This window comes from Janibacter indicus, from assembly GCF_900176385.1.
In the GTDB taxonomy this organism is placed as follows: Bacteria; Actinomycetota; Actinomycetes; order Actinomycetales; family Dermatophilaceae; genus Janibacter; species Janibacter indicus.
Genome location: NZ_FWXN01000001.1, coordinates 1 through 113,487 on the forward strand (window position 1 = coordinate 1; position 113,487 = coordinate 113,487).

The window sequence follows — 113,487 nt, forward strand, 5'->3', positions numbered from 1 at the left end:
GTGTGCGGGTCGGGAGTTCTTCTGGGTCACGCCCAGGGCGGCCAGGTGGGTTTCGAGGGCGTTCTTGCCGCCGCGGCCGCCGGCCAGTCGGGTGGTGAAGACCATCCCGTTGTCGGTCAGTGTGCTTGCGGGGCAACCGTGTTCGTCGATGGTGGCTTGGAACGCGGCCAGCACGATCGGGCCGGTGACTCGGGTGTGGGCACTGATGTGCAGGGCGCAGCGGGAGTGGTCGTCCAGCCAGGTGAGGATTTCCACGTCGCGGCCGGTGACCAGACGGTAGTGGGTGAAATCGGACTGCCAGGTCTCGTTGGGTTGCTCGGCTTCGAAGCGGATGTAGGAGGACTTCGGGCGCTTCTTCGGCTCTGGCACCACGCGTCCTGCTCGGGTCAGGATGCGGTTGATCGTGGCTCGGGAGGTCGTGACGTCGTGGTGGTGACGCAGGTGCCAGCCGATGGTCTCGGCGCCGGCGTCCAGGCCCCGCGCGCTCAGCTGGTCACGTAGCTGCAGCACGAGGGCGACCGTGGCCTGCGGGGTCGCGTTCGTGGAGGTTGCGGGGCGACGGGAGCGAGGCTCGAAGGCCTGCTCGCCCTCGGCGCGGTAGCGGGCCATCAGCTTGCTGATCCAGCCCTGAGAGACGCCATAGGTCCGGGCAACCTCGGACTGTGACTGGCCGGCCAGGACCGCGGTGATCACGAGACGACGTTTCGACATGCCCCAGCATCAGGACCCACACCATGCCGATGTCGTGAGACACCCCTATTCCAATGACTCGAGACACCCCATTCCGATGTCCTGAGCCAGCACACTGCCCCCGCTACCAAGTAGGGCCCCTGACCAGCGGAAACGTTCGGTCAGGGGCCGTTCGTTTGTCTGTGGGTGAGACATCCCTGACAGGTTTGCAGAACCTCTACGCCATGCAGCGGATCGACCCCTCCGTCGCAGCGCCGGCGATCGCGCCGGAGCTGCCAAGCCTCGGCAGTCAGCGCCCTACCGCCATCTGCGTGAACGCCTCGCGATGTCTCGGCTCGAACTCACCTTGCACACTGAGTTCCTTCACGAGCGTCTTGAGGTGCATGTCCAAGTATCGCTCGAAGCTCGTCCGGTACCACCCCCCTTCGAGTCCCTCCGATGCGGGGAAGTCGTCGCCGAGCTGTGGCGTCATCGCTCTTGCTCAAGCGATGATTGCCTGCCTGGGCGCGCCGCTTGGGCAGTTGAGTCCCTCCGCTGAGGCTCCCGCGACTCCCCTCCTTGTGGCTCCTAAGCCCTCCGTCGCGTGCTGCTGCCAGCGCAAACCTGGCGTCCCACTCGTTCGGTATTTCCGAGCGTCTCGCGGATCACGCCGCAGCTGCGAACGTGCACATGGATGGTGTCGTGATCAAGCAACCTCAACACAAGCACTGGCCCTTCGAATCGCCAGCACCGCGCTCGGTGCCCGTAGGATCGATGCGTGCCCCATTCCCCATCGTCGATTGCAGCCGGTGCGCCGCCGTACGCGGTCGCTCTGGCTGGGCGAGCCGCTTCTGCCAGCAGGGTGGTTATTTACGCTGGCGCTGGTATTAGCGTTTCGCCTCCGACTAGCCTTCCCACGGGAGCCGGCCTTGCGAAGGCGCTTCATTCGCAGCTCAGCGAGGTCTTCGGCGTCCTGAGTGACGTTGATGATTGGGACCTCTTGGGGATCGCCGATGCCGTAGCGCGACTTCCGGGTGGCGAAGATGCGCTACGGCAAGCATCATCTCGCTCTGCCAATTTCAGGTCGGCGGTGCCCGGTTACGCACATAGAGTCTTGGCCCAGCTCATGCTTGAAGGCGCGATCGACGTACTGACGACTAACTGGGACAGTTGCATCGAGCGTAGCTCTGGAGAGGAAGAACTGCCCACGGTCACGAATGAGTCTGATCTCGCCGATGTGACACCACCCTGGGTTCTGAAGGTCCACGGATGCGCTTCAAGGCCGGGAACGCTTCTCGTGACGACGGATCATCTGGCCAATCCTCCCACTTGGGTTCAGGAGCAGACGCACGCTCGCCTTGGATCCGCTGTGGTTGTGTTCATCGGAATTGGAGACATCGCGCCGTACGTGCGGCAGCGCGTCGTCGAAGCTATCGGCGAGATCGGTTCGGTGGAAAATATCCGGGTCGTATCCCCGAGCATTAGCTCGGATTGGGACAACTCCCCATGGAAGGCCGTGGCTCCGGATCTTCGACCGGAGCACAGAATCGGAGTGTCGGCTGACCAGTTTATGGAGGAACTTGGGTCGGCTTACATTTTCGCTAGACTCGCAGAACACAGTTCGACTTGCGGCCCGGACCTGTCCGTGAAGCTCGATGATGCAAAGAGCGTTCTATTTAGGGCCGATTCATTGGCAGTACTGCAATGGTCCCGCGCCATAGACATCAACCCGCGAGCGGGTGAATCCGTCCTGAGGAGTTCAGAATTCGGCAAGCTGCTCATAGCCCTGGGCCACCTCATTGGCGACTCCGGAGAGCTCAGAAACAGCCGAGTATTCGACACCGCGATCGGTCCCGTAGAGGTCTTGGTGTCGACGCAAACCGTTCCAATGCGGAGGCTTGTTGAGGCTGCAAGGGAGCGCCTGCACGGACACATCAGCAAGGGTGAACCGTCGCCGCTGTTCATAGTTTCAGGTGGGATAGGGGCCATGTCCGAGCCAGATGAACTTCCGCCCAGCATCGTGGAGGATGCTGATGATGCGGATATTGTCGACGGGCCACTGGCGCTTGTGCCAAATGTTAGGCACGCGGATGAGGTGATCGCGTCGTGAATGCCGAGCGAACCGACGCGCATTCAGATGGGGACCTGCTCAATCTTGCTAAAGCCGTTCTGTCGGAGCAAGGTTTTCACATCGAGAGCGTGAACGCGAATGTAAAACTCCTTCTCGCTGAGAACAGTTACTTCGTGGTGGCCGTTGCAGCTATGAGCACCACCCGCGATCTGGTTCTTGCCGAGTCGGCCGCTTTCAATGTCCTTGTCGACCGCATCGAATCAGTAGCGCTCGGCCCGAAGAAATGGGACACCTATCTTGTGCTGTTGACTCAGGAGAATTTGGCGGAGGATGACGACGTAACGCGTGACATATATTCAATCAACTACGACACCTCCAGGCTTCGGCGCATAGCGCACACAGGCGTCGCTGCCACGCCGAAAGCGGTTGGTCATGCCCTCGCACCGTTCTTTGAACCGGCAAGTTCCGCGATGTCAGCGGCACAGGACGACGCACTCGACGAGCTGCTGAAAGTTCTTGTTGCGCGAGGAGTCGATCATGACCTCGCCCACCGTTCTGTTGCCGCATTCGACCAAGGGGCATCGCTCGATGACATACTCTGAGCCCATAATTAGCCGCATGCGCGTGGAGTCGTTTCGCGGCTTCCGGGACGCTCGCGAGTTTGATCTTTCGGCTGCATCGGTTGTCGTGACTGGCCCGAACGGCACAGGCAAAACGAGCTTCTTCGATGCGCTGCAGTGGGGCCTGCTTGGGAGCTTGGAACGACTTGAGACCCTTCGTGCTCGACGCAACACCGAACATGTGGTGAACCAATACCGGCTAGGGCGTAAGGCGTCGGTTGAGATCGACCTCATGCTTCCGTCCGGGCAAGTGACCATCCGGCGCACTGGTGACCAAGGTGGAAGTACTCTTGAGTTGCGGACGAGCGGTCAAGATCCAATCTTCGGCGTCGAAGCCGAAGGGGCGCTGCGGGGGTTGTTGCTGCCTGAATCGGAAGTGACCCTGGAATCTGCCCTGGCCACATCAGGTCTCATGCAGCAGGACGTCATGCGGCGGGTTCTTGAAGCCAAGCCTGCCGACCGCTACCGACAGTTGAGCACTGTGCTTGGGCTCGGTGCCCTCGAGGACTTCGAGGACGCGGCCAAGTCGGTCGCAAAGCTGGCATCTGATCGTGAGAAGTCTGCACGGGCGGAGCGCGAGCGGCTGGCGGGTGCACTGGCACAGGCGAGGGTCCGTTGGGAGGCCGCGAGGGCGAAACTAGCTGCACGCCCGCAGGTGGCGGCAATTAGTGCCGAGGTGGCCGCTACTTTGGCTGCGGTCCCTGTGGGCATCCACTTCGTCGGTACCGGGCTGACGTTTGACAACCCCGACGCCGTTCGCGCCACTGCGGCCGCCTTTGCGGAGACAATTGACGCGGTGGATGCCGCGCTGGGCCTCTCCCGCAAGGCTGTTGAACTTAGTATCGATCTCGCGAACGAGCCCTCTGAGGAGCAACTCACTGCTCTACGCGCCGAAGCCGATCGAGCCGAAGCTACACGCGGCGCCGCTGAGACGACATGCGAGGTCGTGCAAGGGCAGCTGAATGCGGCACGACAAGCTGCGGCGGATGTAGCCCAGCTTGCAGCATTGGCAGTCCCGCTCCTATCGGATGATTGCCCCGTGTGCGGCCAAAGCATCGATCGCGAACATGTGGAACGTGAATTGAGGGAACGGGCCGAGGCCACCGGAGCAATTTTGGAACTTGAGCAAACTCTGGTCCGCGTGACGGGCGAATTGTCCGACGCTGCAGGCGCGGCTGAAGCGGCCCGAGAGATCCGTGACTCTGCTGAGCGACGAGCTGGCCAATGGCGGCAAGCGCGCGAGGCCGAGCGTGTGGCGGACGCGGCGGTGAGCGCTCTCGCGGAGGACGTGAGAGTGGTTCGCTTCGATCAGTACACACTGGAATCTTTCGTCGTGGCTGCTGGCCCGGCGTTGGAGTACTTCCGTCGGGCTCGTCGTGCCCTGATCGATCTGCTGGACACGTTTGACCGGCAGTCGGATCAGGGCGTCATCAATCGCGCGGATGCAGAGGTCAAGAGTTTGAAGGTCGCGCTCAAGTCGGCCGAAGCGGTGTTGGTGGCTGAGTCGGCGCGATCTCAGAAGCTTCAGACTCTGTCCGAGCAGACACTTGAGGCGCGGGTTGAGGTGACGGAGGCCCGGCTACGCTCCATGCAGCCGTTGGTTGCAAACATCTTCCAGCGGCTCGATCCTCATCCGGCGTTTAAGACTGTGGAGTTCGAACTAGCCACCTACTATCGAAGGGGTACGACCAGCCCGCTGGTAATCGATCAAGTGGAGAATGTCTCCGCCGACCCGCTCTTGATCTTCTCCACCTCGCAAGCAAATATCGTTGCGCTGTCCTACTTCATCGCAATGAGCTTGTCGTCAGGGGAGAGGGGCTTGCCTTTCCTCTTGCTTGATGATCCCGTTCAGTCGATGGACGACGTGAATGTTCTCGGGTTTGCTGACCTCTGTCGCCATCTTCGTCTGCGTCGACAACTGATCGTCTCAACCCACGAACGTCGGTTCGCGAGCTTGCTCGAGCGTAAACTCGCGCCGCGAGATGGAGACTCTCGAACGAAGATGATCAGGTTCACTGGCTGGGACCGCAGCGGTCCGACAGTGGAGGAGTCCACGGTCGACGCCCAGTTGCTCGACGATCCGATTCGCCTCGTCCGCGTGGCTGGGTGAGGCAGGAAGCAGAAGTTCGATCGCTGTGTTCTCTCTCATTGGCCGCGGCGGGCCCCGCAGGGCCGGGGGCGCCCGCTGATCGGTGGGGAGTCCTGGACTGGGGCGCGACTGTGCCGCCATCCTCTACCCCGTCCCTGCGGTCCTCTGCGAGTAGGGCGCGATCGTCGTCGCGGGCCCGATGTCGGTGCGCCCGCTGCGGCATTCATCGCTTCGGCGCCTTCGACGACCCGTCGGCGGCGCTGCTCGCCGACAAGGCGGAGTTCCAGCGCAACCGTGCCGCCGGTGGTTCGGCACGGACTGAGCCACGTCGGCGTAGCGATGGGAGAGCCTTCGTCAAGAATTCACCTTGGTGGGGGATCCTTCCCGCCGTGACCACGCCACCGGCCCTGCTCCCTTCGCTCCTCGCGAGTGACCGCGCGCCCGCGCCCCGCACGCTCGTCGACATCTTCATGGGCGTCGTCGAGGAGCACCCCGACGCGCCGGCCGTCGACAGCGGCCAGGAGATGCTCACCTATGCCGAGCTGGCCGAGGCCGCGACGGCGCTCGCCGAGTCGCTCGCGGAGCTGGGCATCGGGCCGGGGGACAAGGTCGGGGTGCGCATCCGCTCCGGCTCGACCGACCTCTACGCCGCGATCATCGGCACGATCCTCGCGGGCGCCGCCTACGTGCCCGTCGACGCCGACGACCCCGACGAGCGGGCCCGGGTGGTCTTCGAGGAGTCGGCGGCCGCCGCGATCATCGGCAACGATCTCGTCATCACGACCACCGCTGTGGGACAGGGGCGCTCGCTGATCGAGCCCGCGCCGCCAGGGACCGACGACGACGCCTGGGTGATCTTCACCTCCGGGTCCACCGGCAAGCCGAAGGGGGTCGCCGTCACCTACCGCAATGCCGCCGCCTTCGGCGGGCCGGGCCTGCTGACCCCCTTCGAGATGGCGGTCCGCGAGCCCGAGGGGGTGGTCCGTGACCTCTTCCTCGAGCAGGGGCCGCTCGCGACGCGGCAGCGACCGGACCCGCTGTGGGCGGACCTGCAGGAGGGTCGCCTCAGCGAACGGGAGTACTGGGCGCGCAAGGCGCAGGCATGGCACGAGGCCGGGGGTTCGGCCCCCGACGTGCCGGTGATGTTCGCGTCGCTCTACTCGCCGCCCGGCCCGCGGATGATTCGCCCGCAGGCCCGCGCGCTGCTCGCCGACGCCCTCGCGGCCGGTCGTCGCACGGCGATCCTCGCCAACGACATGCGCGCCTTCCACACCCAGGACTGGATCGACGGCACGGAGATCATCCACACCGTCGACGTCATGGTCGACGGGTCCGTCGAGGGCGTGCTCAAGCCTGACCCTGAGCTGTACCGCAGACTCGCGCAGCGGCTCGGCGTGGACTTCGCCGACATGGTCTTCGTCGACGACCAGCCGCACAACATCGCGGGTGCCGAGGCACTCGGCATCCCGGCGGTGTGGTTGGACGTGACGGATCCGGACGCGTCCTTCGACCGGGCGCGCACACTCATGGGACTGGACGAGGTGGTCCGCGATGGCTGAGCAGAGAGAGGTCCGGGTCTCCCGGATGCAGTGGGAGGCCGAGGGAGTGCTGTCCCTGCGGCTGACCCGGATCGAGAGCGCGGACCCCATGCCCGAGTGGGCGCCGGGTGACCACATCGACGTCTACGTGCCCGACGGCACGACCCGGCAGTACTCGCTGTGCGGTGACCCGACCGACCGCGGCCACTGGGAGATCGCGGTCCTGCGTGAGCACGAAGGGCGTGGTGGCTCGGCCTACATCCACGACGAGCTGCGGGTCGGGGACCGACTGCTCGTCACCCGGCCGAGGAACACCTTCGCCCTTGAGGACGCGTCGTACCACGCGCTCGTCGCGGGCGGGATCGGCATCACGCCGATGATGGCCATGGCCGAGCACCTCGCCCGGGAGGACCGACCCTTCCACCTGACGTACGGCGGCCGTACGAGCGGGGCCATGGCCTTCCGGGACCGGTTGGCGGTGCTCGGGGATCGGGTGAGCTTCCTCGCCGAGGACGCGCAGGGTCGCCCCGACCTGGAGGCCCTCGTGCGTGACCTGCCCGAGGGCGGGCTCGTCTACGTGTGCGGGCCCCTCGGGCTGCTCCAGGCCGTGCAGGCCGCGGCCGAGGCCGTGCACGGACCCGACCACGACGTCGTGCGCTTCGAGCTCTTCAGCCGTGACGGCCTCGAACCGGTGGTGGGCCAGGCACTCGACGCCGACGACTACGAGCTCGTGCTGGCGCGCTCCGGCCACACCCTGCGTCTGGCTCCCGAGGACAGCATCCTCGACAAGGCCCTCGCCCTGGGGATCGACGTCGACAACGACTGCCGAGAGGGCATCTGCGGCTCGTGCGTCACGGCGATCATCTCGGGCGAGGTCGACCACCGCGACCTCGTGATGACGAAGAAGGAGCACGCGGCGATGAAGGAGATGATGATCTGCGTCTCTCGGCCGACGTGCGCGCGGCTCGAGCTCGACCTGTGACGGCCCGCGAGCGGCCCTCTGTGGCCCCTATCAGGTCGGATGTGCCGGTGGACACAGGGGAGGGGCGCGATTTCTCCCTTCGCCATGGGCTGGGCCACAATGGAAGGCGTGAGCGCTAACTCTGGCAAGCACCGCGTCGTCATCATCGGTTCCGGCTTCGGCGGCCTGTTCGCCGCGAAGTCCCTGAGCGGCAAGGACGTCGAGGTCACCCTCATCTCGCGCACCGGCCACCACCTCTTCCAGCCGCTGCTCTACCAGGTGGCCACGGGCATCCTCTCCGAGGGCGACATCGCCCCGGCGACCCGCGACATCCTCGCCCGCGACAAGAACGTCCGCACGATCCTCGGCGACGTCCACGAGATCGACATCGAGGCGCGCACCGTCACCTCCCGCTCGCTGAGCCAGGAGACGGTCACGCCCTACGACAGCCTGATCATCGCCGCCGGTGCCGGCCAGTCGTACTTCGGCAACGACCACTTCGCCCGCTACGCGCCGGGCATGAAGGACATCGACAACGCCCTCGAGCTGCGCGGCCGCATCTTCGGCGCCTTCGAGCTGGCCGAGACCACGACCGACCCCGAGGACCGCGAGCGGCTGCTCACCTTCGTCGTCGTCGGCGCCGGCCCGACCGGTGTCGAGATGGCCGGCCAGATCGCCGAGCTGTCGCACAAGACCCTCGCCCACGAGTTCCGCTGCATCAACCCCCGCGACGCGCGCGTCATCCTGCTCGACGGCGCCGACCAGGTGCTGCCCTCCTTCGGAGACCGCCTCGGCGGCAAGACCCGGGCCAGCCTCGAGAAGCGCGGCGTCGAGGTCCAGCTCGGGGCCATGGTCACCGACGTCGACGGCAGCGGCATCGACGTCAAGTACAAGGACGGCTCCACCCAGCGCATCGAGGCCATGACCAAGGTCTGGGCCGCCGGTGTCGCCGCCTCGCCGCTCGGCAAGCTCGTCGCCGAGCAGGCCGGTGCCGAGATCGACCGCGCCGGGCGCGTCCAGGTCGAGGAGGACCTGACCCTCAAGGGTCACCCGGAGATCTTCCTCGTCGGCGACATGATCAACCTCAAGGGCTACCCGGGCGTCGCGCAGCTGGCGATCCAGGGCGGCCGCTACGCGGCCAAGGAGATCCTCGGGCGCCTCGAGGGCAAGGAGCCGCAGGCCCCCTTCGTCTACAAGGACAAGGGCTCGATGGCGACGATCTCGAAGTACTCCGCCGTCGCGAGCATCGGCAAGATCAAGCTCACCGGCTTCATCGCCTGGCTCGCCTGGCTGGCCGTGCACCTCATGGCGATGGTCGGCTTCAAGAACCGCGTCTCCACGCTGCTCAACTGGATCATCACCTTCGTCGGCAACAACCGCAACGAGCGTGCGACGACGATGCAGCAGGTCTTCGCCCGCCGGGCCATCGAGGACCTCGGCGAGGACGCCTTCCCCGAGCTGCCGCGCACCGGTGAGCAGGAGCAGCGGCGCGACGCCTCCTGACGGCTGACGGGACTCCTCCCGGGCGCGCGTCGTAGGGTGCGTTCATGCCCTTGGACTTCACCCTCGAGGACCACACCCTCCCCAACGGCCTGCGCGTCGTCGTGCAGCCGGACGACACGACCCCGACCGTCACGGTCAACCTGTGGGTCGGGGTCGGTTCACGTCACGAGGAGCCCGGGCGCACCGGCTTCGCGCACCTCTTCGAGCACCTGATGTTCCAGGGCAGCGCGCACGTGGCAAACGGCGAGCACTTCCAGGCGCTCATGGGGGTCGGTGGCCGGCTCAACGCGACGACGTGGTTCGACCGGACCAACTACTTCGAGACCATCCCTTCGGGGGCGCTCGAGCTCGCACTCTGGCTCGAGGCCGACCGTCACGCCAACCTGCTGGCCGCGGTCAACCAGGCCAACCTCGACAACCAGCGCGACGTGGTCAAGGAGGAGAAGCGCCAGCGCTACGACAACCAGCCTTACGGTCAGGCGCTGACCCGCGTCTACGCGACGGTCTTCCCGCAGGGGCACCCCTACCACCACCCGACGATCGGGTCGATGGAGGACCTCGACGCCGCGTCCGTGCAGGACGTCCACGACTTCTTCGCCCGGCACTACGCCCCCGACAACACCGTCCTGACGATCGTCGGTGACGTGAGCGCCGAGCGGGCGCTCGAGCTGGCGGAGCGCTACTTCGGGCACATCACCCACCGGGCCGAGCCGCGGCGGGCGCCGGTCGCGCCCCTGCCGCCGCTGCCGGAGCCGCTGCGGGAGGAGGTCGTCGACGAGGTGCCCAACGACCGGATCCACCTGGCCTTCCGGCTCCCTGCCGAAGGGGGTGACACCCGTGACGAGTTCCTCGCCGCCTCGATGGCCCTGGACTGCCTCGGCGGGCTGAGCTTCTCGCCGCTGGAGCAGCGCCTCGTGCGTGAGGAGCAGGTGGCCAACAGCGTCGACGTCGGGGCGATGGGCTTCGTCGACGGCGTCTCGCTCGGGCTCGTCGTCGTCGACGTCGCCGAGGGCGTCGACACCGATGCGCTCGAGGAGCGGGTGTGTGCCGAGCTGAGCGCCTTTGCCGACGAGGGGCCGACGCCCGAGCAGCTGGAGGCGGTGCGGGCGCAGGCCGAGCGCGCCTGGCTGTCGGCGCTCGCGGCCAAGGACGAGCGGGCCGACCTCATCGGGCACTACACCTGCCTGCACGACGACCCGGGCTTCATCAACACCTTCCTCGACCGGCTGGCCGAGGTGACGCCGCAGCAGGTGCAGGCGGCTGCCGACCGGTGGCTGCGGCCGCAGAGTCGAGCCGCCGTCGTCTACCGGGCGGCCCAGGAGCAGGAGGAGGTCGCGTGAGCGAGGTCGAGAGCACGAGCACGCCCGTTGTCCCACGGCCCGAGGTGGCGGCGCCGGGGGAGTGGGCCTTCCCCGAGCCGCGCGAGGTCGAGCTGCCCAACGGCATCCGGGCACTCGTCCACGACGTGCCCGGCCAGTACGTCATCTCGGTGCGGGTCACCGTGCCGGCGGCCCTGCGGCACGAGCCGCGCGAGGTCGAGGGCGTCGCGTGGATCATGGCGCGGCTGCTCGACGAGGGCACGAGCACGCACGGGCAGCGCGAGCTGTCGGAGCTGCTCGAGCGGCGCGGCATCGCGCTCGGGGCCGGCATGAGCGAGGCGGCGCTGGGCGTCGATCTCGACGTGCCGCAGCGCTTCCTGCCCGAGGCGCTCGAGCTGCTCACCGAGTGCCTGTCCGAGCCGACCTTCGAGGAGGGCGAGGTCACGCGGGTGGTGCGCACCCGGCTGGCCGAGATCGAGCAGGAGCGCGCCTCCGCCGGGCGGCGCGCCTTCAAGGAGTGGGCGGCGAGCTACTACGACCGGGACACCCGGGCCAGCCGGCCGGCCTCCGGATCGGCCGAGACGGTCGCGGCGATCCGTCGTGAGCACGTCGTCGACTACCACGCCACACACGTGCACCCCGAGGGCTCGACGGTGGTCGTCGCCGGCGACCTCACCGGGATCGACGTCGACGCGCTCCTCGGCGAGACGATCGGTGCGTGGGAGACCGCCGGCCGTGCCGTCTCGACCGACCGTGCGCCCGCGCCGCGGGCCGACGACGCCGCTCGCGTGGTGCTCGTCGACCGGCCCGGCTCGGTGCAGTCGGAGATCCTCATCGGCGGGCCGGGCCCGGACCGACGGGTCGACTCGGGGTGGGCTCCCTTCCCCGTCCTGGCCTGGGTCGTCGGCGGTGCGCCCAATGCCCGCATCGACCAGGTGCTGCGCGAGGACAAGGGCTACACCTACGGCATCCGGGCCGGCTTCCGCCCGCGTCAGGTGGGCTCCGCCTTCACCGTGTCTGGGTCAGTCCGCGCCGACTCGACGGTCGACTCCCTTCGCCTGCTCTCGCAGATCCTCACCGGTGTCGGTGAGGGCTTCACCGAGGCCGAGACCCGGGCCGGGGTCGACTTCATGACGCTCACCGCGCCGGGGCGCTACGACACCGCCGACGCGATCGCCGACGAGACGAGCGGGCTGGCGGGCGACAACCTGCCGCTGAGCTTCACCAGCGACATGATCGCTGCGATGCGCCGGCTCACCGCTGCTGACCTCGACGCCGCGTGGCGCGACCACGTCCGGCCCGAGTGGACCATCGTCGTCGTCGGCGACGCCGCGCTCTACCGCGACGAGGTCGAGGAGCTCGGGCTCGGGCCGGTGACCGTCGTCCCGAACTGACCCGTGCACGAGGGGTGGTGTGTTGAACCGGTAGCCCTGGATGCCGGCAGCCTCTGACGAGGCTCGCCGGCAGGCTGGACTCCCACTTCAACGCACAACCATGTGGAGCCTCTCGAGGTTGTCCACACATCTCGCGGGCCCGTGGAAGGCAGCGCTCGCTCCGGCTGTGCTGGCGGGATGATCTATACGAGCCGCCAGATCCACGACCGGGTCACTGCACGCGAGATCCCGCGCGTCCTGGGCCGCGGCGAGCTGGTCCGCGCAGGCCGCTACTACGTCACACCCGACACGGACGAAGGGGTGCGCGCAGCACTGGCGCTGGGCCTGCGCCCGACCTGTGTCACGGCGGCCCGGGAGCACGGGCTGTGGGTGCCGCCCGTACCCGGGCTGCACGTCTACACGAGGCGCGGGAGCCCGAGGGCGGGGTGGGTCGGCCACGGGTGGCATCCTTCGTGGCCGGAGTCGAGTCCGATCGCCTCGCCTCGGCTGCTGCTCGAGCACGCCATCAGATGCCTCGACCCGCTCGAGGTCGGCATCTTGGCCGACAGTGCCCTGCACAACGAGTTGGTGGACCAGGACACCGTGGCCGAGCTCGCCGCGACTGCGCCACGCGCCGTGCGACGGGTCCTCGAGCGGGCATCCGGCAAGGCCCAGTCGGGGACGGAGAGCAAGGTCAGGCTCTTCCTGCTGCTCCACAACGTCAGGGTCACCCCGCAGGTGAAGATTCCGGGAGTCGGCTTCGTGGACAATCTCGCGGGCCGACGGTGGATCATCGAGTGCGACAGCCGTCAGCACCACACGGGCAAGGACACCTACGCCAAGGACCGGGCGCGTGATCTGCGAGCCCTCGAGCTGGGCTACTTCACGACCCGGCTGACGCACGAGATGACCTTCGCCGGCTGGGCGAGGACGTCGGCCACCCTGCTAGAGGTGATCCGGTCCGGTCGACACCTGGATCCGCCGGACCGCTGGGCCCTCTGAGCATGGTTGTGTGTTGAACCAGTCGTTCTGTGTGCCGGGAGGCTCTGGTGAGGCTCGCCGGCTGGCTGGACTACCACTTCAACGCACAGCCAGCGGACGGATCGCGCCCGGGCGGCCCGGCCGGGTCAGGCGTCAGGCGCCAGCCGGCGCAGGACCTCGTCGTGGAGCAGGCCGTTGGAGGCGAGGGCATTGCCGCCCCAGGGGCCGGGGGCCCCGTCGAGCGAGGTGAAGCGCCCACCGGCCTCCTCGACGATGGCCACGAGCGCGGCCATGTCGTAGAGCTCCAGCTCGGGCTCGGCGGCGAGGTCGACCGCGCCCTCGGCGACGAGCATGTAGGACCAGAAGTCCCCGTAGGCCCGCGTGCGCCACAGGTCGGACGTGAGGTTGAGGAAGTTGCGGGCCCGGCCGAGCCCACGCCAGCCGTCGAGCGAGCTGTAGGACAGCGATGCGTCGGCCACCTGCGAGACCCGCGAGACGTGGATCTGCTTGGCCTGGGCGAGGGAGCGGCCGGTCCAGGCGCCGGCGCCCTTCGCCGCCCACCAGCGACGGCCGAGGGCGGGGGCCGCGACGAGCCCGACGACGCAGTCCTCGCCGTCGACGAGCCCGATGAGGGTGGCCCAGACGGGGACGCCGCGGACGTAGTTCTTCGTGCCGTCGATCGGGTCGATGATCCAGCGGCGCTGCGAGTTGCCGACGCTGCCGAACTCCTCACCCAGCACGGCGTCCCGCCCGCGAGAACGAGCCAGCTGCGCGCGGATCGCCTCCTCGCAGGAGCGGTCGGCGTCGCTGACAGGCGTCAGGTCGGGCTTGGACTCGACGACGAGGTCGGCCGCCTGGAAGCGGGCCATGGTGATCCGCTCGACCTGGTCGGCCAGCACGTGGGCCAGGCGCAGGTCATCGGCGTAGGGGGAGCTGTCGGCCATCCGGTCAACGTACCCGCACCGGCGGCCCCGGCGGGGGACCGGGTCAGCGCTCGTCCGACTCGCCGGACCGCGCCCGCAGCAGACGACGAAGGGAGTCCAGCCGCTGCTCCCCGCCCGGCCCGGCGTGCCCCGCGGCGACCCAGGCGTCGAGGGCGCAGTCCGGTTCGTCGTGGGTGCAGCCGCGCGGGCAGCCCTCGTCGGCGCCCTCGGCCAGCTCGGGGAAGTGCCCGATGATCCGGTCCGGATCGACGTGCGCCAGCCCGAAGGAGCGGATGCCCGGGGTGTCGATGATCCAGCCCGCGGCGTCCGGGTCCACCGGTTCGGCCTCCTGGGCCCGCACGTCCTCACGGTCGTGCGAAGGGGGGAGAGGCGGCAGCCGCAGGCCGAGGGCACTGGTCGAGGTGTGCCGGCCCCGGCCGGTGACGTCGTTGACGTGCCCGGTGGCCCGGTCGGCGTCGGGGCACAGCGCGTTGACCAGGGTCGACTTGCCGACGCCCGAGTGCCCGACGAGCACCGAGACGCGGCCGGCGAGGCGACGGCGCAGCTCGGCCAGCCCTTCGCTGCCCTCGGTGAGTACCGAGGTGACGACGTGCGGGACGTCGAGGGGGGCGTACTGCGCGAGGAAGTCCTCGGCGGAGGCGAGGTCGGACTTGGTGAGCACGAGCAGCGGGTCCATGCCGGCGTCGTATGCCGCGACGAGGCAGCGGTCGATGAGGCGCGGGCGCGGCTCGGGGTCGGCGAGGGCGGCCACGACGACGAGCTGGTCGGCGTTGGCGACGATGACCCGCTCGACGGGGTCGGTGTCGTCGGCGGTGCGCCGCAGCACGGTGGCCCGCTCCTCGATGCGCACGATCCGGGCGAGGGTGTCGGGCGCACCCGAGGTGTCACCGACCATCGCGACCCGGTCGCCGACGACGACGGGGGAGCGGCCGAGCTCGCGCGCCCGCATGGCGATGACCACGCGCTCGGGCAGGCCCTCCCCGGCGGGCACGAGCGTCGTCCACCGACCCCGGTCGACGGCCGTCACCCGGCCGACGATCGCGTCCTCGTGCTTGGGGCGGTCCTTGGTCCGTGGCCGGGAGCCGCGGCGGTTGGGGCGCACGCGGACGTCGGACTCGTCCCAGCTGCGCGCGGACCGGCCCATCAGCCCTCCGACGCCTCGAGCATGCCCTGCCACAGGTCGACGAAGCGCGGCAGCGTCTTGCCGACGGTCGCGGGGTCCTCGATGACCGTGCCGGGGGCACGCAGGGCGAGGACCGCTCCGGCCATGACCATGCGGTGGTCGGCATAGGTGTGGAAGGTGCTGGGGCGCAAGGGTGCCGGGTCGATCCGCAGGCCGTCGTCGAACTCGGTGACCTCGACGCCCATGCCGCCCAGCTCCCGCGAGAGCGCGCTGATCCGGTCGGTCTCGTGCCCGCGGATGTGGGCGACCCCGCGGATGATCGACGGCCCGTCGGCGCACGCCGCGACGGCGGCGACGACCGGCGTCAGCTCGGCGGCGTCGTGCAGGTCGACGTCGATGCCGCTGGGGTGACCGTCGCCGGCGACGGTGAGCGTGCGGGAGTCGAGGCTGACCTCGGCGCCCATCCGGTCGAGGACGTCGCGGATCATGTCGCCGGCTTGGGTCGTGTGGCCGGGCCAGTCCGGGACCGACACCCGGCCCCCGGCGACGAGCGCGGCGGCGAGGAAGGGCGCGGCATTGGACAGGTCGGGCTCAACGGTCACGTCGAGCGGCAGCAGCTCGCCCGGCTCGACCCGCCACGTGTTGGCCTCGGAGTCGTCGACCGCGGCGCCGGCGTCACGCAACGTCTCGACGGTCATCTCGACGTGGGGCAGCGAGGGCAGCGGCTTGCCGTCGTGGACGACCGTCACGCCCTCGTCGAAGAGCGACCCGGCGAGCAGCAGCGCGGAGACGAACTGGGAGGACGCGGAGGCGTCGATCACGACCCGCCCACCCCGCACGGAGCCCGTTCCCTCCACGACGAAGGGGAGGGTGCCTCTCCCTTCGTCCTTGACGGTGACGCCGAGGTCCCGCAGCGCGTCGATGATCGCGGCCATGGGCCGCACCCGCGCGTGCTCGTCACCGTCGAAGGTCACCGGACCGCTGGCCAGCGCCGCGACCGGGGGCAGGAAGCGCATGACCGTGCCGGCGAGGCCGCAGTCGACGGGGCGGCCGCCGCGCAGGGTCGCGGGGTGGATGATCCAGTCGGGGGAGCCGGAGGCCGTGGACGTGGCGTCGTCGATGCTCGCGCCGAGCTGGCGCAGCGCCTGGGCCATGAGCTCGGTGTCCCGGGAGCGAAGGGGGCGTCGCAGGCGGGAGATGTCGGAGGCGAGAGCCGCGAGGACGAGGTAGCGGTTGGTGAGGGACTTGCTCCCCGGCAGCGTCACGGTCGCGTCGAGGCGACCGGACGCTGCCGGGGCATGCCAATCAGGACTGGTCATCGCCGGTCAGGACACCGCCTGCTTCGCCTGGAGGGCGGCGAGCTTGGCCTCGCGGGCCGCGGACTTGCGGGCCTGGCGGGCGGTGCGCTCGATGCCTTCGCCGGCGAGCTTGGCGCGGTAGGCGACGCCGGGCTTGCCCTCGGTGTCGACCGCGGCGAGGATCAGCCCGCCCATGAGGCTGACGTCCTTGATGAACTGGGTGAGCTTGTCCGCCTTGGCCTGCGGGTCGGACTCAGCCCAGAAGTTGTGGGTCGCGGTCGTCGGGACCATCGTCCCGAGGAGCAGCGCGGAGGCCAGGCGGGGAGCCTTGCCGGTGGCGAGGAGCGCGCCGCCGGCGACCATCGCGGCGCCGTTGGCGCGCACGAGCAGCTCGGTGTCGTCGGGCAGCTGGGTCTTGGCCGCCAGGGGCTTGGTGACAGGCTCGGCCGCAGGGGCATGGGCGGTGGGGTAGCGCAGGGCGTTGATGCCGCCCCAGACGAAGATTCCGGCGAGCATGGGACGGGCGATGCGACGAACGATCATGGGTGATGGCTCCTTGTCGTCGTGTGGTCACCGGGAGTCTCCCGGCGGGTACGCCTCCTACCGTAGTCGGGATCGGCCGTGGGCCTAGTCTCGGAGGGGTGTGCGGACGATATGCGGCCACGGCCAACCCCGACGACCTGATCGAGGAGTTCGAGATCGACGCGGACCGCGTCGGTGAGCCCTCGCGCTCGATCCTCAAGTCGCCCCAGGACCCACCGGCGGGGACGCCCGACTACAACATGGCGCCGACCAAGCAGGCTCCGGTCGTCCTCACCCGCGTGCCGAAGGGGGCCCTTCGAGTCTCGGGCCCGGAGGCCCTCGCACCTCAGGAACCGGGGGTGGGGGTGCGTCAGCTGCGACTGCTCACCTGGGGTCTCGTGCCGTCGTGGGCGAAGGAGACCAAGGTCGGCCTGCGGATGACCAATGCCCGCGCCGAGACCCTCCTCGACAAGCCGGCCTTCGCCAAGGCGGCGGCCAGCCGCCGGTGCATCGTCCCGGCCGCGGGCTGGTACGAGTGGCAGGTCTCGCCGGTGGCCAAGGACGCCAAGGGCAAGCCGCGCAAGCAGCCCTTCTTCATCCACCGCGGCGACGACGCGCCGGTCGCCTTCGCGGGGCTCTACGAGTTCTGGCGCGACCCGGCGGTCGCGGCCGGCGACGACCCCGACGCGTGGCTCACGACCTTCACGATCATCACCACCGCCGCGGACCCGGGCATGGACCGCATCCACGACCGGCAGCCGCTCGTGCTCGAGCGCGAGGACTGGGGCCGCTGGCTCGACCCGACGCTCACGGACACGGGCGAGGTGGGGGAGCTGCTCGCCTTCGCGCAGCCAGGGCGCTTCGCGGCCCACCCGATCTCGCCGGCTGTCGGCGCCACGCGCAACAACGGCCCCGGCCTGCTCGAGCCGCTCTCCCGCGACCAGCTCGTCGGCGTCGTCGACCCCGAGACCGGCGAGGTGATCAACCCTGATGGTTGAGCTCGAAACCCCCACCGCCCAGGGCCCCGCCCGCGTCCACCTGCACGAGGCGACGGGCACCCCCTTCGGCACGCTGATGCTCACCCACGGTGCCGGCGGCGGGATCGGTGCCAAGGACCTCGCGGCCATCGCGACCCGCCTGCCCGAGGCCGGCTGGCAGGTGGCGCTCGTCGAGATGCCGTGGCGGGTCGCGGGCAAGAAGGTCGCGCCCATGCCGCCCAAGCTCGACGCCGCGTGGCGCGAGATCGTCGCGGGTGTGCGGGACTTGCTGGCGGAGCGGGTCGTCTTCGGCGGCCGCAGTGCCGGCGCGCGGGTCGCGTGCCGGCTGGCGGCGGAGCTCGGGGCCGAGGGTGTGCTCGCCTTGAGCTTCCCGCTCGTGCCGCCCGGTAAGGGGCCGGACAAGTCCCGCATCCACGAGCTGCTCCTGCCGGTCGAGGCGGGGCTGCCCGTGCAGGTGGTGCAGGGGGCGAAGGACCCCTTCGGGACGCCGGATGACGTGCGAGCAGCCTTGGGGGACAAGGCTGCCGACGTGCGCGTCGACGAGGCCCCCGGCACCCACTCCTTCACCGGCGGCGGCGCGGTCGCCGACGCCGTGCTCGCGCACTGGACCTGAACTCGCGGGTCGAGGATCGAGGCCCGAAGACGGCGGCTACGGCCCTGACTCGTGCGATGAATCAGCGGGCTCGGCCCGGTCGAATGGCCGGGAAGCACCAGCATGGCCGGGAAATCCGGACATGGCCGAGCTATTGCCCGGCCATCCTCTGTCTTCCCGGCCATCCGCACTCTTCCCGGCCCTGAGCCTGCCTGCCCCTGAGGAGCGGGGCCGCCCGCGGCCGCAGCGTCTCGAAGGAGTCACCGCCCCAGCGCGAGCACCAGCGCGAACACCTCGTCGGGGTCGGCGAGGCGCTCGCCGTAGAGGTCGCGGACCTGGTTCATCCGGTAGCGCACGGTCTGCGGGTGCACGTGCAGCGTCTCGGCGACGAGCTCGCGCCGCCCCTGCAGGAGCAGCCAGGCGCGCAGCGTGTCCTTGAGCCGCTCGGCGGTCTCCTCCGGCAGGTCGGCGAAGGGAGCCAACGTCACGTCGCGCAGGTCGGACAGGGCGGTCGGGTCGGCGTGGAGGACGAGCTCCGGCAGGACGGCGTCGGTGTCGAGGACACCTGAGCGCCCGAGCGCCACGGCCGAGAGGGCGCGGGCGTAGGACCCGGAGACCTCGCCCCAGGGTCGGGCAGGTCCGACGACCGCGTCGTGCCCCGCGAGGACCTCGAGCAGTCGCGCCCGCGAGCGCCCGCCGCTGTCGGGGACGAGCAGCACGGCGTGGTCGTCGACGCCGGGCAGGTCCTCGGCGAGGGTCAGCGTGCGCGGGTCGAGCACGCCGGCGGTGGTGAGCACCCGATCGCGCTCGACGAGCACCGCCGTCAGGGTGCGTGGCGGCACCCAGCCGGCCGCGGCGACCGCTTCGTCGAGGGCCGACTCCGCCAGCCCCGTGAGCAGTCCCCGGGTCAGGCGGTCGAGCTGGACGAGGCGCTCGCGCTCGGCGCTGCTCGTCTGCTGGTTGTGCCCGGCGACCGATGCGGCCGACAGCTCGTCGATGTAGGTGAAGACCAGCTCGGCGAAGCGCCCCAGGGTCGCGGCGTCGACCCCGGCCGCGATGGCCTCGACCGACAGCTCGCGCCACGCGGCGCTCGCGCCGACGCGATAGGCGGACAGCAGCGCCTCGACGGGGCGGCCCCGCTGGGCCTCGGCCTGCCCCAGCTCGCGCGCGGCGGCGACACCCACCCCGACGGGGGCGCCCTGCGGCGCGGCGCCGGCGGCGAGCGTGACGAAGCTGGCGAGCGAGACCTGCACCGCCCGCTCGATGATCTTGCCCATCCGTCCCTGGAAGGGCACGTCGTAGGCCGGGACCTGCTGCATGACCTCGGCGACGACGACCGAGGCAACCCTCGGCAGCTGTGCGCGAAGGGCGTCGACCGTCGCCTCGTCGAGCACCAGCCCGGCCGCCTGCCGGGCCGTGCGCCCGGACCCTGCTGCTGCCACTGCTGCTCCCTTCGTCACCGGCCCTCGTCGGTCGAGGTGCGAGGCCGCCCACCCCGTTGGTCGAGGTGCGAGGCCGCCCGCGGCCGAGCCTCGAGACCCCCTTGTCCCGAGCGAACAAAACCCTGCCCCAAACCCTACCCGCCAAGGACAGCGAAGGGCAGGGGTTGAGCCGAGAGGATGGAGTCATGACAGCAACTGCGTCTCGTCCCCGCACCGTGGGCAGTGCACGCTCGCTCCGCGACACCGCCGCCCGCATCGCCCGCGGCCTGGCCACCCCGGTGATCCCGGAGGACTACCTCGACCTCTTCGCCCCCCTTCGCTCCGGGGCCGACCTGCGCGGCCGGATCGTGGCGATCACGCCCGAGACCCGCGACGCCGCGACGATCACCATCCGCCCCGGCCGCGACTGGCAGGGCCACGCCCCGGGCCAGTACATCCGCGTCGGCGTCGACGTCGACGGCGTGCGCCACTGGCGCGCCTACTCCCTGACCTCCGACACGAGCGCCCGCGACGGCCTGATCTCGATCACCGTCAAGGCGATGCCCGACGGCCTCGTCTCCCAGCACCTCGTCCACCGCGCGACGCCGGGCACGATCATCCAGATCGACCAGGCGAGCGGTGACTTCGTCCTGCCGCAGTCGGTCCCGGCCAAGGTCCTCTTCCTCACCGGCGGCTCCGGCATCACGCCGGTCATGGGCATGCTGCGCAACCACGACTTCGACGGTCTCGACGTCGTCCACGCGCACTCCGCGCCTACGGCCGACGATGTGATCTTCGCCCGCGAGCTCGCCGACGCCCCGACCGGTGTGCGCGCCATCGTGCGGCACACCGACGACGAGGGCATGCTCACCCCCGACGAGCTCGACAGCGTCGTCCCCGACTGGCGCGAGCGCGAGACGTGGATCTGCGGGCCCACCCCGATGCTCGACGCCTTCGAGGAGCACTACGCCACGCACGGCCACACCGAGCTGCTCCACGTGGAGCGCTTCCGGCCGAGCATCGTCGAGGCGGGCGAAGGGGGGACCGCCTCCCTTCGCGTCGGTCCGGAGACGACCACGCTCGACCTCGACGGCGGCACCACCATCCTCGACGCCGCCGAGGACGCCGGCGTCCTCATGCCGAGCGGCTGCCGCATGGGCATCTGCTTCGGCTGCGTCCTGCCCATGACCGACGGCTCCGTGCGCGACCTGCGCACCGGCGAGCTGACCACGACCACGCCCGACGACCCCGCGGTCAAGGTGCAGACCTGCATCTCCGCGGTCGCCGGCTCCTGCACGATCGAGACGACGGAGAGCTGACATGACTGCCACCCTCGAGCGCACCCCCCGCACCACCGACGCCCGCATCACCGGCGGACGGTCCGAGGTCGTCCACACCCGCGTCAACGCGACGGACGACCCCATCGCCCACCTCACCCCCGAGGACATCGAGGAAATCGGGCGCGAGCTCGACGAGATCCGCGCCTCGGTCATGGACGACCTCGGCGAGACCGACGCCCGCTACATCCGCCGGATGATCACCACCCAGCGCTACCTCGAGATGGGCTCGCGCGCGGTGCTGCTCTTCAGCGGCAACCCCATCGCCTGGGTCGCCGGAACCGCCGGGCTGAGCGTCGCCAAGATCCTCGACAACATGGAGATCGGGCACAACATCATCCACGGCCAGTGGGACTGGATGCGCGACCCCAAGATCCACTCCTCGGTCTGGGAGTGGGACAACGTCACCCCCGCCGACCACTGGAAGAACAGCCACAACAAGGTCCACCACACCTACACCAACGTCGTCGGCCACGACAACGACCTCGGCTACGGGATCATGCGGGTCGACGACGCCCAGAAGTGGTACCCGGCCTACCTCGCGCAGCCGCTGCTCAACTTCGTCAACGCGACCTTCTTCGAGTACGGGATCGCCGCCTACGACCTCGAGCTCGGCGCCAACTGGAAGACGCGCAAGGACAACCCGCAGTGGCAGGCCGAGGCCAAGCAGGTGGTCAACAAGATCAAGAAGCAGGCCGCGAAGGACTACCTGCTCTTCCCGCTGCTGTCCGGCCCGAACTTCTTCTCCACGCTCGCCGCGAACTTCGTCTCCAACATCGTGCGCAACTACTGGACGCACTCGGTCATCATGTGCGGCCACTTCCCGGCGGGGGTCAAGACCTTCACCAAGACCTCGATCGACGGGGAGACCCGCGGCGAGTGGTACCTGCGCCAGATGCTCGGCTCCGCCAACATCTCGGGGTCCAAGGCCATGCACATCGCGACCGGCAACCTCAGCTACCAGATCGAGCACCACCTCTTCCCGGACATGCCGAGCCGCCGCTACCAGGAGATCGCGCCGCGCATCCAGGCGCTCTTCGACCGCTACGGCCTCGACTACGTCACGGGCCCGCTGCACCGCCAGGTCGGCTCGGCGTGGAGCGAGATCATCCGCCTCTCCCTGCCCAACGACACCTCGCTGCGCCAGACGGTCCAGATCCTGGCGACGAAGGGGATGAAGGGCCTCAAGGCGCGCGCCCGCGCCACCCGCTTCCGCCCGGCCTGACCCGACCCCCACGTTGGTCGAGGTGCGACGAGCGCAGCGAGGAGCCTCGAGACCAGGCCCGCGCCAACGTTGGTCGAGGTGCGAGGTACGAGCCTCGAGACCAGGCTCGCGCCAACGTTGGTCGAGGTGCGAGGTACGAGCCTCGAGACCACCGGGCGAAGGCCAACAAAGGGCGGCTACTCCCTCGAGTAGCCGCCCTTTGCCGTGTCCGGGCGGACACGACCTGCCCAAGCTGACCCGTCGTGGCGTGTCGCGCTGCAGTTCGAGCGCGGCCCTCGACTCCTGCCCCGGAATACCGGGGGTCTTCCCCCTTCGTCCGGGTGAACTGCAGTCCGACACGCTGCCAGCGGATCAGTCCAGCGGCCTCAGCCCGGGTAGCCCTGCGGGTTGCCCGACTGCCACCGCCAGGTGTCGGCGCACATCTGCTCGATGGTGCGCTCGGCCCGCCAGCCCAGCTCGGTCTCGGCGCGGCTCGGGTCGGCGTAGACGGCCGCCAGATCGCCCGGGCGTCGACTGACGACGTCGTAGGGCACCTCGCGTCCGCTGCCCGCCTCGAAGGCCGCGATCATCTCGAGCACCGATGTACCGTGCCCGGTCCCGAGGTTCCACTCGCGCACGGCGACGTCCGGGTGCGCGTCGAGGTACTGCAGGGCGGCGACGTGGCCGGCCGCAAGGTCCTCGACGTGGATGTAGTCACGAAGGGGGGTCCCGTCCGGCGTGGGGTAGTCGTCGCCGAAGACCTGGAGCCGCTCCCTTCGCCCGACCGCGACCTGCGCGATGAAGGGCATGAGGTTGTTGGGCACGCCCTGCGGGTCCTCGCCGATGCGGCCGGAGGGGTGCGCGCCGACGGGGTTGAAGTAGCGCAGCAGGGCTACTTGCGCAGCGCCGGTCGCCGCAACGTCCCGCAGGATCTGCTCCTGCATGACCTTGGTCCAGCCATAGGGGTTGGTGGCGCTGGTCGGGAGGTCCTCGGGCATGGGGACGGTCTCTGTCTCGCCGTAGACGGTTGCTGACGAGGAGAAGACGAGTCGACGCACCCCGTGGTGCTCCATCGCCCGCATGAGCGAAAAGGTCGTGCCGAGGTTGTTGTCGTAGTACTCCAGCGGGATCTGCGAGGACTCGCCGACGGCCTTGAGCCCGGCGAAGTGGATCACGGCGTCGAAGCCGCCTTCGGCGAAGAGCGCCGACGTCTTGTCGGCGTCGCGCAGGTCGAAGGAGTGGGTCTCGATCTGCTCGCCGGTCAGCTCCTCGAGGCGCGCGATGACGCTCGGGCGGGAGTTGACGAAGCTGTCGACGACGACGGGCTGGTGGCCCGCGGCGACGAGTTGGACGACGGTGTGGGAGCCGATGTAGCCGGCTCCGCCGGTGACGAGGACGCGCATGCGCTCACTGTAATGAGACCGGCTTTGTCCCCGCTGTGCGCCTTCGGTGGTCGAGGTGCGAGCTTGTGGCCCCCCGGTGGTCGAGGTGCGAGCTTGCGAGCCTCGAGACCCCCGCTCAGCCCTCGGTCGAGATGTGCCGGACCTGTGTCACCTCTGTCCACGACCCGTTGTCGCAGATCGTCGTGATGCGCTGCATGATCGTCGCGCGCAGCTGCGGCGGCGCCTGCTCCTGGGCGCAGGAGCGGTGGACGACGTCACGCAGGACCTTGTCGAGGTCGTGCTCGGCGAGGCACGGGGCGCAGGAGGTGAGGTGCTCAGCGAGGAGCCGGGTGTCGTCGGCGGTCATCTCGCCGTCGACGTACTCCATCATGCGGTAGAGCGCCTGGGAGCAGTCCATGTGCTCGGCGTCGTGGCTCATGCCTGGCTCTCCTTCGCCGCGGCGACGCCGCGCTCGGCGGCGTAGTCGGTGAGCTTTTCGCGGAGCTGGCGACGGCCACGGTGCAGGCGCGACATGACGGTGCCGATGGGCGTGCCCATGATCTCGGCGATCTCCTTGTAGGCGAAGCCCTCGACGTCGGCGAGGTAGACCGCCATCCGGAAGTCGTCGGGCAGCTCCTGCAGGGCGCGCTTGACCTGCGTGTCGGGCATGCGGTCCAGCGCCTCGACCTCCGCCGAGCGCAGGCCACGGCTGGTGTGCTGCTCCGCCTTGTGCAGCTGGTAGTCCTCGACCTCGGGGGCGTCGGACTGCTTCGGCTCGCGCTGCTTCTTGCGGTAGGTGTTGATGTAGGTGTTGGTGAGGATGCGGTACATCCACGCCTTGAGGTTGGTCCCCGGCCGGTACTGGTGGAAGGCCGCGAAGGCCTTGGCGTAGGTCTCCTGGACGAGGTCCTCGGCGTCGGTGGGGTTGCGCGTGGTGCGCAGGGCCGCCGAGTACAACTGGTCGAGCAGCGGCATCGCCTCGCGCTCGAAGCGCGCGCGTCGCTGCTCGGTGGTCTCGGAGGCGACGTCGACGGCGGCATCGGCCTCGGCCTGTGCGGCCACCTCGTCGGTAGTGGGCTCAGTCATCGCGCTCCACCCTAGCGGGGTGGCGGTGCGCTCTCCGGCGTGCAGTACGAGCACCTGGACTCCTGTCCTTCGCGGCATGTCTTCCCGCTGTCCAACAGCCCGACACCCGTCCCCATTCCCGGCCCCCCACGTTGGTCGAGGTGGCCCGAGCTCTGCGAGGGCCCTCGAGACCCGGTGAGGCTCGAGACCGGCCGCCTGTGGAAAACCGCCCGCCGCCTCCACGCCCTTCGGGTGCAATCAGGACATGCCCCACGTCTACATCCTCGAATGCTCCGATGGCTCCTACTACGTCGGCAGCACATGGGACCTCGAGGCGAGGTTGCAGCAGCACGCGTCCGGCAAGGGAGCGAAGTACACCAGTCGTCGGCTGCCCGTCACGCTTCGCTGGGCACAGGCGACGGACAGCATCGCCGAGGCCTATGCGTGGGAGAAGAAGATCCAAGGGTGGTCTCGCAAGAAGCGCGAGGCACTGATGCGCGGTGATTGGGAGGCGATCCAGCAGGCGTCACGGCGAAGGGGAGGTCGCCCGCCGGCCTGACGCCCCACGTTGGTCGAGGTGGCCACACGTTGGTCGAGGTGGTCCGAGCTCTGCGAGGACCCTCGAGACCCCAACGTTGGTCGAGGTGACCCTCGAGACCTGGTGGGCCTGCGGATGCGTCTCACCAGGTCTCGAGGCTCAGCCGCGGGCGGCCTTGCACCTCGACCAGCGTGGGACCGGGTTTCGAGGCTCGGCCGCGGACGGCCTTGCACCTCGACCAGCGTGGGACCGGGTCTCGAGGCTCGGCCGCGGACGGCCTTGCACCTCGACCAGCGTGGTGCGGGGTCTCGAGGCTCGGCCGCGGACGGCCTTGCACCTCGACCAGCGTGGGACCGGGTCTCGAGGCTCGGCCGCGGGCGGCCTCGCTCCTCGACCAGCGTGGTGCGGGGTCTCGAGGCTCGGCCGCGGGCGGCCTTGCACCTCGACCAGCGTGGGACCGGGTCTCGAGGCTCGGCCGCGGGCGGCCTCGCTCCTCGACCAGCGTGGTGCGGGGTCTCGAGGCTCGGCCGCGGGCGGCCTTGCACCTCGACCAGCGTGGGACCAGGTCTCGAGGCTCGGCCGCGGGCGGCCTTGCTCCTCGACCAACGTGGTGGACGGCCTTGCACCTCGACCAACGTGAAGGGGGCCGCACCGGTGATCCGGTGCGGCCCCCTTCGACAGGTGGTGCAGTGCTCAGCTGTTGGGCTTCTTGCCGTGGTTGGCGGCCTTGCCCTTGCGGGAGCGACGCTTGCGGGCGCGCTTGCTCATGGTGACTCCTTGACTGTGGTGTCCCAGCCGACTGGGACCGAATACAGGCGGTCATTCTGACACAACGCTCGGATCACGACTCACGTCGTGCTAGTGATGACGGCCCATGAGGTGGCATCATGGGCCTCGTGAAGAAGATCACCATCATGCTCGCGTCGGCCACCATGGCTTTCTCCCTCGCCGGCCTCCTTGGTTTCAGGGCAGCCAGTTACGACTGGGCCGGCGTGACCGAGCCCAGCTGGGACTGGGCGCTGCCGGAAGCCGGCACCGCATCTGACCTCGACTGAGCGTCGCCGCGCGTAAGGACACCCCGGAGTCGGCCGGTCAACGGTCGGCCCGTCCTTATGTCCTGACTGTTGCTGCGGTGGCCGTTGCCGCGACCATCGGCACAGTAGTAGTGATCGGTCCACCCAAGCCCCTCACTTGGGTTGTTGCGATGCTTGCTGTCGCGATGGTTGCCGCCGTCGGGCGTCCTCAGGCCATCGGGCCGGTGCAGGTTTCGGCGTCAGGCATCGTCCAGATCGCGGCGATACCGCTCTTGGGCCCGGTCGGTGCAGCCCTTGTCGGTGGCCTCCCGGTCATCGTGGACCGCAACGAGCCGCTCAAGCGATTGTTCAACGCCAGCCAGCGCGTCCTCTTCCTCCTCGCCGGGTCGCTCGCCTATTGGTTGGCGGGCGGGGAGATCCTCACCAGTGGCACCGACGACCCCGGGCCGGTCGCCTTGGCCGTCGCGATGACCGCTGCGGCCCTCGTCGCCGCCGTCGTCAACGCAGGGCTCCTCTCGGTGGTCCTGCAACGCAGCAACGCCGGATCCCTGCGGGTGATCTCGCTGGAGCTGGTCAGGCAGGTCATCCCCTCCTACGCCAGCTACGGCATTGCCGCCTACCTCTTGGTCATCCTCTGGGCCCCCGCCGGTCTCGGCCTGGCCTCCGCGGTCCTCTTCCTCCCCGCCATCCTCGTCATCCAGTGGGGTCTGCACACGCACGCCACGGAGTGGTCCACCCGTCACGCGCTGCTCACCCCCTTCGTCGAAGCCCTCGACCTGCGCCACCCCGGAGCGGCCGAGGAGACCCGGCTCGTGACCGGGGCGGCGAGTGCTGTCGCCACGGGCATGGGCATGGGTTCGGCCGAGGTCGACGAGATCGCCACGGCGGCCCGCCTGCGCGACGTCGGCATGCTCGCCCTCGACGGGGCGCCGCCGGCGATCGTCCGGCGTGACCACCCGGAGGCCGCTGCCCAGGTCGTGGGGTCGGTGACCTTCCTGCGCGAGCCACTCGACCTCATCGCCGCCCACCACGAGCGCGTCGACGGCCTCGGGCACCCGCACGGTCTGCGCGGCGCCGACATCCCGCCCGGTGGCCGGGTGCTCGCCGTCGCCGACACGTGGGGCCACCACGTGGCCGAAGGGGGGTCCCCGGCAGACGCCGTGGCCCACTGCGAGCGGATGGTCGGGGAGAGTCTCGACGAGCACTGCGTGGCCGCCCTGCGGCGCGCGCTCGAGCGTGACCAGCTCCCGCGGCGGGGAGTCGTCTGATGGCCGCGGTGGCTCGCCGGCCGGGCCTGGTGCTCTTCGCCGTCGCCGTCCTGCTCGGGTCGGTCGCAGCACTGCGCGCCGACGTCACCGAGGAACAGATCAGACCGCTGACGCTCGTCGCCCTGGTCGCGATCGTCCTCGGGGAGCAGCTGCCGATGCGTATCTCGGGCAGGGTCATCGCGCCGCTGACGACGGCGCCGGCGCTCGGGTTCATCCTCACCCCACTGGCCGCCAGCGGCGTGCGGCTCTCGGCGTGGACGGTGCTCGCCGTGGTGTGGCTGTGCATCCTGCTCGGCGGTCTCATCGCGCGCCTGCGGGGGCTGTCGGTCGTCGAGGGCTCGTTGGGCTCGCGCTTCCTCGGCATGGCCGTGACGACACTCATCGCTCGCGGCATCGTCACCGACGGGCAAACGCTCGTCGAGTGGGCCTTCGACGTGCAGACCCATGCGGCTCTCGGGGCACTCGGCCTGCTCCTCGCCGCGCTCGCGGGCGGCCTCGTCGAGCGGGTGCTCGACAACCTCGTCGTGTGGATCGGGCAGCGCGGCTCGTTTGCCCACATCGTGGCGGCGGAGGTGGGCCCCCTTGCCGGCATCTCGATGGCCACGGTCGCCACCGGCCCGCTCATCGCGCTCGCCAGCCCGGTGCTCGACTGGGCCGCCACCCCGCTCCTCATCCTCCCGGTGCTGCTCAGTTACCTCTCGGTCCAGCGCGTCGTCGCCACCCGACAGGCCATGGAGGAAGCCGTGATCGCCCTGTCCCGCTTCAGCGAGATCACCGAGCTGACCCGTGCCGGGCACGTCCAGCGGGTCGCCGACCTCAGCGTCTCCATCGGCCGGGAGATGGCTGTCGACGTCGCGATGCTGCGCGACATCGAGCGCACCGCGCTGCTGCACGACGTGGGCCAGCTCGGGCTCGACGAGCCGCTGCGCACCGGCGCGACGATCCACGCGAGCACCTCGGAGGAGGCGGTGATGGCCCGCTCGGTCAAACGGGTCATCGCGGGCACCCCGCAGCTCGCCGAGCTCACGCCCTATCTCGACCAGGTGCGCACCCCCTTCCGTCGGGCCCGCGAGTTCGGCGAACGGATCCCGCTCCCTTCGCGCATCGTGCGGGTCGCCAACGCCTGGGACGACATCACCGAGGGCGCGGTCTCACCCCGCGCCCGCGCCGTCGCCCTCGAGCGCCTGCACCTGGGCCTCGGTTACGACTACGACCCCGAGGTCGTCGCCGCCCTCGAGCGCGCCCTGAGCGCCCACTGAGCGCCCGCCGACCGCGCTACTGCACCGTCTTGCTGTAGGTCGTCACGATGCCCGTGGAGTAGCCGGACCGGCGGGCGATGACCTTGACCTGGAGCCGCTTGCCCCGGTCGAAGGAGCGCGCCGTGTAGGTCTTGGCTGTCGCGCCGCTGATCGCCACGCCGTTGCGGTACCACTGGTAGGAGTAGCTCTTCGGCGTGGGCGTCCACGACCCGACCATGACCGTCGAGGTGCGCCCGACCTTGGGCGTGCCGGAGATGTAGGGGCGGGTCGTCGCGTGGATCGGGACCCCGACCTTGCCCGAGGTCACTGCGCGCGAGGTGTAGCCGCTGCGCTTGGCGGTCACCGTCACGGTGAGGTAGCGACCGGCGTCGGCGGTCTTGGCCGTGTAGGTGCGGCCGGTCGCCCCGGAGATCGCGACGCCGTTGCGCTTCCACCGGTAGGAGTAGGACGAGGGCGTCGGCGACCACGAGCCGGTCGATGCGGTGAGGGTCTTGCCGACCCCCTTGGTCCCGCTGATGCGCGGCGAGGCCTTGACGGTGAACGTGCCGAGCGTGGTGTTGTTGCTGATGTCGATGACCGCCTGCGTCGACGAGGTCGACACGGTCGTCACCCGTACCCGACCGCCGTAGCTCGTCACGGTGCGGCCTGCGGTGAGCACCGCGTCGGGGTCCCAGCCGCCGGTGGGTGTGGGGTCGAGCAGAACGGAGGACTGGTCGGGCCCGACGCGCAGCACGCGCACGCCGGTCGCCATGTCCCAGACGTTGGAGGCGTCGCGCCCGGTCGGCGTGCGGTACTCGACGTAGTAGGTGACGCCGGTCGAGACGTCCTTGACCTTCGCCGCGCGGATGCCCGCGCGACCCGACATCGGCTGCAGGGTCACGCGTGTCGTGCCCGACCCCGCCGTGACCGTGGCCGCCGAGGAGAGCATGCCGGTGCGGATCGCGTGCGGGGAGGAGAGCATCGGTGCGTGGGGCTCGTCGGAGCCGGCCCCGCCCATGTTGTCGAGGCTGTCGCCGTAGGGGTCCTCGAAGCACCCGCTCGCCCACCCGCTGCCGGAGCGGGCCGCGTCGCTGCGGCCGCTGCACACGAGGAAGTTGGCGTGGCCGAGCGACATGTTGTGCCCGATCTCGTGGGTCAGGACGGGGTGGAGTCGGTCGGCGACGTTGACGAAGCCGGCGCTGTTGGGGGAGCCACCGATCGACCCGAGCCCGTAGCCGCAGTAGGTGTCGGAGGCCGCGGGCGGCATCGACAGCACGAGGCTGGAGTTGGCGCTGCCGGTCCAGCCGGTGCGCTCCATCGCCTCGTTCCAGATGACCCACGGGTCGGTGTCGCACGAGTAGGCCGAGGTGTAGCGCGGCTTGACCGTCGGGGCCGCGATCTTGAGCTCGCTGCGGGACTGGTCGCGCCAGTAGGCGTCGGCACCAGCGACCTGGGTCGTGGCCTCCGCGCTCGTCACCGGGTGGCGCGTCATGCCCCGCGGCGTGACCTCGACATAGGTGATCCGGCGGGTGGCCGGCGTGTAGGCGGCGGTCGAGGCCCGGGTCGTGACGAGCCGGTCGACGCTCAGGGCGCTGGCGCCCGGAGCGAAGGCGGCATCGCGGGTCGCCCGCCCGATGGCCGACGACGCGGGTGCCGGGCTGCTGTCGGAGGCGGCCGCGAGGTCGGCTGGCCCGAGGTCGTGTCGGGTGTCCTCCCCGCCGAGCGAGGTGATCGTCGAGGTGCCGTCGGCCTCGGCGGCCTCGGTGACGACCTGCGGCACGGCGACGTCGACCGTCGCGGTGGCCCCGACAGGGACGTCGTCGACCCCGGCCCCGGTCACGGGGACGAAGCGATCACCCACGCGCAGCGCGGTGAAGGCGGTGCCCCCCTTCGTCTCGACGGAGGTGCGCATCACCTCGCCGGTGAGCCGCACGAGGGCGTCGTCGGCAGTCCCGGGGGCGGCCTGCGCACTCGTGGCGAGGGCGCCGCCGGCAAGTCCGCAGGAGAGGAGCAGGGCAAGGAGGGGGCGGGCGTGCATGGGGTGCTCCGTGGCGAAGGGGGAGGCGCCGACTGTGCCTCGATCACAGGATCGTAGACCCGTGCAGCGTCACTGACCATCACCTGCGGCATCGGGCGCGTGGCGGGAGCGGTTGGCGGCGCGGTGCCGCTGTGCGGCCAAGGTCCGCATGGCCGAAGGGGAGGTCCGGTCGTTGGCGCGGAAGGCACGGCGCATCGCCTGCAGCGACGAGAAGCCGCTCTTGGTGCTGACCTCGGCCAACCCGAGGTCCGGCTGCTGGGTGATGAGGGCGGCCGCGACGTTGACCCGGATCGAGGCGATGCTCGCACTGACGGTCGTGGCCTGCTCCTGGAAGGCGCGGGAGAGGTGGCGCGTCGAGACGTTGAAGACGGCCGCGATGGACTCGGGCCCAAGGCCCCGGTCGGTGTAGTGGTCGGCGATGTGGTGCACGACCGCCGAGTAGAGGCTGTGCTCGGGCGCGCTCGTCGGCCGCAGCCGGCTGTCGAGGAAGAGGCCGCCCAGCAGGTCGCGCAGCGTGCGCTCGATGAGGTGGCGGGCGAAGGTCCCGGTCGGCGGCTCGGCAAGCACCGAGGCGAGGACGACCTCGGTGATCCGGGTCAGGGCCGGGTCGACGGGGGCGATCTGCCTCAGCCCGGGCGCGGTCTCGAGCAGACCGGGGCCGGAGGCGACCGACACGAAGCTCGCCAGCCCGAGGCGTGCCCCGTCGAGCACCTCGATCGTCGCGTGGACGGGCTCGATGACGAGCGTGGAGTGGGGGAGCGGGACGAGCGTGCCGTCGTGGCGTCGCAGCCGGCAGGTGCCCTCGAGGACGAGGGCCATGTGGACGGGGTAGCGCTGCCGGTCGATGTCGACGGTTGCGGGTCCCGCCACGTGGCGGCCCCGGATGTCATCCGTCACGGGGCGCCACGCGGCCGCCGGTGCGCTCGGCGTCTCCCCCCGGAGGCTGGTGTGCTGCCCTTCAAGATTCAACTGACCATCTCCTGACTCTTCGCCGTGTGTCCGAAATTGACCAGATCGTGTCCGAAGTCGATCATCGCACCTTCTCCGCTGGTTGAGGTGCGACGACCTCCGCTGGTTGAGGAGCGACGACCTCCGCTGGTTGAGGTGCGACGACCTCCGCTGGTTGAGGTGCGATGACCTCCGCTGGTTGAGGTGCGACGACCTCCGCTGGTTGAGGTGCGACGACCTCCGCTGGTTGAGGAGCGACGAAGGAGCCTCGAAACCAGCCCGCCCGACGTGTGACGAAGGAGCCTCGAAACCCGCTCGCCCGATGTGCGAGGATTGCGCTCGGCTCACCCGCCGCCCGTCGTGGCCCCACCCGGCCGCTGCAGGGCGCCCCCCCACCATCTGCTTCACCGAGTTCTGCCGAGGTTTGTCTGCCGTGTCTGCGTCCGAGCCCACCACCACCTTCGACCTGACTGCACCGCAGTTCGTCGCCCACGAGGGTGGCAAGGTCGAGGTACGGGCCACGAAGCCGCTGCGCGACGAGGACGACCTCTCCCTGCTCTACACCCCCGGTGTCGCCGACGTGTGCCTGGCGATCGAGCAGGACCCGGCGCTCTCGCGCGCCTACACCGCCCGCAACAACACGGTCGCGGTCGTCACCGACGGCACGGCCGTGCTGGGCCTGGGCGACATCGGCCCGCTCGCCGCGATGCCGGTCATGGAGGGCAAGGCGGTCCTCTTCAAGCACTTCGGCGGGGTCGACGCGATCCCGGTCTGCCTCGAGTCGGGGTCGGTCGACGAGCTCGTCGACGCGATCGCGCGCATGGCGCCGAGCTTCGGTGGCATCAACCTCGAGGACATCTCGGCGCCGCGCTGCTTCGACCTCGAGCGCAAGTTGCGCGAGCGGCTCGACATCCCCGTCTTCCACGACGACCAGCACGGCACGGCGATCGTCGTGCTCGCGGGCCTGATCAACGCCTGCCGGGTCCTCGACCGCCAGATGTCGACGCTGAGCGTCGTCGTCTCGGGCGCCGGTGCGGCCGGCGTCGCCGTGACCCAGCTGCTCCAGCTCGCCGGTGTCACCGACGTCGTCGTGTGCGACTCGCGAGGCATCATCGGCAAGCACCGCAACGACCTCGTGGCGCACAAGGAGATGCTCGCGGCGACGACCAACGTCTCGGGCAAGACTGGCACCATCGGCGACGCGCTCAAGGGTGCCGACGTCTACATCGGTGTCTCCGGCGGCTCGGTACCCGAGGAGCAGGTCGCCTCGATGGCCGACGACTGCATGATCTTCGCCTTGGCCAACCCCACGCCCGAGGTCCACCCCGACCTCGCGCACAAGTACGCGGCGGTCGTCGCGACGGGCCGCAGCGACTACCCCAACCAGATCAACAACGTGCTCGCCTTCCCGGGCATCTTCCGCGGTGCGCTCGACGCCGGCGGGGTGCAGATCAGCGAGGAGATGAAGCTCGCCGCCGCCCGCGCCATCGCCGACCTCGTCGAGGAGCCCTCGGCGGACAAGATCGTCCCGCCGGTTTTCCAGGAGGGCGTCGCCGAGGCCGTCGCCGCTGCGGTCGCCGCCCACGCGGGCTGACCGTACGGTGGTCGAGGTGCGGGGCCGCCCGCGAACTGACCGCACGTTGGTCGAGGTGCGAGGCCGCCCGCGAACTGACCGCACGTTGGTCGAGGTGCGAGGCCGCCCGCGGCCGAGCCTCGAGACCCCACGACGAAGGGAGCGCCGGTGACCCACTGGCGGATCGCCCCCGGCGTCGCCTGGGTGGGTGATGCCCACCGCGTCGCGTTGGTCGACACCCGGCGCGGGGCGCAGGCGGTGCCGATGCATGTGCAGGCGCCCTTCGCCGCGCTGTGGACCGCCCTCGGGGACGGACCGGTCGCGCAGGCGGACCTCGAGGTCGCTGCCGCGGGCGTCGTGGACGAAGGGGAGGTAGTCGCCTTCGTCGCGAGCTTCGTCGAGTCCCTCGGCGGGCTCGGTGTCGTCGAGGAGGTCACGCCGTGAGCAGCATCCCGCTGACCCTCGCCGAAGCCGTGCCCCTGGGTACGGTGTGGCTGCAGCGGTTGCTCGCCGACGCGGGGATCCGATCCCTCGCCATCAAGGGCCCGGCCTTCGTGGAGCTCGGGGTGCGTCGGCCGAGGCAGAGCAACGACATCGACCTACTGGTCGCGCCGGAGGTGTACGCAACTGCGACTGACGTCTTGGTGGCTGGCGGCTGGAAGGTGGTGTCGTACAACCTGCCGCCCGGCCTGGAACACACGAAGTACTCGGTGACGCTTCGGCACGACCAGATGCCCGCGACCGTGGACCTGCACCAGCGGTTCGAGGGGATGCTCGCACAAGATGTCTTCGACACCTTGTGGCATGAGCGCGAGAGCGTCGTCATTGCGCATCAGGAGGTGACCACGGTCGGTCGAGACCACGCACTGATCATGGAGTTGCTGAACGCGGTGAAGCCGCAGCCGCCCACCGCTCGTGCAGTGGCGGCCGGTCAGGTGGTTGATCGTGCCGCGGTCACCTGCGATCCCCATGACCTTGCTGCGGCTGCTCGTGCGGTGGGAGCCCGGCACACCGCGGCGGACCTGATCGTCGCACTCGGGGGAGAGCGACCGACGGACCCGCCATCGTCCGAAGAAGCCGAGTGGATCGCCAACCCGTTCAGCTACAACCGGCTTGACCTGTTGCGGGACACCATGCGACAGGCTCCTCACCACCTGCCCCAGGTGCTGTTGGAACAACTCTTGCTGACTCCCGACGCGGCCAAGTTCTGGGCACTGACCAACGACCTCGAGTACCGGGGCCGAGTGCAGGTCCTGTGGCATCGCGTGCGTCGACAGATGGCTCGCTAGCGTTCTTTCGTTCTTACGAGAGCCTGATGTCAGTTCAGGGAGCGGCTGAGGGCGGGGGCAGGCGCGAGCTCGTCCAACCATTCCAGATCAGATCTGGCGTTCGTTCCCACTGCACGTGCTGCTGCGGTGGAACGCCACTCAGCCAGCTCACCAACAGGGGCCGAAGCTCCCGAATGGCAGCACAGGCTCGCATCGTCTCAGCATCTCGCGTGCGAACTCTCCTTGGTCATTTCCGCCGAGGAAACGCAGCAACGGGGAAGCGCTGCTGAAGACGCATCACCAGTGGGCTTTCGCCAGGGCTAGCGACGAGGCGATGAGGTCCGCCGCCATCGAGACGGCGGCGTAGTGCTCCTCGTACTCACTCTTGCGCGTGAGCACGAGGGTCTCGCCGTCGCGCGGACTGACCTCGACGGGCCACGGTGGGCGGACCGGAAGACGTTGGGGCGTGGGATACCCGTCAGATCGTGTACTCGACCCCGTGTGTACCCGAGATCATCCCGGCGCCGACTGTGTTGCCGGTGGCCGGGTCGATGAGGATGAAGGACCCCGTCGCCCGGTGGGTCGCGTAGGCGTCGACTGCCAGTGGCTGCGACAGGCGCAGGGAGACCGTGCCCACCTCGTTGAGCCCCAGCTCGCTGACCTCGCCGTCACGCTCGAGCGTGTTGACGTCCAGGCGCGCGCCGAGGCCGTCGACGATCGCCTTGACCGTGCGGGTGGTGTGCTTGAGGAGGAGCTTCTGCCGGCTGTGCAGCGTGCCGGTCGTCATCCAGCAGACGGTCGCGGTGATTTCGCGGGTCACCTCGGGGGCGTGCTCGGCATCGGCGATGAGGTCGCCGCGGGAGACGTCGACCTCGTCGCCCAGACGCAGGGTCACGGACTGCCCGGTGACCGCTTGGTCGTGCGTGGCGTCGAGGGTGTCGATGCCGGCGACCGTCGTGCGCACCCCACTGGGGAGGACGACGACGTCCTGGCCGACGCGGAAGCTCCCGGCTTCGACGCGGCCGGCGTAGCCGCGGTAGTCGCGGTGCTCGCCCTGCTGCGGACGGATGACGTACTGGACGGGGAAGCGGTCGCCCTTCGTCTCGAAGAGGTCGGCGCTGTCGGCGGTCTCGAGGTGCTCGAGCAGACTCGTGCCCGTGTACCAGGGCATCGCGTCGCTGGTCTCGACGACGTTGTCGCCGACGAGCGCGCTGATGGGGAAGGTCGCGACGGCCGGCACCTGCAGCTGCTCGGTGAAGGCGAGGAAATCCTCGCGGATCTGCGCGTAGACGGACTCGTCGTAGTCGACGAGGTCCATCTTGTTGACCACGAGCGTGATGTGGGGGACCTGCAGCAGGGACAGCAGGACGGTGTGCCGGCGGGACTGCTCGGTCAGCCCGTGGCGGGCGTCGACGAGCACCAGGCCCAGGTCGGCGGTGGAGGCGCCGGTGACCATGTTGCGCGTGTACTGCGCGTGGCCGGGGGTGTCGGCGAGGATGAACTTGCGACGCGGCGTCGCGAAGTAGCGGTAGGCGACATCGATGGTGATGCCCTGCTCCCTCTCGCTGCGCAGGCCGTCGGTCAGCAGCGCGAGGTCGGTGTGGTCGTGGCCCTTGGCCTTGCTCGTCGCCTCGACGGCCTCGAGCTGGTCCTCGAAGATCGCCTTGCTGTCGAGCAGCAGCCGCCCGATGAGCGTCGACTTGCCGTCGTCGACCGACCCGGCCGTCGCGACGCGCAGCAGCCCCAGGTCCACCCGCTCGTCGAGGTGCGACGACCTCTGCCTCTCTTCCCGTTCGTCGAGGGGCGAGGAGCTCTGCGTCCGCCCACGTTCGTCGAGGTGCGAGGAGCTCTGCGACGAGCCTCGAGACGTGTCGTCGATCAACTCTTCAGTCTGGATACCCATCAGAAGTACCCCTCCTTCTTGCGGTCCTCCATGGCGGCCTCGCTGAAGCGGTCGTCGCCACGTGTGGCGCCCCGCTCGGTAAGACGGGCGACGGAGATCTCGTCGATGATCTCGTCCACGGTGCTGGCGTCGGACTCGACGCAGCCGGTGAGCGTGAGGTCACCGACGGTGCGGAAGCGCACGGTTCGCTCGTGGGCCTCTTCGCCGGGACGAAGGGGGTTGTGCTCGCTCGCGGTGAGCAGCATGCCGTCGCGCTCGAAGACGCTGCGCTGGTGCGAGTAGTAGATCTCGGGGATGTCGAGCTGCTCACGGCCGATGTACTGCCAGATGTCGAGCTCGGTCCAGTTGGACAGCGGGAAGATCCGCATGTGCTCGCCCTCGTGGATGCGTCCGTTGTAGAGCGACCACAGCTCGGGGCGCTGGTTCTTGGGGTCCCACTGGCCGAAGTCGTCGCGGTGTGAGTAGATGCGCTCCTTGGCGCGCGCCTTCTCCTCGTCGCGTCGACCGCCACCGAAGGCTGCGGTGTAGCCACGCTCCTCGATGGCGTGGAGCAGCGTGCCGATCTGCAGCCGGTTGCGCGAGGTCTTGCCGTCGTCGATGACGATGCCGTCGGCGATCGCCTGCTCGACGGAGGCGACGTGCAGCTCGATGCCGAGGCGCTCGACCCAGCGGTCGCGGGTAGCGAGCACCTCGGGGAAGTCGAAGCCCGTGTCGACCTGGAGCAGTCCGAACGGGATCTTGGCCGGGGCGAAGGCTCGCTCGGCCAGCCGGAGCATGACGATCGAGTCCTTGCCGCCGGAGAACATCAGGACGGGGCGCTCGAACTCCGCAGCGACCTCACGGATGATGTGGATCGACTCGGACTCGAGCACGTCGAGGTGCGTCAGGGCAGCCTGTGGGGCAGCAGTGGGCACGAGGGAACCTCTCTTCGGACGGGACCCCCGGAGCATAACTGGATGTTATGGATGGCCAAACTGATGCTCAGGTGTTGGATGGTGAGACGGCGTCTTCGGCCGCTCGCGACTACGCGAACCGACGACGGCTAGCTCTGCGGGTAGTGGAGTCTGCTGGGACAGAGTGCAGGCTGCGACGGTCACGTCGTCGCGAGCGCTCGCTGCAACACCGCAGAATTCTGCTCTTCTAGGGCTACTACATCAACGTCAGGAGAATAGGCAGCAGCAGCCATAGCTTCCTCTGCCGTCAGATTCTCCAATCTGAAAACATTGCCAGCCACTCCGAACATGCCTGACGCCCCAATAAGCTTCTGATCGTAATAGGCGTCGAACGAAATTCCCACAGTTGGAGTTCCTTCAGCCAAGGCGAAGATCATGGGGTGGTAACGAGTAGTGAACAAAGCGGCACTTTCGGCGAGAAGTGCTCGGGTAACGCGTGGCCCTACCTGGTCGCGTAGTACATGAACATGCTGACGAGATCCGGCTCCCCATTGGGCTGCCAACTTGTCGAAAGTTTGCCGATCGTCAGAGTAGGCCGAACCGGTCATGTTGGGGATGAAAGCAACACCCCAACCGCGCGCCCTGGCCAGATCGACCAAGCCCTGACCTAGGCGCGACAAGTTCTCGAGGTATTTGCGGGACGTGCTGTGCCGTCGGTGAAGCGATAAAGCGATGAAGGGCGTGTCGCCAAACCACTCGTCGACCTGTGCGGAGGCGATAGCGCGATCGTTGGTCTCGGGCCTGTTGACGATGGCCCAGTCTGGCGTTACCGAGACCGTCGTGTCCACACCCAAACCACGAACCACCTCTGCCGAATGTTCCTCACGGACATTGATCGTGGTCGCGAGGCGAAGCATGCGAGCCGCGTAGCGACGATTGCGCTCATCGACGAGCGGGCCGATGCCCTGACCCAAGAAGTGAACGGGCACCCCGCTCGAATGAGCCCACTCCGTTGCCAGCCACCATGAAGCAATGCCATGAGGGGCGTAATCGTCGGTTATGGCTCCGGCGCCACTGAAGATGACGCCAGCGGAGTTACTGAGCTCCTCGAACCACGTGCGGGATAATTCGTCCCGCGGGCCGGTTCGGAGCTTTTCCGCTAACTCAAACGCGAGGCTCGATCTGCGGGGGTAACTCAATAGCCTCTCCAAGTAGTGTGGTAAGGCGGCAGTCCCCCGGCGCAGTGTCTGATGGAGAAAGGGGAGGAGTGAAACGTCCGAGAATGGTGATGTAAAACTAGGATGCGAATCGCTGGTGACGTGGACCGGTCTAGCGAGCCTTCTGAGTTCCTGAACAGTGGCTTCCCACATGCTTTCGTCACCCAGGTTGGTGCTGCCGTTCGCGCTGGAGAGGACAGCCCAGTCGTTGCGGATCATTGTGAGAATCATCCTCCGCGATGTGTTTAGGACTACGGCGTGAGTGCTGGTCGAAATGTTCGGGACATTAGGGCAAGGTCCCACTGAGGGGGCCCGCCGCAAAGGCGATAAAGACGCTCCCGAGTAGCACAAGAGCGCCGAAATTTCTCGAACGACGCGAGTTAGTCGCATATGCTGGTGCAGCAAGCAGAATCGGCGCCAAGAACCAACTGAAAGCGGCGAGTCGGTCGGAGTAGTAAACGTAACCCATTAGTAAGAAAAGCGAGTTCATCGCCCAGTAGGACTTCAAGAGACTGCCGTACCAACGAGGAACCTCGAGCATCTTCTGGAAGATCAGGAAAATAACACCAAGTCCCAAGCTGGCTAGAAGGAAGTCTGTTCGATTAGTCCCGCCAGTATAGACCTCGGCGAGTTCGCTCGATGTGTAGTCCCCGTACTTGGGGATATATCGGACGAGCGGGCCGAGGGCCGCCTCCTGTGTGTTCGTAACGAATAGAATGGCCATGCCGGCCCAGGCTGTCAGTACTAGGCGCGGCTTTATCCATGGACGCACGGATATCAGTGCGACTGCCGCGAAGGGCAGAGCCGACCAATGGAACAAGCATCCGATTATGGCGAGAAGCAGGCCGAGTTTCCTGCGCTCCAGAGCCGAAGCTACGATCAGGCTAGCGAATATCAGGGACATGGATATTCCCTGACGCGCAACGATGCTTGTGTACGAGGTGAAGATTCCTAGGGCGATGGTAGTGAGCATGACAAACGCGACCTGCCACGAGTTGAGAATCTTACTGAGGCTCCAGATGTAGACAAATAGGCAGGCGATGGCTACCCCTGAGAAAAAGGCTTCCGTGGTAGTTCCGAACCGAGAAAGGACGCCTATGAAGGCCACGTAAAGCAGATCGTCGCCTGCTCGGGTCTGGAAGATGTTGGAATTCAGTGTGTCGCTGAAGCTGACGTAGCTGGCGCGTTCTAGGTCTTCCGTATAGAACCGCCGGTCAAGGACGTCATTGTTCGACACTGCGGAGAACCACACCACGTAAAGCGCAAAAACTGCGACACCGATGCGATGTGCCGCGGAGGCGCGAAGCTCCGATCCGTCAGGCGAGGCCATGGCCGCCAGCGTTGTGAGCCCAGCTACTGTTACCGCGACCACGAGTAGGGACATCATTCTTACGAGATCCTAAGAGTTCTGCGAGCGAGGCTGCTGCGGTAGGCGCGACGTGTCAGGAATATTCGCGTCAGTACCCCTAGGGTAGTTGCGATAAGTCCTCCGGCTGCCCCCCAGGGTGGGACTGTCACAACCGAGGCGCCGGCGACCATGGCTGCCGCGGCCAGACTCGTGATGAGCGCCGAGGAGTATCGGTTCAATACTTGGAGGGCGGCAGAGCCGAGGAACAGGGCGGGCTCGCACGACAGCAGGATGGCTAGTGTCAGCATTTCTGTCGAATCTAGCTTATATTCGGGCCCAAAAGCTGTGGGAAGAAAAATGGCTGTGATCGCCACGAGTAGACCAGAGACAGGAAGGCTGAAAAGGGGTGACAAGACTGTCGCACGATCTATGATGCGCTGCACCGCAGGGTCCCCCGCCTCGGAGCGAATCTTGGCTCCAATGGGGAGCCAAACTTGTGTGAGTGCGTTGAGTATTAGTTCTGCACCGAGCACTACGTAGAGCACCACGGCATAACGTCCCGACTCTGCGGTTGAAAATGCCAGAGATATCGCGTACTGGGGGATCCCTGCAGCGAGAGAGAGTACTCCTGATGACATTCCGATCGCACTACCTGCGCGCAAGAGTTTATTGTTCTCGACGAGCGAAGTGGTCGATGGCTCGATGCGCTGGGCGCTAGAGCGGCCGATGACGAGCGCGCATATGCCCATAAACGCTGTAGGAATCGCTAACCCCAGCCACAGTGCTGAAACTGCATCCTCTCGCGTGGCTAAAAGAGCGACGGCCGCAGAGGAGCCAATATAGGTGCCGGCACTCAGCCAGCCGATCCTGTGTAAGTTATGACCCATCTGGGCAGGTGCAAGCGCCAGCTCTACGAAGGCATCTGCTGCCTTAGTGATTGCCACGATCGGTAGCAAGTCTCCCAAGTAGCCCGGCGTGAAGGCGATTGCGGAGCATGCGAATACAGCTGCGGCACTGGCTATGAGTCGGATGCGCAGCAATTGGTTGAAGCCCACGCGTGGGGTAAAGGTCAAGTAGAGGGTGCGGAGGCCGAGGTCGCTGAGGATGAATACCGGCGCGGATAGGGCGAGAGCAAGAGCCATGGCGCCGGCAACGTCGGGATTGAAGAATCTCGCTAGCACCAAGATGACGACAAACTGTGCTGCCATGCGTGAAGCGCGAATACCCACCAGCCACATGGCCAACGACCGGTTGGTCATCCGCGCAGATACCCCGACTGCCGCCATCCCCGGTGTCGCATGGCTTGCGCCCCCCACCAGAGGATATTTCGACCCAGTTGCGGGACCCTGGGGTAGCCAAGCGCCGCGGCCAAGCGCACGCGGCCCTCGAGCACCCCGTGGATGTGCGCTCCTGTCGGGCCGGCGCCGCGACTCATCTGCCGGGAGTGGACGCGATACGCGACGAGTTCCTGCTGGATAACGACGACGTCGCCGTGTCGCGCCATCCGAAGCCACAGTTCGTAGTCTTCCATCTGCCGTAGGGCGGAGTCGTACCCGCCCAACTGCTCGAAGAGCTCCCTGCGGAACATAGTTGAGGAATGGATCAAACAGTTGCGGGTCAACATCAACGGTCGCACGTCGCCGTCCCGACGGACACCCAGGGTGCCAGTGACTTTGCCTGTCTCATCGATTCTGCGGGCCAGAGTGCCAGCGACTGCAATCTCTGGAGAATCGTCGAGTAGCCGGACTTGCGCCGTCAGCCTCCCGTCGAGGCAGAGGTCGTCGCCGTCAAGGCGCGCCAAGTATTCGCCGTGGGCCGACCTCGCCCCGACGTTGAGGGCGTGGGCCAGACCATGGCTGGTCTCGTTGACTACGCAAGTGACGCGCGGGTCGTGGACCCAGGGGCGGCCAAGGTCGGTTTCGATGCCGTCATGAATGACGATGAGCTCGAAGGCGACGCCAGTCTGGCGCAGCACGCTATCGACGGCTTCGTCAAGCCACGGGTTGAGAACGTTGGTTGGGAGGAGGATGCTGAGTTTGGGCGTTGTCATGATTGGGCTCCCTGCATCATGGAGGTGAAGTACTCGCGCCACCGTCGGTGGACGGTTGGTCGTTCGTAGGTGCGAGCATGCCGTCTCGCTGCATCGCCCAGGGTCGCCCGTCGCGTGGGGTCCTCCAGGAGCTCCAGGAGTACTCGCGTCAGGCCAGCGGTGTCCTTGACGTCGAACATGAGGCCGGTAACCCCGTCGACCACCGACTCCCGCACTCCAGTCGCATTGCTCACCACGGCGGGGATGCCAAAAGTCGCGGCCTCGAGCACGACAGTTGGGTAACCTTCGCGATGGCTCGGGAGAACCAAGAGGTCCGTGGCGGAGTACAGGTCTGTCAGGTCATCGAGGTGACCCAACTCGATGACTCCTGGAGTTTCGTGGATGAGTGAGCGGAGAGGGTCCTGATCAGCGTCGGGTTCCCGCATTCCAGCAAGCGCTAGGACAGCCCCCGTTTTCGACTGGACGTCGCGCCAAGCGGTGAGAAGCTCAAGCATGCCCTTGTCCTTGGTCAGCCTGCCCACGAAGGACACTATGGGTTGATCCTCGGGCAGGCCCAGACGTGAGCGCGCATTTTCTCGCCGAGGATGGAACTCGACACCGTTCGCTGAGCCTGGCCCCAACACTCTGATCTTGCGGGCCGGAGCGAGGTGTCGCTCGATTGCCTCATGGCGAAGATCGTGGCTCACTGCGACCACCTCGTGGGCCGACGCTGCCGCCACGCGTTCACACCAGGTGAGAAGGCGCTGCTGCGGACCCACGGCGGTCTCGAGCCTTAGACCATGCAGGACATAGAGGTTGGTGACCCGTGTCAGTCGGCTTGCAAGTGTCCCCAGCAGGCCGACCTTCGGGGTGCCCCACACAGCGATCGTCGGACGGATCTCGCGCAAGATGCGCAGCAACGCCCAGAGTGTCCGGGCGTCCATACGCGGACTCGGGTCGCGAGTGGCAGTGATCTCGACGAAGGTAGCGCCCTCGCGTTCCGCTACCATCCGCGCGTCACCTTCATCAGTCGTGACGAGGACGACATCCCAACCGGCTTGGCGGAGCATGGCAAATTGCCCCGAGAAAAAGCCTTTCACGGACATTCCCGTTGTGACGCCGAACAGGATTGTCGGTCGCTTGTTGTCGCTGTCGTGTGCTGTGGGGCCGGAGGACGCGGAACGCACTTCTCTGCCGAGGTCGCGCCAGCCTTCATGGCCGACGACTGCCTCCCAACCACCAGGCGATGTCAGCCATGAAACAGACTGTCTCTGACCAAACCAGACCATTTCGACCCTACGAACGTGTGCGCTCAGAGCGGGCCACCCTCTAGCGAACGACCGGCCAACGCGAACCAACACTCTTGCGATAATCCTCGGTATAGACCGAGGTTCACGACCCCCTAGCAGTTCAAGAACGGACCTCGTCGTCAGGCCCTCGGAGGGGTGTGTAACGACAGGAGGCGGGAGTTGCGGGGTGACCGCGAGAAAGGCGATTGCGCTCCCAACGTTCACGGCTAGCGCTTGGGGTGACGGGTCATTTCCTTCGCCGGGGACCGTGGAAAGCGGAGATGTCGCGATCTTCGTGAGTGTCTGGGTGACACGACGACTGGCCGCGTGGACTCCGGGGGGACGGTACACCGTCGTAGTCCGTGGACGGATCTGGAGAACCAGCCGCTCGCCTTCAGCCTTGCTCCGGCTGTATTCAGAGAAGGGCTCAATTTCTAACGTCTCGTTCAACTCCGGCATCCGACCCTGTACCGCGGCGCTGGATAGGTGCACGAGGCGCGGCACCTGGGCTTGTTCGCAGGCGATGGCCACCAGTGCGGGCAGTAGGGCATTCGCTCCCATGAGCCCCGCACGGTCTCGGCTCGCGGCATTCGAATCCCCAGCGGCGTTGACGACCGCATCGACACCGATCAACTGCTCCGCGAGCTCGTTGATAACGCTCCGGTAGTCCCGGACGATTTCGGCGGGGATGATGCTTCCGGTGTGCGTCAATCGAGGGGCCCGGATACGGCGCACTGCAACGCCAGATGCTTCGAGTGCCTCGCACACGAAGGTGCCGATGAATCCCGTCGAGCCGATGACGCATACGGTGGTCATAGGGTCTCCGCTCCGCACTGGGCCCCATAGTTCCTTGCCCAATCGCAAGAGGCCTGACCCGCGAATGTCTTCGTCTGGGCGATCACGGGTAACAGAACATACCCGCAGGCCAGTGCCGCGGCTGACGCCACGCCAGCCGCGGGACGCATCGTGCGGGTTGCCGCAGCGATGAGCGAAGCGATGCCGGCGTGCATGGCCGATACCTGAGCGTGAGAGAGCCCGTGGTCGTCCACGAGGCGTTGGTAGACGTGTTCCCGATGGGCCTCGGTCAAGGAATGCCCGGCACGCCAGCGACGGACAAGGGCTTGAGCAGCGTCGAGCCCGTAGGGGAGCAGGGGTGCCGTGATGACCCACCCCTTCGATGGGGTGGCTGCGACATGAGTGATGCCCGCGGCCATCAGCGCCCCGAAGAGGTAGCTCCCGACGTCTCCGAGGAACAGGTGGGCGGTGGGTGCGTTCCACGGCAGGAAGCCGACGCCGGCGCCAGCCGTGATCGCACCCACGACCTGGAGCAGGGCGTCTCGATCGGCTCGCCCACTGAGCAATGTGGCCACGCCCCAGACCGCGGCCGTGGACCCAGTCATCCCGTTGATCCCGTCCATGAAGTTCACGACATTGACCACGCCTGCAGTGATAACGCTTCCCATCGGGGCAAAGGCGGCTGATGGAGCGAACGCCGCACCAGACACCGCTTGGACGGCCAACCGGAGCCGTGGGTCCAGGCCGCCGGACAGATCATCGGCCAATCCGATGGCTGTGACGGACGCGATGCCAGCGAGGGTTGCTATAGGCAGTCGCGAACTCCGTCCGGCGACCACCAGCCCGATGGCCACACCTGCAGTGCACGCCAACCCACCACCACGGGGGGTGGGTTGGGCATGGGACGACCGGTGGTTGGGGACGTCCACCGAGCCTCGGCGGAGCAGGTACCGACGCACCCATGGCGCGGTGGTGTAGGTGACGACGCCGCATGCGACGCCAGCGAAGAGGGATGCACGCACTTCAACGACCTCGCACGTCAGAGAATCGCTCGCCTGCGTCGTCGGCGGGACGGGCGGTTGCGGCATCGCGCATCCACGTAGCGGCGTCGGTGGGCGAGAGGTGCCTGAGGGTGGTGACCTTCTCGGGGTCGAGGCCAGGGACGTCGACACTGGTCACCAGATCGTGGTCGGTGGCGCGAATGTCCTCACCCGGCGTGAAGAGCTCCTCGGAGAGTTTTTCGCCCGGGCGCAGGCCCGTGTAGACGATCTCCACGTCGTCCCGCCCGGACAGGTCGATGAGGGTCGTGGCCACGTCATTGATCTTCGCAGGAGTCCCCATGTCGAGCACCATGACCTGCCCGTCGGTGCCGATCGCCGCGGCCTGGAGCACCAGCTGGCAGGCCTCGGGGATGAGCATGAAGTAGCGCTCGACGTCGGGGTGGGTGACCGTGACCGGGCCGCCGGCCTCGATCTGGGCGGTGAAGGCTGTGATCACGGACCCACGGGAGCCGAGGACGTTGCCGAAGCGGACGCTCACGTAGGTGTTGGCGTCGCGAGCGGCGAAGTCGGAGGTCAGGCGCTCGGTGAGGCGTTTGCTGTAGCCCAGGACACTGGTCGGGTTGGCTGCCTTGTCCGTCGAGATGTTGACGAAAGTCTCGACCCCGTGGTCGAAGGCGGCCTGAAGCACGTTGAGCGTTCCGATGACGTTGGTCTTCCACGCCTCCATCGGGTAGCGCTCGAGCAGGGGCAGGTGCTTGAGCGCCGCAGCGTGGAAGACCACCTGGGGCTGGTGCTCGGTGAAGATCTCCTGCAAACGCCCCGGGTCGCGGATGTCGGCCAGAATGGTGTCGTCGCCGTCGAGCAGCCCTCGGCCGGACATGCTGATCTGGGTGCCGTGCAGGGCGGACTCGTCGCGGTCGAGCAGAAGCAGCTTGCGTGGGCCGAACTTCGCGATCTGGCGGCACAGCTCGGACCCGATCGAGCCGCCGGCGCCGGTGACCAGGACGACCTTGCCGTTGATGGACTCGGCGATGGCCGCGGGGTCGAGCTCGATGGGGCGGCGCCCGAGGAGGTCGGCGAGATCCAGCGCGCGCAGGTCGCGACCGGTCGGGCGGCGGAAGAGCTCGCTCGTCGGGGGGAGGACGAGGATGTCGAGATCGGCGTCGCGCGTGAGCTCGCGTACCTCCGTCAGGAGCGAGGAGTCGGCGGAGGGGATGGCCACGGCCACCGTCGACGCATTGGTCTGGTCGGCGAGGGCAGCGATGTCACGCCGCGTGCCCCTCACCCGCACCCCGTCGATGCTGAGGCGAGCCTTGGCCGGGTCATCGTCGACGAGCGCGACCGGCAGGAGACCCGCCCTGGGGTCCCGGAGCATCGTGCGCACGAGCTGGCGGCCACCCTCTCCGGCGCCGAGGACGATGACGCGTCGGGCGTCATCAGCACCGTGGTGCCGAGCACGTCGCGTGCGCAGCACGGTGCGTGCGGCCAGCATGGCCATGACCGCAACAAGCGCTGCGGTCAAGGGCACCGAACGTGGGACCAGTTGCACTGGGAGTACCGCGTTGACCACGAGCCCGAGCAGACCCACGATCATTGCCGTCTTCGTCAGGTCGACGATCTCCTCGAAGGACCCACGGGAGTGCCCGACGGCGTATGGGCCGGCGATCCCTCCAAGAGCCAAGTACGCGGCCGCGGAGGTCACCGCGAACAGCAGAGTGCTCGCCGCGAATGCCTCGGTGACACTGAAGTCGAACCGAAGAAACACCGCCGCGATGGTCGCCCCTAGCCACAAGCCCCCGTCGATCCCCGCCCAGCGCCACCGTGTCGATGTAGATGTCGGCTCAGCCTTGCCCACCCTTTGTGCCTCCCTCGCTCGCGTGCCAACCACCAAGTTGGGGCGTTGCGAGCGCCATCGTATAGGTCATCAGAGGCACTTTCAGACCATGTCTCAGCACGTCCCTGCGGTGGTCTCGGACCTATACTGACCGTCGGCCAACGCGCACGACTTGGGGGGCGCGACACCGACGAGGAGACCGCGTGACCCTGGAAGATCTCTGGAAGCTGACCCGGCGGCAGTTCGTCGTCATCGTCGTCGCAGCACTGGTGGGGCTGCTGCTCGCCTTCGTCTGGATGAGCCTGCAGCCCAAGGTCTACACCGCGACGGCGGCCGGCTATGTCACGGCCGGTGGGGGCTCGAGCATCGGCGAGTCGTACTCGTCGCAGACGCTGGCCCAGCAGAAGGCACAGGCCTACGTCACCCTCTTCACCAACCGACGCGTGACCGAGGCGGTGATCAAGGATCTCGGCCTCGACGCCACGCCGCAAGCGCTCGCCGCGCGCATCACCGCGACGGTCCCACCGGAGGGCGTGTCGATCAGCGTCACCGCCTCAGGACCCTCACCGCAGGAGGCGAAGTCGATCGCCGACTCGGTCGTCACTGCAGCGGCGGCGGAGGCCAAGCGGATCGAGGAGTCCGGGCCGACCAGGCGCGTCGTCCAGGCGGACGGCAGTACGCGCACGGTCAAGTCGCAGGCCCAGGTGCTCATCGAGCCCAACGAGTCGGCGATCCTGCCGACGTCCCCTTCGTCGCCGAACCCCACCCGCATCCTGCCGCTTGGCCTCGTGCTCGGCCTGCTCGTCGGCTACGGCATCGCCGCGCTCCGGCACTACAACGACACCAAGCTGCGGCACGTCGACGACGTCGAGGAGACCGCCGGTGCGGGCGTCCTCGGGGTGCTGCCGATGAGCAAGGACCTCGGGTCGGAGCGCGGGGAAGCACGCCGGTCCAAGGCCTTCCACGAGCGGGAGGCGCTGCGGAAGCTGCGGACCAACCTCCGCTTCGTCGATGTCGACAACCAGCCCCGGTCGATCGTCGTCACCAGCGCCAACCAGGGCGAGGGCAAATCGACCGTGGCCGCCAACCTCGCCACCGTCCTCGCCGAGTCGGGGGAGCGGGTCGTGCTCATCGACGCCGACCTGCGCCGCTCGGCCGTGGCCCGCGCCTTCGACCTCGACGGCGAGGTGGGCCTCACCGAGGTGCTCGCCGGCACCATCACCCTGGCTGACGCCCTCCAGGACACCGACGTGCCGGGCCTGCAGATCCTCGCGGCCGGCGCGACCCCGCCCAACCCGTCGGAGCTGCTCGGCTCGCACCGCATGGAGCAGCTCATCGAGGAGCTGAGCCAGCGGCACTTCGTCATCCTCGACGCGCCCCCGCTGCTGCCGGTCACGGATGCAGTGCTGCTGACCCGCAGCGCGGACGGGGCTGTCCTCGTCGTCGCGGCCGGCCGGACGCACCGGGAGGCGCTCGATCGAGCTGCGGCGTCCCTCCGTGCGGTCGACGCCAAGGTGCTCGGCGCGGTCCTCAACCAGGCATCGACGAAGAAGGTCGACCGGATCCGCTACGGCGACGTCGAGTACGGCCATGTCACGTCCTACGAGAAGGACTACGCCGCCGAGTCGGACGGGGCCGTCAGCCGACGCGACGTGAAGGCCGCACGCCGAGGTCGCACCTGACCGGGCTCGGCGTGCGACCCGAGTCAGCGCTTGGAGCCCCGACCCGGCAGCCGGAGCTGACGCTTCCCTCGCCGCTCCGAGCGGGGGGCCGTCTCGGGGTCGTAGTAGCCGTAGTAGCCGGCGCCGTAGCCGCCCGCCGACTTGTGGCCGACGCGGTTGAGGACGAGCCCGAGCAGGGTGTTGTCCACGCCGCGGAGGGACTCGAGAGTCGCCTTGAGCTGCTCCTTGCGGACGATGGTCGTGCCGACGAGGACGATGACGCCGTCGACCTTGGTGCTCAGCACGACGGCGTCGGTCACGGGGAGCACAGGCGGGGTGTCGATGAGCACGTAGTCGAAGCGCGTCGACAGGTGGGTCAGGACGCGACTCATGGCGTCGGAGGCGAGCAGCTCGCTCGGGTTGGGCGGGATGGCACCCGCGCCGATCACCTCGAGACGGTCCTGCCCGTAGGGCTGGAGCACGTCGTTGATGTCGGCCCGCTCGATGAGCACGTCGGTCAGGCCGGCCGCGCCCTCCAGGCCGAGGTACTCGAGCAGGCGCGGGCGCCGCAGGTCGGCCTCGATGAGGCAGACCGTCGAGCCCGACTGGGCCAGCGTGAGCGCGAGGTTGGCGATCGTCGTCGACTTGCCCTCGCCGGGGATCGACGAGGTGAGCAGGATCGTGCGCGGGTGGTTGGCCGCGTCGAGGAACATGAGGTTGGTCCGCACCGCGCGGAAGGCCTCGGAACGCGGCGAGCTCGGGTCCGACTCGACGATGAGCGGCTCCTTGCCTGCGCGAGGGTCGTAGTGGACCGCCCCGATGACCGGCTCCTCGGTGATCTCCTCGACGTCGTCATCGGTGCGGACCGTGGTGTCGAGCAGGTGCCGCAGCATCGCCAGACCCAGGCCGAGCAGGAGACCCAGGACGACGCCGAGCGCGAGGTTGCGGGCGGGCACCGGGCTCGTGGGCGTCTCGCTCGTCGACGCGGGCTCGACGAGGGACACCTTGATCGGCGAGGTGCGGTTGGACCCCTCGGGTCGCTCGACCTCGGAGACGACCTGGGGGAAGGTTTCGCCGATCGCCGTGGCGATCTCTTGCGCGTGTGCCGCATCCGTGTCAGTCACCGCGACTTCCAGGATGACCGTCTCCGGGGGAGTGGTGACGGTCAGCTGGCCAGCGAGGTCAGCCGTCGTCGTGTCATCGCCGAGCTCCTCGACGACCGGGTTCAAAGCGCGCGGGGTCTTGAGGAGCTCCGCATAGGACTTCACGCGCTGTTGGGTGAAGGTGCTGCCCTGGCTCAGTTGCGTCGTGTCGGCGCCGGACACAGAGACGAAGAACTGCGTCGACGAGGTGTACCGCTTCGTCTGGAGCGCGGTGACGGCAGCGGCGAGGCCGACGACGACAAGGGTGGTGACGACGATCGTCACCCAGCGCTTGCGCACGATCCTCAGGTAGTCCTGCAGCTCCACGCTCTCGGTGCCTCTCTCGGGTGGGCGAAATGATGACAGCAGACGCGAGTCTGGCACAGGGGCGAGCATCCGGCAGGATTGCCCCATGAGCGTGCGCATCATGACTGTCTGCACCGGCAACATCTGCCGATCGCCCTATGCCCAGCTGGCCCTCGGCCACGCCCTCGAGTCCGTGCGGCCGGGAGCCTTCGAGGTGATGAGCGCGGGGACACAGGCGCTCATCGGCAACCCGGTCGAGCCGGGCAGCGCCTCGATCCTCGACGCGAAGGGCATCACCCACGACCACTTCGCTGCGCGGCAGATCAGCGAGCGCATGCTCGACGACATCGACATCGTCCTGCCGCTCGAGGTGGCCCACCGCAAGATCGTGCTCTCCTACTCGCCGCGCCACCTAAAGCGGGCCTACACGGTCAAGGAGCTGGCCCGGTTGCTCGACTCCGCCGACGAGCGGCAACCGTGGACCGAGCGTCTCGCCGGGCTGGCCACACCCGAGGAGCGGTGGGCGGCGCTCCCTTCGCACCTGGCGCGGGAGCGTGGGCTGAGCCGGGCCCCTGAGGGGGCCGACGACATCGACGACCCCTACCGGCAGTCGCAGGAGGTCTTCGACCGGATGGCGGCTGAGGTTGACGCGGCGGTGGAGCGGATCGTGGCGTTTGAGCGGCAGTTCGATTAGCGAGGGGTGGGGGCTGGTTTCGAGGCTCCTTCGTCGCACCTCAACCAGCGTGGGGCTCCTTCGTCGCACCTCAACCAGCGTGGGGAACGTGGTTTCGAGGCTCGCTGGCGCTCGCATCTCAACCAACGTGGGGCCGGCGGTTAAGGCGGGGGCGGTCGTGGCCTTCCTGCTGACGGTCGGGCCGCCGGCGACGAATGTCGGGCCGGGGCCGCTGGGCTATGTGTGGGTGCTCGTCGTGCTCACGGGCGCCCTGTGGTGGTTTGCCGCTGCCGGGCGCGGGCGTGGGGGAGTTGTCCGGGCCGAGATGTGGGCTGGGGGCGCGCTGCTCGCGTGGCTCTGGCTGTCGTTGCTGCGGTCGGGGGAGCGGTGGGACACGGCTCTGGCCGCCACGGCGCTGGCGACCTTGGCGCTGCTCACCGCATGGGCCTGGGCTCGGGCGATCGAGCCTGAGGAGAGGCAGCAGGGGCTCGTCCTGGTGCTCGGGGCGGCAGCCGTCGGTACGGCGCTCGCGGCGTGGGTGGTCCCGCTTGTCCTCAACCAAGGCGTCGGGTGGCGGCCGGGGCTGCCGATCGGTGGTGCCTCCAACAACGCGGTCGGCCTGACCCTCGTGCTGGCCGGTGCGCTCACCGGGCGGCGGCTGTGGCCCGAGCAGCGGTGGCTGTGGCTGGGCGTCGCCGTCGTCACGGCGCTGCTCATCGTGCAGAGCCTGTCGCGTGCGGCATGGGTGCTCGCGCTCGTCCTCGTCGTCGCGGCGATCGTGCGACACCGCCACTGGAACCTGCGGTGGGGCGGGCCCGCCGTCCTGCTCGTCGTCGCCGTCGTCCTCGGGGAGCTCACCCGACGGCGCGGGCTGAGCCTGCTCATCGACGAGTCGCGCTGGCACAACGCGGCCGTGGGTGTGGAGGCGTGGTCAGGGTCGGTCGGCACGGTGCTCTTCGGTGTCGGCCCGATGCGGATGTGGCCGTGGATGGAGCTGGAGCGTGGGCGGCCGGGGGAGCAGTTCGACGGGCCGCTGCAGTACGACGGGCCATGGGGAGCGGTGCTCTACCACGCCCACTCGACCTATCTGGAGCTGCTCGTCGAGTACGGGATCGTGGGGCTCGCGCTGCTGGTCGTCGTGCTCGCGCTCGTCGTGCGGCGGTGCGCGCTGGAGATCCGGCGAGGTGGGCAGCTCGAGCTCGTCGCGGTCGCGGTGCTGCTGGCGCTGCCGGCGATGTTGGTGGAGACCTATCTCGTGCGGGGGTTTCCTTCGGCGTGGCTCTTCTGGTGTGCGGTGCTGGTGGTGGGGGCTGGTTTCGAGGCTCCTTCGTCGCACCTCAACCAGCGGGGTGCTCAGGGAGCGGGGTCTCGAGGCTCCTCGCAGAGCTCGTCGCACCTCGACCAGCGGTAGCTCGTCGCACCTCACCCAGCGGGGTGCTCAGGGAGCGGGGTCTCGAGGCTCCTCGCAGAGCTCGTCGCACCTCGACCAGCGGTAGCTCGTCGTACCTCGACCAGCGGTAGATCGTCGCACCTCGACCGGCGATAGGCCGTAGGTTCTAGGCCATGTCGAAAGCATGGAGCTCGCCGGTCGTGGTCGGGGCGGCGCTGCTGGCGCTCGTGCTGGCGGTCGGGGGAGCGTGGGCGTGGGTCTTCGCCGAGCAGGGCACGGCGCCGGCCGGGGTGACGGCGGCAGCACCCCCTTCGTCCTCGTCGTCGACCTCGGAGGCTGCCGCGGAGCCAACCTGGACCATCGACCAGGCGCGTGAGGCGCTCGCCGGCGACGGGTCGCGGGTGCTCGTGCTCGGGGACTCGACCGGCAACGGCAGCGAGGACTGGGTAAGCCAGTGGGGGCAGCAGACGCAGATGCCCGTCGCGCTCTGGGACACGGCGGGCGAGGCGGGCTACGTCGACGAGACCGAGGAGACGCGGATCTGGTCGGGCGCCATGAACAGGGGCACTGCCGACTACCCGCTCGACCACGACGCGATGTGGCCCGCGCAGGACCCGGACCTCGTGCTGCTCAACTACGGCCACTTCGAGGAGTCGGGCGACGCCGCAGCGGAGGGGCTCGAGGAGCTCAGCGAGCAGGTTGCCGACCGCTACCCCGAGGCGCCGGTCGTCGTCGTCCTGCAGAACCCGCAGGCCGACGACGCCAACGAGCCGACCCGCACCGCCATCGCCGACTGGGCGGAGGGCGCGGGGCTGCCGACGATCGACGTCGCGGCGGCCTTCGAGGACGCCGACTCGGCGCAGGAGCTGCTCGACGGTGAGATCAACCCGTCGGTGGCGGGCTCGCAGCTGTGGGCGGAGACGGTGGCGGAGGCGCTGGGGTAGGGGGGGCCGAGGCTCCGCAGGGTCTCGAGGCTCGTCGCAGAGCTCCTCGCACCTCGACCAACGCGGGCTCCTTTGTCGCTCCTCAACCAGCGGGGGTTCCGAAGGGTCTCGAGGCTCGTCGCAGAGCTCCTCGCACCTCGACCAGCGGGGGATCAGGGACCGTAGGGGTCAGGCGAGGAGGTCGAGGAGGTACTGGCCGTAGCCGCTCTTGACGAGGGGCTCGGCGCGCTGACGCAGGCCGTCGTCGTCGACGAAGCCCATGCGCCAGGCGACCTCCTCGGGGCAGCCGATCTTCAGGCCCTGCCGGTTCTCGAGGGTGCGCACGTAGTTGCTCGCGTCGTTGAGCGCGGCAAAGGTGCCTGTGTCGAGCCAGGCCGTGCCGCGGGGGAGCACCTCGACGTGGAGGCGACCCTCGTCGAGATAGGTGCGGTTGAGGTCGGTGATCTCCAGCTCGCCGCGCGCCGACGGGCGCAGCCCGCGCGCCCGTTCGACGACGGTCTCGTCGTAGAAGTACAGGCCCGGGACGGCGAAGCGGGAGCGCGGGCGGGTCGGCTTCTCCTCGAGGTGACGGGCCCTCCCTTCGTCGTCGAAGTCGACCACGCCGTAGGCGGACGGGTCCGCGACCTGGTAGCCGAAGACGGCGGCGCCCTCGATGTCGTCGAAGTGCCGCAGCTGGGTGCCCAGGCCCGGTCCGTAGAAGATGTTGTCGCCGAGGACGAGGGCCGACGTGTCGCCGGCGACGTGCTCCTCGCCGATGACGAAGGCCTGCGCCAGCCCGTCGGGGCTGGGCTGCTGGGCATAGGTGATGGTGATGCCGAACTGGCTCCCGTCGCCGAGCAGCCGCTCGAACTGGGGGGCCTCGTGCGGGGTGGTGATGACGAGGACCTCGCGGATGCCGGCGAGCATGAGGGTGCTCAGCGGGTAGTAGATCATCGGCTTGTCGTAGACCGGCACGAGCTGCTTGGAGATGCCCTGGGTGATCGGGTGGAGCCGGCTGCCTGTGCCCCCCGCGAGGATGATGCCGCGCATGGAGGGAGCCTAGCGAGCCGCTGGAGGGTTAAGCGGGCTCGATGAGCCCCTGCTCCAGCGCCCAGGTGCGGAAGCCTCCGCCCCCGAAGGGCAGGTGGTACTCGCCCGAGATCAGGTCGTCGGCGAGTGCCTCGACCATGGCCACCGTGAGCTGCTCCTCGCGGATGGCCTGACACAGGAGCGGCAAGGTGGCCGTGACGTTCAGGCCCTCGGACTCGCCGATGGCGTAGGCCTCTCGGTCGTCGAGGACCAGCTCGTAGCCGTGCACCTTGCCCAGCGCGAGGACTCCGCACTCGCCGCGGTTCCGGTCGCCCACGGCCAGCCGACGCTCATAGTCGGCGAAGGCCATCACGACGGCCAGGTCGTCACTGCGATCCACCCGGATCCACTCGGCGTCCAGCACTTGCTGAAGCTCGGGAACGTCGGGCACCTGACGCCGGATCTCGCCGTCGACGCTGTCCGGGATGAGGACTGGTCGGCCCGCAGCGAGAAACTTGAGAACTCCGAGCCAGCCGTGTTGGGCGAAATGACGCATCGGTCCCGTATCGAAGACGAGCGCGTCGTCCCCTGCCGTCACGACACAAACTTCCACAGCTCGTTTCGGGACCGGGTGCGGATGGGCGGCAGGTCGTCCTCCGAGTAGGTGCCGTGAAGCAGCTCCAGCGCTCGCGCTCGGCTGATGCGCTCGTCCTTGATCGCCTGGATGACCGCACGCTGATATCGGGCCGGCAGGCTCACCTCCTCCATGTCCTCAGGGACAAGGAGGTTGAACTCGATGATGTCGGCCTTCGTCGTCTTGCTGCGGCGGATGGCCGTGAGGTCCTCTCCGGAGGCGAGGCCAACCTCGTCGAGTCGGCGCGCAAGGGTGGCCATATCCACCCGGAACTCGCTCGCCACGATGACGGCCCGGTCGCGAACGCCGTGAGACGTGAGTCGAGCCCAGCTGTGACGAAGCCCCATCTCGGGAAGCAAGAGCGAGCGGGCAAATCGGTCGAGCTTGGACTCGATGCCAGACCCGGACTGGTCGCTCACGCGCCAGTCGATGGTGTAGTCGTCGGCAACGACGAAGTGCCCCAATTCGTGGGCCAACGCCAAGCGGCGGCGTCCTACCTTGTTGTGGCTGTTGATCAGACTCACCGCTCCACGGCGGAGCAGGATGGTGCCTGCGTCGGCGGTGTCCACTCCCAGGTCGGCGGAGAACGCCAAGAGGCCGAGAGAAGCACACGCGTCCACGAGGTCGCGGATGGGGGACTCCCCGTCCAGGCCCAGCCCCGAGCGGACCTGCGCCGCCAAGAGGTCCGCCTCGGCCATCGAGGTGGGGTGGTCGAGCGGCGGATCAGTCTGCGCCGGCAAGGGCAGTGCCTCGGGGGCCAGGTCGTGCAAAAACTCGACATCTTCGGCGATGCGAGCCAGTCGACGGTCTATCTGGGAGTCGACGACTTCGAGGCCCTGATGGGATCGGTGCGAGACGAGAGCCGGCAGGGGTTCCTCGAAGAAGGTGGCCATCCGGACGCCCAGTGCGCCTGCGATCTCGGACAGCTCGATCGCCGTCACCCGGCGTTGGCCGTTCTCGATCTTGTTGATCACGGTCCGGTCGAGCCCCACGAGGCGCGCCAGTTCACCTTGGGCCATGCCAGCGCGTTGCCGACTCTCGCGGACGCGCACGCCGAGGGTGTTCTCGTCGAGATCTGCCATGTGTGCGAGTTTCGCACACATTCAAACTTTGCGTCTGGGCGATCTGTAGCCTCCGACTATGGACCTCACCATCGAGCGCACCCGCATCCCGGGGCTGCTCGTCGTCCGGCGCCCGGTGCACCGTGACGCACGGGGGTGGTTCACCGAGTCCTGGCAGCGGGCGAAGATGGTCGCGGCGGGGCTGCCCGACTTCGGGCCCGTGCAGCACAACGTCTCGCACAACGCCGCTCGCGGCGCGACCCGCGGCGTCCACGCCGAACCGTGGGACAAGCTCGTCACCGTCGTCCACGGCCGGGTCTTCGGCGCGTGGGTCGACCTGCGCGCGGGCGAAGGCTTCGGCGCCACCATCACCCTCGAGCTCGACGAGAGCACCGCCGTCTTCGTCCCCCGCGGCGTCGGCAACTCCTACCAGGCCCTCGCCGACGAGACCGTCTACTCCTATCTCGTCAACGAGCACTGGCGCCCCGACCTCACCTATCCCGCGCTCGCCCTCGACGACCCCACCGCCGCCATCGAGTGGCCGATTCCGTTGTCGCAGAGCGAGATCAGCGACAAGGACCGGGCCAACCCGCGGCTGGCGGAGGTCACCCCCTTCGTCCCGCGGCCGGCGCTCCTCCTCGGGGGCAGCGGGCAGATCGGCTCGGCCCTGCGCCGACTCCTGCCCGACGCCGTCGCGCCGGGCCGCGACGAGCTCGACCTCACCGACCCCGCCGCCGTCGAAGCCCTCGACCTCAGCGGCCACGACCTGGTCATCAATGGCGCCGCGATGACCGCCGTCGACGCCGCCGAGACCCCTGACGGCAGCCGGCTGGCGTGGCGGCTCAACGCCGAGCTGCCCGCCCAGCTCGTCCGCCGCGCCGCGGCCGCCGGCGCCACCCTCGTGCACTACTCCTCGGACTACGTCTTCGACGGGCAGCGCGAGGTCCACGACGAAGGGGAGGCCCTCACCCCGGTGAGCGAGTACGGCCGCACCAAGGCCGCCGGTGACCTCGCCGTGGGCGTCGCGCCGCGCCACTACCTGCTGCGCACGTCGTGGGTGGTGGGCGACGGGGGCAACTTCGTCGCGACGATGGCCCGCCTGGCGGACGAAGGAAGATCCCCTCGCGTCGTCGACGACCAGTGGGGCCGGCTGTCCTTCGCCGACGAGATCGCGGCGGCGACGCTCCACCTCGTCGCGAGCGGGGCCCCCTTCGGCACCTATGACGTGACGCAGGCGGGGGAGCCGATGACCTGGGCGGCGATTGCCCGGGAGGTCTTCGCGCTGCGGGGACGCTCGCGCGACGACGTGACCGCGGTGACGACCGCCGACTACGAGGCCGGCCTCGGTGACCGGGTGAGCGCCCCGCGGCCGCGGCACTCGACGCTCGCGCTCGACCGGCTGGTGGCGACGGGGTACGAGCCGGCCGATCAGGTGGCGGCGCTGCGGGACCACGTGGTGTCGAGGCTCGTTCCTCGCACCTCCACCACCGGGGGAGTTCCTCGCACCTCCACCAACGTTGGTCGAGGTGCGAGCGCCAGCGAGCCTCGAGACCAGGGGGTGTCGAGGCTCCTTCGTCGCACCTCCACCACCGGGGGTGTTCCTCGCACCTCCACCACCGGGGCAGAAGGGGAGGGGAGCTGACATGCGGGTGCTCGTGACCGGGGGAGCCGGGTTCATCGGGAGCAACTTCGTGCACCAGACGCTGGCGACGCGACCGGACGCGGAGTTGACCGTGCTCGACGCGCTGACCTACGCCGGGTCGCGGACCTCGCTCGACGGGGTGCTCGACGACGTGCGCTTCGTCGAAGGCCGGGTCGAGGACGGTGGCCTTGTCGACCGGCTCGTGGGGGAGTCCGACGTCGTCGTGCACTTCGCCGCGGAGTCGCACAACGACAACTCGCTGGCCTCGCCGGGGCCCTTCGTCCAGACCAATGTCGTCGGCACCTACGAGCTGCTCGAAGCCGTCCGCCGCCACGACGTGCGCTACCACCACATCTCCACCGACGAGGTCTACGGCGACCTCGCGCTCGACTCGCCGGAGCGCTTCAGCGAGGCGACGCCCTACAACCCCTCGAGCCCCTATTCATCGACGAAGGGGGCCAGTGACCTCCTCGTGCGGGCGTGGGTGAGGTCCTTCGGCATCGAGGCGACGATCTCCAACTGCTCCAACAACTACGGGCCCCGCCAGCACGTCGAGAAGTTCATCCCGCGCCAGGTCACCGAGGTCCTCGACGGGCGCCGGCCGCGCCTCTACGGGGACGGGCTCAACGTGCGCGACTGGATCCACGTCGACGACCACAACAGTGCCGTCTGGGCGATCATCGACCGCGGCCGCACCGGCGAGACCTATCTCATCGGCGCCGACGGCGAGGTCGACAACATGACCGTCGTCGAGACCGTGCTCGACCTCATGGGGTGCGAGCCCGGCGACTACGACCACGTCACCGACCGGCCCGGGCACGACCGGCGCTATGCCATCGACTGGACTCGGCTGCGCGAAGAGCTCGGCTGGCAGCCTCGGTACCGCGACTTCCGGTCCGGGCTGGCCGCGACGATCGAGTGGTACCGGACCCACGAGGAGTGGTGGCGGCCGCAGAAGTCGGCCACCGAGGCCCGCTACGCCCGGAGCGAAAAGGTGCTGTGATTCCCCTTCGCCCTCGGTTTTTGGGACCATGCCGGGATGCGCAACGGCTATCTCGACCTGCTGCGGGTCGTCGGCACGGTCGCGATCGTCCTCGGTCACATCGAGGGCCTCAAGCCGCTGCCGGACTACGTCTACCCCTGGCACGTGCCGCTGTACTTCATGCTGTCGGGGTGGCTGTGGCGGCCGGGGTCGCGCGACTTCGGCAGCGAGGTCAAGGTCCGCGCCAAGACCCTGCTGCTGCCGTACGTCCCGTGGTTCGTCATCGTGTCCGTGGTCTACGGCATCGAGCTGTGGCGAAGGGGGCGTGACAGCACCGGCAAGGTCGAGGAGCAGCTGCCCGGCGGGGCCTATGCGATCGAGCCGTACTCCGCCTTCTGGTTCATCACGGCGCTCTTCGTCGCGGTCGTCACCGTCCGCGGGCTCGAGGCGCTGCGGCTGCCGCTGTGGCTGCAGATCGGGGTGGGCGTGGGTCTGTGCGCGCTCGTGCAGACCTACCAGGACATCTCGGTGAACTCGCCCTTCGCGATCGCGCAGGGGCTGGGGTGCGTGATCTTCGTGCAGGCGGGCTACCTCGCGCGGCTGCTCACCGGACGCTCCGGGCAGCGCTCGCGGTGGGGGCGCCGGACGCTGTGGGTCGTGGCGATCGCGACCTTTGCCCTCGGGGTGTGGATCACGACCCGGCCCGGGGTGGGCAACCTCAACCTGAAGTTCGCGCAGTTCAACGAGCCGGTGTGGGCGGTCCTCGCCGGGATCCTCATCAGCGCCGGCATGATCATGGCCCCGATCTACATCGGCGGGGTGTGGTCGCACCGGATCAGCACCCTCGCCCAGTCGGGCATGGCGGTGATCCTCCTGCACGCGCTCTTCGTGTGGTTGGGCAAGGGGCACAACCCGTATCTCGTCGCCGTGGTGGCGGTCGTCGTGCCCTGGACCCTCGGGCTGCTGCTCGCGCGCACCCGGTGGGGGTGGGTCTTCGGCTGCTCGCGCCCCAAGCCCATGGCGGCGTAGGGGCGGGGGCCCTCTCGGAGACTCCGCCCCTCCGCCCCTCCGCCCCTCGATCCCCAGCCCCCCCAGATGCTCGGTTGAGGTATCCCCGACCGTCTATTCGGTCGGGGATACCTCAACCGCGCGAGCCTGCCGGGCGTGGTCGTCCGCGCGGTGCCGGGTCGAGGTGACCGCGACCGTCTATTCGGTCGGGGATACCTCGTCCGCTGATACCTCGACCCCTCGAGGCGGCTGTCCCCAGAGCTGACCGGGGCGCGAGTGCTGTCCACTGATCGCGCGTTGGCCGCCGCGGGGAGGGTGCAGCACTCCACTGTTCGGGGATGACCGACACCATGCCCGAGCAGTCAGAGGCTGTGCGCCGAGACGACGAAGGGGGCCAGCCGACGCCCACCCGCGAAGGGCCGCTGGACCGTCATCGACGGGTGCTCGCCGCCGCGGAGGACTGGGACTTCGTCATCAGCCACCGGATCTTACGCAGTCTGGGGGTGAGCCGACAGCAGGCAGCGCGTCAGGTCCTGGCTGGTCGTTGGACGAGGTGCGGCACCCAGACCTTCGCCGTGCACACCGGCCCGCTGGGCTTCCGCGCCCGGTGCTGGCGAGGGGTGTGGGAGACGGGGGAGCGGATCGCCGCTGTCGACGGAGTGAGCTCGCTCCAGCTCGCCGGGCTCAAGGGCTGGGACGAGGAAGACATCTTCGTGTCCGTCGTCCACCGGCACGACCGGACACACCGCGATGGTGTGCGGGTGCGCAAGCTCGCTCGCCGCGTCCCCAACGAGGTCATCTCGTCGGGCGTGCCCCGCACGCGTCCCGCGGTGGCAGCGATCAGGTCCGCGCACTGGGCGGTGAGCGACCGGGCGGCAGCGACACTGCTCGCGATGGCGGTGCAGCAGCGATTGGTCACACCGGAGCAGCTGGTGCAGGCTCAGCAGGTCGTGAAGGGGCGGACGCGCCGGGCCTTCATCAAGCAGATCGTCAGCGACATCGCCGCCGGCGCTCATTCGCTCAACGAGCTCGACTTCGCGGCGGCGTGCCGGGTCCGTGGATTGCCGGAGCCCACGCGGCAGGCGGTGCGGGAGGGGCCCAGAGGGAGGGTGTACCTGGACGTGCTCTTCGAGGAGTACGGCCTCGTCGTCGAGATCGATGGCGCCGGCCACCTCTGGGGACTCAACGGTGTCGCAGACGCACTCCGGGCCAATCAGGTCGTCATCGACGGGGACCGAGTGCTGCGCATCAACGTCCTGGGCTGGCGGCTCGATGCCGACGCCTTCATGGACCAGGTGACTGCCGCCCTTCGCTCCGAGTGGGCCCTGGACAATCTCGCCAGGCGCCAAGCCTCGCTCGAGGTGCCATCGGACGAGGTGGGCCCGACCGGATAGTCGGTCGGGGATACCTCGACCGAGCGGTGTAGGGGCTGAGGGTCAGCCGATCCACTCACCCCAGCCGTGGTGGAGCACCAGCCAGGCGATGAGGCCGTAGCCGGCCTGGCCCGGGTGCACCCCGTCGGCGGAGGCGGCGATGTCGGACTCCCACTGGTCGTGACCGGCCAGGGGGGTGAAGGTGTCGACGAAGGTCACGCCCCGTCGGTCGCAGACGTCGCGCTGGGCCTCGACGACGTGGCGCAGCTGGTCGTTGGACTCGGGGTCTGCCGAAGGGGGCGGGCCGACGACGAGGGTGGCGACGCCCTGGCTCGAGGCCTCGTCGAGGATGTTGGCGAGGTTGAGCCGCAGGCGGGCGATCGAGGTGCCCGCGGCGACGTCGGCGTGGCCGACCTGCACGACGAGGCGACGCTCGGTGACGCCCTGGAAGCGGCGCGGGCCCTCGGTGAGCCACCGCTCGGCGACCCCGCCGGCGGTCTCTCCGCGCACGCCGAGGTTGTAGTGCGCGACGACCGCGTCCTTGATCTGGGTGCGGGCCATGACCCGACCGACCCACCCCAGGGCCTTGTCGTCCCCCTCACCGGCGACGAAGGAGTCGCCGATGAAGACGAGCGCGACCTCCCGGCGGCCGTCCTCCGTGCTGAAGGTGGCGCTGGGGGTGAACTCGTTGCCGGCTGCGTCCGTCATCGGGTGGCCGCTCACGTGGGGTACTCCTGGGGGTGGGTCGGTCTGCGGGTCTCGGCCGACGTTACTCGTCGTCGAGCTCGTCGTCGTCGAGGCGTGCCAGCCACGACGCGAGTCGCTCGATCGGCGTCTCGAACTCGGGGTTGAGATCGACGAAGGTGCGGAGCTGGTCACTCACCCACTCGAGAGTGACCTGCTCCTCACCACGTCGGTCCGCGAGCTCTTCGATGCCGCGGTCCGTGAAGTACATCAGCGATCGAAGGCGCGGGCGATGAGGTCCGCCTGCTCCTGCGCGTGCTTCTTTGCGGTACCGGCGGCGGGGGAGGCGCTCGGCGGGCGGGTCACCGCGGTCAGACCGCGGGTCTCGCCGTGCTTGGCCAGATCGGCCGGCAGGTTCATCGCCAGGAAGGGCCACGCACCCTGGTTCTCCGGCTCCTCCTGCACGAGCACGAGCTCGGCATCGGGGTACTTCGCCAGCTCGGCCGCGAGCTCCTCACCCGGAAGCGGGTAGAAGCGCTCGAGATGCAGGATCGCGGTCTGCTCGTCGCCGCGCTTCTTGCGCTCGGCCTCGAGGTCCCACGTGACCTTGCCCGCGGCGATGAGCACCCGGGTGACCTGGTCCCCCTTCGGCTGGGTCATGTCGGGCAGGACCGCGCGGAAGCCACCGGAAGTGAAGTCCTCGGGCTGGCTGCTCGCGGCCTTGAGGCGCAGCATCGACTTCGGGGTGAAGACGATGAGCGGACGACGCGGCCGCTGATAGGCCTGACGACGCAGCAGGTGGAAGTAGCTCGCCGGCGTCGACGGGAAGGCGACCGTCATGTTGTTTTGTGCGCACAGCGCGAGGAAGCGCTCGATGCGGGCGGAGGAGTGGTCCGGCCCCTGGCCCTCGTAGCCGTGCGGCAGGAGGAGGACGACCGAGGAGTTCTGGCCCCACTTCTGCTCGGAGGAGGAGACGAACTCGTCGATGATCGTGGCCGCGCCGTTGACGAAGTCACCGAACTGGGCCTCCCACAGCACGAGCGCGTCGGGGCGCTCGACGGAGTAGCCGTACTCGAAGCCGAGGGCCGCGAACTCCGACAGCAGCGAGTCGTAGACCCAGAAGCGGGCCTGCCCACCACCGAGGTAGTTGAGCGGCGTCCACTCCTCGCCGTTGTTCTTGTCGATGAGGACCGCGTGCCGCTGCACGAAGGTGCCGCGACGCGAGTCCTGACCGGCCAGACGCACCGGGGTGCCGTCCATGAGGAGCGAGCCGAAGGCGATCATCTCGCCGGTGCCCCAGTCGATGCCGCCCTCGCTGACCGAGGCGGCGCGCTTCTGCATGGCCTGCTGCAGCTTGGGGTGGATCGTGAAGTCGGCCGGCGGGGAGTCGAAGACGTCACCGATGTGCTTGAGGTCGGTCTCGGAGATGCCGGTCTCGTCGGCCGAGCGGGTCGTCGCGTCACTGGTCTGCGACGACGGACGCTCGAGACCGGCGTTGTCCGGCGCGTCGGAGCCGGTGTCGCCCGAGTCGCTGCTCGCGTCGGCGGGCGACGCGGGGGCCTTGAGGGCCTCCTTGGTCTCGACGAAGACCCGCTCGAGCTGCGCCTGGTAGTCGCGCAGCGCGGCGTCGGCCTCCTCCGGGGTGATGTCCTTGCGGCCGATGAGGCTCTCCGTGTAGAGCTTGCGCACCGAGCGCTTGGACTCGATGAGCTTGTACATCAGCGGCTGGGTCATCGACGGGTCGTCGCCCTCGTTGTGACCGCGGCGGCGGTAGCACACGACGTCGATGACGACGTCCTTGTGGAAGCGCTGGCGGAACTCGAAGGCGAGCTCGGCGACCCGCACGCAGGCCTCCGGGTCGTCGCCGTTGACGTGGAAGATCGGCGCCTGGATCATCCGCGCGACGTCGGTCGAGTAGACCGACGAGCGGCTCGCGGACGGCGAGGTGGTGAAGCCGACCTGGTTGTTGACGACCACGTGGATCGTGCCGCCGGTGCGGTAGCCGCGCAGCTGGCTCTGCTGCAGCGTCTCGGCCACGACACCCTGACCGGCGAAGGCCGCGTCACCGTGCATGAGGATCGGCAGCACCGGGAAGTCCTCGCCGCCGTGGTTGAGGCGGTCCTGCTTGGCGCGCGCGATGCCCTCGAGGACGGGGTTGACCGCCTCGAGGTGGCTCGGGTTGGCCGCGAGGTAGACCTTGGTCGTCTCGCCGTCCTCGCCGGTGAACTCGCCCTCGGTCCCGAGGTGGTACTTGACGTCGCCGGAGCCCTGGACGGACTTCGGGTCGAGCTGGCCCTCGAACTCGCGGAAGATCTGCGCGTAGGACTTGCCGGCGATGTTGGCCAGCACGTTGAGGCGGCCGCGGTGCGGCATGCCGATGCAGACCTCGTCCATGCCCTCGCCCGCCGCGCGGGTGAGGATGCGGTCGAGCACCGCGATGACCGACTCGCCGCCTTCGAGGGAGAAGCGCTTCTGCCCGACGAACTTCGTCTGCAGGAAGGTCTCGAAGGCCTCGGCGGCGTTGAGTCGACGCAAGATGCGCAGCTGCTCGTCGCTCGTCGTCTTGGCGTAGCCGACCTCGACGCGCTCCTGCATCCAGCGGCGCTGCTCGGGGTCCTGGATGTGCATGTACTCGATGCCGGTGGTGCGGCAGTAGGAGTCACGCAGGATGCCGAGGATCTTGCGCAGCTTGAGGAAGGGCTCGCCGCCGAAGCCGCCGGTGGCGAAGTGCCGGTCGAGGTCCCACAGCGTCAGGTCGTGGCTCGTGATGTCGAGGTCCTCGTGGCGACGCTGCTTGTACTCCAGCGGGTCGATGTCGGCCATGAGGTGACCGCGCACGCGGTAGGCGTGGATGAGCTCCTGGACACGTGCGACCTTGTTGATGTCGTCGTCGTGCGTGGTGGAGATGTCCTGCACCCAGCGCACCGGCTCGTAGGGGATGCGCAGGCTCTCGAAGATCTCGTCGTAGAAGCCCTCGGCACCCAGCAGCAGCTGGTGGACGATCCGCAGGAACTCGCCCGACTGCGCACCCTGGATGATGCGGTGGTCGTAGGTCGAGGTCAGCGTGACGATCTTGGAGACGGCATTGCGGTTGAGCGTCTCGGTGCTCGCGCCCTGCCATTCGGCGGGATAGTCGAGGGCACCGACGCCGATGATCGCGCCCTGGCCCTTCATCAGGCGCGGGATCGAGTGGACGGTGCCGATGCCGCCGGGGTTGGTCAGCGACATCGTCGTGCCCTGGAAGTCCTCGACGGTCAGCTTGCCGTCGCGCGCCTTCTTGACGACGACCTCGTAGGCATTCCAGAAGGCGGTGAAGTCCATCGTCTCGGCCGGCTTGACCGCGGGCACGAGCAGCTGGCGGGAGCCGTCGTCCTTCTGCAGGTCGATGGCGATGCCCAGACCGATGTGCGCGGGCTGGACGACGACCGGCTTGCCCTTGTCGTTCGTCGTGTAGCCGACGTTCATCTCGGGCATGGCGCGCAGCGCCTTGACCAGGGCGTAGCCGATGAGGTGGGTGAAGGAGACCTTGCCACCGCGGCTGCGCTTGAGGTGGTTGTTGATGACGATGCGGTTGTCGATGAGCAGCTTCGCCGGGACGGCGCGCACCGACGTGGCGGTCGGGACCTCGAGCGAGGACTCCATGTTGGTCACGACCCGGGCGGCAGCACCGCGAAGGGGGGTGTGCACGTCATCCTCGACCGGCTTCTGGGCGGCCGCGGGCTTCTGCTCGTCACGCGGGGTGGGCTCGGCCTTCTTGGCCTCGGCCGTCTTCGGCTCGGCCTTGGGCTCCGCCTTGGCGGGCTCGGCCTTCTTCGCCTCGGCCTTGGGCTCGGCCTTCTTCGCCTCGGGGGCGGGGGCGGCCTTGGGCTCGCTCGCGGCCGGCGCATCCCCCTTCGCGCTGGTGCCGTTGCTCCCGCCGGTGCCCTGACCCGGGGTGTAGTTCTCGAAGAACTCCCACCAGGCCTTGTCGACACTGTTGCGGTCCTTCTTGTACTGCTCGTACAGCTCGTCGACCAGCCACTCGTTGGGGCCGAAGTCGTTCAGGGACACGGAGCCATCCTGGGGGTCAGGCACGGCGCATACGCCTCTTTCGTCACAGTCGCGAATAGGGGCCCGAAGTCAGCGCGGACCCCACCGGGTCAGCCTAACGTGACGGGCGCCATGCGCCACCCTCGGGGCGCGGCCTTGATACGGCCGCGGGACCGCCCCCCTTCGTCAGGGAAGCGGTCCCGCAGACCGAGGTGGGCGCCGGACGTCAGGTGATGTCCTTGCGGTTGGACAGGACCGACCCGGCGACCGTGAGGACAGCGGCGTACCCGATGAGGATCAGCGCGCTCAGCCACCACGAGAAGTAGTAGCTGTCCGAGGCGCCTTCCGCGGCCCCGCCGGTCGGGTCGGCGGTGACGAGCATGCCGGTCGTGAGGTTGCCGGGGATGAACTTCGCGGCGGTCGTCCACCCGAGGATCGCGAAGGCGATGTTGGCGATGAACTGACCGAGGAAGCCGAAGGCCACCGCGATGAGCACCGCCGCGATCTGGTTGCGCACGAGCATGCCGAAGCCGAAGCCGATGAGCGCCCAGACGACCGTGGCGACGATCGTCGTGCCGAAGGACATGAGGACCTCGCCGTCGGTCAGCAGCAGCGGCGCGTCCTTGAAGACCGTCAGCACGAGACCACCGCCGGCAACCGCCGCGATGATGTGCACGACGCCGAGGACGGCGCCGACGACGACGACCGACAGGGTCTTGGCGACGGCCACGACCCAGCGGCGGGGGGTCGCCAGGTAGGTCGCGGTGGCGGTCTTGTGGCGGTATTCCGTCGTGATGAGCAGGACGCCCAGCGCGAGGGGGAAGAGCGCGGTGAGGCTGCCGAACTCACCGAAGAGCCCGAAGGTGTAGACGAACTGGGCCGCAGCGGGGGACATCTCGACGAAACCCGTGGTCTCGCCGTCCGGGCCGGTCAGGCCGATGAGCGAGGCCGCGGCCATCGACATGAGGAAGGCGAGGACGGCCATCCCCAGGCCCATGCCCCACCACAGCTTGGTCGTGAAGATCTTGCGGATCTCGGACTGGATGGCGCCGATCACTGGTTCGCCCCTTCCTGCCCCGGTGCCGAGACCGGGGTCATCGGCCGGGCCTGCTCGCCGGCGGACTGACCGGTCTCACCGAGGTTGCGGTTGGTGCCCTCGGTGAGGGTGAAGAAGAGCTGCTCGAGGTCCGCGGCGAGCGGACGCAGCTCGTGGATCGGCACGCCGGCGCGCAGGGCGACGTCGCCGACGAGTCGCAGGTCGTCGGTCTCGGCGACGATGCCACCGTCGTCCTGGACGCGGGCCGTGACGTCGGCGACGCGCAGCGCCCCGACGAGGGAGTCGGCGTCGGAGGTGCGCACGAGCGAGGTGGCGTTGCCGCGCAGCTCATCGACGGTGCCCTCACGGACGAGCTTGCCGTTGGCGACGATGATCACGTCGTCGACCGTCTGCTCGATCTCCTGGAGCAGGTGGCTGGAGACGAGGATCGTGCGGCCCTCGCTCGCCAGGTGCTGCAGGAAGCCGCGCAGCCAGCGGATGCCCTCGGGGTCGAGGCCGTTGGCCGGCTCGTCGAGGACGAGCAGGCGCGGGTCGCCGATGAGCGCCGCGGCCAGGCCGAGGCGCTGGCGCATGCCCATGCTGTAGCCGCCGGCCTTCTTGCGGGCGGCGGCCGGGATGCCGGTGAGCTCGAGCAGCTCGTCGACACGGCTGTCGGGGATGCCGGCGGTCGCGGCGAGCACCCGCAGGTGGTCACGGCCGGAGCGCCCCGGGTGGAAGTTGGTCGCCTCCAGCGCCGACCCGACCACGCGCAGCGGCTGGTCGAGGTCGCGATAGGTCTTGCCGTCGATGGTGGCGGTGCCGGAGGTCTGGCGCACCAGGCCGAGCAACATGCGCAGGCTCGTGGTCTTGCCGGCGCCGTTGGGGCCGAGGAAGCCGGTGATCCGGCCGGGCTCGACGTTGAAGCTGAGGTCGTCGACGGCGGTGAAGCCCCCGAACCTCTTGGTCAGGTTGCGCACCTCTACGCGCGCTCCCGTCGTGGTCATCACGTCCCCTTCATGGTTGTGGTCGGGGACCATGCAACCATCCCGGCCGAAGGGGGGCATCCGCCTTTCGGCTGAACCTCACCTCCCCCCACGGGGGGAGGGGCGTCTCAGGCAACACACAGGCGGCGTTCCGTAGAATCTCGGCCACCATGACCATAGGTCTACTCATCCTGGCCCTGGTGCTCACTCTGGGTACCGCCCTCTTCGTGGCTGCCGAGTTCTCCCTCGTCGCCCTCGACCGACCAGCTGTCCAGCGCGCCGTCGACGCCGGCGACACCGCAGCCAAGCCCGTGCTCGGCTCCCTTCGACGGCTCTCCACCCTGCTCTCCGCTTGCCAGATCGGCATCACGGTCACGACCCTCGCGCTGGGCTTCATCGCCAGCCCGGCGGTCGGCTCGCTCATCCAGCCCGCCCTCGAGGCGGTCGGCCTGCCGGAGCGCGTGGCGTCCTCGTCCGCCGACGGCCTGGCGCTGATCCTCGCCACCGTCTTCTCGATGATCCTCGGCGAGATGGTCCCCAAGACCCTCGCCGTCTCCGAGCCGCTCGGCACGGCCAAGGTCGTCGCGATGCCGATGCGGGTCATCGGCGTGCTCTTCAAGCCGCTGATCTTCGTGCTCAACGGCTCGGCCAACTGGGTGCTGCACCGCATGGGCGTCGAGCCGCAGGAGGAGCTGTCCGCCGCCCGCAGCCCCGCCGAGCTCGCCTCGCTCGTGCGCACCTCCGTCGAGGCCGGCACGCTCGACTCCGGCACCGCGCGTCTGGTGACGCGCTCGCTCGGCTTCGGCGAGCAGACCGCGGCGGACGTCATGACGCCCCGCAACCGCGCGAGCGCCATCGACCGCACTGCGTCCGCCGAGGACCTCGTCTCGCTCGCGCGCCGCACCGGTCACTCGCGCTTCCCCGTCACGGGGGAGGACTGGGACGACATCGACGGTGTCGTCCACGTCAAGAAGGCCATCGCCGTCCCGCACGAGCGTCGGGCCGCCGTGCCCGTCTCGGCCCTGATGATCGACCCGGTCGTCGTGCCCGAGACGCTGCGCCTGGACCCCCTGCTCATCCAGCTGCGTGACTCCGGTCTGCAGATGGGTGTCGTCGTCGACGAGTACGGCGGCACCGCGGGTGTCGTCACGCTCGAGGACCTCGTCGAGGAGATCGTCGGCGAGGTCAGCGACGAGCACGACCTCGCGCAGACCACCGGCCGCGCCCACGGTGACGGCGTGTGGACCGTGCCCGGCCTGTGGCGCCCCGACGAGGTCCGCGACCGCCTGGGGGCCGAGGTGCCCGAGGGCGCGGCCTACGAGACCGTCGGTGGCTGGGTCATGGCCGAGCTCGGCCGCGTCCCCGAGGTCGGCGACGTCGTCGAGCTCGACGGCTGGCAGGTCACCGTGACCGACATGGACACCCGTCGCGTCGACCGGTTGCGCTTCGTCCAGCACGAGCCGGCCACCGACGGTGGTGCCGTCACGGACGGCGACGCCATGACGAAGGGGGGTGAGCCGGCATGACGACGGTCCTGATCACCGTGGGCCTCCTGCTGGCCAATGCCTTCTTCGTCGGCGCCGAGTTCGCCGCGATGTCCGCCCGCCGCTCGCAGCTGGAGCCGCTGGCCGACGCCGGCAACAAGCGCGCGGCCATCGCCGTCGACGCGCTGCAGCACACCGGTGTCCTGCTGGCGACCTGCCAGCTCGGCATCACCATCTGCTCGGTGCTCCTGGGCGCCATCTCCGAGGCCGCGCTGCACCACGCGCTGCACCCGGTGATGGAGCGCATCGGCGTGCCGCCCGCCTTCACCGACGCCAGCTCGCTGGTGCTCGCGATCCTCATCGTCGTCTACCTGCACGTCGTCGTCGGCGAGATGGTCCCCAAGAACCTCGCCATCGCCAGCCCCGAGCGCTCGGCGATCATCCTCGTCCCGCCGCTCATGTGGGTCATGAAGATCGCCAAGCCGGTCATCCTCGTCATGGACTGGGTGTCCAAGGCCTTCGTCAGGGCGATGGGCATCGAGCCCAAGGACGAGGTCGGTTCGGCCTTCACCGCCGAGGAGGTCCAGCACATCGTCACCGAGTCCCACAAGGAGGGGCTCGTCGAGGCCGAGAAGTACGGCCTCGTCGGCGCGGCGCTCGAGTTCTCCGACAAGGACGCTCGGGACGTCGGCGTGCCCGTCGACCAGCTCGTCACCGTCCCGCGCGAGGCGACGCCCGACGACATCGAGCGACTCGTCGCCCGCTACGGCTACTCGCGCTACCCGACGACCGACGAGGCCGGCGAGCTCATGGGGTACCTGCACCTGAAGGACGTGCTCTACGCCGACGAGACCGAGCGCGGCGAGCCGGTGCCGCGCAAGCGACTGCGCCGGATGGCGACGGTCCAGCCGGCCGACGAGGTCGAGGACGTGCTCGCGACGATGCAGCGCACGGGTACCCACCTGGCCCGCGTCGTCGACGACGCCGGCTCCACGCTGGGCATCGTCTTCCTCGAGGACGTCATCGAGGAGCTCGTGGGCGAGGTGACGGACTCCACGCAGCGGGGGTGATCCCCTTCGCCCAGGTCTGGCGAGTCAGGTGGTCGGGTCGTGCTTCGTACCCGCGGGTATGCAGCACCACGTGACCACCTGACCTCTGGATGTGCACAACCTCGCGGCGGCCCCGGCGACTCCGGCACGCTGAGGAGGTGGCCCGACCTCGAGACCTTCCCGACCCCTTCGCCCAGGGGGCCTTCGCCGTGCGCGTGGCGAAGGGGCCAAGGTCCCGATGAGCAGTGTGCGGACCCTGCCCAACCCCTATCGCGGGGTCCGGGCCCACGCCCCGCCGGTGACGATCGCCGAGCGCTTCGCGATGCTCTCGCTCGTGCGGCCCGGCCTGCTGCTGTCGCACTGCTCGGCGGCCCTGGTGTGGGATCTGCCGGTCCCACGCTCCTGCGAGCACTTGGCCCTGCACGTCACAGCACCGGACACGCGGCTGCGTCGACCGGGGGTGGTCGCACACCGGGGCGCGCGCGAGGCGGACCGGGTCGCGGGAGTGCCGGTGACCTCTCTCGCCGACACGTGGATCGACCTCGCGGCGAGGCTGCCCCTCGCCGACCTCGTCATGCTCGGGGACGCGGTCGCCCGACGCCTGAGGAGCATGGACCCCCTTCGCCAGCGGGCGGGGCGCCGGGGTGCCGGGAGCGGTCCGCGCGCGGGAGGCGCTCGAGTGGATCCGGCTGGGCAGTCGGTCGGCGATGGAGACCCGATCGCGGGTGCTCTTCGTGCGAGCGGGTCTGCCGGAGCCCGCGCTCAACGTCGAGATCCACGACCCCGACGGCGGCTGGCTCGCCACGAGCGACCTCGTCTGGCGCGAGGGGCGGGTCGTGGGGGAGTACCAGGGCGCCCACCATTTCGGCGACTACGGGCGCGGTGACGACGACATCGCGCGGCGGCGACTGATCGAGGGCAGCGGGTGGCTCTTCGTCGACTTCACCAAGGGTGACTACTACGCGCGGCCACGGCGACTGGCCCTGCTCCGGCGGCTGGCGGGACATCTCGACTGCGCGCTCGATCCGGCGGGCCTGGCCGCGATCGAGGACTCCCTCGAGCTCCCCGGGCCTCCCGTCCGCCCGTGCGGGGCGTGACCACGGTGCGAGAGCGCTGACAACGCCATCAGCTGACCACCTGATGGAGCGCTTGGCAGGGAGACGGCCAGTCGCTCAGTACTCGTAGCCGGCGCAGTGCGGGCTGGTCTGGATGCGGCCGGGCGTGATCGGGCCGTCGCCGATCGAGTAGGTGATGTCGAGCCAGGTCGCGCTGGAGCCACCCTCGACGACGTACTCGTAGACGCCGGGCTTGCCGGAGACGGCGAGCGGGCCGCGGACGACGGTCTGGGTGTCGCCGCTGCCGTTGACCACGGACACGAGGACGGGGGCGGGGGCGGTCGCCGGCTCGACGGCGAGGAAGACGCGGTAGCCCTTGTTGTAGCCGGCCGGCTCCTGGGAGGCGCCCTGGCAACGGGTGCCGTGGCTCAGGCTCTCGTCGACGGTGGGGGGCTCGCCAACGGAGGCGGCGAGCGACGGGGCGGCGGCCGCGATCGTCACGGCGGGGGCTGCCCAGGCGACGCCCTTGGCGAGGCTGCGGCGGGAGATCTGGGGGGTGCTCATGAAGACGGGCTCCTGGTGCGATCGGGGTCTCGCGGGAGTCCGTCCGATCGGCCCCCGGCCACGAGACATGCTGGCCAGCAGATGGCGACGTCGCCTTCGCCTGAGGTGACAGTCGCGAGGGTCGCGCATATCACGACCTGATAGTTCTCGCATCTCCGCCGAGGATGTGTGACGATCCTCCGGACGACGGGACCTGGGGAGGGGCCCGCGAAGACCGCGAGAGAGGCGGCGGGATGACGGGGACCACCGCGGCCGCCAACCGGCTGGCGAGCGAGCTCCTGGCCACCCACGCGGGGCAGGTCGAGCAGCTGACGCCCGGGCTCGTGCGTGACGTCGCCCGCCGGCTCGGGCGCCTCGACGTCCCCGCGGACAGCCAGTGGCCCGGCCTCGTGACCGAGCTGCTCCGCGACTTCTTCGACGTCCTCGTGGCCGACGACCTCCAGCGCATCGACGCCCCGGGCAGCATCTACGAGCGCGTCGGGACTGGCGCCGCCGGCGCGGGCATCTCCGCCGACGACCTGGCCGTCGGGATCCGGCTGTCGGCCATGCGAACCCAGGCGCAGGTCCACCGCTTCATCCTCGCCGGGGCCACCCCTGCCGACCCCGAAGCCGTCGTCGGGCTCCTCGCGCGCGTCGTCGCCGCGGGGGAGGCGGTCGTCGTCGCCGCGCTGCGCGGCCACGCCCTCGCGGCAGGCGACGGTGACGCGGTGCAGGCGCGGCGCCTCGGCGAGCTGCTCGTCGCGGGTGCGCCCGGCGCGGCCGACCTCGCCGCCCTCGTCGGGTGGCCGGCGGGCACCCACGTGAGCGCGGTCGTCGTCGCGCCCGAGGACGCCGACCGGCTACGGGGCCGGGGGGACCTCCCCTTCGCCCGGCACGAGCGGGAGCGCGACGTCGTCCTCGTCGCGCCCGTGACCGAGGGGCTGCTCGCCACCACGCTGCGTCCGCTCGTCGCCGACGTCGACTGCACCGTCGGCCCCGTCGTGCCGCTGGCCGGGCTGCCCGACTCGCTCGCGCTGGGCGACCGGCTCACCCGACGCCGGGCGTCGGGGGCGGGTCCGGTCTTCGTCGACGACGAGCTCCTCGAGCTGGCCAGCACTGCCGACCGTTCGGTGCTCGAGGCGTTGCGGCGCAAGTACTTCGTCGAGATCGACCGCCTGCCCGCGGAGGTCCGCGAGCCGCTGCTGCAGACCCTGCACGAGTGGCTGCGGCACTGGGGCCACCGGCCTGCGACCGCCAAGGCGCTCGGGGTGCACCCGCAGACGGTGAGCGGCCGGATCAACCGGCTGCGCGACCTGCTCGCCGACGAGCTCGAGGACGCCCGGGTGCGGTCGGAGCTGCTCGTGCTGCTCACGGCGCTCGCCGCGGAGGGGTCAGCGGCCTGATCTGGCCAAAACTCGGCGTGGCGTGGACCACATTCTGGGCGGATACTGGAACATGCTGGGGTTCTCAGCCACGACCAGGAGTGTGAGCATGTCCAGCACGCAGGCCCCAGAGGTCAAGCCCAAGGAGGGCTTCTCCTCGCGCAAGGTCTTCATCTTCGCAGCCATCGGATCGGCGGTGGGCCTCGGCAACATCTGGCGCTTCCCGTACGTGGCCTACGAAGGTGGCGGCGGCGCCTTCATCATCCCCTACCTGTGCGCGTTGCTCTTCGCGGGCATCCCGCTCCTCTACCTCGACTACGCCATCGGCCACCGCTTCCGCGGATCGGCCCCGCTCTCCCTTCGCCGGCTGCACCGCGGCGCCGAGTGGCTCGGCTGGTGGCAGGTGCTCATCTGCGTCGTCATCGCCATCTACTACGCCGCGATCCTCGCCTGGGCGGCGAAGTACACCGTCCTGTCCTTCACCAAGGGCTGGGGCGATGACCCCAATGCCTACTTCTTCGGCGACTACCTGCAGGCGGCCGGGACCCCCGGGCCGACCTTCGACTTCGTCCCCGGCATCCTCATGACGATGATCCTCGTCTGGGTCGTGACCATCGGCGTGCTCGCCATGGGCGTCCAGACCGGCATCGGGCGCACCGCGGTGGTCTTCATCCCCGTGCTCGTGCTCGCCTTCATCGTCCTGGTCATCCAGGCGCTCACCCTCGACGGCTCGATGGAGGGCCTCAACGCCCTCTTCACCCCCGACTGGGGCGCGCTCACGCACGGCAGCGTGTGGATCTCGGCGGTCGGCCAGATCTTCTTCAGCCTGTCCGTCGGCTTCGGCATCATGATCACCTACGCCAGCTACGTCGACCGCAAGACCGACATGACCGGCTCGGGTGCCGTCGTCGGCTTCTCCAACTCCGGCTTCGAGCTGCTCACCGGCATCGGTGTCTTCGCCGCACTCGGCTTCATGGCCCAAGCGGCCGGCACCGAGGTCAGCGAGGTCGTGACCAACGGCATCGGCCTTGCCTTCGTCGCCTTCCCGACGATCATCAACGAAGCCCCCGGCGGCGTCGTCATCGGCGTGCTCTTCTTCGTCTCGCTGCTGCTCGCCGGCGTCACCTCGCTCATCTCGATCGTCGAGGTCGTCATCGGCGCTGTCCGCGACAAGGTCGGCATCTCGCGCACCGCCGCGACCTTCGTCGTCGGCGTGCCGATGGCTGTGGTCAGCGTCCTGATGTTCTCGACGACCGGCGGCATCTACGTGCTCGACACGATGGACGCCTTCGTCAACAGCTTCGGCATCATCGCCGTCGCGGCCGTGATGATGCTCGCCATCACCTACGTCTTCCGCAAGCTCGGTGTGCTGCAGCGTCACCTCGACGCCCGCAGCTCGATCAAGCTGCGCGGCTGGTGGCCGGCGCTCGTCGCGGTCGTGGTGCCGCTGCTGCTCATCGCCATGCTGTGGCAGGAGCTCAAGGCCAAGATCGACACGCCCTACGAGGAGTACCCGGCCGACCTGCTCAACGTCTTCGGCTGGGGCATGGTCGTCGCGCTGCCGATCCTGGCGATCGGGCTCTCGCTCATCCCGTGGCGCAAGGACGTCTCGCTCGAGGACCCCACCACGGTCGAGGTCGACGGAGGTGAGCAGGCATGACCACCACCGCCATCATCATGTTGATCGTCGCGACCCTCGTCATCTGGGGCGGGCTCGCCCTGGCGATCGCCAACCTCGCCACCCGCGGCGACTCCGCCTCCGCGGACGTGACCGAGTTCGAGGTGCACCGCGACCTGTAGCCCCGGCTGCCCCGCAGGCCCGAAGGGGGTCGACGACCAGGTGTCGTCGGCCCCCTTCGGCGTGCGGGCCGGGTCCATGTTCGTCCCGGCGCTCGGCAGTGGCCGGGCCAGGACGCAAGGGGAGTCACATGCGCAGGACGTCGGCAACCCTCCGGTCGGGAGCGCTGGGGAACGATGCTGGTCGTCGTCGACGGTCAGCCCCTCGGCGAGAGCATCATCAGCCCCGGTTCGGCGGGCACCGACGAGGTCTCGATGAGCGAGGGCGAGCACGCCTACATCCTGCTCGACCAGGACGTGGTGGTCGACGAGACGACGCAGACCGCTCCCGACTGCTCGACGCACGATCCGGGGACCGCCGAACCCGGGGGCGATGCCGACGGCACGGGGGAGCCGGGCGACGACACCGGGACCCCCGTGACCAGTGCACCGACCCCGGAGATCCCCAGGGTCGTCCACACCGGCTGAGCTTCGGCCCCCTTCGCCCTGACGTCGTTGACGCCACCTGGCTGCGTTGGTGTCACGTGGTTGCCCGGAGAAGGGGGACCAGGTGACACCAACGACGGCGGGCACGACGAAGGGCCGCCAGCGAGTGCTGGCGGCCCTTCGTGAAAAAACGCGCCCCCGGCAGGATTCGAACCTGCGGCCCCTGGTACCGGAAACCAGTGCTCTATCCCCTGAGCTACGGAGGCGGGGTGGTGCCCGGTGAGATTAGCACCGGGGGTGGGCGTCCCGAGAATCGGCCAGCGCATCGACGCACGTGGTAGCGCACCTAGACTGAGCGACCGTGACCCCCGAAGAGCTTGTCGACGCCATCCGTGCCGCCCTCACTGCCGCCGTCGAGGCCGGCGACCTGACCGTCGAGGTGCCCGCAGACATCCGTGTCGAGCGACCCAAGGCCAAGGGCCACGGCGACTGGACGACCAATGTCGCGATGCAGCTCGCCAAGCCCGCCGGCATGAAGCCCCGTGACGTCGCGACCGCGATCGCAGCCCGCCTCGAGCAGGCCGAGGGAGTGGCCTCCGTCGAGGTCGCCGGCCCCGGCTTCCTCAACATCACCCTCGAGGCCGCCTCCGCGGGTGCCCTCGCGCGCACCATCGTCGAGGCCGGCGCCGACTATGGCCGCAACGACGCGATGGCCGGCCACGTGGTCAACCTCGAGTTCATCTCGGCCAACCCGACCGGCCCGCTGCACATCGGCCACACCCGCTGGGCCGCGCTCGGCGACTCGATGCGCCGCCTGCTCGCCGCCTCCGGCGCCGACGTCACGGCCGAGTACTACATCAACGACGCGGGCGCCCAGATGGACAACTTCGGCGCCTCGGTCCTCGCCCGGGCGAAGGGGGAGCCGACCCCCGAGGGCGGGTACCCCGGCGCCTATGTCGACGACCTGGCCGCGACCGCCCTCGAGCAGCGCCCCGACCTGCTCGAGCTGCCCGCCGACGAGGCCCTCGCGACCGCCCGTGCCATCGGCTACGAGGCGCAGCTCGCCGACATCCGCAGCACCCTCGAGGACTTCGGGGTGATCTTCGACGTGTGGTTCTCCGAGCGGACGCTGCACGACGGGGGAGCGGTCGAGCTGGCCATCGCCCGCCTACGCGAGCAGGGGCACGTCGACGACCGCGACGGTGCCGTCTGGCTGCGCACGACCGACTTCGGCGACGACAAGGACCGCGTGCTCGTGCGCGCCGACGGTGTGCCGACCTACTTCGCCGCCGACGCCGCCTACTACCTGAGCAAGAAGGATCGCGGCTTCCCGGAGAAGATCTACCTCCTTGGCGCCGACCACCACGGCTACGTCTCCCGGCTCAAGGCGATCGCCGCCTGCGCCGGCGACGACCCGACGAAGAACATCGAGATCCGCATCGGGCAGCTGGTCAACCTCGACGGGGCCAAGCTGTCCAAGCGCGCCGGCAACATCGTCGAGCTGCGCGACCTCATCTCGTGGATCGGCTCCGACGCCGTGCGCTACTCGCTGGCCCGCTACCCCGCGGACAGCCCGCTCAGCCTCGACGGCGAGGAGCTGCGCAAGCAGACCAACGACAACCCGGTCTTCTACGTGCAGTATGCCCACGCCCGCACCTTCAACGTCGCCCGTCTGGCGGCCGAGGACGGCGTGCGTCGTGAGGACGCCTTCGACCCGGGCCTGCTGTCGCACCCGACCGAGGCGACCCTGCTCGCGACGCTCGGCGACTTCCCGCGGGTCGTTGCCCATGCCGCCGAGCTGCGTGAGCCGCACCGGGTTGCGCGCTACCTCGAGACACTCGCCGGCCACTTCCACAAGTGGTACGACACCTGCCGCGTGCGCCCGCGCTCCGACGAGGAGATCACCGACACGCACCGCACCCGCCTGTGGCTCAACGACGCCACCCGCCAGGTGCTCGCCAACGGCCTCGACCTGCTCGGCGTCTCCGCGCCCGAGCGGATGTGAGGCCCGCATGGCGACCAACATGAGGGCCCACGAGGCCGGCATCCTCCACGCCGACGGCTACGGCGCCGCACCCCAGTGGCTGCCGACGCCGCAGGACGTCAACGAGCTCCTGCCGCAGCTGTGGCCGGCCAACGTCGAGCGCAACACCGATGGCGTCCTGGCCGTCTCCGGCCTGCCCGTCACCGACATCGCCCGTGACTTCGGCACCGCGGCCTACGTGCTCGACGAAGACGACTTCCGTTCTCGCGCAAGGGCGTTCAGGGACGACTTCACCGCTCCCTTCGATGCCGTGGCCGGCGCCGACGTCTACTACGCGGGCAAGGCCTTCCTGTGCTCCGCGGTCGCCCGCTGGGTCATGGACGAGGGCCTCAACCTCGACACCTGCAGCGGCGGCGAGCTCGCCGTGGCGCAGCGCGTCGGCTTCCCCGGCGAGCGCATCGCCCTGCACGGCAACAACAAGTCCGTCGCCGAGCTGCGCCAGGCCCTGTCCTACGGCGTCGGCCGGATCGTCGTCGACTCCTTCGCCGAGATCGACCGGGTCGCCGAGGTCGCGGCCGAGCTCGGCGTCGTCGCGCCCGTCATGGTCCGCGTGACCGTCGGTGTCGAGGCGCACACCCACGAGTTCATCGCGACGGCCCACGAGGACCAGAAGTTCGGCTTCTCCCTCGCCGGTGGCCAGGCGCGCGCCGCCATCGACGCCATCGTGGCGAAGGGGGACCGCCTGCGCCTGCTCGGGCTGCACAGCCACATCGGCAGCCAGATCTTCGACGTCTCCGGCTTCGAGATCGCGGCCCGGCGGCTCGTCGCGCTGCACACCGAGGTCGCCGACGTGCACGGCATCGCCATGCCCGAGATGGACCTCGGCGGTGGCTACGGCATCGCCTACACCTCGGAGCACAGCCCGCTCACGCCGGGCGAGCTCGGCACCCAGATGGCCGCGCTCGTCGACCGCGAGCTCAAGGAGCTGCGCGACGGCCACCCCGACGCCCCGCTGCCGCGGATCTCGATCGAGCCGGGCCGGGCGATCGCCGGGCCGAGCGCCTTCACCCTCTACGAGATCGGCACGGTCAAGGATGTCGAGGTCGCCCACGACGCGATCCGCTCCTACGTGAGCGTCGACGGGGGCATGAGCGACAACGTGCGCACCGCCCTCTACGGCGCCGACTACTCGTGCACCCTCGCCGGCCGCACCTCGACCGCCGGCCCGCGGCTCGTGCGGGTCGTCGGGCGGCACTGCGAGAGCGGCGACATCGTCGTCATGGACGAGTACCTGCCCGCCGACATCGTCCCCGGTGACCTCATCGCGGTCCCCGGCACCGGTGCCTACTGCCGCAGCCTGTCCAACCAGTACAACCACACGCCCCGACCGCCGGTCATCGCCGTGCGGGACGGCGTCGCGCGGGTCATCGTGCGACGCGAGACGATCGACGACCTGCTCGCCCTCGACGTGGACGAGCCCGCCCCGCTCCAGGAGGTCCGATGACCACCGACCAGCAGACCCCCCTTCGCGTCGCCCTGCTCGGGGGCGGTGTCGTCGGCGGCAGCGTCGCCCGCCAGCTCATCGCCCAGGCCGACGACCTCGCCCAGCGCGTCGGTCGGCCGCTCGAGCTCGTCGGGGTCGCGGTGCGCCGCGCCGGCCGTGACCGGTCCGACCTCGGGCTCGACCCCGCGCTCTTCACGACCGACGCAGAGGAGCTGGTCACCCGCGCCGACATCGTCGTCGAGGTCATCGGCGGCATCGAGCCGGCCCGCAGCCTCATCCTCTCCGCGATGGCGCACGGCGCCTCGGTCGTCACGGCCAACAAGGCCCTGCTCGCCGAGGACGGCCCGACGCTCTACGCCGCGGCTGCCAACCACGGCGTCGACCTCTACTACGAGGCTGCCGTCGCCGGCGCGATCCCGATCCTTCGGCCGATCCGCGACTCGCTCGCCGGCGACTCGATCCGGCGGGTCATCGGCATCGTCAACGGCACGACCAACTTCGTGCTCGACGCCATGGACTCCACCGGGGCCGGCTTCTCCGAGACGGTCGAGCGGGCCCAGGCCCTCGGCTACGCCGAGGCCGACCCGACGGCCGACGTCGAGGGCTTCGACGCGGCGGCCAAGGCCGCGATCCTCTCCTCGCTGGCCTTCCACTCCCGGGTGAGCAGCGCCGACGTGCACCGCGAGGGCATCACCGAGGTCAGCGCCCGCGACATCGCCGCCGCACGCGAGATGGACTGCACCGTCAAGCTGCTCGCGATCTGCGAGCGCGTCGAGGGCCCCGACGGGCAGCCGGGTATCTCGGCGCGCGTGCACCCGGCGCTCATCCCGCTCACCCACCCGCTCGCCTCGGTCCGTGAGGCCTACAACGCCGTCTTCGTCGAGGCCGACGGGGCGGGCGACCTGATGTTCTACGGCCAGGGCGCCGGCGGCGACCCGACGGCCAGCGCGGTCCTCGGCGACATCGTCGCGGTGGCGCGGACCCGGGTCACCGGTGGCCGCGGGCCGGGGGAGAGCGCCTACGCCGACCTGCCCGTGCTCTCGATCGGTCAGGCCATCACGCGCTACCACGTGAGCCTCGACGTGGCCGACCGGCCGGGCGTCCTCGCCTCCGTCGCCACGGTCTTCGCCACCCAGGGTGTCTCCATCGAGACCGTGCGCCAGCAGGTCGTCACCGACGACCACGGCGAGGCACGGGCGATGCTCATCATCGTCACCCACGCGGCGACCGATGCCGCACTCTCCGCGACCGTCACCGAGCTCGCCGGGCTCGACACCGTCAACGAGGTCACCTCCGTCATGCGCGTTGAAGGGAACTGACACATGACTGCCCACCAGTGGCGCGGCGTCATCACCGAGTACTCCGACCGGCTGCCGATGCTCGCCGGCGCCCCGACCGTCACCCTGCGCGAAGGGGGGACCCCCCTCATCCCCGCCGAGCACCTCAGCGAGCTCGTCGGCGCGCAGGTCCACGTCAAGTACGAGGGCCTCAACCCCACCGGCTCCTTCAAGGACCGGGGTATGACGACGGCGATGTCCATGGCCGCGGCGAAGGGGGCCAAGGCCGTCATCTGCGCCTCCACCGGCAACACCTCGGCGTCGGCGGCCGCCTACGCGACCAAGGCCGGCATGACCTGTGCGGTGCTCGTGCCCGAGGGCAAGATCGCCATGGGCAAGCTCTCGCAGGCCATCGCCCACGGCGCGACGCTGCTTCAGGTCGACGGCAACTTCGACCACTGCCTCGACGTCGCCCGCAAGCTCGCCGAGTCCTACCCGGTCGAGCTGGTCAACTCGGTCAACCCGGCGCGCATCGAGGGCCAGAAGACCGCGTCCTTCGAGATCGTCGACGCCTTGGGCGATGCGCCCGACATCCACTGCCTGCCGGTCGGCAACGCCGGCAACATCACCGCCTACTGGCGCGGCTACCGCGAGTACGCGACCGAGACCGAGGGCGTCTCCGGCGCCCTCGCGCCGGTGTCCACCCGCACCCCGCAGATGTGGGGCTTCCAGGCCGCCGGCTCCGCGCCCATCGTCCTGGGCCACCCCGTCGACGAGCCCGACACCATCGCCACGGCGATCCGCATCGGCAACCCCGCGTCGTGGCAGCAGGCCGAGGCCGCGCGCGACGAGTCGGGTGGCCGGATCGAGGCGGTGACCGACGAGGAGATCCTCCGGGCGCACCGGATCCTCTCCTCGCGCGAGGGCATCTTCGTCGAGCCGGCCTCGGCCGCCTCGGTCGCCGGCCTGCTCAAGGCCTCCGCCGCCGGGCAGGTCCCCGCCGGCGCCACGATCGTGTGCACTGTGACCGGTCACGGGCTCAAGGACCCGCAGTGGGCCCTGAAGAACGCCGACGGGTCGGACGTCGCGCCGGTGAGCGTGCCCGCCGAGGCCTACGCCGTCGCCCGCGAGCTCGGTTTGCAGGACTGAGCGTGACGATCGCCGTCGGGACGTCGGTCACCCTCGAGGTGCCCGCGTCGAGCGCCAACCTCGGCCCGGGGTTCGACTGCGTCGGTCTGGCCCTGGGCGTCTGGGACCAGTGCACCGTGCGCGTCACCGAGGCACCCGGGCTGGTCGTCGACGTGAGCGGCTCGGGCGCCGACTCCGTGCCGCGCGACGAGAGCCACCTCGTCGTGCGCACGATGGTGACAACCTGGCAGCACCTCGACGTCGAGCCGCCGGCCGGCCTGCACCTGAGCGCGACCAATGCCGTCCCGCACGGCCGCGGTCTGGGGTCCTCGGCGACCGCGATCGTCACCGGTGTCGCCGCCGCCCACGCGCTCGCCGTCCGCGGCGGTGCGCTCGCGGGGGAGGAGCTCGACCTCGACGTCATCAACTCGATCGCGGCCGCGCTCGAGGGCCACCCGGACAACTCGTCCGCGAGCGTCCACGGCGGCGCGACGCTGTCCGTCACCGAGGCCGCTGAGCCGCTGCCGCGGACCCGGACCGTCCCCCTTCGTCTCGACCCGCGGATCACGCCCGTGGTGCTCGTGCCGGAGACCACGCTGAGCACGCACACCGCCCGGGCGGTCCTGCCCGAGGTCGTGCCGCTGGCCACGGCGGCCGCCAACTCAGCGCGGACCGGGCTGCTCGTGCACGCCCTCACCAGCGCGCCGGAGCTGCTCGTCGAGGCCACGACGGACCTGCTCCACCAGGAGCCGCGACGTCCGAGCTACCCGCAGAGCATGGAGCTCGTCGACGCGCTGCGGGCCGCCGGATGCGCCGCGACGATCTCCGGCGCGGGGCCCTCGGTCCTCGTGCTCACCGACGTCGGCCGCCTCGACGAGGTCCGCGGCATCGCGGCCGGGACCTCCGCCGCCTGGCAGGTCCTCACCCCCGGCGTCCCCACCGACGGCGTGCGCCTGCTGGGGTGACGTCGCCAGGGCGACGCAGTGATACATTGGCGGTGCTCCTTCAGGTCCGGTGCGTCGACCAGCCGGTCGAGTCGCACATGAGGGCCGGAGCCCCCTCCCACGTGAGTGCCATCGGCCTTGCGCCCTGGCACGCAGCCGTGGGGATCAGATGCACATCATCCCGCTCTTGACGGGACTCATCAGGCCTGCCCGACCCGGGTGGCCCCAACGAGGGAAGGGTCCTTCGTGACCGACACCACGACCGGCGACAACGCCGCTCCCGCGAACAGCGAGCAGCCCCGTCGCTCCGGCGCCCTGAGCGCCATGCGCCTCGCCCAGCTCCAGCAGCTCGCCTCGAGCATGGGGATCACCGGCACCGCCAAGATGCGCAAGAGCGACCTCATCGCCGCCATCCGCGCCCAGCAGTCCGGCTCCTCCGCCCCCGCCGCCTCGGCCCCCGCCAAGCGGTCGGCCAAGACCGAGCAGCCGAAGGGGGAGGACGCCCCCTCCGCGCCCCGCGAGGAGACCGCGTCGCCGGCCCCCCGCGACGACAAGCCCGCCGAGCGTGCGCAGGGCGAGCGCGAGCAGCAGGGTGGCCAGGACCGCCAGCAGCAGGACCGCCAGCAGGGCGAGCGTGAGCAGCAGGGCGGCAACGACCGCGCCGAGCGCAACGACCGCACCAACCGTGGCGGCGACGACCGCCAGGGTGGCCGCAACGACAACCAGGGCGGCCGCAGCGACCGCGACCAGGGCGGCAACCAGCAGGGTGGCCGTGGCGGCGACAACCGCCAGGGTGGCCGCAACGACACCCAGGGCGGCGACAACCGCCAGGGTGGTCGCAACGACAACCAGGGTGGCCGCAACCAGGGTGGCGGCCAGGGCGGCAACGACGACGAGCGCGGGGGCCGGCGCAACCGCAACCGCAACCGCAACCGCAACCGCGACAAGCGCCGCGGGGGCCAGCAGTTCGACGACACCGAGCCGCAGATCAACGACGACGACGTGCTCGTCCCCGTCGCGGGCATCCTCGACGTCCTCGACAACTACGCCTTCGTGCGCACCTCGGGCTACCTGCCCGGTCCGGGCGACGTCTACGTGCCGCTCGGCATGGTCAAGCGCAACGGCCTGCGCAAGGGTGACGCCGTCACCGGTCAGGTCAAGGCCGCCCGCGAGGGTGAGGAGCCGCAGCAGCAGACCGTCGGGACCAAGGGCAACCGCGGCAAGTACAACCCGCTCGCCAAGCTCGAGACGGTCAACGGCCTGACGCCCGACGACGCCAAGCGCCGCGCCGAGTTCGGCAAGCTCACGCCGCTCTACCCGCAGGACCGTCTGCGCCTCGAGACCGAGTCCAATGTCCTCACGACGCGGATGATCGACCTCGTCGCCCCGATCGGCAAGGGCCAGCGTGGGCTCATCGTCGCGCCGGCCAAGGCCGGCAAGACGATGGTCATGCAGTCGATCGCCAACGCGATCACGACCAACAACCCCGAGTGCCACCTCATGGTCGTCCTCGTCGACGAGCGCCCCGAGGAGGTCACCGACATGCAGCGCGCGGTCAAGGGTGAGGTCATCGCCTCCACCTTCGACCGCCCGGCCGACGACCACACGACGGTCGCCGAGCTGGCCATCGAGCGCGCCAAGCGCCTCGTCGAGATGGGCCACGACGTCGTCGTGCTCCTCGACTCGATCACCAAGCTCGGTCGCGCCTACAACCTTGCCGCCCCGGCGAGCGGGCGCATCCTCTCCGGTGGTGTCGACTCCGCGGCGCTGTACCCGCCGAAGAAGTTCTTCGGTGCGGCCCGCAACATCGAGAACGGCGGCTCGCTGACGATCCTCGCCACCGCGCTCGTCGAGACCGGCTCGCGCATGGACGAGGTGATCTTCGAGGAGTTCAAGGGCACCGGCAACATGGAGCTCAAGCTCGACCGTGGCCTGGCCAACCGCCGCATCTTCCCTGCGGTCGACGTCAACGGCTCCGGCACCCGTCGCGAGGAGATCCTCCTCGCGCCGGAGGAGCTGAAGATCATGTGGAAGCTGCGTCGCGTGCTCGCGGCCCTCGACACCCAGCAGGGCGTCGAGCTGCTCATCGACCGGCTGCGCAAGACGAAGACCAACTACGAGTTCCTCATGCAGGTCCAGCAGACGAGCTCGATCAAGCTCGACGACGAGGACGAGACGGCCTGACGCCGACCCGACCACGGCTGGGGGGCCGCTGCGCTACGTGCGCGGCGGCCCCCTTCGTCGTCCCGAAACCCTCACCGCGCGCGACCCGACCATGAGACATAGGGTTGTGGCACACCACGCTTCACGGGCTCGGGGGGTGCCCGACCCTGCATTGCCGTAGGGCAATGCGAAGGGGGAGGAGGTCAGGCCTCGTCGGGGCCGGGCGAGTCCTCGTCGGAGAGCCCCTCGGCCGGGCGCTGGACCACGCGGCGCATCTCGGGGAAGCGGGCCTCGACGAAGCCGTAGTCGTCGTAGATGTCGCGGCCGACCTCGGTCGCGTTGAGCGAGATGACCTCGACATCGGTCTCTTCCTCGAACCACGCGATGAGCTCGCCGAGCACCGCGTGGGTGAACCCGAGCCGACGGTGCCGCGGGAAGGTCGCGATGTTGGAGACGTGACCACCGGCGCCGCGGCGGGTGGGCCCGGGCATGAGGTCGACGACCTGACCCATCGCGCACGAGACGACGGTGCCGTGGGCCTCGGCGACGACGACCCGCACGTCGTCGTCGGCCAGGTGCAGCTGCAGCCAGCGGGCGGCGTCCTGCTGCCACCCGATGTCGGAGACCTCCTCGGAGGAGGCGCCCATGGCCTCGTACATCAGCGCCCGCAGGGCGACGATCGTGCCGATGTCGCCGGCCGTGGCCGGGCGGATCACCGAGCCCTCCACGGGGCCGGGGGTGGACTCCCTTCGTCGGTCACGGGTGGAGCGACGCGGGAGGCGGGGGGCTCGAGGTGCCATGCGCCCATCCTGCCGCAGCCGCTTCGCCGGGTGCGGGGAACAACCACCGCCGACGGTGTGTTTGGACCACCGTGTCGGCTCTGGCACAATCGACTGCTGGCCCGGTTCACGGCACGCGGCACAGACGTCCGCAGTTGTCGGCCCCAGCGAGGGCGCAACGCCGACCCGGGCACCACGACCAAGGAGCACCACGTGAAGAAGGACATCCACCCCACCTACGAGGCCACCAGCGTCTCGTGCACCTGCGGCAACACCTTCACCACCCGCAGCACCAAGCCGGGCGGCGAGATCCGCGTCGAGATCTGCAGCAACTGCCACCCCTTCTACACGGGCAAGCAGAAGATCATGGACACCGGTGGTCGCGTGGCCCGCTTCCAGAAGCGTTACGGCCAGAAGACCGAGGCCAAGTAACCCACTCGATGCGCCGGTCAGCCCACTGGGCTGGCCGGCGCATCAGTCTTCCCACCACCTCCACCCACCGACCGCCGGGAGGCCACCGTGCTCGAGTCCGTCGAGGCGCTGCTCGCCGAGCACGCCGAGCTCGAGGCATCACTGGCCGACCCCGCCGTCATCGGTGACCCCGACCGGCTGCGCGAGGTCAACCGCCGCTACGCGGAGCTCACCCCCGTCGTCACCGCCCAGCGCGAGCTCGAGCTGGCCGTCGGTGACCTCGAGGCCGCCCGCGAACTCGCGACCGAGGACGCCGCCTTCGCGGCCGAGGTCCCGGCCCTCGAGGAGAGCGTGGCCGCCGGCGAGGACCGGCTGCGCCGGCTGCTCATCCCGCGCGACCCCGACGACGACCGTGACGTGATCCTCGAGATCAAGGCGGGCGAAGGGGGCGAGGAGTCCGCCCTCTTCGCCGGTGACCTGCTGCGCATGTACCTGCGCCACGCGGAGAAGCGCGGCTGGAGCACCCGCCTGCTCGACGCCACCGAGTCCGACCTGGGTGGCTACAAGGACGTGCGGGTGGCGGTCGGCGCCAAGGGTGCGGCCGAGCCCGGCACCGCCCCGTGGGCCCGCCTCAAGTACGAAGGGGGAGTCCACCGCGTCCAGCGCGTCCCCGTCACCGAGAGCCAGGGCCGGATCCACACCTCCGCGGCCGGCGTGTGGGTCATGCCGGACGTCGGTGACGTCGTCGAGGTGGACATCGACCCCAACGACCTGAAGATCGACGTCTACCGCTCCTCCGGGCCCGGTGGACAGTCGGTCAACACGACCGACTCCGCGGTGCGGATCACCCACCTGCCGACCGGCGTGGTCGTCTCCTGCCAGAACGAGAAGTCCCAGCTGCAGAACAAGGAGTCGGCGATGCGCGTGCTGCGCGCCCGGCTGCACCAGATGGCGATGGACGAGGCCGCGGCCGAGGCCAAGGAGGCGCGCGCCTCGCAGGTGCGCACCGTCGACCGCTCCGAGCGGATCCGCACCTACAACTTCCCCGAAAACCGGATCAGTGACCACCGCACCGGCTTCAAGGCCAACCGGCTCGACGCGGTCCTCGACGGTGACCTCGACGCCGTCGTCGACTCCGCGGTGCAGGCCGACGAGGAGGCGAGGCTCGCGGCTCTCGCCGGGGACGGGGAGTGACCTCCCTTCGCTCGGCGGTGGGAGAGGCAACGGCCACGCTCACCGCTGCCGGGGTGCCGACCCCTCGACCCGACGCCCTGCTCCTGGCAGCCCACGCGCTGGGCTGCGACCGCGGCGAGGTCGAGCGCCGCATGCTCCTGGGCGCCGACCTCGACGAAGCGGGCGCACGGCGACTCGCGGCGCTCGTCGAGGAGCGCGCCGCCCGGGTGCCGCTGCAGCACCTCACCGGGACCGCCCCCTTCCGCCGGCTCGAGCTGCACGTCGGGCCGGGCGTCTTCGTGCCACGCCCCGAGACCGAGCAGGCCGTCGACCACGTGCTCGCCGCGATCACCGGCCTCGAGGCACCCGTCGTCGTCGACCTGTGCACCGGCTCGGGCGCGCTCGCGCTGGGGGTCGCCGACGAGGCGCCGGGCGCCGAGGTGACCGCCGTCGAGCTCAGCGAGCTCGCCGTGGCCTGGGCCGCGCGCAACATCGAGGCGACCGGACTGCCCGTGCGGCTCGTCGCCGCCGACGCCACCGCCGACCCGGCCACCGTGCCCGAGCTCGCCGAGCTCGTCGGCCGGGTCGACGTCGTCGTGTCCAACCCTCCCTACATCCCCGTCGGGATGGTGCCGCTCGAGCCGGAGGTCGCCGAGCACGACCCAGAAGTCGCGCTCTACGGCGGTAGCGCCGACGGGCTGGCGATCCCGCTCGCGGTCGCCGCGGCCGCCGCACGCCTGCTGCACCCGGGCGGGTTGCTCGTCATGGAGCACGCCGACAGCCAGGGCGAGAGCCTGCCCCGCGCGCTGGCGGCGACGGGCGACTGGGCGGACGCCACCGACCACACCGACCTCGCCGGACGCCCCCGCACCACGACCGCACGTCGCGCCTGAGCCCGGCACGAGCACGACGAAGGGGGCGTGGCCGGTCGGCCACGCCCCCTTCGGTGGTGCTGGGGACTTCAGAGGATGTACATCAGCAGCACGATGATCAGCAGCACGCCGACGATCGTCCAGATGAGACCTGAGCCTCGCATGTTCTCCTCCTCGAGGGGATCGGTTTTGGGCGGTTTTTCAACCTATCGCCGCGAGGGGCGCGTGGGGGCGAAGCGGCGTCACCAATTCGGCGGCGTCCCGACCGGCCCCGTCCGCCGCGAGCCTGCGGCATAGGGTGGTCCCCATGAGTCCCGTCGTCGATGCGACCACCGCAGACCGCGAGCAGAGCGTGACGGCGACGGTCGACGCCGTCCGCCGCGGCGAGGTCGTCGTCATCCCCACTGACACCGTCTACGGGATCGGGGCCGATGCCTTCGACCCCGAGGCGGTCGCCGCCGTCCTCAGCGCGAAGGGGAGGGGGCGCGACATGCCCCCGCCCGTCCTCATCCCCGACGTGCGCACCGTTGACGGACTGGCCCGCGCCGTGCCCGAGTGGGCCCGCCGGCTGGTCACCGAGCTGTGGCCGGGGCCGCTGACGCTCGTGCTGCTCGCCCAGCCGTCGCTCCACTGGGACCTCGGCGAGACCGCCGGCACCGTCGCGCTGCGCATGCCCGACGACGAGATCGCCCTCGAGGTCCTGCGCGAGACCGGCCCGCTCGCCGTGACGAGCGCCAACCGCACCGGCGAGCCGGCGGCCACCAGCGTCACCGACGCCGCCGTGCAGCTCGGCCCGGCCGTGAGCGTCTACCTCGATGGTGGTCCGCGCACCAGTCAGGAGCCGTCGACGATCATCGACTGCACCGGCGAGCACCCCGTCGTCCTGCGTCTCGGCGCGATCGGCCGCGAGCGTCTCGAGGAGATCCTCGGCGTGGGCTTCGACCGGCCCGCCGACGCCGGTGAGGGCGTCGCCGACGTGGCGACGCCCGATGACACCGACTCCGCCGACGACGCCGGACCCGACCCGCAGCCGGGTGACCTGCCCGTCTACGACGACGAGGACCCCGAGGTGGCGGCCGCCGAGGCGGCTCGTCACCACGAGGCCCGGCACGGCACCGCCGGTGACGCCGCCGACGCGCAGTGGGAGGATCTCCCTTCGTCGGACCCGGCCCACCCCGAGACCGACCCGACCGACCCCACCACCCCGACCACGGAGGCCCCTCGATGACCGACGACACCTTCTACGGCTCCGACTTCGGTGCCCTGAGCGCCTTCGACCCGGAGATCGCCGGTGTCCTCACCAGCGAGCTCGACCGCATCCGTGGCGGCCTGCAGCTCATCGCCAGCGAAAACATCTCCTCGCCGGAGGTGCTCACCGCGCTCGGCTCGACCTTGAGCAACAAGTACGCCGAGGGCTACCCGGGGCGTCGCTACTACGGTGGCTGCTCCGAGGTCGACAAGGCGGAAAACCTGGCGATCGAGCGCGCCAAGAGCCTGCTGGGCGCCCAGCACGCCAACGTCCAGGCGCACTCCGGTGCCAGCGCCAACCAGGCCGTCTACGGCGCCTTCCTCCAGCCGGGCGAAAAGATCCTCGCGATGTCGCTGCCGCACGGTGGCCACCTGACCCACGGCACCAAGGTCTCCTTCTCGGGCAAGTGGTTCGACGCCGTCCACTACGGCGTGCACCCCGAGACGGAGGACGTCGACTACGACGAGATGGAGCGCCTGGCCAAGGAGCACCGGCCCAAGGTCATCTGCTCCGGCGGTTCGGCGATCCCGCGCCTGCTCGACTTCGAGCGCATCCGCGCCATCTGCGACGAGGTCGGCGCGATCATGTGGGTCGACGCGGCCCACTTCATCGGTCTCGTCGCCGGCAAGGCGATCCCGAGCCCGGTCCCGCTCGCCGACGTCGTCACCTTCACGACGCACAAGGTGCTCCGCGGCCCCCGCTCGGGTGCGCTGGTGTGCAAGGAGGAGCACGCCAAGGCGCTCGACAAGGCGATCTTCCCGATGATGCAGGGCGGGCCGCAGATGCACACGATCGCGGCCAAGGCGGTCAACTTCAAGGAGTGCGCGACGCCCGAGTACCAGCAGTACGCGGCCGACGTCATCGCCAACTCCAAGGTCCTCGCCGACGAGCTCCTGAAGCGCGGCATCCGCCCGACGACCGGCGGCACCGACACCCACCTGGCGCTGCTCGACCTGCAGGGCGTCGGCGTCACCGGGGTCGACGCCGAGGCGCGTTGCGACGCGGCCGGCATCACCCTCAACAAGAACGCCATCCCCAACGATCCGCAGAAGCCCTCGGTCGCCTCCGGCATCCGCGTCGGCACCCCGTGCGTCACGACGCAGGGCATGGGCACCGACGAGATGGTCAAGATCGCCGAGCTCATCCACACCGCCGTGACGAAGGGGGACGCCGACCCCGAGCACGAGGTCTCCCGTGAGGTGCGTGCCCAGGTGAGCGAGCTCGTCACCACCTTCCCGGCCTACCCGCGCTGAAGGGGTAGCACGCCGGTGGTCGAGGTGCGACGAGCCCTGCGAGGAGCCTCGAGACCCGGGCCACCGGACGGGGGTCAGCGGTGAGGGAGTACGTCTTCGTCTTCCTCGTCGCGCTCGCCTCGACCTATGTCCTCGTCCCCCTGGTGCGCACCATCGCGGTGCGCGTCGGCGCCTTCACCGAGGTGCGGGAGCGCGACGTGCACGTCGTGCCGATCCCGCGCCTCGGTGGGGTGGCGATGTTCCTCGGCTACGCGGCCGCGACCCTCGCGGCGTCGCGGATGCCCTTCCTGCGGCAGGTCTTTGAGACCGGTGAGCTCATCGGGATCCTCGTGGGGGCGGGCGTCGTCTGCCTCGTCGGGGCGATCGACGACGTCAAGGAGCTCGACGCCCTGACCAAGCTCGGCGGTCAGCTCGTCGCCGCCGCGATCATCGCCTTCGCCGGGGTGCAGTTCTTCTCGCTGCCGCTCGGCACGGTGACCGTGCTGCCCGCGCCCGTGCTCGTGCTCATGACGATCTTCGTCGTCGTGCTGTGCATCAACGCGGTCAACTTCATCGACGGGCTCGACGGCCTGGCGGCGGGCCTCGTCGCCATCGCCGCCGGTGCCTTCTTCATCTACAGCTACCTCATCTCGGGTGGCTACGACCCGCCCAACGTCTTCTCCTCGGCGACCTTCATCTCCGCGGCGCTCGCGGGCTGCTGCCTGGGCTTCCTGCCGCACAACGTCTTCCCGGCCAAGCTCTTCATGGGCGACTCCGGTGCCCTTCTGCTCGGGCTGCTGCTCGCGGCCGCGACGATCTCCAACGTCGGGCAGATCAACCCCGACCAGGTGAAGGTGAGCGCCAACGCGGTCGCCGCGACCGTGCTGCCGCTGCTCATCCCGATCTCGATCATGCTGCTGCCGCTCCTCGACGTCGTGTGGGCGGTCGCGCGACGGACCGCCCGCGGGCAGCGCCCGTGGGACGCCGACAGCCAGCACCTGCACCACCGCATGCTCCAGATCGGCCACGGCCACCGGCGCGCGGTGCTGCTGCTGTGGCTGTGGGCGGCCGTCGTCGCCCTGGGGGCGGTGAGCTTCGTCTTCCTGCCGCCGCTCGTCGCCGGCATCGGGGGAGTGATGATGCTCGGCGTCGCCGCGGTCCTGACGATCTGGCTGCCGCGCTTCTCCCGACCCGGGCACCGACCCAAGAAGTACGATGCCCAGGGGCAGCGGATCGACGCCTGATTGGTGGCCTCCGCGGCGCTTGTGTAAACTTTCACAAGCGCCCGCCGGACCGTCTGGTCCGACCCGTAGAGCACCTGATGCTCCCGTTCCCGAAGTGAGCCGATGACGACGACTCAGCGCCGCAGCCCCGTGCCGGGCATGCGCCGTGGTGTTCTCGTCGCCGGTGTCATCGGGACCGCGCTCACCACCGCTGTCGGCGCCTTCGCGAGGGGTTCCGACGGCGCGTTGAGCGCGCTGGTCGGTTCGCTCCTCGCTTTCTTCGTCGTCCTCACGGGACTCATGGCGATCTCGCTCATCGTGGCCGGTGACGTCGGGACGTCGATGGCCGGTGCCGGGGTGGTCTACCTCGGTCAGCTGATCATCCTCGTCGCGGCGATCGCCGTCGTGCGCGAGATGTCGTGGCTCGACGGCCGCACGGCCGCCCTCTCCGCCATCGTCGCGACCGTCGTCCTCCAGGCAGGTGTCGTGGCCGGCTACGTGCGCGGACGACACCTGATCCACCCGACCGGGGCCAGCGCATGAGTGCCATCGCCCGGCGGCGGAAGGGGGAGACCCCTCGCTTCGTGACCAAGGCGCTCCCGAGCGCCGAGGAGTCGGCGGCGAGCGCCGAGCGCTACCGCACCGACCCGACCCGGCCCCACCCGGCGGCCGCATCCGACGCGATGGCCGCAACGGTCCTCGCCCACCTGATCACCGGGCCCATCCTGTACGGCGCCATCGGCTGGCTGCTCGACCGGTGGCTGGGGACGTCGTTCCTCGTCATCATCGGGATCGTCGGCGGAATGGCTCTGTCGCTGTACGTGATCTGGCTCCGGTACGGTACGTCCCAGGCACCCACAGACGATGCCCCCTCCGCGGGGAAGAAGACGGCTGCCCAGCCACACAACGAGGAGAACCAGTGATCCTGACTGCGCCCGTGCTGCCTGCTTCCGGTGGAGGGGAGTACGAGACCCCCACGCCGGAGATCTTCTGGCAGCCGCTCTTCGAGGTCGGCGGCATCGTCGTCACCAACCAGATGGCCTGGGCTGCCATCGTCACTGCGGTCGTCTCGATCGTCCTGGTCGTCCTGAGCCGCAAGGCCGCCGTCGTCCCGAGCAAGGGCCAGTGGCTGCTCGAGGGCTTCTACAACTTCCCCCGCAACAGCGTGGCCAAGGACATGATCGGCACCAAGGAGTTCCGCCGGTTCGTCCCGCTCATCGTCACCCTCTTCACGATGGTGCTCTTCTACAACCTGATGGGCATCTTCCCCTTCGCCATGAACCCGGTGACGGGCAAGATCGGTTTCGCGATCGCCCTCGTCGCAGTCGTCTACGTCGTCTACCACTGGGTGGGCTTCCAGAAGATGGGCTTCGTCGGCTACTTCAAGCACATGATCCCGCCGGGCCTGCCGGGCTGGATCGTCCCCGTGGTCTTCCTGCTCGAGCTGATCACCTACTTCATCACCCGGCCGTTGACCCTGGCGCTGCGACTCTTCGGCAACATGTTTGCCGGCCACATGGTCATCTACCTCTTCGTCACGGCTGGCGCCTACTTCCTGCTCGACGGCGGCGTCCTGCTCAAGGTGCTGTCGCTGCCGACCTTCCTCATGGCCGGCGTCATGGTCATCTTCGAGGCCCTGGTGCAGTTCCTCCAGGCGTTCGTCTTCGTCCTCCTGACCTCCAGCTACATCGCCGGAGCCCTGGCCGACGACCACTGAGTCGGCACCCCGCACCTACAACTGCATAGCACCAACACCCAGAACTTCCCCGTGGGACAGACCCCGCGGCGGATCACAGAAACACGAAAGAGGAAACATCGTGGAAATCTCCGGCAACCTCTCGCTCATCGGTTACGGCCTCTCCGCCATCGGCCCGGCCATCGCCGTCGGTCTGATCTTCGCCGCGTACATCAACGGTGTCGCCCGTCAGCCCGAGGCCCGTGGCCTGCTGCAGCCGATCGCCATCCTCGGCTTCGCCCTCGCCGAGGCGCTCGCCATCTTCGGTCTGGTGCTCTTCTTCATCAACTGATCCGCCGGCAACGGCATCGTCAAACCGGCACCAGTCACTAGGAGTACCCCGTGCACATCACCGCAACCGCTTCGTCGGTCGTGGGTCTCGCGGCGGCCGGCGGGGAGAGCATGCCGCTCATCCCGCAAATCCCGGAGCTCGTCTTCGGGCTCGTCATGTTCGCGATCCTCTACTTCGTCGTGGCGAAGTTCGTGGTTCCGAACATCGAGAAGGCCTACGCCGAGCGTCACGCCGCGATCGAGGGTGGCATCGCCCAGGCCGAGAACGCCCAGGCCGAGGCCGAGGCCGCCAAGGCCCAGTACGAGGCCCAGCTGGCCGAGGCTCGCGCCGAGGCCGCCAAGATCCGTGAGGACGCACGCGCCGAGGGCGCGGCCATCGTCGCGGAGATGCGCGGGCAGGCTCAGGACGAGGCCAACCGCATCACCGAGTCGGCGCACAAGCAGATCGAGGCCGAGCGCCAGCAGGCCCTCGTCTCCCTGCGCGGTGAGGTGGGTCGTCTGGCGACCGACCTGGCCGGTCGCATCGTCGGCCACGAGCTGCAGGACTCCTCCAGCCGCCAGGGCCTCATCGACCGCTTCCTCGCGGAGCTCGAGTCGGGTCAGGTCCAGCCGGAACAGGTGGGTGCTGCTGCGGCAGCGACCGCCGCGCCGGCGGAGCAGGGCCAGCTCGACCTCGGCGACACGGGGCGTGACGCCTGATGCGAGGCTCTTCCCGCGCCGCCGTCGCCGAGGGACGCCAGTCCTTCGAGACCGCGCTGACGACCGGGGACCCGGCCGTCCTGGCGGACGAGCTCTTTGCCGTCACCGCGCTGCTCGACGACAACGTGGCACTGCGCCGCACCGTCGCCGACCCCTCGCGTGAGGGCAAGGAGCGGGCCGACCTCGTCACCCGGCTGCTCCACGGCAAGCTGTCCAACGAGACCGTGGGCGTCGTCTCGGTGCTCGTGACCCAGCGCTGGGCGCAGGACCGCGACCTCACCGACACGATCGAGCGCTTCGGCGTCGAGGCCCTCCTCAAGGGGGCCGAGGCCAGCGGCAGCCTCGACCAGGTCGAGGACGAGCTCTTCCGCTTCGAGCGTCTCGTCGACGGCAACCCCGAGCTGCGTGACGCCCTGGGCAACCGTCAGGGCGACCCGGCCGGCAAGGCCGACCTCGTCAGCACCCTCCTGCAGGGCAAGGCCCGGCCGGAGACGGTCCGACTGGCTCGCCAGGCGGTCCTGGCGCCGCGGGGTCGTCGCTTCGACCGCACGCTCGAGGCCTACCTCGACATCGCGGCCGAGCGTCGCCAGCAGCTGACCGCCGTCGTGACGACCGCGGTCGACCTCACGCAGGAGCAGCGCACCCGCCTGGCCGGCGCGCTGCAGCAGATCTACAGCAAGCCCGTCCAGCTGCAGATCGTCCACGACGAGGACGTCATCGGCGGGATCCGGGTCCAGATCGGCGACGAGGTCGTCGACGGGACCGTCCTGCGACGTCTCGACGAGGCGAAGCGCCACCTGGCCGGCTGAGCCCGGGTCAGACCCACCATGCAGACCACATATTCGGCCACCACAGCGGCCGGCAACGAGGAGAAGACAACATGACGGAGCTTTCGATCCGTCCGGAGGAGATCCGGGACGCCCTGGACGGCTACGTGCGGTCCTACAACCCGGGCGCGGCCTCCCGCGAAGAGGTCGGCCGCGTCACCGACACCGGTGACGGCATCGCCCACGTCGAGGGACTCCCTTCGGCCATGACCAACGAGCTGCTCGAGTTCGAGGACGGCACCCTCGGCCTCGCGCTCAACCTCGACGTCCACGAGATCGGTGTCGTCGTCCTCGGCGACTTCTCCAAGATCGAGGAGGGCCAGACGGTCAAGCGGACCGGCGAGGTCCTCTCGGTCCCGGTCGGTGACAACTTCCTCGGCCGCGTCGTCAACCCGCTCGGCCAGCCCATCGACGGCCTCGGCGAGATCGAGGCCGAGGAGCGCCGCGCGCTCGAGCTGCAGGCCCCCTCGGTCGTGCAGCGCAAGTCGGTCCACGAGCCGCTGCAGACCGGCCTGAAGTCGGTCGATGCCATGACCCCGATCGGCCGTGGCCAGCGTCAGCTGATCATCGGTGACCGCCAGACCGGCAAGACCACGGTCGCGGTCGACACGATCATCAACCAGAAGCAGTTCTGGGAGACCGGCGACCCGCAGAAGCAGGTGCGCTGCATCTACGTGGCCATCGGCCAGAAGGGCTCCACGATCGCGTCCGTCAAGGGCACGCTCGAGGAGGCCGGCGCCATGGAGTACACGACGATCGTCGCGGCTCCCGCCTCCGACGCCGCCGGCTTCAAGTACCTCGCCCCCTTCACCGGCTCGGCCATCGGCCAGCACTGGATGTACCAGGGCAAGCACGTCCTCATCGTCTTCGACGACCTGAGCAAGCAGGCCGAGGCCTACCGCTCGATGTCGCTGCTGCTGCGCCGCCCGCCGGGTCGCGAGGCCTACCCGGGTGACGTCTTCTACCTGCACTCGCGTCTGCTGGAGCGCTGCGCCAAGCTCTCCGACGACATGGGCGCCGGCTCGATGACCGGTCTGCCGATCATCGAGACCAAGGCGGGCGACGTCTCGGCGTACATCCCGACCAACGTCATCTCGATCACCGACGGCCAGATCTACCTGCAGGCCGACCTCTTCAACTCCGACGTCCGCCCCGCCATCGACGTGGGTGTCTCGGTCTCGCGTGTCGGCTCGGCCGCGCAGACCAAGGCGATGAAGTCGGTCTCCGGTCGCCTCAAGCTCGACCTGGCCCAGTACCGCGCCCTCGAGGCCTTCGCGATGTTCGCGTCCGACCTGGACCCGGCGTCGAAGCAGCAGCTGGCCCGAGGCGCCCGCCTCGTCGAGCTGCTCAAGCAGAAGCAGGCCGACCCCTACCCGGTGCCCGAGCAGGCCGTCGCCATCTGGGCCGGCACCACCGGTGAGCTGGACCCCATCGCCGTCGAGGACGTGCGTCGCTTCGAGGCCGAGTTCCTCGACCACCTGCGTCGCAACAAGAACGACCTCATGGAGGGCATCCAGGAGACGGGCAAGCTCGAGGACTCGACGATCTCCGCCCTCGAGGCCGAGATCAAGAGCTTCCGCGAGACCTTCGCCCCGTCCAACAAGGACGAGGTCCCGGTCGGTTCCGCCGAGGAGTCGGGCGAGGACGCCCAGGACTCCGAGCAGGTCCAGATCGTCAAGCAGAAGCGCTGACCCACCACCGGTCGGGCGTCGTCCGCGACGCCCGACCGGGGGCAGCAGCCCCGACCGCCGGCCCTGAGCCGACCACAGACCACCAGAGAGGCGGAAGCACATGGGAGCGCAGATCCGGGAGTACCGGCAGCGCATCCGGTCCGTCAGTGCGACCAAGAAGATCACGCGCGCCATGGAGCTCATGGCGGCCTCGCGGGTCGTCAAGGCCCAGCAGGCCGTGCGTGAGTCCACGCCCTACGCCCGCGCCCTGACGCGCGCCGCGTCGGCCGTGGCCACGTACTCCGACGAGGACCACCCGCTGACCACCGAGCCGGACAACGTGCGCCGTGCCGCGGTGCTCGTCATCGCCGCCGACCGCGGCCTCGCGGGCGGCTACAACTCCAACGTCCTCAAGGAGGGGGAGCGGGTCTCCGCCGCCCTTCGTGACCAGGGCAAGGAGGTCCAGACGTACCTCGTGGGTCGTCGCGCGGTCTCCTACTACTCCTTCCGCAAGAAGGAGTACGTCGCCGAGTGGACCGGCTCGTCCGAGAAGCCCAGCTTCGACAACGCCCGTGAGATCGGCGAGCGGCTCGTCGCCGACTTCACCACGGACTTCGAGGACGGCGGCGTCGACGAGGTCCACGTCGTCTTCACCCGCTTCGTCTCGATGGTCACGCAGGAGGCCGAGGTCATCCGGCTGCTGCCGCTCGAGGTCGTCGAGGGCGTCGAGGAGCCGGGCGAGGAGGAGCTGTACCCGCTCTACGAGTTCGAGCCGAGCGGCGAGGAGCTGCTCGACACGCTGCTCCCGCGCTATGTCAACGCGCGCATCTTCAACTGCCTCCTCCAGGCGGCGGCCTCCGAGCTCGCGGCACGTCAGCGCGCGATGAAGTCGGCGACCGACAACGCCGAGGAGCTCATCAAGAAGTACACCCGACTGGCCAACCAGGCCCGTCAGGCCGAGATCACCCAGGAGATCTCCGAGATCGTCGGCGGGGCCGGGGCCCTTGCCGAGTCCAAGTGAGAAGGTAGAGAGAACCCATGACTGCCACCGTCACCGAAGAGAACACCACCCAGGCGGGTGGGGTCGGGCGCATCTCCCGCGTCACCGGCCCGGTCGTCGACGTCGAGTTCAGCGCCGACACCATGCCCGACCAGTACAACCTGCTCACCACCGAGGTCCAGCTCGGGGAGACCACCCGCACGCTGAACCTCGAGGTCGCCCAGCACATCGGCGACAACATGGTCCGCGCCATCTCCCTGCAGCCTACCGACGGTCTCGTCCGCGGCGGCCAGGTGCAGGACACCGGCGGCCCGATCACGGTCCCCGTCGGTGACGTCACCCTCGGCAAGGTCTTCAACGCGACCGGCGCCTGCCTCAACCTCGAGGAGGGCCAGACCCTCGAGGTCAACGAGCGCTGGGGCATCCACCGCTCCGCCCCGGCCTTCGACCAGCTCGAGTCGAAGACCCAGATGTTCGAGACCGGCATCAAGGTCATCGACCTGCTGACCCCCTACGTCCAGGGTGGCAAGATCGGCCTCTTCGGTGGTGCCGGTGTCGGCAAGACCGTCCTCATCCAGGAGATGATCGCCCGAGTCGCGCGCGACCACGGTGGTGTCTCCGTGTTCGCCGGTGTCGGCGAGCGCACCCGTGAGGGCAACGACCTCATGGTCGAGATGGAGGAGGCCGGCGTCCTCGGTCAGACCGCCCTGGTCTTCGGCCAGATGGACGAGCCGCCGGGCACGCGTCTGCGCGTCGCCCTGTCCGCCCTGACCATGGCGGAGTACTTCCGCGATGTGCAGAAGCAGGACGTGCTCCTCTTCATCGACAACATCTTCCGCTTCACGCAGGCCGGTTCCGAGGTCTCCACGCTGCTGGGCCGCATGCCCTCCGCCGTGGGGTACCAGCCGACCCTCGCCGACGAGATGGGCGTCCTCCAGGAGCGGATCACCTCGACGCGTGGTCACTCGATCACCTCGATGCAGGCGATCTACGTGCCGGCCGACGACTACACCGACCCGGCGCCGGCGACGACCTTCGCGCACCTCGACGCGACGACCGAGCTCAACCGTGAGATCGCGTCGATGGGTATCTACCCGGCCGTGGACCCGCTGACCTCGACCAGCCGGATCCTCGACCGTCGCTACATCGCGGAGGACCACTACAACACCGCGGTCCGCGTGAAGTCGATCCTGCAGAAGAACAAGGAGCTGCAGGACATCATCGCGATCCTCGGTATCGACGAGCTGTCCGAGGAGGACAAGATCCTCGTCAACCGCGCGCGTCGTATCCAGCGCTTCCTGTCGCAGAACACCTACGTCGCCAAGCAGTTCACCGGCATCGAGGGTTCGACGGTCCCGCTGACCGACACCATCGAGGCGTTCACCAAGATCGCCGACGGTGAGTACGACCACGTGGCCGAGCAGGCCTTCTTCATGTGCGGTGGCCTCGACGACGTCGAGCGCCAGTGGGCGGAGATCCAGAAGAGCCTCTGACCCCACCCCGCGTCAACGCGACGGCCGCCCCCTTCGTCCATCGAAGGGGGCGGCCGTCTCGTTGACGTGGTAGGGCATTGGGGCGCGGGGGAGGGGGCCAGCTACACTGGCGGCCATGACGACTCCCGGCGACCAGCCGCACACGCCCGGCCCGCCCCCGCCCCCCGGGGTCGGCGGAGCCCAGGGTCAGCCCGGCCAGGGCCAGCCGCAGTCCGGCTACCAGGCGCCCGGATACCAGCAGGCTCCTCAGTTGACCGGTGCCGAGCGCTACCACCTCAACGTCATGGGGCAGGACTACGGGCCCTACGACCTCACCCAGCTGGCCGGCATGGCCGTCGGCGGTCAGCTCAAGGGCGACACCCCGGTCCGTGCCGAGGGCCAGCAGACGTGGTTCCCCGCGTCGCAGGTGCCCGGGCTCTTCTCCAGCCGCGAGTGGATGACCACCCTGCTGCTGTCGATCTTCGTCGGGAGCCTCGGCGTCGACCGCTTCTACCTCGGCCAGACCCTGCTCGGGGTGCTCAAGCTCGTCACCTGCGGCGGTGCCGGCATCTGGAGCCTCATCGACATCATCCTCGTCGTGACCCGCAAGATGGTCGACGTCGACGGGCGGCCGCTGCGATGACCCAGCAGACCGGCGGGCAGGTGCACTTCGCACGCGGCGTGAGCATCGCCGAGCGGACCATCATGCCGATCCTCGCCGTCATGAGTCTCGCGGGTCTGGTCATCGCCCGGCTGTGGCCGGTCCAGTCCGTCGAGTCGGGTGCTCCGACCTGTCTCCTGCGCATCGCGACCGGCCTGCCCTGTCCCGGGTGCGGCATGACCCGTTCGTGGGTCCATCTCGCCCACGGCAACGTCGGTACCGCTTTCGAGTACAACTTCTTCGGTCCGATCGCGATGGTGGCGGCCGCCGGCATCGTCCTGTGGACGGTCTACGCGCTGATCCGTCGGATCCCCACGGGCGCCCTCTTCGATCGGCTCAACCCACGCCTCCTCATCGCGCTCACCGTGGTCTGGCTGGGCTACTCCCTGGTCCGCGCGGTCAGCATCGGCCTGGGCCAGGACTACTTCGCGCTCGTCGTCGCCTGAGGCGCGCGCAGGCCCGCACCACGCGCGGGCTACGATGGACACCCGCACCACCGAGACGAAGGACCCCCCTCCCGTGAGCTCCCTCAACGTCGAACTCGTCGCCGCCGACCGCAAGGTCTGGTCCGGCGAGGCCAGCATGGTCCGCGCCCGCAGCACCGAGGGCGAGATCGGCATCATGCCCGGTCACACCCCGCTGCTCGGCGTGCTGATCGAGGGTGACATCGTCATCCACACCACCGAAGGTGGGGACCAGGCCGCCACGATCGACGGTGGCTTCCTGTCCGTCGACCACGACAACGTCACGATCGTCGCCGAGACCGTCCAGACCCCGGCCAAGGCCTGACGCACGTTTCATGTCCACCCTGCAGGCGGTCGAGCTCGTCCTGCTCGCAGGGTGTCTACTCCTCGCGCTGTGGCTGGTGCTGGTGTGGCTGCGTCGCCGATCGTTGGCCGCCCACGGCCCCTTGAACCCGTGCGCCGTCAAGTTGCCCGAGTCGCCCCGGTGGCGACTCGGGTTGCTGCGTCTCGGGTCGGACCGGCTCGACTGGTTCAGCGTCGGAAGAGTGACGACGCACCCGACGATGACCTGGCTGCGTGAGGGCCTGGAGATCTCCACCCCGCAGTCGGGCGAGACCGTCTCGATCCCGGGCCTCGACGGTGCCCTCTCGGTGACGCTCAGCGGCCGTGACGGGGTGCTCGCCCGCCTCGCGGTCGAGCCGAAGATCTACCCGGCGATCCGCTCCTGGCTGGAGTCGGCGCCGCCGGGCCACAACGTCAACGTGACCTGAGCCCCCCTTCGCCTCTCCTCACGGTCGTGCGTCCTTGGTGGGACGCTCCTCGCGGCCGCCGCCGGGCTGCCAGAGCACGTCGCCGCCGATCGGCAGGTTGGCCACCCGGGCGAGGATGAAGAGCAGGTCCGACAGGCGGTTGAGATAGGTCGTCGTCAGGGGGTTGACGCCGCCGGTCCCGCGCTCGTCGGCCGTCTCGGTGCCGTACTCCTCCCGGGCCGCCCACGCCGAGCGCTCCGCGCGCCGCACGACGGTCGTCGCGTGGTGCAGGTGGGCGGAACCGGCGGTGCCACCGGGGAGGATGAAGGAGCGCAGCTTCTCGACCTGGGTCAGGTAGTGGTCGCAGTCGGCCTCGAGCTCGTCGACCCACTCCTGCTTGACCCGCAGCGGTGGGTACTCGGGGTCGGCCTGCAGCGGCGTCGACAGGTCGGCGCCGAGGTCGAAGAGGTCATTTTGCACCCGGGTGAGGGTCGCGACGACCTCGTCGGTCAGGCCGCCGGTGGCCACGGCGACACCGATGACGGCATTGGCCTCGTTGGCGTCGGCGTAGGCCTGCAGACGGGAGTCGGTCTTGCTCGTGCGGCTGAAGTCGCCGAGCGCGGTCGTCCCCTCGTCGCCGGTGCGGGTGTAGATCCTCGTGAGGTTGACCATGGCGTCATCGTCGCAGACCCCCGCGAGCGACGTCCCGGGGTCGTCCGGATGGTGGCGCGAAGGGGGAGTCCTGACCTGACGCTGGTCATGGCGTGATGACATCGTGATTGGCAGGTGCAACCCCGGCGGTGTTTCGCACGTCACACTGGGTGACAACGGTTCACGCAGGGGAAAGCAGGTAGCCGTCATGAGCGCAACGACCGCGCTGTCGCCCGTGGGTGGCGCAGGGACCACCCGCGTCCGAGTCCACGTGCCCTTCGACCTGCGGCACAGCGCAGACCTGCGGCAGGAGCTGGTCACCGCCGTGCGCGAAGGGGGTGACCTGGTCCTCGTGGACATCTCCGAGTCGACCGTGGTGGACCAGGTCGGCTTCGCGACGCTCGTCGCGGCGCATGCGCGCGCGGCGCGTGCCGGACGTCGCCTGCGCTACGTCGGGGCCGACGAGCGGACCACGCGCCTGCTGCGTCGGGCCGGGCTGGTGCGCCTCCTGCACGAGACGCCGTCGCCGGCCCTCGCGCTGCGCCGCCGCACCGTCGCGGTCTGAGCGCGCGCGGCCGCGCCGCCGCACCTAGACTCCCGGCGTCGAGACGGCGGGAGGACTGCACGGTGACGAGCGAGACGGCGGGGCGCTACCCATGGCGCTGGTCACCGACCGCATCGGGTGACGTCGGCCCCCTTCGCCTGCGGGGTGGGGCGCCCGGGTGTGGCGTCATTCACCGCGGACAGGCCTACGCCACGCCGGGGCGCGCGGGTACCTTGCCACCTATGGCCGACAGCACCGATGCCCCCACGCCCGCAGCCGAGGCAGCCCGTCCCGAGCGCGACCGCCCCTGGGTGATGCGGACCTACGCCGGGCACTCCAGCGCGGCCGCGTCCAACGAGCTCTACCGGCGCAACCTCGCCAAGGGCCAGACCGGTCTGTCGGTGGCCTTCGACCTGCCGACGCAGACCGGCTACGACCCCGACCACGTGCTCAGCCGCGGCGAGGTCGGCAAGGTGGGCGTGCCGATCAGCCACATCGGTGACATGCGTCGGCTCTTCGACCAGATCCCGCTCGGCGAGATGAACACCTCGATGACGATCAACGCCGTCGCGATGTACATGCTCGCGCTCTACCAGGTCGCCGCCGAGGAGCAGGCCGAGGCCGCGGGGGAGGACCCGGCCGAGGTTCGTGCCCGGCTCGCCGGCACGACTCAGAACGACATCATCAAGGAGTACCTGAGCCGCGGGACCTATGTCTTCCCGCCCGGGCCCTCCATGCGCCTCATCACCGACATGGTGACCTACACCGTCGGTGAGATCCCCAAGTGGAACCCCACCAACATCTGCAGCTACCACCTGCAGGAGGCCGGGGCGACGCCGGTGCAGGAGATCGCCTACTCGATGTCGACGGCGATCGCCGTGCTCGACGCCGTCAAGGCGTCCGGCCGGGTGCCCGACGAGGACTTCGGCAAGGTCGTCGCCCGCATCTCCTTCTTCGTCAACGCCGGCGTGCGCTTCATCGAGGAGATGTGCAAGATGCGCGCCTTCGTCGAGCTGTGGGACGAGATCACCCGCGAGCGCTACGGCGTCACCGACGCCAAGCAGCGCCGCTTCCGCTACGGCGTCCAGGTCAACAGCCTCGGCCTGACCGAGGCCCAGCCGGAGAACAACGTCCAGCGCATCGTGCTCGAGATGCTCGCCGTCACGCTGAGCAAGGACGCCCGGGCCCGCGCGGTCCAGCTGCCCGCGTGGAACGAGGCGCTCGGCCTGCCCCGCCCGTGGGACCAGCAGTGGGCGCTGCGACTGCAGCAGGTCCTCGCCTTCGAGTCCGACCTGCTCGAGTACGACGACCTCTTCACCGGCTCGCCGGTCGTCGAGCGCAAGGTCGCCGAGCTCGTCGAGGGCGCCAAGGCCGAGATCGACCGGATCCAGGAGATGGGCGGTGCCGTGCCGGCCGTCGAGTCGGGTTACATGAAGAACGCGCTCGTCGCCAGCCACTCGCTGCGTCGCCAGCGGATCGAGGCCGGCGAGGACATCGTCGTCGGCGTCAACAAGTTCGAGACCACCGAGCCCAACCCGCTGACCGCCGACCTCGACACCGCGATCCAGACCGTCGACGCCGATGTCGAGGCCAAGGCCGTCGAGGCCGTGCGCGCATGGCGCACCGAGCGCGACGCCGACCCGCAGGCCGCCGCCGCGGCCGCCGACTCGCTCGCCCGCCTCAAGGAGGTCGCGGCGACCGACGACAACCTCATGGAGGCCTCGCTCGTCTGCGCCCGCGCCGGGGTCACCGTCGGGGAGTGGGCCCAGGCGCTGCGTGAGGTCTTCGGTGAGTTCCGCGCTCCCACGGGGGTCTCCGGGTCGGTCGGCGTCGCCGACGGCGGCTCGGCGGACCTCGTCGAGGTCCGCTCGCGGGTGGCCGCGACGGGCGAGGAGCTCGGCGAGCGGCTGCGCGTCCTCGTCGGCAAGCCCGGCCTCGACGGCCACTCCAACGGCGCCGAGCAGATCGCCGTGCGGGCGCGTGACGCGGGCTTCGAGGTGGTCTACCAGGGCATCCGGCTGACGCCCGAGCAGATCGTCTCCGCGGCCGTGGCCGAGGACGTCGACCTCGTCGGCGTCTCGATCCTCTCCGGCTCGCACATGGAGCTCGTCCCCGACATCCTCAAGGGCCTCGAGGCCGAGGGTGCCGGTGACATCCCGGTCGTCGTCGGCGGGATCATCCCCGAGTCCGATGCGGCCCGGCTGCGCGAGCTCGGTGTCGCGGCGGTCTTCACGCCCAAGGACTTCGGTCTCAACGAGATCATGGGCTCCTTCGTCGACATCATCCGTGAGCGCCGCGGGCTCCCCGCCCGGGAGACCGTCGACGCGTGAGCAGGGCCCGGGTCTCCTGGCTGCACGCGGTCGTCGCGGTCCCCGTCGCGGCGATCGCCTGGGTCGTCGTCGCCGGTGCGCTGGCGTACACCGGCAGTGACATCGCCTTCTCCGGGCTCGTCGCCTGCGGCGTCGGCGCGGCCATCGGTGCCGCGCTGCTGCTCGTGCCCCGCCCGGCCGCGCGTGGTCTCGGCCTGGGGACGATCGCGACGATGCTCCCGTGCGCGATCGGGCTGGCGATCAGCCTGATGTGACCCGGCGTGGGGCTAGGGTCGAGTGGTGGCCCTGCACTGCCCGGCGACCCTGCTCGTCGCCACCCCACCCCGCGGAGCGAAGGGAGTGGCCTCCCTCGTCGACGCCCTCGCGGGCGCGCGGGTGCTCGCTGTCGTGCGACCACCCGACCTGGCGGTAGGGGAGGAGCTGGCGCAGCGGCTCGGCGCGCCGCTGGAGAACGAGGAGGGACTCGCGGCCGGCGCGGCCCCGCCGGCCACGCTCGGTGCCATCGCCGACCTGCACCGCGGCGAGACCGTGCTCGTGCTGGCCAGACCACCCGGCGAGGTGACGGGCGCCCCCTTCGTCCGGCTGGAGCTGGACTGAACCGGTCAGAAGAGGCGGTGCATGCTCGTGTCGATGCCCTTGAGCTCGTCGTAGTCGAGGGTGACGCAGCGGATGCCGCGGTCCTCGGCCAGGGTGCGCGCCTGCGGCTTGATGACCTGGGCGGCGAATACACCGGTGACCGGGCGCAGGGCCGGGTCGCGGTTCATCAGCTCGAGGTAGCGGGTCAGCTGCTCGACACCGTCGATCTCGCCGCGGCGCTTGATCTCGACGGCGACGGAGACGCCCTGGGCGTCCCTGGCGAGGATGTCGACCGGGCCGATGGCCGTCATGTACTCGCGGCGCACGAGCGTGTAGCCCTCGCCGAGGGTCTCGATGTGCTCGGCGAGCAGCTTTTGCAGGTGAGCCTCGACACCGTCCTTGACCAGGCCGGGGTCGACGCCGAGGTCGTGGGCGGAGTCGTGGTGCACCTCGTGGAGCTTGACCCGCAGGCGGTCCTCGGTCTTGGCGTGCTGGACGACCCAGACCGACTCGACCCCCTCGGCGGCCTCGGTCTCGTCGGGCTCGACCTCGGCCATGGAGCACGGCGGGGCCATCCAGTTGAGCGGCTTGTAGGAGCCGCCGTCGCTGTGGACGAGGACCGATCCGTCGGCCTTGACCATGAGCAGGCGGGTCGCCAGGGGCAGGTGGGCGTTGAGCCGCCCCTCGTAGTCGACACTGCACGTCGCAATCACCACTCGCACCCCGCAGACCCTACGCGCACCACGGGTTCGCGCGTGATCGACCCTGTGCGGACCGTCACGCCGCGAACCCCTACCCGGGGGGTCAGGTGGACTGCGATAGTGCTCGTCATGTCAGACTCCCGCGCCCTTGCAGACGCCCTTGTCTTCCCGTACCTGAACCACGCCGCCTCGATGTTCGACGAGCAGTACGCCTCGCGTGAGGACCTCGACAACGGCATGCGCTTCGGCTGCGGCCTGCCCAAGGGGCCGCTCACCGTCATCGACGAGCTCGGCCTCGAGACCGTCCGCGACGCGCTCGCCGCGCGCTTCGAGCAGACGGGCGACCCGCGTCACCAGCCCAGCGCCGCCATCGAGCGACTCATCGCCGAGGGGCGCACCGGCAAGGCGGCCGGCAAGGGCTTCTACACCTACGAGGGTGACGAGGTCGTCGCCGACGAGCTGACCCCGGCCGCGACCGGGCAGGGCGCCGCCCGCCCGGTCAAGACGGTCGGCGTCGTCGGCTCCGGCACCATGGCCAGCGGCATCGTCGAGGTCTTCGCGGCCAACGGCTTCCCCGTGACCTACATCGCGCGCACCCAGGACAAGGTCGACGCCGTCGCCGCCAAGATCGCCAAGAACCTCGCCCGCCAGGTCGACAAGGGTCGGCTCGAGCAGGGCGACGCCGACGCGATCCTCGGCCGCCTCACCGGCGCGACCGAGCGCGAGGCCCTCGGTGACGTCGACATCGTCGTCGAGGCCATCGCCGAGGAGATCGGCATCAAGAACCAGCTCTTCGCCGACCTCGACCGCATCTGCAAGCCCGGGGCCGTCCTCGCGACGACGACCTCCTCGCTGTCCATCGCCGACCTCGCCGCCCAGACGAAGCGCCCCCAGGACGTCGTCGGCATGCACTTCTTCAACCCCGCGCCGGTGATGAAGCTCGTCGAGGTCATCAACCACCCGACGACCGGTCAGGACGTGCTCGACACGGTCCTCGACCTGTGCCGCAGCACCCGCAAGGTCGCCGTCAGCTGCGCCGACCGCGCCGGTTTCATCGTCAACGCGCTGCTCTTCCCCTACCTCAACGACGCCATCAAGGCGCACGAGGAGGGCGCAGAGATCGACACGGTCGACGGAGCGATCACCGAGCACTACGGCTACCCGATGGGGCCCTTCGCCCTGCTCGACGTCGTCGGCAACGACGTCGCCGTGGCGATCGAGGAGGAGCTCCTCGCGGAGTTCGAGCACGAGTCGCTCACCCCGGCCCGGCTGCTGCGCGAGGTCGTCGCCGCCGGCAAGCTCGGCCGCAAGACCGGTGAGGGCTTCCGCACCTACTGATCGCCGCGCACGACCACGGCCCCGGATCTCCCTTCGGTCCGGGGCCGTGGTGTGTCGCGCGGCAGTTCAGCGATACGAATCGGCGTGCCCCCGGATTCGCGGGGATAGCTCGGGCGGGCTGTGACGAACTGCCGCGTGACACGCGGCGGTCCGTGCGAGGGGTGGTGCGCAGAAGCGCGGTGCATCGTGCATCGCCACGTTTGCCAGACTGGAGTCATGCCCCGCAGCAACCGCCGTCGCCGTGACGAGCACCGACCGCTCGCGCTGGGCCGGGCACCGCAGACGCGGGAGACGTGGATGGGCCGCGCGTGGATCGTGCGGCGGCTCGCCGGGCAGACCTCCGAGCGCACCTACACGTGCCCCGGGTGCACGCACGAGATCCGACCGGGGACGCCCCACGTCGTCGTCTGGCCCGACGACGGGCTCGGGGGAGCGGACGACCGACGGCACTGGCACTCGCGCTGCTGGCAGGCGCGCGACCAAGGGCGCTACGGACGCTGAGGGGGCTGGCCCGCTCGGGCCGCCCCGTCGATCCGCGGGCCGAGAAGTCCTGACATGGCCGGGATATCTGCTCCGGGCCGTGCAATTGCGCGGTCATCAGCGGATTTCCCGGCCAGCACCGGATATCCCGGCCTGACCCTTCGAGACGGCCGCGGGCGGCCTCCTCAAGGACCGACAGCAAGACGGCCGCGGGCGGCCTCCTCTGGACCGAAAAGATGTTGGTGCACTACCTGCACGGTGCAACAATCGACCGGTGCTCATCAGCCTCGTGCGCCGCCACCTGAGCGGCACGGGCGGCCGGGTTCTGCTGCTCCTCGTCCTGCAGCTCGCCGCGACCCTCGCCTCCCTCTACCTGCCCAGCCTCAACGGCGAGATCATCGACAACGGTGTGGCGACCGGCGACACCGGCTACATCGTGCGCCACGGCGGCGTCATGCTCGCCGTCTCCGTCGTCCAGATCGTCGCGACCATCGCCGCGACGTGGATCGGCGCCGGCCTGTCGGCGACGATGGCCGCGCGGCTGCGCGCGGCCGTCTTCTCGCGGGTGGGCAGCTTCAGCGCCCAGGAGGTCGCCCGCTTCGGTGCGCCGACGCTCATCTCGCGCACCACCAATGACGTCACCCAGGTGCAGACGGTCACCAACATGGCGCTGACGATGATGGTCACCGCGCCGATGATGATGATCGGCGGCGTGATCATGGCCCTGCGCGAGGACATCGGTCTCAGCTGGCTCGTCGCGGTCGCGGTGCCGCTGCTCGCCGTGTCGGTGGGTCTGGTGATCCGGGCGATGATCCCCAACTTCCGCCGCATGCAGACGAGCGTCGACACCGTCAACCGGATCCTGCGCGAGCAGATCACCGGCGTGCGGGTGGTGCGTGCCTTCGTGCGCGAAGGGAGCGAACGCGAGCGCTTCGAGGTGGCCAACACCGAGTACACGGCCTCCGCGGTCGCCGTGGGCCGCCTCATGTCGCTCGCCTTCCCGATCGTCATGCTGATCCTCAACCTCTCGACCGTCGCCGTCCTGTGGTTCGGTGCGCACCGGATCGAGAGCGGGCAGATGCAGATCGGTGCCCTCACCGCCTTCATGACCTATCTCATGCAGATCCTCATGTCGGTGATGATGGCGACCTTCATGTCGATGATGCTGCCGCGGGCTGCCGTCTCCGCCGGGCGCATCGACGAGGTGCTGTCGACCGAGTCGAGCGTCGTCCCGCCGAGCGAGCCCCGGCCGATGGTCGAGCAGCGACCCTCCGTCGTCCTCGAGGGCGTGGAGTTCTCCTACCCGGGTGCCGACTCGCCCGTGCTGTGCGACGTGGACCTGCGGGCCGAGCCCGGCCGCACGACGGCGATCATCGGGTCGACGGGCGCCGGCAAGACGACGCTGCTCGACCTCGTGCCCCGACTGCACGACGTCACGGGCGGGCGGGTCCTCGTCGGTGGGGTCGACGTGCGTGAGCAGGACCCGGCCCTGCTGTGGTCGAGCATCGCGGTCGTCCCGCAGAAGGCCTTCCTCTTCAGCGGGACCATCGCCTCCAACCTGCGCCAGGCCAAGCCCGACGCGAGCGACGACGAGCTGTGGGAGGCGCTGGGCGTGGCGCAGGCCGAGGACTTCGTCCGGGTTCTCGACGGAGGTCTCGAGGCACCCGTCGCCCAGGGCGGCACCAACCTCTCCGGCGGGCAGCGTCAGCGCCTGTCCATCGCCCGCGCCATCGTGCGGCGGCCGGCGATCTATCTCCTCGACGACTCCTTCTCGGCGCTCGACCTGACGACCGATGCCAGGCTGCGCGCCGCCCTTCGTCCCGTCGTCACCGACAGCGTCGTCATCGTCGTCGCCCAACGCGTCTCGTCGATCGTCGACGCCGACCACATCGTCGTCCTCGACGACGGCCGGGTCGTCGGCGACGGCACCCACGACGAGCTCCTCGCGAGCTGCCCGACCTATGTCGAGATCGTCGAGTCCCAGGCTTCGCGGGAGGAGGCCGCATGAGCGCGAGCGAAGTTCCCACCGCGGAGGAGAAGGCGGCCCAGGCCCGAAGGGGGCCGGGCGCCGCCGCGCGTCGCGGACCGATGCAGATGGGCACGCCGGGGGAGAAGTCGAAGAACTTCCTCCCTTCGGCCCAGCGCCTGCTCGGCCGGCTGCGCCCGCAGCGCTCCCGCGTGCTCACGGCGATCGTCCTGACCGTCGTCTCCGTCGGGCTGAGCGCGGTCGGTCCACTCGTGCTCGCCCGGGCGACCGACCGGATCTTCGCCGGGTGGATCGGCGCGGAGCTGCCCGCCGGCGTCCCCCTCGACACGATCGTCGAGCAGCTGCGGGCGAAGGGGGAGGACCGCCAGGCCGACATGCTCGCGGCCATGCCGCACCTCGTCCCGGGGCAGGGCATGGACTTCGGGGCCATCGGTCACATCCTGCTGCTCGCGCTCGGGCTCTACGTCGTCGCCGCGGTGCTGTCGTGGCTGCATGGGCGGGTCATCGTCCACGCGGTCAACCGGGTCGTCTTCGACCTGCGCGCCGAGGTCGAGGCCAAGCTGCACCGGCTGCCGCTGCCGTACTTCGACAAGCAGCCGCGCGGCGAAGTGCTCAGCCGGGTGACCAACGACATCGACAACGTCGCGCAGTCGCTGCAGCAGACCCTCAGCCAGCTGCTGACGAGCCTCATCACGGTCGTCGCGATGGTCGCGATGATGGTGTGGATCTCCCCGCTGCTCTCGCTCATCGCCCTCGTGACGATCCCGATCTCGATCGTGCTCACCGGCGCGATCGGCAAGCGCAGCCAGCGGCACTTCATCCAGCAGTGGACGTCCACCGGAGAGCTCAGCTCGGTCATCGAGGAGACGTACACGGGCCACTCGCTCGTCAAGGTCTACGGGCGGCAGGAGGAGGTCGACGCGGCCTTCGCCGAGCGCAACGAGCAGCTGCGGTCGGCGGGCTTCGGCGCGCAGTTCGTCAGCGGCATCATCATGCCGGCGATGATGTTCGTCGGGAACCTCAACTATGTCGTCATCGCCGTCGTCGGTGGCCTGCGGGTCGCCTCCGGCACGATGACCCTCGGTGACGTGCAGGCCTTCATCCAGTACTCGCGGCAGTTCACCCAGCCGCTCACCCAGGTCGCGTCGATGGCCAACCTCATGCAGTCGGGGGTGGCGTCGGCCGAGCGGGTCTTCGAGGTGCTCGACGCGCCGGAGCAGGTCGAGGACCCGGAGGTGCCGGCCGCCCGAGGCGACGGGCACGGGCGGGTCGCCTTCGAGGACGTCTCCTTCAGCTACGACCCGGCGAAGCCGCTCATCGAGGGCCTCGACCTCGTCGTCGAGCCGGGCCAGACCGTCGCGATCGTCGGGCCGACCGGTGCCGGCAAGACGACGCTGGTCAACCTCACCATGCGCTTCTACGAGCTCGACTCCGGGCGGATCACCATCGACGGCGTCGACATCACGACCATGTCGCGCGCCGAGCTGCGCTCGCGCACCGGCATGGTCCTGCAGGACACGTGGCTCTTCAGCGGGACGATCGGCGACAACATCGCCTACGGGCGGCCGGGCGCGACCCGCGAGCAGGTGCGGGCCGCCGCGGAGGCGACTTACGTCGACCGCTTCGTGCACTCGCTGCCCGACGGCTACGACACCCACCTCGACGACGAGGGCGGCAACATCTCCGCCGGGGAGAAGCAGCTGCTGACGATCGCGCGCGCCTTCCTCGCCGACCCGAGCCTGCTGATCCTCGACGAGGCGACGAGCTCGGTCGACACCCGTACGGAGCGCCTCGTGCAGCAGGCGATGGCCGCGCTGCGCGGCGACCGGACGAGCTTCGTCATCGCGCACCGGCTCTCGACCATCCGCGACGCGGATCTCATCGTCGTCATGGAGGACGGGCACATCGCCGAGCAGGGCACGCACGAGAGCCTGCTCGCGGCCGAGGGCGCCTACGCCCGCCTCTACCGCAGCCAGTTCGCCGCCGCCGTGACGGAGCTGGACACCGCGGTCAGCCTCGCCTGAGGGGTGCCGCGCAGCCGTCCCACTTCGTCCGGAGTGGGCGCTCCCGGAGAGGGGGTGGGCGCGCTGCCGACGTCCTTCGTGATCCCGTGGTCCGGTTGTCGTTCACGACGTCGGCATGACGCTGCGCCGACCCTCCTCGCCGTCCGCTCCCTTCGCTGCGGGCCATCTCAACCGAGCCCGGTGGCATTGGTGTCACCTGGTTGCCCCTCTCGCGTCAGCCGGGTGACCACAACGCCACCAGGTGACACCAACGACGCCGAGCACGCCCCCTTCGTCCGCAGGCTCCACACATGACGAAGGGGGCCGCACCGGTGATCCGGTGCAGCCCCCTTCGTGTGGTGCTGGTGCGGTCAGACCGCCTGGAAGCGGTTGATCTGCTTCTCGAACTTCGCGCGCTTCTCGGTGTCGGTGACACCCAGGCCCGGCTCGGGGGCAAGGGCGAGGACGCCGACCTTGCCCTGGTGCTTGTTGTGGTGCACGTCGAGGGTCGCCTGGCCGACCTCCTCGAGCTTGTAGGTCTTGCTGAGGGTCGGGTGGACGAGACCGCGGTTGATCAGCTCGTTGGCCTCCCACGACTCGCGGTAGTTGGCGAAGTGGCTGGAGATGATGCTCTTGAGGTTCATCCACAGGTAGCGGTTGTCGTACTCGTGCATGTAGCCCGAGGTCGACGCGCAGGTGACGATCTTGCCGCCCTTGCGGGTGACGTAGACCGAGGCGCCGAAGGTCTCGCGGCCGGGGTGCTCGAAGACGACGTCGACGTCGTGGCCACCCGTGAGCTCACGGATCTTCTTGCCGAGGCGCTGCCACTCCTTGGGGTTCTGCTCGGTGTTGTCGTCGTTCCAGAACTTGTAGCCCTCGGCGTTGCGGTCGATGATCAGCTCGGCGCCCATGTCGCGGCAGATCTGGGCCTTCTCGGGGGAGGAGACGACGCAGATCGGGGTCGCGCCGGCCGCCAGGGCCATCTGCGTGGCGTAGGAACCGAGGCCACCCGAGGCGCCCCAGATGAGCACGCGGTCGCCGAGCTTGAGCGAGGCGCCGTTCTTGGAGATCAGCTGGCGGTAGGCGGTGGAGTTGACCAGACCGGGGGAGGCGGACTCCTCCCAGGTGAGGTGTGCCGGCTTGGGCATGAGCTGGTTGGCCTTGACGATGGCCAGCTCGGCGAGGCCACCGAAGTTGGTCTCGAAGCCCCAGATGCGCTGCTGCGGGTCCATCATCGTGTCGTCGTGGCCGTCGGCGTCCTCGAGCTCGACGGACAGGCAGTGGGCGACGACCTCCTGGCCGGGCTTCCACTTCGAGACGTGGCCGCCGGTGCGCAGGACGACGCCGGAGAGGTCGGAGCCGACGATGTGGTACGGCAGGTCGTGACGCTTGGAGTACTTGTTGAGCCGGCCGTAGCGCTCGAGGAAGCCGAAGGTCGAGACCGGCTCGAAGATCGAGGTCCACACGGTGTTGAAGTTGATCGCGCTGGCCATGACGGCGACGAGCGCCTCGTCGGGGGCGAGCTCGGGGATCGGCACGTCGTCGATGTGCAGCGACTTGCGCGGGTCCTTGTCGCGGCTCTGCAGACCCTTGAACATCTCGACCTCGTCCTTGTGGACGGTCGTCGCGCGGTAGGTGTCCGGCAGGGGGAGGTTGGCGTAGGTCTCTTCGCTGCGGTCACCGGAGAGGATCGCGTCGCGGATCTGGTCGATTGCCATTGAAGGGGGCTCCTCGGCCTCGTCGGGGATGTCGGGGTGATGCGTCTGCGTGCAACCTAGGTCGTCACGGAGCCGAGGGGGGCCGACTCATGACTGAGTTCACACGGCAGGGGTGATGCCTGCCCACCTGGCGGAC

The 113,487-nt window shown here is 69.5% G+C and carries 104 protein-coding genes and 1 tRNA gene; 68 read left to right on the forward strand and 37 right to left on the reverse strand.

Translation table 11 applies throughout. The annotated features are described in order from the left end of the window. A partial coding sequence (locus B9B60_RS00005; RefSeq protein ID WP_234993672.1) for a DDE-type integrase/transposase/recombinase occupies window positions 1–711 on the reverse strand: 711 nt, incomplete at its 3' end. Between the two features lie 268 nt (window positions 712–979). Beyond that, the gene (locus tag B9B60_RS17065) at window positions 980–1,162 is read right to left on the reverse strand and encodes a hypothetical protein (RefSeq protein ID WP_084449294.1); all 183 of its coding nucleotides are present in this window, start codon (window positions 1,160–1,162) and stop codon (window positions 980–982) included. Between the two features lie 621 nt (window positions 1,163–1,783). Between B9B60_RS17065 and B9B60_RS00015 the strand changes: the two genes are divergently transcribed. From B9B60_RS00015 to B9B60_RS00050, 9 genes are all read left to right on the forward strand, one after another. Beyond that, window positions 1,784–2,779 (forward strand): SIR2 family protein, encoded by a 996-nt coding sequence (locus B9B60_RS00015; protein ID WP_143445358.1) that lies wholly within the window; start codon window positions 1,784–1,786, stop codon window positions 2,777–2,779. Next, entirely contained in the window at window positions 2,776–3,342 is a 567-nt protein-coding gene (locus B9B60_RS16740) for a hypothetical protein (protein WP_143445359.1), read from the forward strand. Before B9B60_RS00015 ends, B9B60_RS16740 begins: the two co-directional genes overlap by 4 nt. Next, on the forward strand, window positions 3,278–5,470 hold the full coding sequence (locus tag B9B60_RS00020) for an AAA family ATPase (RefSeq protein WP_084449296.1): 2,193 nt from the start codon (window positions 3,278–3,280) through the stop codon (window positions 5,468–5,470). Before B9B60_RS16740 ends, B9B60_RS00020 begins: the two co-directional genes overlap by 65 nt. A gap of 368 nt (window positions 5,471–5,838) precedes the next feature. Next, complete coding sequence (locus B9B60_RS00025) at window positions 5,839–7,008, forward strand: HAD-IA family hydrolase (protein WP_084449297.1); 1,170 nt, start codon at window positions 5,839–5,841, stop codon at window positions 7,006–7,008. Continuing rightward, window positions 7,001–7,969 carry a PDR/VanB family oxidoreductase gene (locus B9B60_RS00030; RefSeq protein WP_084449298.1) on the forward strand — a complete coding sequence of 323 codons (969 nt, stop codon included), beginning with the start codon at window positions 7,001–7,003 and terminating at the stop codon, window positions 7,967–7,969. The genes B9B60_RS00025 and B9B60_RS00030 overlap by 8 nt, the downstream gene beginning before the upstream one ends. A gap of 99 nt (window positions 7,970–8,068) precedes the next feature. Then, window positions 8,069–9,451 carry an NAD(P)/FAD-dependent oxidoreductase gene (locus B9B60_RS00035; RefSeq protein WP_234993673.1) on the forward strand — a complete coding sequence of 461 codons (1,383 nt, stop codon included), beginning with the start codon at window positions 8,069–8,071 and terminating at the stop codon, window positions 9,449–9,451. Window positions 9,452–9,495: 44 nt separating this feature from the next. After that, window positions 9,496–10,791: a M16 family metallopeptidase gene (locus B9B60_RS00040; RefSeq protein ID WP_084449300.1), complete on the forward strand. Its 1,296-nt coding sequence runs from the start codon at window positions 9,496–9,498 to the stop codon at window positions 10,789–10,791. Further along, window positions 10,788–12,164 (forward strand): M16 family metallopeptidase, encoded by a 1,377-nt coding sequence (locus B9B60_RS00045; protein WP_084449301.1) that lies wholly within the window; start codon window positions 10,788–10,790, stop codon window positions 12,162–12,164. Before B9B60_RS00040 ends, B9B60_RS00045 begins: the two co-directional genes overlap by 4 nt. A gap of 177 nt (window positions 12,165–12,341) precedes the next feature. Then, window positions 12,342–13,145, forward strand: coding sequence for a hypothetical protein (locus B9B60_RS00050; RefSeq protein ID WP_084449302.1), 804 nt, complete (start codon window positions 12,342–12,344; stop codon window positions 13,143–13,145). Window positions 13,146–13,270: 125 nt separating this feature from the next. Here the strand turns inward: B9B60_RS00050 and hisN are convergent, their stop codons facing one another. From hisN to B9B60_RS00070, 4 genes are read right to left on the reverse strand one after another with little or no spacing between them, the layout of a single operon-like run. Next, a complete protein-coding gene (hisN, locus tag B9B60_RS00055) occupies window positions 13,271–14,068 on the reverse strand; it encodes a histidinol-phosphatase (protein ID WP_084449303.1) in 798 nt (265 codons plus the stop codon). A gap of 43 nt (window positions 14,069–14,111) precedes the next feature. Next, window positions 14,112–15,212 (reverse strand): ribosome small subunit-dependent GTPase A, encoded by a 1,101-nt coding sequence (gene rsgA, locus B9B60_RS00060; protein ID WP_143445360.1) that lies wholly within the window; start codon window positions 15,210–15,212, stop codon window positions 14,112–14,114. Continuing rightward, window positions 15,212–16,510: a 3-phosphoshikimate 1-carboxyvinyltransferase gene (gene aroA / locus B9B60_RS00065; RefSeq protein ID WP_084449305.1), complete on the reverse strand. Its 1,299-nt coding sequence runs from the start codon at window positions 16,508–16,510 to the stop codon at window positions 15,212–15,214. Before aroA ends, rsgA begins: the two co-directional genes overlap by 1 nt. Before the next feature lie 6 nt (window positions 16,511–16,516). Beyond that, window positions 16,517–17,032: a DoxX family protein gene (locus B9B60_RS00070; protein WP_084449306.1), complete on the reverse strand. Its 516-nt coding sequence runs from the start codon at window positions 17,030–17,032 to the stop codon at window positions 16,517–16,519. Window positions 17,033–17,130: 98 nt separating this feature from the next. Between B9B60_RS00070 and B9B60_RS00075 the strand changes: the two genes are divergently transcribed. Next, window positions 17,131–18,009, forward strand: coding sequence for an SOS response-associated peptidase (locus tag B9B60_RS00075; protein ID WP_084449307.1), 879 nt, complete (start codon window positions 17,131–17,133; stop codon window positions 18,007–18,009). Further along, window positions 18,002–18,622 carry an alpha/beta hydrolase family protein gene (locus tag B9B60_RS00080; RefSeq protein WP_084449308.1) on the forward strand — a complete coding sequence of 207 codons (621 nt, stop codon included), beginning with the start codon at window positions 18,002–18,004 and terminating at the stop codon, window positions 18,620–18,622. Before B9B60_RS00075 ends, B9B60_RS00080 begins: the two co-directional genes overlap by 8 nt. A gap of 239 nt (window positions 18,623–18,861) precedes the next feature. On the opposite strand, the gene B9B60_RS00085 is transcribed toward B9B60_RS00080, so the two are convergent. Then, window positions 18,862–20,043: a PucR family transcriptional regulator gene (locus tag B9B60_RS00085; RefSeq protein ID WP_143445361.1), complete on the reverse strand. Its 1,182-nt coding sequence runs from the start codon at window positions 20,041–20,043 to the stop codon at window positions 18,862–18,864. A 185-nt stretch (window positions 20,044–20,228) separates the two neighbouring features. Here B9B60_RS00085 and B9B60_RS00090 point away from each other — a divergent pair, with 185 nt between their 5' ends. Together B9B60_RS00090 and B9B60_RS00095 are read left to right on the forward strand one after the other, a co-directional pair. Beyond that, the gene (locus B9B60_RS00090; protein WP_084449309.1) at window positions 20,229–21,341 is read left to right on the forward strand and encodes a ferredoxin reductase; all 1,113 of its coding nucleotides are present in this window, start codon (window positions 20,229–20,231) and stop codon (window positions 21,339–21,341) included. 1 nt (window position 21,342) lies between these two features. Beyond that, window positions 21,343–22,584 (forward strand): fatty acid desaturase family protein, encoded by a 1,242-nt coding sequence (locus B9B60_RS00095; protein ID WP_143445362.1) that lies wholly within the window; start codon window positions 21,343–21,345, stop codon window positions 22,582–22,584. Between the two features lie 365 nt (window positions 22,585–22,949). On the opposite strand, the gene galE is transcribed toward B9B60_RS00095, so the two are convergent. The 3 genes from galE to B9B60_RS00110 form a co-directional block, all read right to left on the reverse strand. Continuing rightward, window positions 22,950–23,966, reverse strand: a complete 1,017-nt coding sequence (galE, locus tag B9B60_RS00100; RefSeq protein ID WP_084449310.1) for a UDP-glucose 4-epimerase GalE — start codon at window positions 23,964–23,966, stop codon at window positions 22,950–22,952. 115 nt (window positions 23,967–24,081) lie between these two features. Further along, entirely contained in the window at window positions 24,082–24,384 is a 303-nt protein-coding gene (rsrA, locus tag B9B60_RS00105; protein ID WP_084449311.1) for a mycothiol system anti-sigma-R factor, read from the reverse strand. Then, a complete protein-coding gene (locus B9B60_RS00110) occupies window positions 24,381–25,031 on the reverse strand; it encodes a sigma-70 family RNA polymerase sigma factor (RefSeq protein ID WP_084449312.1) in 651 nt (216 codons plus the stop codon). The genes rsrA and B9B60_RS00110 overlap by 4 nt, the downstream gene beginning before the upstream one ends. Before the next feature lie 244 nt (window positions 25,032–25,275). Here B9B60_RS00110 and B9B60_RS00115 point away from each other — a divergent pair, with 244 nt between their 5' ends. Further along, window positions 25,276–25,569, forward strand: a complete 294-nt coding sequence (locus tag B9B60_RS00115; protein WP_084449313.1) for a GIY-YIG nuclease family protein — start codon at window positions 25,276–25,278, stop codon at window positions 25,567–25,569. Window positions 25,570–26,241: 672 nt separating this feature from the next. On the opposite strand, the gene B9B60_RS17815 is transcribed toward B9B60_RS00115, so the two are convergent. Continuing rightward, window positions 26,242–26,316 (reverse strand): 50S ribosomal protein bL37, encoded by a 75-nt coding sequence (locus B9B60_RS17815; RefSeq protein WP_370543570.1) that lies wholly within the window; start codon window positions 26,314–26,316, stop codon window positions 26,242–26,244. A 128-nt stretch (window positions 26,317–26,444) separates the two neighbouring features. On the opposite strand from B9B60_RS17815, the gene B9B60_RS17070 reads away from it, so the two are divergent. From B9B60_RS17070 to B9B60_RS00125, 3 genes are all read left to right on the forward strand, one after another. Next, window positions 26,445–26,603 (forward strand): hypothetical protein, encoded by a 159-nt coding sequence (locus B9B60_RS17070; protein ID WP_159451119.1) that lies wholly within the window; start codon window positions 26,445–26,447, stop codon window positions 26,601–26,603. A 296-nt stretch (window positions 26,604–26,899) separates the two neighbouring features. Beyond that, the gene (locus tag B9B60_RS00120; RefSeq protein ID WP_143445363.1) at window positions 26,900–27,850 is read left to right on the forward strand and encodes an HD-GYP domain-containing protein; all 951 of its coding nucleotides are present in this window, start codon (window positions 26,900–26,902) and stop codon (window positions 27,848–27,850) included. Continuing rightward, window positions 27,850–29,109: an HD-GYP domain-containing protein gene (locus B9B60_RS00125; RefSeq protein WP_084449315.1), complete on the forward strand. Its 1,260-nt coding sequence runs from the start codon at window positions 27,850–27,852 to the stop codon at window positions 29,107–29,109. Before B9B60_RS00120 ends, B9B60_RS00125 begins: the two co-directional genes overlap by 1 nt. A 16-nt stretch (window positions 29,110–29,125) precedes the next feature. Here B9B60_RS00125 and B9B60_RS00130 read toward each other — a convergent pair whose 3' ends face one another. Both B9B60_RS00130 and B9B60_RS00135 read right to left on the reverse strand, forming a co-directional pair. Then, a complete protein-coding gene (locus B9B60_RS00130) occupies window positions 29,126–31,126 on the reverse strand; it encodes a hypothetical protein (RefSeq protein WP_084449316.1) in 2,001 nt (666 codons plus the stop codon). 69 nt (window positions 31,127–31,195) lie between these two features. Beyond that, on the reverse strand, window positions 31,196–32,023 hold the full coding sequence (locus B9B60_RS00135; RefSeq protein ID WP_143445364.1) for an AraC family transcriptional regulator: 828 nt from the start codon (window positions 32,021–32,023) through the stop codon (window positions 31,196–31,198). A gap of 484 nt (window positions 32,024–32,507) precedes the next feature. On the opposite strand from B9B60_RS00135, the gene B9B60_RS00140 reads away from it, so the two are divergent. From B9B60_RS00140 to B9B60_RS00145, 3 genes are all read left to right on the forward strand, one after another. Beyond that, window positions 32,508–33,668, forward strand: a complete 1,161-nt coding sequence (locus B9B60_RS00140; protein WP_084449318.1) for an NAD(P)-dependent malic enzyme — start codon at window positions 32,508–32,510, stop codon at window positions 33,666–33,668. 147 nt (window positions 33,669–33,815) lie between these two features. Continuing rightward, on the forward strand, window positions 33,816–34,091 hold the full coding sequence (locus B9B60_RS17075) for a hypothetical protein (protein WP_159451120.1): 276 nt from the start codon (window positions 33,816–33,818) through the stop codon (window positions 34,089–34,091). Then, complete coding sequence (locus tag B9B60_RS00145; protein ID WP_159451121.1) at window positions 34,088–34,936, forward strand: nucleotidyltransferase family protein; 849 nt, start codon at window positions 34,088–34,090, stop codon at window positions 34,934–34,936. The genes B9B60_RS17075 and B9B60_RS00145 overlap by 4 nt, the downstream gene beginning before the upstream one ends. A 457-nt stretch (window positions 34,937–35,393) precedes the next feature. On the opposite strand, the gene B9B60_RS00150 is transcribed toward B9B60_RS00145, so the two are convergent. From B9B60_RS00150 to B9B60_RS00185, 9 genes are all read right to left on the reverse strand, one after another. Beyond that, window positions 35,394–36,818 carry a sulfate adenylyltransferase subunit 1 gene (locus B9B60_RS00150; RefSeq protein ID WP_234993674.1) on the reverse strand — a complete coding sequence of 475 codons (1,425 nt, stop codon included), beginning with the start codon at window positions 36,816–36,818 and terminating at the stop codon, window positions 35,394–35,396. Then, window positions 36,818–37,732 carry a sulfate adenylyltransferase subunit CysD gene (gene cysD, locus B9B60_RS00155; RefSeq protein WP_200811073.1) on the reverse strand — a complete coding sequence of 305 codons (915 nt, stop codon included), beginning with the start codon at window positions 37,730–37,732 and terminating at the stop codon, window positions 36,818–36,820. Before cysD ends, B9B60_RS00150 begins: the two co-directional genes overlap by 1 nt. 179 nt (window positions 37,733–37,911) lie before the next feature. Then, on the reverse strand, window positions 37,912–39,147 hold the full coding sequence (locus tag B9B60_RS00160) for a polysaccharide pyruvyl transferase family protein (RefSeq protein ID WP_159451122.1): 1,236 nt from the start codon (window positions 39,145–39,147) through the stop codon (window positions 37,912–37,914). 67 nt (window positions 39,148–39,214) lie between these two features. Next, window positions 39,215–40,312, reverse strand: a complete 1,098-nt coding sequence (locus tag B9B60_RS00165; protein ID WP_159451123.1) for an EpsG family protein — start codon at window positions 40,310–40,312, stop codon at window positions 39,215–39,217. A gap of 5 nt (window positions 40,313–40,317) precedes the next feature. Further along, entirely contained in the window at window positions 40,318–41,535 is a 1,218-nt protein-coding gene (locus tag B9B60_RS16745; RefSeq protein ID WP_143445365.1) for a lipopolysaccharide biosynthesis protein, read from the reverse strand. Then, window positions 41,532–42,326, reverse strand: coding sequence for a glycosyltransferase (locus B9B60_RS00170; protein WP_084449323.1), 795 nt, complete (start codon window positions 42,324–42,326; stop codon window positions 41,532–41,534). Before B9B60_RS00170 ends, B9B60_RS16745 begins: the two co-directional genes overlap by 4 nt. Further along, entirely contained in the window at window positions 42,323–44,410 is a 2,088-nt protein-coding gene (locus tag B9B60_RS00175) for a glycosyltransferase (protein ID WP_084449324.1), read from the reverse strand. The genes B9B60_RS00170 and B9B60_RS00175 overlap by 4 nt, the downstream gene beginning before the upstream one ends. Then, window positions 44,407–45,243 (reverse strand): MraY family glycosyltransferase, encoded by an 837-nt coding sequence (locus B9B60_RS00180; RefSeq protein ID WP_159451124.1) that lies wholly within the window; start codon window positions 45,241–45,243, stop codon window positions 44,407–44,409. Before B9B60_RS00180 ends, B9B60_RS00175 begins: the two co-directional genes overlap by 4 nt. Window positions 45,244–45,412: 169 nt before the next feature. Further along, window positions 45,413–47,155, reverse strand: a complete 1,743-nt coding sequence (locus B9B60_RS00185) for a polysaccharide biosynthesis protein (protein ID WP_234993675.1) — start codon at window positions 47,153–47,155, stop codon at window positions 45,413–45,415. A 272-nt stretch (window positions 47,156–47,427) separates the two neighbouring features. On the opposite strand from B9B60_RS00185, the gene B9B60_RS00190 reads away from it, so the two are divergent. Beyond that, window positions 47,428–48,906: a tyrosine-protein kinase domain-containing protein gene (locus B9B60_RS00190; RefSeq protein ID WP_084449327.1), complete on the forward strand. Its 1,479-nt coding sequence runs from the start codon at window positions 47,428–47,430 to the stop codon at window positions 48,904–48,906. Between the two features lie 23 nt (window positions 48,907–48,929). On the opposite strand, the gene B9B60_RS00195 is transcribed toward B9B60_RS00190, so the two are convergent. Then, entirely contained in the window at window positions 48,930–50,354 is a 1,425-nt protein-coding gene (locus tag B9B60_RS00195) for a tyrosine-protein kinase domain-containing protein (protein WP_084449328.1), read from the reverse strand. 85 nt (window positions 50,355–50,439) lie between these two features. Between B9B60_RS00195 and B9B60_RS00200 the strand changes: the two genes are divergently transcribed. The 3 genes from B9B60_RS00200 (at window position 50,440) to B9B60_RS00210 (ending at window position 53,340) form a co-directional block, all read left to right on the forward strand. Then, window positions 50,440–51,027, forward strand: coding sequence for an arsenate reductase/protein-tyrosine-phosphatase family protein (locus B9B60_RS00200; RefSeq protein WP_084449329.1), 588 nt, complete (start codon window positions 50,440–50,442; stop codon window positions 51,025–51,027). A 157-nt stretch (window positions 51,028–51,184) separates the two neighbouring features. Beyond that, entirely contained in the window at window positions 51,185–52,417 is a 1,233-nt protein-coding gene (locus B9B60_RS00205) for an O-antigen ligase family protein (RefSeq protein ID WP_084449330.1), read from the forward strand. Between the two features lie 152 nt (window positions 52,418–52,569). Beyond that, window positions 52,570–53,340 carry an SGNH/GDSL hydrolase family protein gene (locus tag B9B60_RS00210; protein WP_143445366.1) on the forward strand — a complete coding sequence of 257 codons (771 nt, stop codon included), beginning with the start codon at window positions 52,570–52,572 and terminating at the stop codon, window positions 53,338–53,340. A 168-nt stretch (window positions 53,341–53,508) separates the two neighbouring features. Here B9B60_RS00210 and rfbA read toward each other — a convergent pair whose 3' ends face one another. The 3 genes from rfbA to B9B60_RS00225 are packed head-to-tail and all read right to left on the reverse strand — an operon-like array spanning window position 53,509 to window position 56,064. Beyond that, the gene (rfbA, locus tag B9B60_RS00215) at window positions 53,509–54,369 is read right to left on the reverse strand and encodes a glucose-1-phosphate thymidylyltransferase RfbA (protein ID WP_084449332.1); all 861 of its coding nucleotides are present in this window, start codon (window positions 54,367–54,369) and stop codon (window positions 53,509–53,511) included. A gap of 28 nt (window positions 54,370–54,397) precedes the next feature. Continuing rightward, the gene (locus tag B9B60_RS00220) at window positions 54,398–54,946 is read right to left on the reverse strand and encodes a PIN domain-containing protein (protein ID WP_200811078.1); all 549 of its coding nucleotides are present in this window, start codon (window positions 54,944–54,946) and stop codon (window positions 54,398–54,400) included. After that, window positions 54,943–56,064, reverse strand: a complete 1,122-nt coding sequence (locus B9B60_RS00225; protein ID WP_084449333.1) for a helix-turn-helix domain-containing protein — start codon at window positions 56,062–56,064, stop codon at window positions 54,943–54,945. The genes B9B60_RS00220 and B9B60_RS00225 overlap by 4 nt, the downstream gene beginning before the upstream one ends. A 58-nt stretch (window positions 56,065–56,122) precedes the next feature. Between B9B60_RS00225 and B9B60_RS00230 the strand changes: the two genes are divergently transcribed. The 4 genes from B9B60_RS00230 to B9B60_RS00245 all read left to right on the forward strand — a co-directional run bounded on the left by B9B60_RS00230 (window position 56,123) and on the right by B9B60_RS00245 (window position 61,069). Further along, window positions 56,123–57,685 carry a sugar nucleotide-binding protein gene (locus B9B60_RS00230; protein ID WP_084449334.1) on the forward strand — a complete coding sequence of 521 codons (1,563 nt, stop codon included), beginning with the start codon at window positions 56,123–56,125 and terminating at the stop codon, window positions 57,683–57,685. A gap of 1 nt (window position 57,686) precedes the next feature. Beyond that, complete coding sequence (rfbB, locus tag B9B60_RS00235) at window positions 57,687–58,688, forward strand: dTDP-glucose 4,6-dehydratase (protein ID WP_084449335.1); 1,002 nt, start codon at window positions 57,687–57,689, stop codon at window positions 58,686–58,688. Window positions 58,689–58,724: 36 nt separating this feature from the next. Next, window positions 58,725–59,696, forward strand: a complete 972-nt coding sequence (locus tag B9B60_RS00240) for an acyltransferase family protein (RefSeq protein WP_084449336.1) — start codon at window positions 58,725–58,727, stop codon at window positions 59,694–59,696. 317 nt (window positions 59,697–60,013) lie between these two features. Continuing rightward, entirely contained in the window at window positions 60,014–61,069 is a 1,056-nt protein-coding gene (locus B9B60_RS00245) for a hypothetical protein (protein WP_084449337.1), read from the forward strand. 42 nt (window positions 61,070–61,111) lie between these two features. On the opposite strand, the gene B9B60_RS00250 is transcribed toward B9B60_RS00245, so the two are convergent. From B9B60_RS00250 to B9B60_RS00270, 5 genes are all read right to left on the reverse strand, one after another. Beyond that, on the reverse strand, window positions 61,112–61,771 hold the full coding sequence (locus B9B60_RS00250) for a GDSL-type esterase/lipase family protein (RefSeq protein ID WP_084449338.1): 660 nt from the start codon (window positions 61,769–61,771) through the stop codon (window positions 61,112–61,114). A 46-nt stretch (window positions 61,772–61,817) separates the two neighbouring features. Beyond that, a complete protein-coding gene (locus B9B60_RS00255; protein WP_068316192.1) occupies window positions 61,818–62,003 on the reverse strand; it encodes a DUF6104 family protein in 186 nt (61 codons plus the stop codon). Next, complete coding sequence (locus tag B9B60_RS00260) at window positions 62,003–65,782, reverse strand: multifunctional oxoglutarate decarboxylase/oxoglutarate dehydrogenase thiamine pyrophosphate-binding subunit/dihydrolipoyllysine-residue succinyltransferase subunit (protein WP_234993677.1); 3,780 nt, start codon at window positions 65,780–65,782, stop codon at window positions 62,003–62,005. Before B9B60_RS00260 ends, B9B60_RS00255 begins: the two co-directional genes overlap by 1 nt. A 205-nt stretch (window positions 65,783–65,987) precedes the next feature. Then, entirely contained in the window at window positions 65,988–66,818 is an 831-nt protein-coding gene (locus tag B9B60_RS00265; protein ID WP_084449340.1) for an ABC-2 transporter permease, read from the reverse strand. Then, entirely contained in the window at window positions 66,815–67,801 is a 987-nt protein-coding gene (locus B9B60_RS00270) for an ABC transporter ATP-binding protein (RefSeq protein ID WP_084449579.1), read from the reverse strand. The genes B9B60_RS00265 and B9B60_RS00270 overlap by 4 nt, the downstream gene beginning before the upstream one ends. A 149-nt stretch (window positions 67,802–67,950) precedes the next feature. On the opposite strand from B9B60_RS00270, the gene B9B60_RS00275 reads away from it, so the two are divergent. The 3 genes from B9B60_RS00275 to B9B60_RS00290 all read left to right on the forward strand — a co-directional run bounded on the left by B9B60_RS00275 (window position 67,951) and on the right by B9B60_RS00290 (window position 71,410). Next, window positions 67,951–69,306, forward strand: a complete 1,356-nt coding sequence (locus B9B60_RS00275; protein ID WP_084449341.1) for a hemolysin family protein — start codon at window positions 67,951–67,953, stop codon at window positions 69,304–69,306. Continuing rightward, window positions 69,303–70,334 carry a hemolysin family protein gene (locus B9B60_RS00280; RefSeq protein ID WP_084449342.1) on the forward strand — a complete coding sequence of 344 codons (1,032 nt, stop codon included), beginning with the start codon at window positions 69,303–69,305 and terminating at the stop codon, window positions 70,332–70,334. Before B9B60_RS00275 ends, B9B60_RS00280 begins: the two co-directional genes overlap by 4 nt. A gap of 686 nt (window positions 70,335–71,020) precedes the next feature. Then, the gene (locus tag B9B60_RS00290; RefSeq protein ID WP_143445367.1) at window positions 71,021–71,410 is read left to right on the forward strand and encodes a hypothetical protein; all 390 of its coding nucleotides are present in this window, start codon (window positions 71,021–71,023) and stop codon (window positions 71,408–71,410) included. 75 nt (window positions 71,411–71,485) lie between these two features. Here B9B60_RS00290 and B9B60_RS00295 read toward each other — a convergent pair whose 3' ends face one another. Beyond that, a complete protein-coding gene (locus tag B9B60_RS00295; RefSeq protein ID WP_084449345.1) occupies window positions 71,486–71,932 on the reverse strand; it encodes a hypothetical protein in 447 nt (148 codons plus the stop codon). A gap of 233 nt (window positions 71,933–72,165) precedes the next feature. Here B9B60_RS00295 and B9B60_RS00300 point away from each other — a divergent pair, with 233 nt between their 5' ends. From B9B60_RS00300 to B9B60_RS00315, 4 genes are all read left to right on the forward strand, one after another. Beyond that, complete coding sequence (locus B9B60_RS00300; RefSeq protein ID WP_143445368.1) at window positions 72,166–73,314, forward strand: helix-turn-helix domain-containing protein; 1,149 nt, start codon at window positions 72,166–72,168, stop codon at window positions 73,312–73,314. An 88-nt stretch (window positions 73,315–73,402) separates the two neighbouring features. Next, complete coding sequence (locus B9B60_RS00305) at window positions 73,403–74,953, forward strand: sodium-dependent transporter (RefSeq protein ID WP_084449347.1); 1,551 nt, start codon at window positions 73,403–73,405, stop codon at window positions 74,951–74,953. Next, window positions 74,950–75,093, forward strand: coding sequence for a methionine/alanine import family NSS transporter small subunit (locus B9B60_RS00310; protein ID WP_084449348.1), 144 nt, complete (start codon window positions 74,950–74,952; stop codon window positions 75,091–75,093). The genes B9B60_RS00305 and B9B60_RS00310 overlap by 4 nt, the downstream gene beginning before the upstream one ends. 174 nt (window positions 75,094–75,267) lie before the next feature. After that, a complete protein-coding gene (locus B9B60_RS00315) occupies window positions 75,268–75,558 on the forward strand; it encodes a hypothetical protein (RefSeq protein WP_084449349.1) in 291 nt (96 codons plus the stop codon). 151 nt (window positions 75,559–75,709) lie between these two features. On the opposite strand, the gene B9B60_RS00320 is transcribed toward B9B60_RS00315, so the two are convergent. After that, a tRNA-Arg gene (locus B9B60_RS00320) sits at window positions 75,710–75,782 on the reverse strand. Between the two features lie 95 nt (window positions 75,783–75,877). On the opposite strand from B9B60_RS00320, the gene argS reads away from it, so the two are divergent. The 6 genes from argS to rho all read left to right on the forward strand — a co-directional run bounded on the left by argS (window position 75,878) and on the right by rho (window position 84,537). Continuing rightward, on the forward strand, window positions 75,878–77,521 hold the full coding sequence (gene argS, locus B9B60_RS00325) for an arginine--tRNA ligase (RefSeq protein WP_084449350.1): 1,644 nt from the start codon (window positions 75,878–75,880) through the stop codon (window positions 77,519–77,521). A gap of 19 nt (window positions 77,522–77,540) precedes the next feature. Next, window positions 77,541–79,004, forward strand: coding sequence for a diaminopimelate decarboxylase (gene lysA / locus B9B60_RS00330; protein WP_072626126.1), 1,464 nt, complete (start codon window positions 77,541–77,543; stop codon window positions 79,002–79,004). Beyond that, entirely contained in the window at window positions 79,001–80,323 is a 1,323-nt protein-coding gene (locus B9B60_RS00335; protein ID WP_084449351.1) for a homoserine dehydrogenase, read from the forward strand. Before lysA ends, B9B60_RS00335 begins: the two co-directional genes overlap by 4 nt. A 3-nt stretch (window positions 80,324–80,326) precedes the next feature. Next, complete coding sequence (gene thrC / locus B9B60_RS00340) at window positions 80,327–81,430, forward strand: threonine synthase (protein WP_084449352.1); 1,104 nt, start codon at window positions 80,327–80,329, stop codon at window positions 81,428–81,430. Between the two features lie 2 nt (window positions 81,431–81,432). Then, window positions 81,433–82,374 (forward strand): homoserine kinase, encoded by a 942-nt coding sequence (gene thrB, locus B9B60_RS00345; RefSeq protein ID WP_084449353.1) that lies wholly within the window; start codon window positions 81,433–81,435, stop codon window positions 82,372–82,374. A 225-nt stretch (window positions 82,375–82,599) separates the two neighbouring features. Beyond that, the gene (rho, locus tag B9B60_RS00350; protein ID WP_143445369.1) at window positions 82,600–84,537 is read left to right on the forward strand and encodes a transcription termination factor Rho; all 1,938 of its coding nucleotides are present in this window, start codon (window positions 82,600–82,602) and stop codon (window positions 84,535–84,537) included. Window positions 84,538–84,719: 182 nt separating this feature from the next. On the opposite strand, the gene B9B60_RS00355 is transcribed toward rho, so the two are convergent. Next, the gene (locus tag B9B60_RS00355; protein ID WP_143445370.1) at window positions 84,720–85,316 is read right to left on the reverse strand and encodes a GNAT family N-acetyltransferase; all 597 of its coding nucleotides are present in this window, start codon (window positions 85,314–85,316) and stop codon (window positions 84,720–84,722) included. A gap of 192 nt (window positions 85,317–85,508) precedes the next feature. On the opposite strand from B9B60_RS00355, the gene rpmE reads away from it, so the two are divergent. The 19 genes from rpmE to B9B60_RS00450 all read left to right on the forward strand — a co-directional run bounded on the left by rpmE (window position 85,509) and on the right by B9B60_RS00450 (window position 101,044). Beyond that, window positions 85,509–85,727, forward strand: a complete 219-nt coding sequence (rpmE, locus tag B9B60_RS00360) for a 50S ribosomal protein L31 (protein ID WP_072623991.1) — start codon at window positions 85,509–85,511, stop codon at window positions 85,725–85,727. An 87-nt stretch (window positions 85,728–85,814) separates the two neighbouring features. After that, window positions 85,815–86,900 carry a peptide chain release factor 1 gene (gene prfA / locus B9B60_RS00365; protein ID WP_084449356.1) on the forward strand — a complete coding sequence of 362 codons (1,086 nt, stop codon included), beginning with the start codon at window positions 85,815–85,817 and terminating at the stop codon, window positions 86,898–86,900. Then, window positions 86,897–87,772 carry a peptide chain release factor N(5)-glutamine methyltransferase gene (prmC, locus tag B9B60_RS00370; RefSeq protein ID WP_084449357.1) on the forward strand — a complete coding sequence of 292 codons (876 nt, stop codon included), beginning with the start codon at window positions 86,897–86,899 and terminating at the stop codon, window positions 87,770–87,772. The genes prfA and prmC overlap by 4 nt, the downstream gene beginning before the upstream one ends. Window positions 87,773–88,058: 286 nt before the next feature. Continuing rightward, complete coding sequence (locus B9B60_RS00375) at window positions 88,059–88,979, forward strand: L-threonylcarbamoyladenylate synthase (RefSeq protein WP_084449358.1); 921 nt, start codon at window positions 88,059–88,061, stop codon at window positions 88,977–88,979. Beyond that, window positions 88,976–90,253 carry a serine hydroxymethyltransferase gene (locus B9B60_RS00380; protein WP_084449359.1) on the forward strand — a complete coding sequence of 426 codons (1,278 nt, stop codon included), beginning with the start codon at window positions 88,976–88,978 and terminating at the stop codon, window positions 90,251–90,253. Before B9B60_RS00375 ends, B9B60_RS00380 begins: the two co-directional genes overlap by 4 nt. A gap of 80 nt (window positions 90,254–90,333) precedes the next feature. Then, window positions 90,334–91,476 carry an MraY family glycosyltransferase gene (locus B9B60_RS00385; protein ID WP_084449360.1) on the forward strand — a complete coding sequence of 381 codons (1,143 nt, stop codon included), beginning with the start codon at window positions 90,334–90,336 and terminating at the stop codon, window positions 91,474–91,476. A 102-nt stretch (window positions 91,477–91,578) separates the two neighbouring features. Further along, window positions 91,579–91,998, forward strand: a complete 420-nt coding sequence (locus B9B60_RS00390) for a hypothetical protein (RefSeq protein ID WP_143445371.1) — start codon at window positions 91,579–91,581, stop codon at window positions 91,996–91,998. A gap of 41 nt (window positions 91,999–92,039) precedes the next feature. Beyond that, the gene (locus B9B60_RS16750; protein ID WP_200811081.1) at window positions 92,040–92,378 is read left to right on the forward strand and encodes an AtpZ/AtpI family protein; all 339 of its coding nucleotides are present in this window, start codon (window positions 92,040–92,042) and stop codon (window positions 92,376–92,378) included. After that, window positions 92,375–93,172, forward strand: coding sequence for a F0F1 ATP synthase subunit A (gene atpB, locus B9B60_RS00400; protein ID WP_084449363.1), 798 nt, complete (start codon window positions 92,375–92,377; stop codon window positions 93,170–93,172). The genes B9B60_RS16750 and atpB overlap by 4 nt, the downstream gene beginning before the upstream one ends. Before the next feature lie 100 nt (window positions 93,173–93,272). Next, window positions 93,273–93,482 (forward strand): ATP synthase F0 subunit C, encoded by a 210-nt coding sequence (locus B9B60_RS00405; RefSeq protein WP_185221747.1) that lies wholly within the window; start codon window positions 93,273–93,275, stop codon window positions 93,480–93,482. A gap of 50 nt (window positions 93,483–93,532) precedes the next feature. Continuing rightward, window positions 93,533–94,180 (forward strand): F0F1 ATP synthase subunit B, encoded by a 648-nt coding sequence (locus tag B9B60_RS00410; RefSeq protein WP_223277776.1) that lies wholly within the window; start codon window positions 93,533–93,535, stop codon window positions 94,178–94,180. Beyond that, on the forward strand, window positions 94,180–94,989 hold the full coding sequence (locus B9B60_RS00415; RefSeq protein ID WP_084449364.1) for a F0F1 ATP synthase subunit delta: 810 nt from the start codon (window positions 94,180–94,182) through the stop codon (window positions 94,987–94,989). Before B9B60_RS00410 ends, B9B60_RS00415 begins: the two co-directional genes overlap by 1 nt. A gap of 71 nt (window positions 94,990–95,060) precedes the next feature. Beyond that, window positions 95,061–96,698: a F0F1 ATP synthase subunit alpha gene (gene atpA / locus B9B60_RS00420; protein ID WP_072624002.1), complete on the forward strand. Its 1,638-nt coding sequence runs from the start codon at window positions 95,061–95,063 to the stop codon at window positions 96,696–96,698. Between the two features lie 100 nt (window positions 96,699–96,798). Beyond that, window positions 96,799–97,698 (forward strand): F0F1 ATP synthase subunit gamma, encoded by a 900-nt coding sequence (locus B9B60_RS00425; RefSeq protein ID WP_084449365.1) that lies wholly within the window; start codon window positions 96,799–96,801, stop codon window positions 97,696–97,698. Between the two features lie 17 nt (window positions 97,699–97,715). Next, window positions 97,716–99,170 carry a F0F1 ATP synthase subunit beta gene (atpD, locus tag B9B60_RS00430; protein ID WP_084449366.1) on the forward strand — a complete coding sequence of 485 codons (1,455 nt, stop codon included), beginning with the start codon at window positions 97,716–97,718 and terminating at the stop codon, window positions 99,168–99,170. 115 nt (window positions 99,171–99,285) lie between these two features. Continuing rightward, complete coding sequence (locus B9B60_RS00435) at window positions 99,286–99,792, forward strand: NINE protein (RefSeq protein WP_084449367.1); 507 nt, start codon at window positions 99,286–99,288, stop codon at window positions 99,790–99,792. Then, window positions 99,789–100,256: a DUF2752 domain-containing protein gene (locus B9B60_RS00440; RefSeq protein WP_084449368.1), complete on the forward strand. Its 468-nt coding sequence runs from the start codon at window positions 99,789–99,791 to the stop codon at window positions 100,254–100,256. Before B9B60_RS00435 ends, B9B60_RS00440 begins: the two co-directional genes overlap by 4 nt. A gap of 73 nt (window positions 100,257–100,329) precedes the next feature. Next, window positions 100,330–100,599 (forward strand): F0F1 ATP synthase subunit epsilon, encoded by a 270-nt coding sequence (locus B9B60_RS00445; RefSeq protein WP_084449582.1) that lies wholly within the window; start codon window positions 100,330–100,332, stop codon window positions 100,597–100,599. Window positions 100,600–100,609: 10 nt separating this feature from the next. Beyond that, window positions 100,610–101,044: a DUF2550 family protein gene (locus B9B60_RS00450; RefSeq protein WP_084449369.1), complete on the forward strand. Its 435-nt coding sequence runs from the start codon at window positions 100,610–100,612 to the stop codon at window positions 101,042–101,044. 18 nt (window positions 101,045–101,062) lie between these two features. Here the strand turns inward: B9B60_RS00450 and B9B60_RS00455 are convergent, their stop codons facing one another. Then, entirely contained in the window at window positions 101,063–101,695 is a 633-nt protein-coding gene (locus tag B9B60_RS00455) for a cob(I)yrinic acid a,c-diamide adenosyltransferase (RefSeq protein ID WP_084449370.1), read from the reverse strand. A gap of 187 nt (window positions 101,696–101,882) precedes the next feature. On the opposite strand from B9B60_RS00455, the gene B9B60_RS00460 reads away from it, so the two are divergent. From B9B60_RS00460 to B9B60_RS00475, 4 genes are all read left to right on the forward strand, one after another. After that, the gene (locus B9B60_RS00460) at window positions 101,883–102,239 is read left to right on the forward strand and encodes an STAS domain-containing protein (RefSeq protein WP_083546019.1); all 357 of its coding nucleotides are present in this window, start codon (window positions 101,883–101,885) and stop codon (window positions 102,237–102,239) included. 293 nt (window positions 102,240–102,532) lie between these two features. Beyond that, window positions 102,533–104,548 (forward strand): protein meaA, encoded by a 2,016-nt coding sequence (locus B9B60_RS00465; protein ID WP_234993690.1) that lies wholly within the window; start codon window positions 102,533–102,535, stop codon window positions 104,546–104,548. Beyond that, window positions 104,545–104,802, forward strand: a complete 258-nt coding sequence (locus B9B60_RS00470; RefSeq protein WP_084449372.1) for a hypothetical protein — start codon at window positions 104,545–104,547, stop codon at window positions 104,800–104,802. The genes B9B60_RS00465 and B9B60_RS00470 overlap by 4 nt, the downstream gene beginning before the upstream one ends. 25 nt (window positions 104,803–104,827) lie before the next feature. Further along, window positions 104,828–105,145, forward strand: coding sequence for a hypothetical protein (locus B9B60_RS00475; protein WP_084449373.1), 318 nt, complete (start codon window positions 104,828–104,830; stop codon window positions 105,143–105,145). Window positions 105,146–105,150: 5 nt separating this feature from the next. Here the strand turns inward: B9B60_RS00475 and nucS are convergent, their stop codons facing one another. Then, complete coding sequence (gene nucS / locus B9B60_RS00480; protein WP_084449374.1) at window positions 105,151–105,846, reverse strand: endonuclease NucS; 696 nt, start codon at window positions 105,844–105,846, stop codon at window positions 105,151–105,153. 108 nt (window positions 105,847–105,954) lie between these two features. Between nucS and B9B60_RS00485 the strand changes: the two genes are divergently transcribed. The 4 genes from B9B60_RS00485 to B9B60_RS00500 all read left to right on the forward strand — a co-directional run bounded on the left by B9B60_RS00485 (window position 105,955) and on the right by B9B60_RS00500 (window position 111,654). Further along, window positions 105,955–107,163 carry a 3-hydroxyacyl-CoA dehydrogenase family protein gene (locus tag B9B60_RS00485; protein WP_084449583.1) on the forward strand — a complete coding sequence of 403 codons (1,209 nt, stop codon included), beginning with the start codon at window positions 105,955–105,957 and terminating at the stop codon, window positions 107,161–107,163. 216 nt (window positions 107,164–107,379) lie between these two features. After that, a complete protein-coding gene (locus B9B60_RS00490; RefSeq protein WP_084449375.1) occupies window positions 107,380–107,664 on the forward strand; it encodes a hypothetical protein in 285 nt (94 codons plus the stop codon). Between the two features lie 253 nt (window positions 107,665–107,917). Then, the gene (locus B9B60_RS00495) at window positions 107,918–109,651 is read left to right on the forward strand and encodes an ABC transporter ATP-binding protein (protein ID WP_084449376.1); all 1,734 of its coding nucleotides are present in this window, start codon (window positions 107,918–107,920) and stop codon (window positions 109,649–109,651) included. Beyond that, window positions 109,648–111,654, forward strand: a complete 2,007-nt coding sequence (locus tag B9B60_RS00500; RefSeq protein ID WP_407656432.1) for an ABC transporter ATP-binding protein — start codon at window positions 109,648–109,650, stop codon at window positions 111,652–111,654. The genes B9B60_RS00495 and B9B60_RS00500 overlap by 4 nt, the downstream gene beginning before the upstream one ends. A 350-nt stretch (window positions 111,655–112,004) precedes the next feature. On the opposite strand, the gene ccrA is transcribed toward B9B60_RS00500, so the two are convergent. Then, on the reverse strand, window positions 112,005–113,345 hold the full coding sequence (gene ccrA, locus B9B60_RS00505) for a crotonyl-CoA carboxylase/reductase (RefSeq protein WP_084449585.1): 1,341 nt from the start codon (window positions 113,343–113,345) through the stop codon (window positions 112,005–112,007). Between the last annotated feature and the right edge of the window lie 142 nt (window positions 113,346–113,487).

What these genes read in the sequence shown, in the direction of transcription:
- B9B60_RS00030 (WP_084449298.1), top strand. Translation starts at nt 7,001, where the DNA reads ATGGCTGAGCAGAGAGAGGTCCGGGTCTCCCGGATGCAGTGGGAGGCC.
- B9B60_RS00125 (WP_084449315.1), top strand. Translation starts at nt 27,850, where the DNA reads ATGGCCGCGGTGGCTCGCCGGCCGGGCCTGGTGCTCTTCGCCGTCGCC.
- B9B60_RS00450 (WP_084449369.1), top strand. Translation starts at nt 100,610, where the DNA reads ATGTCCACCCTGCAGGCGGTCGAGCTCGTCCTGCTCGCAGGGTGTCTA.
- B9B60_RS00020 (WP_084449296.1), top strand. Translation starts at nt 3,278, where the DNA reads ATGACCTCGCCCACCGTTCTGTTGCCGCATTCGACCAAGGGGCATCGC.
- B9B60_RS00455 (WP_084449370.1), bottom strand. Translation starts at nt 101,695, where the DNA reads ATGGTCAACCTCACGAGGATCTACACCCGCACCGGCGACGAGGGGACG.
- B9B60_RS00175 (WP_084449324.1), bottom strand. Translation starts at nt 44,410, where the DNA reads ATGACCACCGTATGCGTCATCGGCTCGACGGGATTCATCGGCACCTTC.
- B9B60_RS00500 (WP_407656432.1), top strand. Translation starts at nt 109,648, where the DNA reads ATGAGCGCGAGCGAAGTTCCCACCGCGGAGGAGAAGGCGGCCCAGGCC.
- B9B60_RS00230 (WP_084449334.1), top strand. Translation starts at nt 56,123, where the DNA reads ATGGACCTCACCATCGAGCGCACCCGCATCCCGGGGCTGCTCGTCGTC.
- atpA (WP_072624002.1), top strand. Translation starts at nt 95,061, where the DNA reads ATGACGGAGCTTTCGATCCGTCCGGAGGAGATCCGGGACGCCCTGGAC.
- rfbA (WP_084449332.1), bottom strand. Translation starts at nt 54,369, where the DNA reads ATGCGCGGCATCATCCTCGCGGGGGGCACAGGCAGCCGGCTCCACCCG.
- B9B60_RS00275 (WP_084449341.1), top strand. Translation starts at nt 67,951, where the DNA reads ATGACCATAGGTCTACTCATCCTGGCCCTGGTGCTCACTCTGGGTACC.
- B9B60_RS00315 (WP_084449349.1), top strand. Translation starts at nt 75,268, where the DNA reads ATGCTGGTCGTCGTCGACGGTCAGCCCCTCGGCGAGAGCATCATCAGC.
- B9B60_RS00115 (WP_084449313.1), top strand. Translation starts at nt 25,276, where the DNA reads ATGCCCCACGTCTACATCCTCGAATGCTCCGATGGCTCCTACTACGTC.
- B9B60_RS00485 (WP_084449583.1), top strand. Translation starts at nt 105,955, where the DNA reads ATGTCAGACTCCCGCGCCCTTGCAGACGCCCTTGTCTTCCCGTACCTG.
- B9B60_RS00210 (WP_143445366.1), top strand. Translation starts at nt 52,570, where the DNA reads ATGTCGAAAGCATGGAGCTCGCCGGTCGTGGTCGGGGCGGCGCTGCTG.
- B9B60_RS00290 (WP_143445367.1), top strand. Translation starts at nt 71,021, where the DNA reads ATGGAGACCCGATCGCGGGTGCTCTTCGTGCGAGCGGGTCTGCCGGAG.
- lysA (WP_072626126.1), top strand. Translation starts at nt 77,541, where the DNA reads ATGAGGGCCCACGAGGCCGGCATCCTCCACGCCGACGGCTACGGCGCC.
- hisN (WP_084449303.1), bottom strand. Translation starts at nt 14,068, where the DNA reads ATGGCCGACAGCTCCCCCTACGCCGATGACCTGCGCCTGGCCCACGTG.
- B9B60_RS00050 (WP_084449302.1), top strand. Translation starts at nt 12,342, where the DNA reads ATGATCTATACGAGCCGCCAGATCCACGACCGGGTCACTGCACGCGAG.
- B9B60_RS00490 (WP_084449375.1), top strand. Translation starts at nt 107,380, where the DNA reads ATGCCCCGCAGCAACCGCCGTCGCCGTGACGAGCACCGACCGCTCGCG.
- aroA (WP_084449305.1), bottom strand. Translation starts at nt 16,510, where the DNA reads ATGACCAGTCCTGATTGGCATGCCCCGGCAGCGTCCGGTCGCCTCGAC.
- B9B60_RS00355 (WP_143445370.1), bottom strand. Translation starts at nt 85,316, where the DNA reads ATGGCACCTCGAGCCCCCCGCCTCCCGCGTCGCTCCACCCGTGACCGA.
- B9B60_RS00035 (WP_234993673.1), top strand. Translation starts at nt 8,069, where the DNA reads ATGGAAGGCGTGAGCGCTAACTCTGGCAAGCACCGCGTCGTCATCATC.
- B9B60_RS00460 (WP_083546019.1), top strand. Translation starts at nt 101,883, where the DNA reads ATGAGCGCAACGACCGCGCTGTCGCCCGTGGGTGGCGCAGGGACCACC.
- rsgA (WP_143445360.1), bottom strand. Translation starts at nt 15,212, where the DNA reads ATGGGCCGGTCCGCGCGCAGCTGGGACGAGTCCGACGTCCGCGTGCGC.
- B9B60_RS00080 (WP_084449308.1), top strand. Translation starts at nt 18,002, where the DNA reads ATGGTTGAGCTCGAAACCCCCACCGCCCAGGGCCCCGCCCGCGTCCAC.
- B9B60_RS00160 (WP_159451122.1), bottom strand. Translation starts at nt 39,147, where the DNA reads ATGATCCGCAACGACTGGGCTGTCCTCTCCAGCGCGAACGGCAGCACC.
- B9B60_RS00380 (WP_084449359.1), top strand. Translation starts at nt 88,976, where the DNA reads ATGACCGACGACACCTTCTACGGCTCCGACTTCGGTGCCCTGAGCGCC.
- rsrA (WP_084449311.1), bottom strand. Translation starts at nt 24,384, where the DNA reads ATGAGCCACGACGCCGAGCACATGGACTGCTCCCAGGCGCTCTACCGC.
- B9B60_RS00070 (WP_084449306.1), bottom strand. Translation starts at nt 17,032, where the DNA reads ATGATCGTTCGTCGCATCGCCCGTCCCATGCTCGCCGGAATCTTCGTC.
- thrC (WP_084449352.1), top strand. Translation starts at nt 80,327, where the DNA reads ATGACTGCCCACCAGTGGCGCGGCGTCATCACCGAGTACTCCGACCGG.
- B9B60_RS00465 (WP_234993690.1), top strand. Translation starts at nt 102,533, where the DNA reads ATGCGGACCTACGCCGGGCACTCCAGCGCGGCCGCGTCCAACGAGCTC.
- atpD (WP_084449366.1), top strand. Translation starts at nt 97,716, where the DNA reads ATGACTGCCACCGTCACCGAAGAGAACACCACCCAGGCGGGTGGGGTC.
- B9B60_RS00335 (WP_084449351.1), top strand. Translation starts at nt 79,001, where the DNA reads ATGACCACCGACCAGCAGACCCCCCTTCGCGTCGCCCTGCTCGGGGGC.
- B9B60_RS00225 (WP_084449333.1), bottom strand. Translation starts at nt 56,064, where the DNA reads ATGGCAGATCTCGACGAGAACACCCTCGGCGTGCGCGTCCGCGAGAGT.
- B9B60_RS00310 (WP_084449348.1), top strand. Translation starts at nt 74,950, where the DNA reads ATGACCACCACCGCCATCATCATGTTGATCGTCGCGACCCTCGTCATC.
- B9B60_RS00435 (WP_084449367.1), top strand. Translation starts at nt 99,286, where the DNA reads ATGACGACTCCCGGCGACCAGCCGCACACGCCCGGCCCGCCCCCGCCC.
- B9B60_RS00390 (WP_143445371.1), top strand. Translation starts at nt 91,579, where the DNA reads ATGACGACGACTCAGCGCCGCAGCCCCGTGCCGGGCATGCGCCGTGGT.
- B9B60_RS00150 (WP_234993674.1), bottom strand. Translation starts at nt 36,818, where the DNA reads ATGGGTATCCAGACTGAAGAGTTGATCGACGACACGTCTCGAGGCTCG.
- B9B60_RS16745 (WP_143445365.1), bottom strand. Translation starts at nt 41,535, where the DNA reads ATGACCAACCGGTCGTTGGCCATGTGGCTGGTGGGTATTCGCGCTTCA.
- rfbB (WP_084449335.1), top strand. Translation starts at nt 57,687, where the DNA reads ATGCGGGTGCTCGTGACCGGGGGAGCCGGGTTCATCGGGAGCAACTTC.
- B9B60_RS00280 (WP_084449342.1), top strand. Translation starts at nt 69,303, where the DNA reads ATGACGACGGTCCTGATCACCGTGGGCCTCCTGCTGGCCAATGCCTTC.
- B9B60_RS00255 (WP_068316192.1), bottom strand. Translation starts at nt 62,003, where the DNA reads ATGTACTTCACGGACCGCGGCATCGAAGAGCTCGCGGACCGACGTGGT.
- B9B60_RS00130 (WP_084449316.1), bottom strand. Translation starts at nt 31,126, where the DNA reads ATGCACGCCCGCCCCCTCCTTGCCCTGCTCCTCTCCTGCGGACTTGCC.
- B9B60_RS00415 (WP_084449364.1), top strand. Translation starts at nt 94,180, where the DNA reads ATGCGAGGCTCTTCCCGCGCCGCCGTCGCCGAGGGACGCCAGTCCTTC.
- B9B60_RS00440 (WP_084449368.1), top strand. Translation starts at nt 99,789, where the DNA reads ATGACCCAGCAGACCGGCGGGCAGGTGCACTTCGCACGCGGCGTGAGC.
- B9B60_RS00375 (WP_084449358.1), top strand. Translation starts at nt 88,059, where the DNA reads ATGAGTCCCGTCGTCGATGCGACCACCGCAGACCGCGAGCAGAGCGTG.
- B9B60_RS00270 (WP_084449579.1), bottom strand. Translation starts at nt 67,801, where the DNA reads ATGACCACGACGGGAGCGCGCGTAGAGGTGCGCAACCTGACCAAGAGG.
- B9B60_RS00240 (WP_084449336.1), top strand. Translation starts at nt 58,725, where the DNA reads ATGCGCAACGGCTATCTCGACCTGCTGCGGGTCGTCGGCACGGTCGCG.
- B9B60_RS00095 (WP_143445362.1), top strand. Translation starts at nt 21,343, where the DNA reads ATGACTGCCACCCTCGAGCGCACCCCCCGCACCACCGACGCCCGCATC.
- galE (WP_084449310.1), bottom strand. Translation starts at nt 23,966, where the DNA reads ATGCGCGTCCTCGTCACCGGCGGAGCCGGCTACATCGGCTCCCACACC.
- B9B60_RS00300 (WP_143445368.1), top strand. Translation starts at nt 72,166, where the DNA reads ATGACGGGGACCACCGCGGCCGCCAACCGGCTGGCGAGCGAGCTCCTG.
- B9B60_RS00165 (WP_159451123.1), bottom strand. Translation starts at nt 40,312, where the DNA reads ATGTCCCTACTCGTGGTCGCGGTAACAGTAGCTGGGCTCACAACGCTG.
- B9B60_RS00425 (WP_084449365.1), top strand. Translation starts at nt 96,799, where the DNA reads ATGGGAGCGCAGATCCGGGAGTACCGGCAGCGCATCCGGTCCGTCAGT.
- B9B60_RS00295 (WP_084449345.1), bottom strand. Translation starts at nt 71,932, where the DNA reads ATGAGCACCCCCCAGATCTCCCGCCGCAGCCTCGCCAAGGGCGTCGCC.
- B9B60_RS00090 (WP_084449309.1), top strand. Translation starts at nt 20,229, where the DNA reads ATGACAGCAACTGCGTCTCGTCCCCGCACCGTGGGCAGTGCACGCTCG.
- B9B60_RS00110 (WP_084449312.1), bottom strand. Translation starts at nt 25,031, where the DNA reads ATGACTGAGCCCACTACCGACGAGGTGGCCGCACAGGCCGAGGCCGAT.
- B9B60_RS00170 (WP_084449323.1), bottom strand. Translation starts at nt 42,326, where the DNA reads ATGACAACGCCCAAACTCAGCATCCTCCTCCCAACCAACGTTCTCAAC.
- B9B60_RS17065 (WP_084449294.1), bottom strand. Translation starts at nt 1,162, where the DNA reads ATGACGCCACAGCTCGGCGACGACTTCCCCGCATCGGAGGGACTCGAA.
- B9B60_RS00245 (WP_084449337.1), top strand. Translation starts at nt 60,014, where the DNA reads ATGACCGACACCATGCCCGAGCAGTCAGAGGCTGTGCGCCGAGACGAC.
- B9B60_RS00040 (WP_084449300.1), top strand. Translation starts at nt 9,496, where the DNA reads ATGCCCTTGGACTTCACCCTCGAGGACCACACCCTCCCCAACGGCCTG.
- B9B60_RS00200 (WP_084449329.1), top strand. Translation starts at nt 50,440, where the DNA reads ATGAGCGTGCGCATCATGACTGTCTGCACCGGCAACATCTGCCGATCG.
- B9B60_RS00305 (WP_084449347.1), top strand. Translation starts at nt 73,403, where the DNA reads ATGTCCAGCACGCAGGCCCCAGAGGTCAAGCCCAAGGAGGGCTTCTCC.